Below are 113,019 nucleotides of genomic sequence, written 5' to 3' on the forward strand. Positions count from 1 at the left end.
GGGCCTGCCCTGACGGGCGGCCCCCCGTGGTCGGCCCCTGTCCGTCGCGGCGCCAGGGCCGGGCGGTGTCACGTGCCGGCGCTGAACATGCTGGCGAAGAACAGGAAGACCAGCAGCGGCAGCAGCACGGTGGCGATGATGCCGCAGACGAGACCGGCGGTCGCCGCGCCCCTGTTGGTGGCCTCGCCCCGATTGGCCTTACCCCGGCCGATGGCACCGAAGATGATGGCCAGGATGCCCAGGATCATCCCGAGGATCTCCATGGCGATGGTGAGGCTGCAGACCACGCCGATGATGCCCAGCACCAGTCCCGCGGTGCCCATGCCGTTGCTCGGCTGCATCGGCATCCCATAGCCGGGGGCCTGCGGATACGCCGCAGGCGGCGGGGCCGGGTAGGACGGCGGCCCCGACTGGGGGTAGCCGTAGCCGGGCCCCGGCGGCTGCTGCGGAGCCGGCTGTCCGAAACCACCGGCTTCTGGGTTGATGTTGGACATGAAGCGGTTTCCCCTCCGTTGACGATCAAGGCATCCTAATGGCGCACACGGGAGGAGGGGGCGGGTTCCGGCCGACGGGTGCCGCAAGGCCACGGCCCGGCGGACTCACCGGTCGGCGGCCACCGTCACCGAGACGCCGCGGGCGGAGTTGTCGTCGTAGGGGCCGGAGTGCGTGTCATGGATGGCGGCGGTGATGCCGATCGCGAGCAGGACGATCACGACGATGCCGAGCACGATGCCGATGATGCCCATGATCAGACCTGCCTGGGCCTGACCGTGATTGGTGGCCTCGCCGCGATCGGCCCGCCGGCGGCCCTTGATACCGAAGACCACCGCGAGGATGCCAAGTACCACCGAGACGACGCCGTACATGCAGAACAGGCACAGGGAGAGGATGCCGAGCACCATCGCCGCGGTGCCCATGCCGTTCTGCGGGGCCATCGGCATGCCGGGCCAGCCGTAGCCCGCGGGGTAGCCGGGGTAGCCGTAGCCACCGGAAGCGGGCGGTACGGGTATGCCGGGTCCCGAGGGCGCGATCGGCGGGGGCGGTACCGCCTCGCCGCCCAGCGGAGCCGTACCAGACACACCGAATCCGGAGGCGGCCGGCGGTGGGAAACCGGGAGGAGCCGCGGGCGCGGTGAAGCCGGGGGCAGCCGCGGGCGGGGCGAAGGCGTCGCTCTGCAGGGAGGTCATGGTCGCCTGGTCGTGCATGGACGGCGGCTGCACGGGAGGCTGATCCTGCGGCTCCGGCTGCTGCTTCTCCAGCGAAGTGCGGTGCTCGGGCGGCGCCCACGGGTTGTGGTCGCCCCCCGGGACGCCACTCGGCTGCGCTCCGTCGCTCACTGGCATGTCCCCCTCGATCGTTCGTGCCGCCATGCTAAGGCCTCGCCGCCCCGCCCTCGCGGCCCGGCCCCACCAAGGTCACCAGAGCCCCGACGCCGGACCCCGGCAGGCACATCCACAGACATCCACAGACAGCACCTCCGCCACGTGACCGACCCGCCGACCGGGCGCCCCCGCGCCGATCGCCCCACGCCCCCACCCCTCGGACCACACCCGGCGCCGGCACCGGCCGCACCGCCCCGCCCTCGCGGCCCGGCCCCACCAAGGTCACCAGAGCCCCGACGCCGGACCCCGGCAGGCACATCCACAGACATCCACAGACAGCGCCTCCGCCACGTGACCGACCCGCCGACCGGGCGCCCCCGCGCCGATCGCCCCACGCCCCCACCCCTCGGACCACACCCGGCGCCGGCACCGGCCCGCCGCTGAGCGGTCCGCACTCGCCGCACGCCTACGATGTCGTCCGTACCACGATCAGCCGATCACCCGCGCCGCGCCCGCACCGGGCCGCCGACGCCCTGCTCGGGGAGGACCCCATGACCGACAGTTCCGTACCCGCCGTCGGCACGGCCGACCGCGATCTGCGGACCTTCATCGCCGGACTGCCCAAGGCCGAACTGCACGTGCACCACGTCGGCTCCGCCTCCCCGCGCATCGTCTCGGAACTGGCCGCCCGGCACCCCGACTCCAAGGTGCCGACGGACCCCGAGGCCCTCGCCGACTACTTCACCTTCACCGACTTCGCGCACTTCATCGACGTATATCTGTCGGTCGTCGATCTCATCCGCACCCCCGAGGACATCCGGCTGCTGACCTACGAGGTCGCCCGCGACCTGGCGAGGCAGCAGGTGCGCTACGCCGAGCTGACCGTCACCCCCTTCTCCTCCACCCGGCGCGGCATCGACGAGCTGGGCTTCATGGCGGCGATCGAGGACGCCCGCAAGTCGGCCGAGGCCGAGTTCGGGACCGTACTGCGCTGGTGCTTCGACATTCCCGGCGAGGCGGGGCTGGAGTCCGCCGAGGAGACGGCACGGCTGGCCACCGACGACCGGATCCGGCCGGAGGGACTGGTGTCGTTCGGGCTCGGCGGGCCCGAGATCGGCGTGCCCCGGCCGCAGTTCAAGCCGTACTTCGACCGGGCCATAGCCGCCGGTCTGCACTCGGTCCCGCACGCCGGCGAGACGACGGGCCCGGACACCGTGTGGGACGCGCTCAACGAACTGCGCGCCGAACGCATCGGGCACGGCACCAGCTCCGCGCAGGACCCGAAGCTGCTCGCCCATCTCGCCGAGCGGCGCATCCCGCTGGAGGTCTGCCCGACCTCGAACATCGCCACCCGCGCGGTTCGCACCCTGGACGAGCACCCGATCAAGGAATTCACCCGGGCCGGGGTGCTGGTGACGATCAACTCCGACGACCCGCCGATGTTCGGCACCGACCTCAACAAAGAGTACGCGGTGGCCGCCCGACTGCTCGACCTGGACGAGCGGGGCCTCGCCGACCTCGCGAAGAACGCCGTGGAGGCGTCGTTCCTGGACGCCGCCGGCAAGGCCCGGATCGCGGCGGAGATCGACACGTACACCAGTACCTGGCTCGCCTCCTGACACGGCCCACAAGGGGGCGCCCCCACAATGGGGGTCATGCAGACCGTGACCGCCGTGGCCCATCGCGGCGACCCCTACCGTGTCCGTGAGAACACCATCGACTCGCTGCGTTCCGCGCTCGACCGGGGCGCGGACGCGGTCGAGATCGACGTACGGCTCACCCGCGACGGCGTCCCCGTGCTGCTGCACGACGAGACGCTGGAGCGGCTGTGGGAACTCGGCCGGCCGCTCGGCGCGCTGTCCGCGGAGCAGGTGCGCGGGCTCACGGCGGGCGGTGTGCCGACGCTGGCGGAGACGCTGGCCGCGACCGGCGACTGCCGGGTGATGGTGGACCTGTGCGGGCGGGTCGAGCGGCGGATGGTGGACCGGGTCATGGACGTGGTCCGGCAGAGCGGGGCCCAGGACCGCGTCTACTACTGCGCGGGCGCGGAGGCGATGCTCGCCGTCCGCGCCGCCGACCCGGCCGCCGAGATCGCGCTGACCTGGACGAGCCTCGCCCCGCCCCGGCCCGCGCTGCTGGACGTGGTCCGCCCGCGCTGGCTCAACTACCGCTTCGCCCTGGTGAGCCGGGAGCTGGCGGCGCGGGTCCACCACGACGGCTATCTGCTGTCCGTCTGGACCCCGGACACCCGCCGTTCGATGAGCCGCCTGCTGGACCTGGGCGTCGACTCGATCACAACGAACCGGGTCGACGTCCTGCACGCCCTGCGCAACGGCGGCGGCATCGGCGGCACGGGCAGCCGTTAGGAACCGGCGATCCCCATGGCTTGGAGGATGCCGTGCTGGCTGGCTCTCGCTCAGCGCACGTCGACCGGCCCCTCCCTCAGCGCGCCCGCACCCCGACTCGCCGCCCAGCGTCGGGATGGCCGCGCAGGAGCGCTACACCCGTGAGCGCTGAGGCACCGTCGACGCGTCGGCCGGGGTGGCTCGGGTGAGGTACTGCGGGACGGGCGCGGAGTCCTCGCCGGTGTCGCGGACCAGGCCGTAGCGGATGGCGCCCTGGGCGGGACCGGTCGTGAGGTCCTTCTCGACCGCGGCCCAGGTCGTCGGGAACACGCTCAGGGGCGGCGAGATCTGCCAGTCCGGCCAGGCGTTGAGGACGGCGACCGCGGTGTCGCCGTTGGCCCTGGTGCCGCCGATCCGCCAACGCCGGGCGTTCTGGTGGGCGGCGTGGCCGTCGTTGTAGAGGATGCGGTAGTCCTGCCCGGAACCCGTTCCGCGGTAGCCGGTGGCCTGCGGGCGGGCCTGCCAGGTGCTCTGCGCGTGCGGATTGGCGGTGAGCCGCTGCCGGCCGGCCAGCCAGGGGTCCCGGCCCGCGGCGACGCGGACCTTGGCACGGTGCAGGTCGCCGGCGTTGTGCAGCATGCCGGGGTGGGCGAACGCCCCCTGCTTCGCCGGCGCGGTCTGGGCCGCGTCGGCCTCGGCGCCGGAGAACGCGGCGATCCCACCGCCGAGGGCTCCGGCCGCCGCGAGCCCGCCGCCGAGAGTGAACAGGCCCCGGCGGCTGAGGCGGTGCTTGTTGGCGCGCTTGTGGGTGGGGGTGGGCATGTGGGGTGGCTCCGTGCGTGAGGAAACGGTGGCGTACGCGGAGACGGGACGGAGAGGGCGGCGATAACAGTTTTTTGCCCGACGGCGATCCGCCCGCCTCTCCCGTAGGGGCGATCCCGTACAACCCACCACCGCCGAGGGGATTTGCCAGGGGTGACACAAGGGTCGGGCACCCTCCTCGGCGACGATCCGGGCGAGGGCGCGGCGCCAGAGGATGATCACGTCTCTTCACCACCGCAACTCGAAGTCCTCAAGGAGCCCCGCATGCGCCACGCCAGCCGCTCGACCCTCCTGGCCGCCGGTCTCGTCGTCGCCCTGGGCGCCGGCCCGCTGGCCGCACCCGCGTTCGCCGTACCCGCCTCCGCCGCGCCCGCCCCGGTGGCCGGGAGGGCCGCGTCGGCGGGCCTGGACGCCGACGCGCTGCGCGCCGCGCTCGCCGGGCTGCCCGATGCGGACGCCACCGCGGCGCTGGTCCGGGTCGGCGGCAGCGACGGCGGCTGGCGGGGCAGTGCGGGCGTGCACGACCTGGCGAGCGGCCGGGCGGCGGACCCGGACGCCGTCTTCCGGGCCGGTTCGACCACCAAGGTGGTGACGACGGCAACCGTGCTGCGCCTGGCGGCCGAAGGCCGGGGCGACCTGGACACCCCGGTCCAGCACTACCTCCCCGGACTGCTCACCCCGGCCTTCAAGCCCGTCTCCGTACGGCAGTTGCTCAACCACACCAGCGGCATCCAGGCGGGCGACGGCTGGGGCGACGACTTCCAGGACCAGTACGCGCACCGCTTCGACACCCTCACCCCCGCCCAGGTGGTGGCCTCGGCGGTGGCGAAGGGCCCGGAGTTCGACCCGGGCGACCGCCAGGACTACCTGAACATCAACTACACGGTCCTCGGCATGCTGATCGAGAAGGTGACGGGGGACTCGTACGCCGAAGAGGCCACCCGGCTGGTCCTGCGCCCTGCCGGCATGCATCGCACGTACTTCCCGGGGACCGACCCGTGCATCCACGGCCCGCACAACCACGGCTACCAGAAGGTGACCCGCGCCGACGGGACCGTGGAGTTCGTGGACGTCACGGAGTGGAACCAGGCCGACCGCTGGGCCGCCGGCGACATGATCTCCACGACCGCGGACCTGGAGCGGCTGGTCACGGCACTGTTCCGAGGCCGGATCGTGCCCGAGCCGCAGCTGCGGGAGATGTTCACGGTACCGAAGGTCAAGGAGGGCGAGGCGAGCTACGCCGCCGGGCTGCAGCGGTTCGTGTACGAGGGCAGGGTGTACTGGGTCAAGTCCGGTGCCCGCTACGGCTACAGCACCGCGATCGCCGCGACCCGGGACCTGAGCCGCACCCTCGTGTACTCGGTGAACTCGACCGACGCCAAGGGAGAGGAGACGAACCCGGTGGCCCAGCGGATCGTGCTGGCGGCCCTCAAGCAGCCGTGAGCGCCTCCAGCCGCTTGATCTTCCGCCGTACGACGTACAGCGGGACGGCCCCGAACACCCCGAAGGACATGTCGATCAGCGACCACCAGAAGGGGATGCCGCGGATCGGTCCGCACACCAGGGCGAGCGGGACGATCCCGGCGCAGGCGATCATCGCGAACTCGACGACCCAGATGTTGCGGACGGGGTCGCGGTACGGCCCGTAGAAGGCGACGGCGATGACCAGGTGGGCGAAGGCCAGCCAGTCGGTGCCGTAGAGCAGGAACGGGTAGTCGGCGTCGGCGGTGTCGAGCCCGTCCCGCACCCGGGAGATCCAGGCCATCAGCCCGGGCAGTCGGTCCGGCACGGACAGGGCACGCAACGCGCTCTCGGTCCAGCGCAGTTCGTGCACCAGGGGGAAGGCGGTGGCCCCGCTGAGGACGAGGCACACCACGAAGGAGACCAGCCAGACGCGAATGCCCTTGAGCAAGGCGGCTCTGTCGCTCATGGGAGGAGCGTACGCCCAGAGTTGAACGCGTTCAAAAAGACCCCTCCTCCCCCTCCCCTACTCCAGCGGGTCGTCCAGCGGCACCTGCCACATGCCCGGCAGATGACCGTCCAGCTCGCCCGGTTCGAAGCGGCACATGCCGACCGCGTGCCAGAACTCGCCGGTGACGTCTCCCTCGTACTTGTAGCCGCCGGACGCGGACAGCGCCGCCCAGCCGCCGGGCATGCCGACCAGGGTGACCCGCAGGGTGGCCGGGCCGTCGGCGGGCACGTTCCACAGCCGTACGGTGCCGTCCTCGCCGCCACTGGCCAGCAGCGAGCCGTCGGGGCTGAAGGCCACGGCGAGGATCCGGCCGGTGTGGCCCCTCAGCCGAGCCGTCTCCCGGCCGGTGTCCGGGTTCCACAGGCGGACGGTCCGGTCGTCGCCCGCCGTCGCCAGCAGCAGCCTCGACGGATGCACCACCGCCGTCCAGAGCTTGCCGGTGTGGCCGGTGAGACGGTGGCCGATCTCGCCGTTCCGCCAGATCACCGCCGTACCGTCCCAGGAGGCGCTGGCCAGCCAGGAGCCGTCGGGCGCGAAGGCCACGGCGTACACCCGGTCGTCGTGGCCGGCGAGTTCGGCGGTGATGCGGCGGCCGTCCATGTCCCAGATCCGCACCTTGCGGTCGTCGCAGCCGGTGGCCAGGGCCGTGCCGTCGGACCGGAAGGCGATCGCGCGGACCCGGCCGTAGTGCTCGGTGATGGTGGCGACATGCGCCCCGGTGGCGCGGTACCACAGTCGGACCGTGTCGTCGTCGTTGGCCGTGGCCAGGAGTTCGCCGTCGGCGCTGAACGCCTCCGCCCACACATGGTCGGTCTCGACGTCCAGTTCGCGCTGGTACTCGCCGGTGGCCGCGTTCCACAGATAGAGGTCGCCGTCACTGCTCGCGGTGGCCAGCAGGGGCCCGGCCGGGCCGAACGCCGCCGACACCAGGCGGTCGCTCTGGCCGGTGAGTTCCCGCAGCCGGCGGCCGGAGGTGGCGTCCCACACGCGGACCACGCCGTCGTTGCCGCCCGCCGCCAGCATCGAGCCGTCGGCGCTGAAGGACAGCGTGCCGACGCGCCGCCCGTGGCCGCGCAGGATGCGCCGGCCCTGGCCGGTGGCCGGCTCCCACAGCCGTACGACACCGTCGTTGCCGCCGGTCACCAGCAGCGCGCCGGGGCCCTGGACGGGTGTGTCGCCGTGCGGACGGAACTTGCACACCCACACCGAGCCGCGGTGCTCGGCGGGCTGCCGGTGCAGCGGCGCCGCGACCGGGTCGGCCTCCGGGTCGACCCCCCACACCCGGACCACCCCGGCGCTGTCCCCGGCGGCGAGCAGCCCCCCGTCGGGGTCGAACAGCACCTGGTACACGGCCCCGCGGCAGCCACCGAGCAGCCCGGCACAGCGCCCGCCGGCCAGGTCCCACAGCCGTACCTCCCCTTCGGTGTCCCCGGTGACCAGCAGGGCGCCGCCGGGGTGGAAGTCCAGGGTGTAGACCCGGCCGGAGTGCCCGGTGAACTCGTGCCGCGGGGTGCCGGTGGCGAGGTCCCACACCCGGACCGTGCCGCCGTCCCGGTCGTCGCCCTGGTCGGTGGTGGCCAGCAGGGTGCCGTCCGGGCTGAACCGCGCCCGGTACACCGCGCCGCGGTGGCCGGGCAGTTCGCCGGTCCGCCGCCCGCTCCGCAGGTCCCACAGGCGTACGGCGCCGGAGGCGTCCCCGGTGACCAGGATGCTGTCACCCGGCCCGAACGCCACGGTGTAGACGGGCGCGCAGTGGCCGGGCAGCCGGTGCAGCGGGGTGCCCGAGGCGGTGTCCCAGACGGTGACCACGCCGTCGGCGTCGCCGGTGGCCAGCAGGGCGCCCTCGGCGTCGAGGACGACCGGCCAGACGCCGTCGGCGTGGATCTCCAGCCGGTGCGGGCAGCGGCCGGAGACCGGGTCCCACAGGCGTACGGTGCCGTCGGAGCTGCCGGTGGCCAGGACGCGGCCGCGGAACTTGACGGCGTAGACCCGGCCGGTGTGGCCCTGCAGGGTGCGCAGCGGGATGCCGGTGGCGGCCTCGCAGACCAGGACGCCGCCGTCCTCGCTGCCGACGGCGAGCAGTTCGCCGTCGGGGCTGTAAGAGATGGGTTCGGGCAGCCGGCTGGTGCGCATGTCGAAGCCGTACGGCACACCGACCGCGGAGGGCCGGAAGCCGGAGTCGACGGCCATGCCGGGCGCGATCGCCGCGGTGGCCAGCTCGGGGCTGCGGTCCAGGGGGCCGGTGGTCGCCGCGATCAGCGCCGCCCGCCGCCACCGGCCGCCCTCGACCCGGGCACCGGTCAGGTCGGTGCCGATCAGCCGGGCCCTCCTGAGGTCGGCGCCGCGCAGGTCGGCGCCGGTCAGATCGGCGCCGTCGAGCCGGGCGCCGACCAGGCGGGCGCCGCGCAGCACGGCGCCGGAGAGGTTGGCGCCGACCAGCCGCGCGTCGGTGAGGTCGGCGCGGGTGAGGTCCACGCCGGAGAAGTCGCGGTGGGACAGGTCCTCCCCGGCCAGGGCGGCGCCGCGCAGATCGGTGTGGGCGGGCACGCGGAGCCGGCTGAGGATCTTCACGGCGTTGGCGCGGGCGGCGTCCGCCGCGGTGTCCGAGGAAGTCCCGGACAGCTCCCGCTCGGCCCACGCCTGGCAGATCCGGTGGTCGGCGAGGTCGCACAGGAACTCCACGGCGAGCTGGCTGAGTTGGCGCCGGCCGAGCAGACCGCTGTCGCCGTCGGTGATCCTGCGGGCGCACTCCCGGGCGACCAGCCATTCCACCACCGAGCCGTGGATGAACCGGAACACACCGTCGTCGCTGCGCACCAGCAGGCTGCCGGAGCCGATGGCGTGGGCGGTCTGCGGCACCGACAGCCGGGCGTCCGCGAGCCCGGTCAGGGTCTCGGCGACATCGGTCAGCTCGTCGAGCCGCAGCGAGTCCTGGCCGCTCTCCCACAGCCGCAGGGCGAGCGCGGTGACCGCGTCCCACAGCTGGTCCAGGCTGAGCCCGGGCGCCCGGCCGGGGCTGCCGCTGCCGCGCTGCGCCTCGAAGCCCAGCCAGGCGGTGAGGACCTCCTCGTACAGCCCGGCGGGGCTGAGGGCGCGCCCGGCGCCGGCGACCGCGCGCAGCCGGTCGTCGTCCAGGTCGGCGACGAAACCGAGCAACCGTGGGTTGCGGCACAGGGCGAGCAGGTCGGGGATGGCGTCCAGCAGCCGGATCCGGTGGTCGGCGGCGCGGTCGTCACCGTCGTAGCGGTTGACCAGGTAGGCGCGGATCTGCCGCGGGCTGAACTCCTGGACGGCCAGCACCCGGCGGTGCGGGAGCAGCCCGACGCGTTCGCCGAGCGCGGTGAGCACCTGGCCCTGGGAGCGGAAGTGCTGGGTACGGCTGGACACCACGATCTTGGCGCTGTCCACGGCGGAGTCCAGCAGCACCTGCAGCCGCTCGGCGGCGCGGTCGTACGTCACCTGGTTCACGAGTTCGTCGAAGCCGTCGAAGAGCAGCACGATCCGCCCCTGCTGGAGCATGTAGCGGAAGGCCCGCAGATCGATGTTGTCGACACCGTGGGCGGCGAGGTGCGCGGCGACGAGACCCTCGAACGAATAGGCCCGGTCCAGGGCGTTCAGCTCGATCAACAGCGGCACGAGGTGCGGCAGTTCGCCGGGGATCCGGCGGGCCAGCTCGCGCAGCGCGAAGGTCTTGCCGTGCCCGAAGTCGCCGAGGAGCAGCAGGAAGCGCCCCTGGTCCGAGTCGAGCAGCCGCAGCATCTCGTCGACCAGCCCGTCGCGGTCCTCGGCGTCGAGGCGCTCCACCTCCCGGTACCGCTGCGGCAGATACATGCCCGGGGGATAGCGGGGATCGGTGCGCAGCCGCTCGCTCTGCCCGGCGACATAGCCGCGCAGGTCCAGCAGCCCCTGGAACTCGGTGAAGCTGCGCACCCGCACGCCCCGCCGGCGGGCCGCGTCGCGCAGCTCCCGGGCGGGCGGCGGCCCGTCGTGCACGAGTTCGGCCTCCGCCTCGGCGTCGGCGGCGTGCACGAGCGCCACGAACCGGTCGACGTCCTGCGCGGTCGGGGTGCCGGTGTGGACCGCCACCCGCTGCTGCCGCACGAAGCCCGACTGGCTCCAGGTGACGAGCAGTTGCGGCACCGGCCCGTCCACCGGGCGGATCTGGGCGCCCTCGTGCCGGGTGCGGCAGACCTCGGCGACCCGGGCGAGCAGTATCTCGGCGGGGGTCTGCACGGCGCGCGGCTCGGGCTCGGCGGCGGGCACGGGAGTGCCGTCGCGGTCGTCGGCGGGCGCTGCCTGAACGCCGAAGGCCCGGTCGGCCCGCCGCCACTGGACCGCCCGCCGCCGCGGCTCCCCCGGCCCCTGCCAGACGGCCAGCCCCTCCCGGCCGACCCGCACCAGCTGGTGCGCACCGGGCCGCCCTGCGCCGATCACCGGCACCTCGCCGGAGGCGGTGGCCAGGTCGGGCAGCGACGCGCCGGGCTCGGCGGGACCGTGCAGGAGCAGATGCAGCCGCGGCCCGGTCAGCCGGGTCAGCACATCGGTGTCCCGCAGCGGACCGGCACCGTCCAGGGCGGCCGTACCGGCACGCCGCACGCCGGGGGCGGTCACGCGGGCGGCACCCGGCGAGTGCCGCACCACCCCGATCCTCAGCCACCCCTCGGTCTCATGGGGCCGCAGCGCCTGCGCGAACCAGGCGGCCTGCTCTCGCCCGACCATGCCGTACTGGTCGTCGCGCCGATGGCTGTACGCCATGGAGGAGTTGAGCCCCGCGACCACGGTGTGCAGCTCCGGCACGGGAAAGAGGGTCCACGGCTGGTCGCTGTCGAAGACGACGTCGAGCCCCTGATACAGCTCCTGGAACAGCCGGGCGAAATGCCGCCACTTGGGCCAGTACGGCGGCCGGGGCGGCATCTCGTCGGCCTCGCACGTGCTGAAGTAGGCCTGGCAGGCGGCCTGGTTGACGTCCTGGCCGCCGGGGACGAGGGCGACCCGGTGCGGTTCCAGCCCGAGCAGCGCCCGCAGCCCGGTGAGAAAGGCGAGGGCCTGCTCGAACTCGCGCCGGCTGCCGGAGGCGGTGAGATCCCCGGTCACGACCAGCAGATCGGGCGAGGGCGCGCCGGAGTCCGCCAGCTCGACCAGATCGCCCCAGATGGCCGCCTGCAGCTCGGCGGGATCCTGCCCCCGGCCGAAGGCGGGCCCGGCCAGCTGGAGCACGGTGACCGCGTCCTGCTCGCGGACCGCTCCCGACACCCGCGGGTACGACGGCGGCGCTGCGGGTCTACGGCGCCCCGCCCACCCGGGGCCGCCCAGCGGCCGCCCGGGACTCGGCGCCGCCGGGGCGGCGGCCACGGGACGGCCGTTCGCACCCCCCGGGTAACCGGGCGCCAGGCTGGGCCGGGCCCGCCCGTCAAGGGCCTGCCGGACCCGCGCGAGCAGGAGCTCCCGGGCCGCCGCCGGATCGGTGACCGGCACCAGGTCCACATACGTGATGGTGGCGAGCAGCCCCTCCACCGGGATGTCCTCGACCCGCACGGTGATCAGCCGCCGCTCCGGCGCGTCCGGGTCGGCGCGCAGGGCGGCCTGCCACTCCATCCGCCCGTACCGCGACCGCTCGTAGTTCCTGGACAGTACGGCGATGACGGCGGCGGACTCGCTCACGCCCCGGTCCATGAAGTCGACGAAGTTCGTGCCCGGCACGAAGTCCCAGGCCTGCAGGACCGTCCGGTACCCGGCCTCCTCCAGCATCCAGGCGATCCAGGACGCCCAGCGTTCGTCGGCGGGTGAGTAGCTGATGAAGAAGTCCAATGGCCCGGTGTCCCCCGGGGTGTTCTGTCGAGCCACCATGTATTGAATGATGCCGTGAAAAGAGAGGCGAACACCGGTCGTTTCCAGGCGTTCGACAGCGCCCTGGTCACAGCGCCGCACAAACGTGCGACCCTTCCAACCGTGCGTGCCTTATTGCTGCGTCTGCATGTCCTCGACCGGGTGGCGATCGGTCTGCTGGCGACCGGACTGCTGTGCGTGGCCACGGGACTGCTTCCGACGGGTTCCGCGTCCGACGCGATGACCCGCATCGCCCCGCTGCTGGCCTTCCTCGGCACGGTCATCGTGCTGGCCGAACTGACCAGCAGGGCCGAGGTGTTCGACGTGATCGCGGCACGGGTGGCGCGGGCGGGGAGGGGCAGCCATCCGCTGTTGTTCCTGCTGTGCGTGCTGTTCGCGTCGGTCACGACGATCGCCCTCAACCTCGATACGACGGCCGTCCTGCTGACTCCGGTGATGCTGGCGCTCGCCTCCCGGGTGGGCATCGCGCCGGTGCCGCTGGCGATGACGACGGTATGGCTCGCCAACACGGCGAGCCTGCTCCTACCGGTGTCCAACCTGACGAACCTGCTGGCCGCCAACCGGGTCGCGCTGTCCCCGCTGGGCCTGGCGGGCCGGATGTGGGCACCGCAACTCGCTGCGCTGGCCGTGACGATGGCTTGTTTGTGGCTGTTCTTCTGGCGGCGGGGGCGGCGTGGGGGGCCGGTGGTGGACGGGTCCGGATTGATGCCGGACATGGCGGTGTCGGGCCCGGGTGCGGCACGAGCGGCGGACGTACGGGCGGACACCGCCGACCGCTATGTTCCGCCCGCTGTGCACCGCCCCGCCGACCCGGTGCTGTTCCGGGCCTGCGCACTCGCCTGCGCCGGCTTTCTGCTGGCCATCCTGGTGGCCGACGTGCCGCTGTGGATGGCGTCCGGCACGGCGGCGCTGGTCGCCGTGGTCGCGTTCGGGGTACGGCAGCGGTCCGCACTCAGGCTGACGCTCGTACCATGGCGGCTGCTGGTGATGGTGCCGGGCATGTTCCTGGTGGTCGAGACGTTCGACGCGCACGGGCTGCACCATCTGCTGGCCTCGGCGGTCGGCACCGACGGCGGCACGCTCGGCCTGTTCCGCGCGGCGGCGGTCGGCGGCGGCCTGTCCAACGCCCTCAACAACCTGCCGGTCTATCTGGCCGGGGAGGCGGCGGTTCCTGTCGGAAACCACGACCAACTGCTGGCTCTGCTCGTCGGCACGAACGCCGGACCGGTGATCACACCATGGGCGTCCCTGGCCACGCTGCTCTGGTACGAGCGGTGCCATGCGTACGGCGTCCGGGTGCCGGTCCGCCGGTTGATGGGGACCGGCGCGGTACTGGCGGCGTGCACGGTGGGGGCGGCGGTGGCTGCGCTGGCCGTGACGCGCTAGCCGTTCGTCTTCAGGGCACCGAGGAACGCCGACCAGGCGGGTGCCGAGAAGACGACGGCGGGGCCGGTGGGGTTCTTGCTGTCACGGACGGGGACATGGGTGGGGGCGCTGGTGTCGTCTACTTCGAGGCAGTCACCGCCGCTTTCACCGCTGTACGTTGACTTACGCCAGGCAGTTATCGGGTTCGTGCTCTCGCTGCGTCTCATGCTCGTAATCCTCCGCGACTGACCCGATCAACGCTAGGGACTTACGGTGCGACAATGCGTCGCCCAGCGCGTGATCGTAGACGTCCTCCAGCTCACGTACCGTTTCCTGGACTTCCCAGATACGCCCCGACTTCAGGCCTTCCACGTATGCCACGGGGGGCAGCTCCTCCAACCACATGAGCTTGACCGGGCCCTCAAGGAGGGCATGGGCGCCCGCCGTGAAGGGGAGCACGTGTACGCGGATGCGGCGGCTCTCGCCCAACTCCAGAATGCGCCGCAACTGCTCGCACATCACCTGAGCCCCGCCGATCATCTGGCGCAGGACCGCCTCGCCGAGCAGGACCGTCAGCCTGGGCGAGTCGAAGTTGTCCAGGATGCGGGCACGTTCAAGGCGGGTGACGAGCAGACTGTCACGCTTCACATCGCTCTTCGCCGGGTGACCGGAACTGAGCACCTCGCGGGCGTAATCCGGCGTCTGGAGGGAACCAGGCACCAGCACACCCGCGTACTGCTTGATGGCCACGGCCTGACTCTCCAGCTCTGCGGCCTCTGCGAAGTGCTCCGCCACCTTCCTGCCGTCCAGCGCCGGCAGGAACCGCTCGAAGAACCCGTCCGTGCCCAGCTCCCGGTCCAGCCGCCGCGCGTCCTCCACATCCGGCCTCCGCCGCCCCGCCTCGATATGGGCGATGTGTGTGCGGGACATCGCGACACGTTGGCCCAGCTCCTCCTGCGTGAGACCCGCCGCCTCCCTCCGTCGCCTGAGTTCCTCCCCGTACCGCACCCGCGAGATCGGATTGTCCTCGATGGCCACCCTTCACCTGTGCATGGATCGCCACGGATTGTGAAAGGCGCTGCAATGCACGACGAAGAAGACGGCTACGTCGGGGTGTTCCTCACGCTGAGGGTCTCCCGGGACGGTGGCCGGACGTAGGGGCCCAGGGTGACGTACCGGCCGCCGAAGAACGCCGCGCCGTTGGGCCTGTCGGGGCGGTTTCCGCCGTGTGAGTGTCCTCGGTGCCGGGAGAGAAAGGGCTGACGAGGTCGAGGAGGTGCGGCAGGAGTTCCGGGCGCCCGGCGACGAAGGAGCGCCCGGTGTCAGGGCCGCCGTAACCGCCGCCGAACTCCGCGCCGTCGAGGTGCCGTAGGGAGATGCCGGCCTCGCGGGCGAGCAGCGCACCGGCGGGGAGGTCAATGGCTTCGGCGCGGTAGCCGACGAAGCCGTCGATGTCCCCCCGGGCCAGCATCGCCCAGGCCACCAGGGGCGCCCAGAGTTGGAGCAGGCGCCGGGAGCGGAGTTCGAGGGTGTGCCTGAGGGAGCAGGCCAGGGGGTCGTCGCGGGAGACGGCGTGGCCCTGGGTCCAGGCCAGCAACGGACCGGCGGCGGGGAGCGGACGGCCCTGCGCGGGGGCGGCGAGGCGTCCGCCCGGGCCGTGGGCCCCACCGCCCCGCAGCGCGGACCACGTACGGCCGGTCATCGGGTCGTGGACGACCCCGACCACCGGTGTGTCATCGACGCACAACGCGATGCCGACGACGTACACGGCCAGCCCGATCACCACGTTGTTGCTGCCGTCGAGCGGATCGATCAGCCAGGTGCGGCCCCCGCCGTCCCCGACCAGTTCACCGGACTCCTCGGCGAGGATCCGGTCGCGCGGGAAGCGGTCCCGGATCCGCCCGACCACCAGTCGCTCGGCCGCGACGTCCAAGTCCGTGACCACGTCGCCGAGTTCGCCCTTGGGCCGGGCGGCGAAGCCGTCGGGGAAGCGGGACCGCAGCAGCGCCCCGGCCTCCTCGGCGGCGCCGACGGCCGTACGGTGCTCGGCGTCGTAACCGGCCGGCGAGGACCGGGGGTCAGGGTTCGGGCTCATGGATCCTCCTGAGGGCGGCCCGAGCGATCCGGGCGGTCTGGGTCGCGTCGCAGGTCCGGCGGACCATGCGGTGCCCCGGGGCGGACGGCGGGCCCAGGGAGAGGTCCACCCGGCCGGGCAGGGTCCGGCCCAGGACCAGGGTGGCGGTGGGGCGGCCGTCCGGCACCACACTGGTGTGGAATTCACCCGCCGGGAGGGCGTAGCTCTGACCCCGCGCACTGGTCTGGCGCACGCCGGGCCGGCAGCGCACCAGCCGCTCGGTGGGCCGTAGTTCGTCCACGCCGGACGGGTCGCTGAGCACTTCGAAGACCCGGTGGGTGGGGTCGCCGGGGTCGTCGTCGATGTGCACCCGCCGGTTGTCGAGTTGCCCGTACAGCACGGTGCTCGTCAAGTCCCAGCTGTGGCAGTGCACTTGGGGTACGGAGTCGTCGGGCTGCGCCTCCGGTGTGCCGAAGACGTGGACGCAGACACCGTCGCCGCCGTCGCGCAGGATGGGCAGGCAGACGAACCCCAGTGGATGGCGTACCGCGCGCAGGGTGCGGCGGCCGGAGACGATCAGGTCGAGTTCCGATGCGGCGTGTCGTGTCAGCTCGGCGGTGGCGTACCGCCGGGCGGCCCGTTCCAGGGCCGGGTAGTCCATGGTCCTTCCCCCTCGGTCCCCCTGGGTCCCCTTGGTTCCCCGTGGCCGGAACACGGCGCTCGCTCACCTGCGGTACGGGTTCTCCGCGCGCAGCGCCTTGTCGATGATGTCGCCGACGTCACGGTCGGTGAAGCTCGGCGGAAGCGGCAGGCCGAGCCGGTCGAGCAGGCGTCTGACCTCGTCGACGGTCGGTTCGTCGGCGAGCGGGACGGCCTCGCGCAGGTCGAGCTTGACGGCCTGTTCCCGGCTCTGGTGCAGCTCGGTGACGTAGTAGTCGTAGAGCGGGCGGTCGTGCTCCACGCAGAGGCCGACCCGGCTGGGGTCGTCCTGGGTGATGATCAGGCAGCTGTCCGACAGGTCGAACCGCAACGCCGGTGCGACGGAGGACAGATGGACGTCGACCTCCAGGGTGTCCAGCCGCTGCCGGTGCCAGCTCGCGGCGACGACGGTGGCGTACGCCTCCTTGCGGGTGCGCTCGACGGTCCACTCGGCGTCACCGGGGCCGGAACCGAAGGTGCTGCGGAACCGCGCGTAGGCGGCGCACACCTGCTCGTCGGCGGGATTGACGATGTCGATCTTCATGCTGAGGGAGCGCCGCTGCCGCTGTGCCTCCAGCACGCACTCGGGCAGCGTGACCGCGCGCAGGTAGGTACCGGTGCCGCCCTTGAACACCCAGCGGGTGGTGGTGCGCCGGGCCCGCTCGTGCGCGAGGGCGACCTCGGCGCCGGAGAGGGTGCGCACCATCGCCAGGTCCTCGATGGCCCGGCTCGTCCCGGCGGTCGCGGCGCGGATGTCGGCCATCCGACGGCGGCGTTCGGTGAGGGAGCCGTACACCAGCGCCGCGAGCACCAGCAGGGTGGCGCCCGAGACGATGTTGGTGTCCATGTTCTGGTTGAGGACGTCCATCAGCCCGACGACGAGGGCGACGGCGATCGCGACGATCCCGTCCGCGTTCCGGACCGCCCAGGCGATCGCATCCTCCAGCCGGCGCCCGGCTCCCTGCGGTGTACTGCTCGTCACGTCCACCCTCCCCCGACGGTGGCTTCCATCGTAGGAGCACGGAGGGATGGTCAGCCATGCGTCAATCGGCCGTGAAATGCCATGGCACAGTCGGTGGCGTACCACCCGAACGGAGACATGTCGGTCCGTCAGATCCGGTACGGTGACGCCCATCATGCAGACAGGCGGAAGGCGAGTTGCACTTCTGCCATGTCGCATCTCGCGATGCTCCGTTCTGCGCGGCCCGCCCAGCGTGCAGGTCGCTGACGTGCAGTCAAGTGCCCTTGTGCGCGCAACTAGTGAGGTATTCCCAGGCGATATGACTATCTGCTACATTGCACATTGGACCTTCAAGGTAGGGAGGTGGCGATCGTGAGCACTCCGAGCGCTGCCGTGCAGCGCCTACGTCTGAGGACGGAGTTGCGGAAGGCCCGGAACCAGGTGGGACTGACGCAGCGTGAAGTCGCCACCAAGATGTACTGGAGCCCGTCCAAGCTGATCAGGATCGAGGCGGGAGAGGTCGCGATCTCGGTCAACGACCTCAAGGCGTTGCTGAGCGAGTACGGGATGACCGATCGCCGCAAGGTCGACGAACTGCTGCAGTTGGCGCGCAGCAGCCGCAAGATGCCGTTCACCGAGTACCGGGACGTGCTGAGCAAGGAATTCCTGTCCTTCCTGGCTCTGGAGTCGTCCGCCGCGATCATCCGCGGGTTTCACTTCTTCGTTGTACCCGGGCTCTTCCAGACGGAGGAGTACATGCGGGCCATGGCCGCGGGAACCGGGCAGGCGACCTCGCCGGAACGCCTGGACCGGCTTGTCGAGGCCCGGCTGGCCCGGCAGGAGATCCTTGAGGGCGACGAGGGGCCCGAGCTGTTCCTGATCATGGACGAGTCGGTCATCCGCCGGCAGATCGGTGGCCCGAAGGTCATGCGGTCCCAGCTGGAGCGACTGGCGGACCTGAGCGCGCATCCGCGGATCACCATCCAGGTGCTCCCCTTCAGCGTGGGTGCGCACCGGGGCTTGATGGGGCCCTTCACGCACTTCGAGTTCCGTGAAGAGGGAATGCCGGACTCCGTCTATCTCGAGAACCCGAAGGGAGAGTCGTACTCGAGCAACGACCCGGAGGTCACCGGCCAGTATCTGGAGGTTTTCTGGGGTCTGGAGGACCAGGCGCTCGGGGACGACATCGGCACCTTTCTGCGCACCATGGCGGCCGATGTCGACGACGACGGCCCTGACCTGACACTGGCTGCGCCGGCCGAGGCCCCCTGACGGCGGCACAGCGAAACCGGAGGATCAGGAACGGCACGCAGGACGGCCACACCCCCGGACCCGGTGACGGGTCATCGGCCCCGACGCGTCGGACCGCGAGGCAAGGCGCTGCCCGCAGCCGCACCGCCGGCTGCGGTTTCTGACCAGGGATCACCGAGGTGGCCGATGGCAAGGTCGCAGGTTGGCGCGGGGTTCACCCGGCGCGGTCGGCGATGGGTGCGGGGGTGCGGGCATGGCAGGACGTAGGCGGGTGGACACCTGGATCCACATCTGCAACGAGATCATCCACGACGTACTGCCGTCCCGCACGCGCACGGTGCATCTGCTGTGGCTCGTCACCATCCCGCCGGTTGTGCTCGGTGGCTTCTTCACCGTGGTGTTCACGGTCCTGATCCCCGATCCGGGCCGCTGGCTCGGCGCGTTGGGCTGCGGCTTCGGCGTGCTGGTCACCGCGCGGTTGCGGCGGTGGCTCGGGCGTCGTACGCCGGCCCGCGAACTCATTCGAGCGGAAGCAGCAGTTCGCTCCGACGCCGCGCCCGATGCGTCAACGCCCGGTGAACCGCCCGGTGGAGGGAGTGCCCCCACCAACCCCCGGCCACCATGACGAGCGACGCTGCCAGGATTCCCAGCGGTGTCGAGTCGAACAGCCCGGCGGCACCGTATCCGGCGCCGTACGCCAGGGTGCCGGACACGATCACGTAGAGCGCCTGCATCCAGAGCAAGGACCGAGGAGAGGGAAAGGGAGCCGCACGCGTCATCGATCATCCCCTCGTGAGATGCCTCCCGTCAGCCTAGCGCGCCGCGCGCCGGAAGGAGTGGGTCCGGAACAGCCGGGTGCGTCACCGGCCACCGAACCGGCCATGTCGGGCCACCGCCCTCGGCGCGGCGCGATGTGTCATGTTCTTTCCCGCGAGGCATTGTTACGGTGAAGGACGAGTGCTGGTTTTCCGTTGTGCGATCACTCGGGCTGAGGGGGACGAGGGCCCGTAACCGGTCGACGGCAGGTGGCACCTCACCTCGCCGAGCCGGCCGGGTCGGCAGTCCCTCCACATGCGAGGCGGGGGAGGCGTGAGTGGCAGAGCCGTGGGCGTGGCGCAAGAGCAGTTTCAGTGACCTCGGAACGGACGACTGCGTCGAGGTCGCTTGCACCGGTGACCGGATCATGGTCCGTGACACCAAGGACAGGGACCACGCCACCCTTCGCTTCGCATCGGCCAGTTGGCGCGCCTTTCTGGCCCGAGCCGGGGCGTGGACCGAGGGCCAGGACCACCCTGTGCGCAGCGGTCACTAGAGCCCCACGATCCTGTTCCACCGCTTGGCGAACTCCACCCGCTCCGTGGAGGTGATGTCCCGGGCGATCACCAGGCGCTCGCGCATGGCGGAGTCCGGGAAGATCAGGGGGTTGTCGGCGAGGGACGCGGTGTCCTTGTCCTTCGAGGAGGCCAGGACGTCCTGGGCGGCGGGCACGGGGCAGACGTAGTTGACCCAGGCGGCGAGCTCCGCGGCGACCGCGGGGTCGTAGTAGTAGTCGATCAGGCGCTCGGCGTTGGCCTTGTGGCGGGCCCGGTTGGGGATCATCAGGGAGTCCGACCACAGCTCGGCGCCCTCCTCGGGGACGACGAAGCGGATGTCGGGGTTGTCGGCCTGGAGCTGGATGACGTCGCCGGAGTAGGCCTGGCAGGCCAGGACGTCCCCGCTGACCAGGTCCTTGGTGTAGTCGTTGCCGGTGAAGCGGCGGATCTGGCCCCGGCGCACCTCGCGCTCCACCTCGTCGCAGACGGTGTGGAAGTCGTCCGCCGTCCACCGGGTGATGTCCACGCCGTTGCCCTGCATGAGGAGCGCGAAGGACTCGTCCAGGCCGGACAGGAGGGTCACGCGGCCCCTGAGGTCGCTCGCCCAGAGGTCCTTGACGTGCCGGATCTCGCGGCCCAGCTTCTTGCGGTTGTACGCGATGCCGGTGATGCCCGACTGCCACGGCACCGAGAACCTGCGGCCCTTGTCGAAGGCGGGCGAACGGAGCAGCGGGTCCAGGCACTTGGCCACGTTCGGCTGGTGCGCCCGGTCCATCTCCTGGACCCAGCCGAGCCGGACGAACCGGGCGCACATCCAGTCGCTGGTGACGATCAGGTCGCGGCCGGTGGACTGATGGTTCATCAGCGCCGGGCTGATCTTGCCGAAGAACTCGTCGTTGTCGTTGATCTCCTCGACGTAGTCCACGGAGATCCCGGTGTGCTTCTCGAACGCCTCCAACGTGGGCCGCTTGTTCGGGTTCTTGTCATCGGTGTCGATGTACAACGGCCAGTTCGCCCAGGTCAGTCTCTTGTCCCCCGCGGACTCGTCGGCGACGGCCCGGTCACCGGGCGCGACATAGGCGGCGGGCACCCCGCAGCCGGCCAGGGCACCGAGCGCGGCGGTGCCGCCGAGTGCGCGCAGGAGGGAGCGGCGGGACATCGGCGACGTACGAGAGGAAGTCTGGGGCATCCCGGAAGGATGCCGTTCCGCCGCACGGACCGACAATCGACGCTGCGTCGAGCATGACTCCGGCTGTGAGACACCTTGTCGGTCACGGTCATCCGCCGTTGCCGGGGTACGGCAGCGAACGGCCGGGAAATCCTCCGGTTTCCGCAGGTGCCCCGGTCGTCTCCCAGCCGGACAATGACCGGATGTTGCCACGGGGTGAGCGGCGCCGCAGGGCGAGGGAGGAGCTGCCCGTTTCCAGGACCAGTTGACGGCGTTCGGCGAGATGCTGGCCGGGCATCCCTTCGCCGCCGACCGTCCGGGCACCACGCACGTGATGACCGTCGAGTACGCCCGTGCGCTGGACGCCTACGACAAGGCCACCGGGGAGGCCGCACGAAACCCGGCCCTGGCCAGGCGTGAGCTGGACGAGGGGCTCGCCGTGCTGAACCGGGTCAACGCCCGTCTCGTCGGGGCCCCACCGACCGAGAGCACGGCGGGGGCCGAACCGCGGGAGCGGGCAGCGCAGGCGAGGACGGCGCCGGCGATCACCCGGCCGAAGAAGGGAGCGCCGGAAAGAGCGGGGGACGACGGCGAGGCCCCTCGTACCCCGGCCGTCGGCGCGGCGAAGCCGCGGCTGAGGGATCGTTACGCCCCGGAGCAGCTGCTGCTGCGGGCAGCCCTCACCGTACTGGCCGTCTACTGCCTGCTCGTCGGCTTCCTGGCCGGCTGGGTGCAGGCGTTCGGCTGCCTGGTCGCCACCAATCTCGGAGGGCATGAGCCTGATGATGACGGGGCTGCTGGCGGGCATCGCGTGCGGCTCGGCGGCGGGAGGCTGGGCGGCGGAGCGCCTCTCCCGCACGGCCGCGTACGCCGTACCGGCGGTCGGCGCGGCTGTTGCCCTCGGGTTGGCTTCGCTCACCCGCGCGGGCGGGGTGCACTCGGGCTTGCCGGTGGCGGGTTCGTGTTGTGCACGGCCGCCTGGGAAAGCCGGCGTGCCCTGCGAGGGGGACGGGTCCTGGCCCGCTACTCCCGCACCGAGAGAGCCTTCTCCACCAGCACCCCGTGGGAACAGCACTACGTCCATGTGGACGCGGACGGCCGAGAGCTGACCTACCGGCGCGGAGTGCCCAGTGGTTCGTTCGCCCCGCTGCCGAGCCGCCGGCTGTGGCTCGTGGCGGGCAGGAACCCGGGGCTGATCACCTCCACGCAGCTCTTCCTCGCCCCGTTGCTGGTGCTCGCCGGCGCCCCCCGCCCCCTGTTCCTCGGCGGCCTCCGCTCACCCTGGCGGTCTTCCCCGGCGCGCTGATCGGAGCGCTGACAGGCCACCAGTGGTGAGCCGGCCCCCGGACGGGAAGGTGTACCCGTCCGGGGGCCGCTCAGCTGCTGTCGCCGGTGCCTACTCGCCCAGGGACGTCATCACGTGCTTGATCCGCGTGTAGTCCTCGAAGCCGTACGCCGACAGGTCCTTGCCGTACCCGGACTTCTTGAAGCCGCCGTGTGGCATCTCCGCGACCAGCGGGATGTGGGTGTTGATCCACACGCAGCCGAAGTCGAGCTTCTTGGACATGCGCATGGCGCGGGCGTGGTCCTTGGTCCACACCGAGGAGGCGAGGGCGTACTCCACGCCGTTGGCCCACTCCACGGCCTGGTTCTCGTCGGAGAAGGACTGGACGGTGATGACCGGGCCGAAGACCTCCTTCTGGATGATCTCGTCGTCCTGCTTGACGCCGGAGACGACGGTCGGCGCGAAGAAGTAGCCCTTGTCGCCGACCCGCTTGCCGCCGGCCTCCACGCGCGCGTGCGCGGGCAGCCGCTCGATGAAGCCCTCGACCTGCTTGAGCTGGTTGGGGTTGTTGAGCGGGCCGAAGAGGACGTCCTCGTCGTCCGGCTGACCGGTCTTGGTGTCCTCGGCGGCCTTGGCCAGCGCGGCCACGAACTCGTCGTGGATCGACTCGTGGACGAGGACGCGGCAGGCGGCCGTACAGTCCTGGCCGGCGTTGAAGAAGCCCGCCACGGAGATGTCCTCGACGGCCTTGGCGATGTCGGTGTCCTCGAAGACGACGACCGGGGCCTTGCCGCCGAGCTCCAGGTGGACCCGCTTGAGGTCCTTCGACGCCGACTCGGCCACCGACATGCCGGCGCGGACCGAGCCGGTGATCGAGGCCATCGCCGGGGTGTCGTGCTCGACCATCAGCCGACCGGTCTCACGGTCGCCGCAGACGACGTTGAAGACGCCCTTGGGCAGGACCGAGCCAATGATGTCGGCGATCAGGACGGTGGAGGCCGGGGTGGTGTCCGAGGGCTTGAGAACCACGGTGTTGCCGGCCGCGATCGCGGGGGCGAACTTCCACACGGCCATCATCATCGGGTAGTTCCAGGGCGCGACCTGCGCGCAGACGCCGACCGGCTCACGGCGGATGATCGAGGTCATCCCCTCCATGTACTCGCCGGCCGAGCGGCCCTCCAGCATCCGCGCCGCGCCCGCGAAGAAGCGGATCTGGTCGACCATCGGCGGGATCTCCTCGGAGCGGGTGAGCCCGATCGGCTTGCCCGTGTTCTCCACCTCGGCCGCGATCAGTTCCTCGGCACGCTCCTCGAACGCGTCCGCGATCTTGAGGAGGGCCTTCTGCCGCTCGGCGGGGGTGGTGTCGCGCCAGGCCGGGAAGGCGCGGGCGGCGGCCTCCATCGCGGCGTCCACGTCCGCCGTGCCGGACAGCGGCGCGGTCGCGTACGCCTCGCCCGTCGCGGGGTTGACCACCTCGGTGGTCCGTCCGTCGGCGGCGTCCCGGAACTCACCGTCGATGTAGTTGCGCAGACGACGCAGCTCGGTGCTCACTGCCGGCCTCCTGATCTGGTTCTTTCCGTCCACTCACTGAGACACCCACCCTAGCCGCCGCGCCCACGTTTTCAACACCCCCGCCGCCACGACTTCTGCGAAATCCGCACGACCAGGAGTCTCAAACAACGAATTTCATCGATCGGGGCTTGCGAAACTGTCGAGACCTCGTGCACAGTGAGGCCGTGGCCAGTCGAAGCGCAGACCAGAGGGACTCCACCCGCGAGTCCAGGAACGGCGGCACCCCCCAGTTGGATGCCGTCTCCCTCGCCATCATCCAGCAGCTCCAGGAGGACGGCCGCAGGCCGTACGCCGCGATCGGCAAGGCGGTCGGGCTCTCCGAGGCGGCCGTGCGCCAGCGCGTCCAGAAGCTGCTGGACCAGGGCGTGATGCAGATCGTCGCCGTCACGGACCCGCTCACCGTGGGCTTCCGCCGACAGGCGATGGTCGGGATCAACGTCGAGGGCGATGTCGAGTCGATCGCGGACGCGCTGACCGACATGTCGGAAGTCGAGTACGTGGTGATGACCGCGGGCTCGTTCGACATCCTCGCCGAGATCGTCTGTGAGGACGACGACCACCTGCTGGACGTCATCAACAAACGCATCCGGTCCCTGCCCGGAGTGCGCTCCACCGAAAGCTTCGTCTACCTGAAGCTGAAGAAGCAGACCTACATGTGGGGAACCCGATAACCGTGAGGACCCGATAACCGTGAGCACCAAGGACCTCAGCCGCACCGCGTACGACCACCTGTGGATGCACTTCACCCGCATGTCCTCGTACGAGAACTCCCCGGTCCCGACCATCGTCCGGGGTGAGGGCACCTACATCTACGACGACAAGGGCAAGCGCTACCTCGACGGTCTCGCGGGTCTGTTCGTGGTCCAGGCCGGTCACGGCCGTACGGAACTCGCCGAGACCGCGTTCAAGCAGGCCCAGGAGCTGGCCTTCTTCCCGGTGTGGTCCTACGCCCACCCGAAGGCCGTCGAGCTGGCCGAGCGCCTCGCCGACTACGCCCCGGGCGACCTGAACAAGGTCTTCTTCACCACCGGCGGCGGCGAGGCCGTCGAGACGGCCTGGAAGCTCGCCAAGCAGTACTTCAAGCTCAAGGGCAAGCCGACCAAGTACAAGGTCATCTCCCGCGCGGTCGCCTACCACGGCACCCCGCAGGGCGCCCTGTCCATCACGGGTCTGCCCGGCCTGAAGGCGCCGTTCGAGCCGCTCGTCCCGGGCGCGCACAAGGTGCCGAACACCAACATCTACCGCGCGCCGATCTTCGGTGACGACCCGGAGGCCTTCGGCCGCTGGGCCGCCGACCAGATAGAGCAGCAGATCCTCTTCGAGGGACCGGACACCGTCGCCGCGGTCTTCCTGGAGCCGGTGCAGAACGCCGGCGGCTGCTTCCCGCCGCCGCCCGGGTACTTCCAGCGCGTGCGCGAGATCTGCGACAAGTACGACGTGCTGCTCGTGTCGGACGAGGTCATCTGCGCCTTCGGCCGCCTCGGCACCATGTTCGCCTGCGACAAGTTCGGCTACGTCCCGGACATGATCACCTGCGCCAAGGGCATGACCTCGGGCTACTCCCCGATCGGCGCCTGCATCATCTCCGACAAGCTCGCCGAGCCGTTCTACAAGGGCGACAACACCTTCCTGCACGGCTACACCTTCGGTGGCCACCCGGTCTCCGCCGCGGTGGGTCTGGCCAACCTCGACCTGTTCGAGCGCGAGGGCCTGAACCAGCACGTGCTGGACAACGAGGGCGCCTTCCTGCAGACCCTGCAGAAGCTGCACGACCTGCCGATCGTCGGCGACGTCCGCGGCAACGGCTTCTTCTACGGCATCGAGCTGGTGAAGGACAAGAACACCAAGGAGTCCTTCAACGAGGAGGAGACCGAGCGCGTCCTGTACGGCTTCCTCTCCAAGGCGCTGTTCGACAACGGCCTGTACTGCCGTGCCGACGACCGCGGCGACCCGGTCGTCCAGCTCGCCCCGCCGCTGATCTCCAACCAGGAGACCTTCGACGAGATCGAGCAGATCCTGCGCGCGACGCTGACGGAGGCGTGGACCAAGCTCTGAGCCTGATTCCTCCGATCAGCTGATCTACCCCGGCCCCGGTGCCGTCCGTTCGAGTGAGAACGGCGGCCCGGGGCCGTGTGCTGTCCGGCCTCCCGGCGACGGCTGCCTAGCGTGCCAGTGACCGATCGGCCCAGCCTTCGTTCCCCCACACGAGGGATGAGGCACGGGAAAACGGATCAGAACGAGGTGTACGCCCATGGAGGCCGAGGCCCCGCCGGACAACGACGTGCTCTGGGCACGCTCCCTGCACTTCAGGCACCCCGACGGCTCCCCGGGACTCGCCGGGATCTCGCTCGGCGTGCGCGTGGGCGAGATCCTCGCCGTCACCGGCCCGCGCGGCAGCGGCAAGACGACCCTGCTGCGCTGTCTGTCCGGCCTGGTGCCGGTGGGCGGCGGCGAGGTGTGGTTCAACAGCACACCCCTGCACACCCTGGGCCCGATGCGCCGGGAACGGCTGCGCCGGAACCACTTCGGCTGGATCGACCCGGCGCCGGTGCTGGTCCCCGAGCTGAACGCCTGGGAGAACGCCGCGCTCCCCCTGATGCTGCGCGGCGCCGGCCGCCGTAGGGCCAAGGTCGCCGCGCTGGAATGGCTGGAACGGCTCGACGTCGGCGACCGGGCCCGCAACCGCCCGCGCGAACTCCGGCAGGCCGAGCGCCAGCGCGTGGCCATCGCCCGGGCGCTGGCCACGGCCCCCACGGTCCTCTTCGCCGACGAGCCCACGGCTCCGCTGCACCGCGCCGACCGCACCCATGTGCTGCGCACGCTCACCTCGGCCGCCCGCTCGCACGGCATCACCGTGGTCCTCGCCACACACGACTCCGACACCGCCGCCCTCGCCGACCGCACCGTGGCCCTGCTGGACGGCCGGCGTGTCAGCACCGTGCACCTGCCCGAAGCCCCCGAGACGGAAGGCCGCGCCGCGTGGTCGCTCTCCGTCTGACGGGGGCGGCCGGGCCCGCCGTCCAGCTGCGCCGCCTGCTGGTGGCCGCGGCGGCCGGCGGCACCGGCTTCCTCCTGCTCGCCTGCCTCGGCTACGCCGTGAACCACCCGGAGCACGCGGACGCCGCCGCGCTGCGGCTCGCCTGGTGCGCGGTGCCGCTCGCCGCGACCGTGTACTTCGCGCTGGCCGTCGCCCGCACCGACCCCGGCACCCGGCCGCGCACGGGGCTGTCCGCCGTGGGCCTCGGTCCGGCGCGTCTGATGGCGGTCTCCGCGCTGACCACGGCGATGTCCTGCACCCTGGGCTCGCTGCTGGCCGCGGTGGCCTTCCTCCATCTGCGCGGCGACCTCACCGCCGCGCCCTTCGGCGGCGCGGCGGGGGACTTCCTGGCCGCGGGCAAACACCTCCCGGTCCCGGCGGCCCTGACCCTGCTGGGCCTGGTCCCGGCCCTCGCCTCGACCACGGTGGCCCTGACCCTCCGCCCGAAAGACCCCCGCCCCGCCACCCCGCTCCTGTCCGGATACGGCCGCTTCGGGGCGTACGGCTACTCGATGGCCCGGGAGACCTTCGGGGCGTACGGGAGATTCGGGGCGCGCGGGCGACCGGGGACCGATGGTCCTCGGGACAAGCACGGGGCGACGGCCGACGACGAGCAGGCCGGAGGCACCCACGACGGCGAGCGGCCCGGTCGTCAGGCGGCGGGCGCACGCGACGACGACGCGCAATCCCCTCCGCACCCCGCGGGCCGTCGTGCCTCCGGGGCGGCACGGGCGGACGCGGGCGACAGCCACTCAGCGCCGGGCGGCGAACCCGACCCCGAGCCTCCCACCCAGGACGGGGGCTGGGCCGACAGCGCCCCCCAACCCCCCAAAGAGGCCCCCGCCGGCCTCCCCTGGGGCGTCGCCCTCCTCGCCACCGGGCTCGCGGTCCAGGCCTACGCCGAGCACGCGCACGCCGCCCTGCTCCTCGGCCGGCTCCTCACCGCGGCCGGCCTGGTGCTGGCCGGCCCCGGCCTGACCCACCTGTGCGGCCGGCTCCTGCAGAGCACCCGCCCCGGCGCCCTCCGCCTCCTGGCCGGACGGGTCCTCATGACGGAGGCCACCCGCATCGGCCGCCCCCTCGGCGTCGTCTGCGCGGTCGCGTCCGCCGGCTACGCCATGGCCACGCTGCACTCCGGCCCGGCGCCGACGTTCGGCCCGCTGACCACCCTCGGCGCGCTCCTCGTCACCGGCTGCACGGTCGCCACCCTCCTCACCGCGGCCGTGGAGACGCGCCAGTGCCGGGCCGACACGACCGCCGCGCTGCTCCGGCTCGGCGCCCCGGCCGCGACCCTGCGCGCGGCCGCGACCCTGCGCGCGGCGGCCCTGCTGGCGCTGTTCGGCCCGCTGACCCTGGCCGTCGCCGCCCTGGCCGCTCTCCCCGTGGACCGGTGAAAAAGGATCCGCGGCGACCGATGAGTTCTCCCGGGGCCCCCGGTCTACCCACCGAACACACTGACCCTGAACGAGCGAACCGCCCCGGGAGAGACACCTCATGTACCAGCAGATGATCTTCGTGAACCTGCCCGTGAACGACCTCGACGCCTCGAAGAAGTTCTTCACGGACCTCGGCTACACGATCAACCCGCAGTTCAGCGACGAGAAGGCCGCCTCCGTGGTGATCAGCGACACCATCGTCGCGATGCTGCTCACCAAGCCCTTCTACGCGACCTTCACCGAGAAGGAGATCGCCGACGCCTCGAAGACCAGTGAGGTGCTGGTCGCGCTGAGCGCCGAGAGCCGCGAGAAGGTGGACGAACTGGTGGACAAGGCCCTCGCGTCGGGCGCCACCCCGAGCGGCCAGACCCAGGACCTCGGCTTCATGTACGGCCGCGCCTTCGACGACCTCGACGGCCACACCTGGGAGGTCATCTGGATGGACCCGGCGGCGGTCCAGGGCTGACACCTAGCATGGGCGGGTGCATCCGACACCCGCCCAGCCGAACCGTGCCGCCCGCGACCGTGAGATCGAGTCCCTCGCCGAGTTCGACGAGGTCGTCGCCGAGCACGGCACACTCGCCCGATACCGAGTCCAGGCCGTCGATCTGACGAACCGTACGGACGTCCTGCTCAGCACCGACACGACCGGCGCCGTCTTCCTCGGCTGTCCCATGGACGCCGAGGCGGCGACCGGGGTCCGCGCCTCCGGGGCCCTGGTGTTCCCGCCGGTCCCGGGGCTGCCGTTCGACCCGTACCGCGGTTTCGTCTACGCGCCCGGCGAACTCTTCGACTCGCTCGACGAGGGCTACGAGGCGACTCCGGACGCCCAGGCCTACGCCTGGTTCCAGCGGACCAGGGCCGACGGCGACATCTTCGCCTCGATGCTCCGCTCGGTCCACGACGACGCCGTCTCGGACGCCCTCGACGAACTCCTCGTCGGCGCCCGGGTGGTGGGCGTCATGGGCGGCCACGCCATGGAGCGCGGTACGGCCGCGTACGCCGGCGCCGCCCGGCTCGGCCGGGAGCTGACCCGTGCCGGGTTCACGGTTGCCACCGGCGGCGGTCCCGGCGCGATGGAGGCGGCGAACCTCGGCGCGTACGCAGCGCCCTTCGCGGACGAGATGCTGGACGACGCGCTCCGGCTCCTCGCCAAGGCGCCCTCGTTCCGGCCCTCCGTCACCGACTGGGCGCGCGCCGCCTTCGAGGTCCGCGAGCGCTGGCCCGGCGGCGGCGCGTCGGTGGGCATCCCCACCTGGTTCTACGGCCACGAGCCGCCCAACGCCTTCGCCGCGCACATAGCCAAGTACTTCGCCAACGCCACCCGCGAGGACGGCCTGCTGGCCCGCTCGAACGCCGGGGTGGTCTTCCTGCCGGGCGCCGCCGGGACCGTACAGGAGATCTTCGACAACGCGACGCCGAACTACTACGAGTCGCGGGGCGAGCCGACGCCGATGGTGCTCGTCGACGAGGCGCACTGGACACGGGAGTTGCCGGCCTGGCAGCTGTTGCGGGCACTCGCCCGGGACCGGTCGATGGAGTCCCGTATCACCCTCGTTGACCGGATCGAGCAGGCTCCGGACGCGATCAAACGTCTCGGTGTGTAATAAGCGGGTAAAGCCAACGGCCGTTGACGGCATATGCGTTGACACTGCTTATGGAGCGCTTATAGACCTGTGAGCCTCTTGGGGGTGGTGGGGCACTCACCTCATCCGGTGCCTCAACGCCTCCTGAACCCCCCGCAGTTGCACTCTGTAAAGGACAAACGTTGTCCATAACTCACCGTGGCGTACGTCGTTCCGTGCGCGCTCTGGGTGTTGTCTCCGCTTCCGCCGCGGTCGTGCTGGGTCTGTCCGGCTCGGCGTTCGCGTGCAACATCCAGGACTTCAAGGCCGAAGCCAAGTGCGACGGCCAAAAGGGCGTCATCGTCGTCACCGACACCGACGGCTACGGCACCCCGGCCCAGGTCACCGTGTTCCTCGAGAGCAACGGTGGCATCGAGACCCAGGTGGGCAAGCAGGAGGTCAAGGGCTCGGCCGAGGGCACTCCGGTCACCTTCTCCGAGGACTGGAAGCCGAACGCGACCTACCGCATCCACATCAAGGCGGCCAACATCCTCGACGCGGACATCAAGGAGAACTTGGTGACCCCGTCCACCGCCTGCAAGACCGAGAGTTCCACCCCGGCCCCGCCGGCCTCCTCGACGCCGAAGCCGTCGCCGTCGACGTCCGCCCCGGCCGAGTCGGCGACCCCGACCCCGTCGGCCTCCGGATCCAGCTCCGCTCCGGCGGGCACGTCCGGCAACGCACCGTCCCCGGCGGCCGGTGACTCGAACCTCGCCGAGACCGGTGCCAACTCCAACACCGGCCTGATCGCCGGCATCGCGGGCGCGCTGGTCGTCGTCGGCGGTGGCGCGGTCTGGTTCGGCATGCGCCGTCGTGGCGCCCGCGGCAACGGCTGACGCCCTTCCGCATCAGGTATTGGCGCCGCGGCCCGTCCCCCTATCCCCAGGGGACGGGCCGCGGTCGTGTGTCAGCCGAAGGTGGCCTGCTTCCGCCAGAACTCCATGAGCTCACGCTCGCCGAGGACCTCAAGGCCGGGGGCGTCCAGCGGCAGCCGGTTGTAGAAGGCGAGCAGCACGGAGGTGAGCGGGCCGCGCAGGGCGACCGTGGCCTTCTCGTGGCCGCGCCGCCAGCCGATGCCGTCCTCGCCCAGCTCGATGAGCCACTCGGCGTTCAGCTCCGGGCCGGTGTCGGTGGCGTGCAGGTGGATGCTGCGACCCGGGCCGCGCAGCTCCGTGGCCCACTCCCGCACCCCGGCGCGCTGCACCCACTCCACGAGCTGCAGCCACTCGTCCAGCGCGTCGGCGGCGACCTCGGGCGCCACCTCGTAGGGCGCCCCGACGGTGAGCGCGGCGTCCGCGCGGTGAACGGTGATCTCATGGGTCATCCGGCGGGCCCAGAACGCGCTCGTGGACATGCCCGTCCAGGACCACACCTTGGCGTCGGGACCGGCCTCGCGCAGCGCCCCGACGACCAGCTCGCCGGCCTCCGCGAGCCATGCGTCGAGGGCTGCCGCGTCCCCCTCGGCCTCCGGTCCCCCGCCGAGCGGCACCTGCTCGTGCGGGACCATCTCCTGGGCCCGGGTCCGGACGAGTGTGGCCACCCAGCGCAGTGCGCCGCCCATGTGCCGTACGAGCCGTTCCAGCGTCCACTCGGGGCAGGTCGGCACGGTGGCCGCCAGATCCGCACCCGAGGTCACCAGCGCCCTGAACTGGCCGACCTGGAGTGCGATTTCATCGCAGTAGCGATCGTGTGCGAGCAATGTCATGCCCCTCACCCTAGGGGCCCGACGATCAGCCGAGGACGACCGTTTCGGTCGCGTCGAACTCCACACCGACCGACGCGCCGACCTCCGGGGCCTCCCGCAGCGCGCAGGCCGCCTCCAGGCGCGGCCCGTCCGCGGGCTGGAGGTGGACGGCCACATGGGTGCCCTTGAAGGTGCGCGCGGTCACCGTGCACGACAGTCCGGCGTCGGCCGCCACGAGCCGTACCCCGGCGGGCCGGACGAGCAGGGTGCGCGCGCCCTGCGGGGAGCCGTCGGGGACCGGCAGCTTGCCCCAGGGGCTGTCGGCGGCCGTCCCCGCGACGGTCGCCTCGGCCACGTTGTCGAAGCCGAGGAAGCGGGCCACGAACGCGTCGGCGGGCCGCTGCCACACCTCCAGCGGCGTGCCGGACTGCGCGATCCGCCCGTCCCGCATCACCACCACCCGGTCGGCCAGCGCGAACGCCTCGCCCTGGTCGTGGGTCACGGCGAGCACGGTCGTACCCAACCGGCCGAACAGCTCCCGCAGTTCGACCACCAGGCGTTCCCGGAGCGAGCGGTCGAGCTGGCCGAGCGGTTCGTCCAGCATGAGCAGCCGGGGCCGGGGCGCGAGCGCGCGGGCGAGGGCCACGCGCTGCTGCTCGCCGCCGGACAGGGAGGTCACGGCCCGCCGGGCGGCCCCGGGCAGCCCGACCAGGTCCAGCAACTGCCGCACCTCGGCGGCCCGTTCGCCCTTGGCTACGCCGTGCATACGCAGCCCGAACGCCACGTTCGCGCCGACGTCCCGCTGCGGGAAGAGCTGGTGGTCCTGGAACATCAGGCCCACGCCCCGCCGGTGCGCGGGCACACCCGACTGGTCGCGGCCGTCGAGCAGCACCCGCCCGCCGGAGAGCGACTGGAGCCCGGCGACCGCCCGCAGCAGGGTCGACTTCCCACAGCCGCTCGGCCCGAGCACACACACCACCTCGTGCTCGGCGACGTCGAGATCGACCGCGTCGAGCACGGCCCGCCCGCCGAAGCGCACGGTCGCGGCATCGAGGCTCAGCAGCATCCAGAACTCCTCAGTCCGGCCGGCACCATCTAGAACTCCCCCGTCCGGTCGGTGCGCAGCCGCTCCAGGAGCAGCAGCGCGGCGGCGCACACCACCATCAGAATGGTCGAAAGGGCCATGGCCTGGCCGTAGTTGAGGTCTCCGGGGCGGCTGAGCAGCCGGGCCACGGCGACCGGAAGCGTGGGGTTGTCGGGCCGGGCGATGAACACGGTCGCCCCGAACTCGCCGAGCGAGACGGCGAACGCGAACCCGGCCGCGACCAGCAGCGCCCGCCGCACCAGCGGCAGGTCCACCTCCCGCCACACCCGCCAGGGGGAGGCCCCGAGCACGGCGGCGGCCTCCCGGAGCCGTACGTCCACCGCGCGCAGCACGGGCAGCATGGTCCGTACGACGAAGGGGGCGCCGACCAGCGCCTGCGCGAGCGGGACGAGGATCCAGGACTGCCTGAGGTCCAGCGGCGGCTTGTCCAGGGCGATCAGGAAGCCGAAGCCGACGGTCACGGCGGAGACGCCGAGCGGCAGCATCAGCAGCGCGTCGAAGCCCCGGACCAGTCGTCCGGCGTCCCGGCGGGCCAGCGCGGCGGCGGCGAGACCTCCGATGACCACGGCGATGGCGGTGGCGGCGACGGCGTACTGCAGCGAGGTCCACACCGCGTGCACGGGCGCCACCAGGAACGTACCGCCGTCGGAGTTCGTCAGCGCCCGGTAGTAGCCGAGGTCCGGCGCGTCCAGGGAGCGGCGGACCAGGACGGCGAGGGGCAGGACGAGCAGCAGCGCGATGGTGACGAGGACGCCGGCGAGCAGGGCCCACTGCCCTGCGCCGCGCGGGCGGCGGGCGGTCGCCCTCGGGTCGACCAGCCGCAGGGCGGTCTCCCGGCGCCGTACCGTCCAGGCGTGCACGGCGAGGATCGCGCCGACCGCGACGAACTGGACGAGGGTGAGGACAGCGGCCGTGGAAAGATCGAAGACATCGGAGGTCTGCCGGTAGATCTCCACTTCGAGGGTGGAGAAGGTGGGGCCGCCGAGGATCTGGACGACGCCGAAGGAGGTGAAGGTGAACAGGAACACCATCAGCGCGGCGGCGGCCACGGCGGGCGCGAGCGCCGGGAGGGTGACCTTCCGCCAGGCGCCGAGCGGAGACGCGCCGAGCATGCGGGCGGCCTCCTCCTGCCGGGGGTCGAGCTGGGACCACAGCCCGCCGACGGTCCGTACGACGACCGCGTAGTTGAAGAAGACGTGGGCCAGCAGGATCGCCCACACCGTGGTGTCCAGCCGTACGCCCCACAGGTCGTCCAGCAGGCCGCCGTGCCCGACGAGAGCGAGGAACGCGCTGCCGACGACGACGGTCGGCAGCACGAACGGGACCGTGACGACGGCCCGCAGCACCTGCTTGCCCGGGAAGTCGAGCCGGGCGAAGACATGGGCGGCGGGCAGCGCGAGCAGCAGGGTGAGCGCGGTGGACGCGAGCGCCTGCCAGGTGGTGAACCACAGCACGTGCCGGATGTCCGGCTGCGTGACCACGTCCGCGAGCCGCCCGAACTGCCAGACGCCGTCGACCTTCAGCCCGCGCGCGACGATCGCGGCCACGGGCCAGGCGAAGAACAGCGCGAAGAACGCGACGGGCAGGGCCATCAGCCCGAGCCGCGCCGCGCTCCCGCGCCAGTCCCTCCTGCGAGGGGCTACTTCAGTACGAGCGAGGTCCACGACCTGACCCACTGGTCACGGTTGGCGGCGATCTTGCCGGGGGCCATGGTCTCGGGGTGCTCGGCGGCCTTGCCGTACTCGGTGAACTCGGCGGGCACCTTCGCACCGTCGACCACCGGGTAGACGAACATGTTCAGCGGCATGTCCTCCTGGAACTCCTTGGAGACCAGGAAGTCGATGAACGCCTTGGCACCCTTGGGGTTCTGGGCGTTGCTGAGCAGCCCGGCGAACTCGATCTGCCGGAAGCAGGTCCCGTACGACACCCCGGTCGGGGCGGTGCTGGGCCGCTTCTTGGCGTAGATGACCTCGGCGGGCGGCGAGGACGCGTACGACACGACGAGCGGCCGGTCACCGCCGGCCTTCCTGCCCTCCGACGAACCGGAGAACTCCTGGTAGTAGGCCTGCTCCCAGCCGTCGACGACCTTGACGCCGTTGTCCTTGAGCTTCTTCCAGTAGTCCTGCCAGCTGTTGTCGCCGAACTGGGCGGCGCTGCCGAGCAGGAAGCCGAGGCCGGGCGAGGAGGTGGCGGCGTTCTCGGTGACCAGCAGGTTCTTGTACTCGGGCTTGGCGAGGTCGGCGAAGGACTGCGGCGGGGTCAGCCTGTGCTTGCTGAAGTAGGACTTGTCGTAGTTGACGCAGATGTCGCCGTAGTCGATCGGCGTGACCCGGTGCTTGTCCTTGTCGAGCTGGTAGGCGGCGCCGGTCTTGTCGAGGCCCTTGGCGGTGTACGGCTGGAAGAGGCCGTTGTCGAGGGCGCGGGACAGCAGGGTGTTGTCGACGCCGAAGAAGACGTCGCCCTGCGGGTTGTCCTTGGTCAGGATCGCCTTGTTGACGGCCTGCCCGGCGTCGCCGTCCTTGAGGACCTGGACCTTGTACCCGGTCTTCTTCTCGAAGTCCTGGAGCACGTTCTTGGAGACGGCCCACGAGTCATGGCTGACGAGGGTCACGGTCTTGGCGCCTGTGGACGACTTGGCGTGTGCCGACGCGTGCGTCGATCCGCACGCGGACAGCGTGATCAGGCCGAGCCCGACCGCCACGGCCACGAAGGTCTTGTTGTGCACTGGATGTCCTCCTGGGGTTGGCCAGGAAGAGACGCGGCCCTGCCCGGGCCTTTGTGGAAAGGACCCGGGCAGGGCGCAACAGCTCGAGTGATGACCGAACTTCCTACCCAGAATGACCTGGGCGAGGTTCAGAGGGTCTGCGGCCCTGTCCGCCGCACTCTCAGCGCTGTGGCGCTCCCCTGTCGGAATATGAAAATGTGATGGACGGTGGCCAGATTACCGCTCGGTGGCCGCCAGCTGACCACAGGCCCCGTCGATCTCCTGGCCCCGGGTGTCCCGGATGGTGACGGGCACACCATGGGCGGCGATGGCCTCCACGAACGCCTTCTCGTCCTCGGGCCGCGAGGCGGTCCACTTCGAGCCCGGAGTCGGGTTCAGCGGAATGAGGTTGACGTGCACGGGCTTGCCCTTGAGCAGCCGACCCAGCCGGTCCCCTCGCCAGGCCTGGTCATTGATGTCGCGGATGAGCGCGTACTCGATCGACAGCCGGCGCCCGCTCTTCTCGACGTACTCGAACCCGGCGTCCAGCACCTCGCGCACCTTCCAGCGCGTGTTCACCGGGACGAGGGTGTCGCGCAGCTCGTCGTCGGGGGCGTGCAGGGAGATCGCGAGCCGGCACTTGAAGCCCTCGTCGGCGAACCGGTGGATGGCCGGCACGAGCCCGACGGTGGACACGGTGATCCCGCGCTGGGAGAGCCCCAGCCCGTCGGGGGCGGGATCGGTGAGCGCCCTGATGGCACCGACCACGCGCTTGTAGTTGGCGAGCGGCTCCCCCATGCCCATGAAGACGATGTTGGAGAGCCGAGCAGGTCCACCCGGCACCTCGCCGTCCCTCAGCGCCCGCATCCCGTCCACGATCTGGTGGACGATCTCCGCGGTGGACAGATTCCGGTCGAGCCCCGCCTGCCCCGTCGCACAGAACGGGCAGTTCATCCCACACCCCGCCTGCGAGCTGATGCACATGGTGACCCGGTCCGGGTACCGCATCAGCACGGACTCGACGAGGGTCCCGTCGAACAGCCGCCAGAGCGTCTTGCGGGTGGTCCCCTCGTCGGTCGACAGATGCCGGACGACGGTCATCAGCTCGGGGAACAGCGCTTCCTGGAGCTTGGCACGCGATCCGGCGGGGATGTCGGTCCACTGCTCCGGGTCGTGCGCGTACCGCGCGAAGTAGTGCTGCGAGAGCTGCTTGGCGCGGAACGGCTTCTCCCCGATCTCGGCCACCGCGTCCTTGCGCTCGGCGGGCGTGAGATCGGCAAGATGCCGCGGCGGCTTCTGGGCTCCGCGCGGGGCGACGAAAGTGAGTTCTCCGGGCTTAGGCATGGCTGTACCAGTGTCGCAGATCCAATCGGGTGACCTGCGGGTGTCGCCTGCTACGACTACAGGAGGAGGGCTCAGCCGCGCGTGACTGAGCCCTCCTGGTCCGATGCGCCACTCAGAGGCAGGGGACGTTGGCGAAGCCCGGGTAATAGAAGCGCCCGGCCGGACCAGCGCTGTGGATGCAGCGGTCGAGGCTGGGGCTCTGGGGTTTCGGGCTCGCGGTGGCGGCGGTCGCGGTCGGGGCGACGAGTAGGGTCGCCCCCAGGATCATTGCCGCCACCGCCGATTTCTTGCCCGGCAGATGCCTCCGGAACGTCTTCATTGCCGCCCTCCTTCGGGCCGAGACGGGAGCGCCGCGCGGTTCACAGGGCGACGGTTCGGCGCTCGTGATTCCGCCTATCGTCATATGCCGCAGACATGACGTCAATACCCAAATCGGGACACTCGGACTAAAAGGGGATTGCGGTCGGCACGGGACGGTCGCCGTTACTACGACCTGTGAAGTTCTGCCGGGGAACGGTCGGGTTTCCTGATCGGGCCTTGTCCGGCCCACTGCGCTGCCGTAACCACGAGCCATGAACCTTTTCGGCCGCAACTCCTTCCACCGGCGCGCGCAGCAGTCCGCCACGCCCGTGGCGACCGCCGGCCCGGCGGCCGGTGCCACCGGTACCGCCGTTCTTCCCGATCCCGGGCTGGCGGCCCTCACCGGCGAGTGGCTGATCGATCCCGCCCACAGCAGGATCGGGTTCTCCGTGCGGCACGCGATGGTGACGACGGTGCGGGGCGCGTTCACCGAGTACGAGAGCCGTCTGTACTTCGACGGCCGCGAGCCGACCCGCTCCCGGGCCGACATCGTGCTGTACACGGCCAGCGTCGACACGGGTGTCGAGCAGCGCGACGCGCATGTGGTGGGCCGGCAGTTCCTGGACGCCGGGGCGCACCCGCGGATGACCTTCACGAGCACGTCCGTACAGCTCACGGGCGAGGACGTCTACCGCATGACCGGCGATCTCACGATCAAGGACACCACCCGCCCCGTCGACCTGGAACTCACCTACATCGGTCATGTCATCGACGCGTTCGGTGACGAGCGGGTCGGCTTCGACGGCACCACCACCATCAACCGCTCCGACTGGGGACTGACCTACGAGGCCCGGCTGGCCCAGGGCGGGACCATGGTGAGCGAGAAGGTCCGCCTCCAGTTCGACATCGCCGCGATCCGGGCCAGGTGAGCACTCCCCCCGGCTGGCCGGCTAGATCGCGGCGTGCTCCAGCCGCTCCTTGAGCAGCCGCTCGTTCTCCGGGAGTTCCCGGCGGACCTGGGGGCGTACGACGAGAGGGATCAGCACCCTGCCGAGGCCGTGGCCCTCGAAGTCCAGGTCCATGGTCACGCGCGTACGCCCGTCGGGGAGCGGGACGACCTCGCCGTGCACCCGGCCCCGGACCGGGCCCTCGGTGCCCTGCATGCTCCAGGAGCGCGGCGGTTCGAACTCGGTGACCCGCATGGTCGTCGGGACGTCGCGGCGGCCGACATGGCGGGTGATCCGGATCCGGGACCCGAGTCCGAAGGGGCTGTCGTCGAGCTGCTCGACCGACACCGCGCTCTTCTGCCACTCCGGCAGGTGGGACGGGTCGCTGAGGTACGCCCAGACATCGCCCGGACTCCGGTCGACGTCGATCTCTTCATGGAAGGCGGACATGAGGCCCTCCTTTCCCGGACAGAGGGCTCTACCCTCCAGATCGTCCCACTTCAGGAGCCGTACGACCAATGCCGACGGGCCCCGCCCTGCGCACAGGACGGGGCCCGGAAGCCGTACGACACATCCTCACGCGGAGCCGACGAAGAGCACCAGCAGGAGCCAGACCACCGGTGCCGTCGGGAGCAGGGAGTCGAGGCGGTCCATGATGCCGCCGTGGCCGGGGAGCAAGGTGCCCATGTCCTTGATGCCCAGGTCGCGCTTGATCATGGATTCGCCGAGGTCGCCCAGCGTGGCGCTGGCCGCGACCGCGAGGCCCAGCAGCAGGCCCTGCCACCAGGTGCCGTCGTCGATCAGGAACTGCATGCACAGCGCGCCCGCGACCATCGCGAACAGCACCGCGCCCGCCAGGCCCTCGCGGGTCTTGCCGGGGCTGATGCGGGGGGCCAGCTTGTGCTTGCCGAACCGCCAGCCGACCGCGTAGGCGCCGGTGTCGCTGACGACCGTCAGGAGCAGGAAGGTGAGGACCCGCCAGGGGCCGTCGGACGCGGTCAGCATCATCGCCACGAACGTGGCCAGGAACGGCACGTAGAACGCCGCGAAGACGCCCGCCGTGACGTCCTTGAGATAGCCCTCCGGCGACTCCGTCATGCGCCAGACCAGGACGGCCAGGGCGGTCAGCGCCATGGCGACCCAGGCGCCCTCGGCGCCGCGGACGTACCCCGCCACCACCATCGCCGCTCCGCCCACCGCGAGCGGCACCAGCGGCGCCTTGATGTCCTTGCGCTCCCGCAGCCTGCTGGTCAGCTCCCACAGGCCGACGACGACCGCGACCGCGACGACCCCGACGAACACGGCCTTCTTGATGAACAGGGAGGCGACGATCACCACACCGAGCCCGATCCCGACGCCTATGGCCGCGCTCAGGTCACGGCCCGCGCTCTTCTTCTGCGGCGCTGGGGCCGGCTGGTGGGCGTCGGGCATGGGCTCCGGATTCTGGTTCTCGGCCGGGAGGGTGCGGGCCTGCGGGGGCTCGGGGCGGAACTCGTCGTGGAATTCCTGGAACAGGGGGCCGCTCCGGCGAGCGGCCCCCCGGTCGCCGCCCTGGTCTCCGCCGTACGCGTGTGCGCCGTACGCGGGGTCCTCGGGCACGATGGGCATGGGGCGAGTCTGCTGCGGCTCAGGCGCATCGTACGCGGGACCCGCCGGGACGGCCCCCGGGACAGGCTGGGCGGGCCCGCCCTCGGTGGGCCCCCAGTACCCGGCCTGGCCGGCCGATGGCGGCGCCCCCCAGGAAGAGTCGCTCATCAGACTTCGAGCAGCTCCGCTTCCTTGTGCTTCAGGAGCTCGTCGACCTGGGCGACGTACTTCGCCGTGGTGTCGTCCAGCTCCTTCTCCGCGCGGCGGCCCTCGTCCTCGCCGACCTCGCCGTCCTTGATCAGCTTGTCGATGGCGTCCTTGGCCTTGCGGCGCACGGACCGGATGGAGACCTTCGCGTCCTCACCCTTGCCCTTGGCGACCTTGATGTACTCGCGGCGGCGCTCCTCGGTCAGCTCGGGGAACACCACCCGGATGATGTTGCCGTCATTGCTGGGGTTGACGCCCAGGTCGGAGTCGCGGATCGCCTGCTCGATGTTGCGCAGCGCGCTCTTGTCGAACGGGGTCACGACCGCCATGCGCGGCTCCGGCACGGAGAACGAGGCCAGCTGGTTGATCGGCGTCGGGGCACCGTAGTAGTCGGCAACGATCTTGTTGAACATCGCCGGGTGCGCACGGCCGGTGCGGATCGCGGCGAAGTCCTCCTTGGCGACCACGACGGCCTTCTCCATCTTCTCCTCGGCCTCGAGGAGGGTCTCTTCGATCACCACTTGCTCCTGCGTGTCTTGAGTAAGGCCCGGCTGCGGTTCCTTTGGCGGGCGGCGGCCGGCTGCGTCGCGTCTTCTTCCTGCACGGTTCCCGACCGGCAGGACATTGTCCATCCCCCGGCCAGGGTCCGGCCCCCTTACGGGGCCGCGCGCCACCGGCCGGGTTGCTGCCGGGTCAGTCCCGGCTGCCCTGGTCACCCACCAGCGTGCCGATCTTCTCACCCTTGACGGCACGGGCGATATTGCCCTCCGCGAGGAGTTCGAAGACGAGGATCGGGAGCTTGTTGTCGCGGCAGAGCGTGATGGCGGTGGCGTCGGCGACCTTGAGGTCGCGGGTGATGACCTCGCCGTAGCCGAGGGCGTCGAACTTGACGGCGTCGGGGTTGGTCTTGGGGTCGGAGTCGTAGACCCCGTCCACGCCGTTCTTGCCCATGAGCAACGCCTCGGCGTCGATCTCCAGGGCGCGCTGGGCGGCGGTGGTGTCGGTGGAGAAGTACGGCATGCCCATACCGGCGCCGAAGATGACCACGCGGCCCTTCTCCAGGTGCCGCACGGCGCGCAGCGGGATGTACGGCTCGGCGACCTGTCCCATGGTGATGGCGGTCTGCACCCGGCTGTCGATGCCCTCCTTCTCCAGGAAGTCCTGGAGGGCGAGGCAGTTCATCACGGTGCCGAGCATGCCCATGTAGTCGGAGCGGGCGCGGTCCATGCCGCGCTGCTGGAGTTCGGCGCCGCGGAAGAAGTTGCCGCCGCCGATGACGACCGCGACCTGGGCCCCGTCGCGCACGACGGCCGCGATCTCGCGGGCGATCTTGTGCACCACGTCCGGGTCCACGCCCAGGCCCCCGCCGCCGGAGAAGGCCTCTCCGGACAGCTTCAGCAGAAACCGGCCGCGTACTTTGCCGTCGTCGCTCTTCTGGGCCTTGGTGGTCATGGAGATCCCGCCTCTTTCACGTGTTGCACATACGAAGAAGACCATTGCCGGTGGGGTCGCTTTTCGCTCCCATACGCGGCAATGGCCTCCTCGTCAGATCTGCTGCCGTCCGCCCCACCCCGGGGTGTGGCGGTGTGCGCGGACGACTGCTGTCGACCCTACCGAGAATTTCCCGCGGGTCGCGCGTCGATCGCGGAACGGGCTCAGATGCCGACCTTGATGCGCGAGAAGCGCTTCAGGGTGACACCGGCCTCGTCCAGCACCTTCTGGACCGACTTCTTGTTGTCGAGCGCGTACGGCTGGCCGAGCAGCGTGGCGTCCTTGAAGAAGCCGTTGAGACGACCCTCGACGATCTTGGCGATCGCGGCCTCGGGCTTGCCCTCGGCGCGGGTGGTCTCCTCGGCGATGCGCCGCTCGGACTCGACGACGTCGGCCGGCACGTCCTCCTTGGCCAGGTACTTCGGCGCGAAGGCGGCGATGTGCTGGGCGACGCCCTTGGCGACCTCGACGTTCGGCTTGTCGAGCTCGACCAGGACACCGATCTGCGGGGGCAGGTCGGGCATGGTGCGGTGCATGTAGGCGAGCACGAAGCCGTCGGCGAACTGCGCGAAGCGGTCCAGGACGATCTTCTCGCCGAGGTTGGCGTTGGCCTCGTCCACGAACGCCTGGACGGTCTTGCCGGGCTCGATCTCGGAGGCGAGCAGGGCCTCGAGGTCGGCCGGGGAGGTCGCGGCGACGTGCTCGGCGATCTTCTTGGCGACGGCCTGGAACTTCTCGCCCTTGGCGACGAAGTCGGTCTCGCACTTCAGCTCGACCAGGACGCCGGAGGAGTTGTCGTCGGCGATGATGGAGACCACGGCGCCGTTCTCGGCGGAGCGGCCCTCGCGCTTGGCGACGCCCTTCTGGCCCTTGATGCGCAGCGCCTCGACGGCCTTGTCGACGTTGCCCTCGGCCTCGTCCAGCGCCTTCTTGCAGTCCATCATGCCGGCGCCGGTGAGCTCACGGAGCTTCTTGACGTCGGCGGCGGTGTAGTTCGCCATGAGTCTGTGAGTCTTTCTCGAAGTCTGGGAGATCTGGAGATCCGCACGGTGTGCGTCCCACATGTAGACGCGGGTTGCGTACGTCGTGCGGACCTACGGGTGAACAGCGGGGGTGGACTTCACCGCGCCGAAGGCGCTGTCGGTGGCAGTACCGCCCCCCGCTGTCAACGCGTGCGTCAGGCCTGCTCGCCCTCGGCGGCCGGAGCCTCGGCGGCCGGAGCCTCGGCAGCCGGAGCCTCGGCAGCCGGAGCCTCGGCAGCCGGAGCCTCGGCAGCGGGGGCCTCGGCAGCGGGGGCCTCGGCAGCAGCCTCGGCCGGCTTCTCGGCCTCGTCGGCCTTCTTCTCACCCTCGAGCAGGTCGCGCTCCCACTCGGCGAGCGGCTCGCCCGCGGCCTTCTCGCCCTTCTCGCCGGTGGCGACGCCGGAGCGGGCGATGAGGCCCTCGGCGACGGCGTCGGCGATCACACGGGTGAGCAGGGTGACGGAGCGGATCGCGTCGTCGTTGCCCGGGATCTTGTAGTCGACCTCGTCGGGGTCACAGTTGGTGTCGAGGATCGCGACAACCGGAATGTTCAGCTTCCGGGCCTCACCGACGGCGATGTGCTCCTTCTTGGTGTCCACGATCCAGACGGCGCTCGGCACCTTCTGCATCTCGCGGATACCACCGAGGGTCTTCTCCAGCTTGGCCTTCTCGCGCGAGAGCACGAGAAGCTCCTTCTTGGTCAGACCGGACGCGGCGACGTCCTCGAAGTCGATCTGCTCGAGCTCCTTGAGGCGCTGCAGACGCTTGTAGACGGTCGAGAAGTTGGTGAGCATGCCGCCCAGCCAGCGCTGGTTGACGTAGGGCATGCCGACGCGGGTGGCCTGCTCGGCGATGGCCTCCTGCGCCTGCTTCTTGGTGCCGACGAACATGACCGTGCCGCCGTGGGCGACGGTCTCCTTGACGAACTCGTAGGCGCGGTCGATGTACGACAGCGACTGGAGCAGGTCGATGATGTAGATGCCGTTGCGCTCGGTGAAGATGAAGCGCTTCATCTTCGGGTTCCAGCGACGGGTCTGGTGACCGAAGTGGACGCCGCTCTCCAGCAGCTCCCGCATCGTGACGACGGCCATGGCCGTATCTCCTTGAGTTTCTCGGTTGTGCCGCGGATGCCGGACGGCTCCCGCGCCTGACGCCCGCGACGCGCCTTGCCGCGAAGGACCGAGAGGCGCTGACACCGACCGCTTGACGGCCTGGTGTCGGGGCGTGCGAAGTCGACCCGGTGACCCGGATCGCCAGAAGAAGTGTACGGGACCGCCGGGGCACCGGGTGACGCCGCTGTCCACAACCGGTGGGTTGTCCACAGACTCCGGCCGTGATCGGCAGGGTGCGGGACGGTTGTCGCATGCGAGAAGCGATGCGATATGTCCTGCCGCCGGCGGTTCTGCTCCTCTGCCTGGCGCTGGCCGCCCTGGCGCCCTGCCGGTCCTGGGCGGACACCCCGCCTCCGGCCCCCGCACCGCCCCCTCAGGCCCCGGTCCCGGCCATCGCGCGGACCTGGCCGGTGGGCGTCCGGCCCTTGGTGTTACGGGGCTGGGAGCCACCGGCGACGGTGTACGGCCCCGGTCACCGGGGCGTGGACCTGGCGGCGCCGGCCGGTTCTCCCGTACGAGCGGTCGCACCGGGCCGGGTGTCCTTCGCGGGGCGCGTGGCGGGGAAGGGGGTGGTCTCCGTGGAGCTGAAGGGCACGGATCTTCGTACGACGTACGAGCCGGTGAGCGCGTTGGTGCGGAAGGGGGACGAGGTGAGGGCGGGTGAGACGGTGGGCACGGTGGAGGCGACGGCTTCCCACTGCGCCGCTTGGTGCGTCCACTGGGGCCTGCGCCGAGGGAGGACCTACCTGGACCCTCTGTCCCTGCTACCGCCGTGGCTCCTGCACAGGGGGCCACCGAGGCTGCTGCCGGTGCTGGGGGTGCCGCTGCCGTCGTAGGGGCACCCCGCGAGCGCGAGCGAGCGACTCCGCCCCCGCCCGGCGGCAGCCGGCGTCAGCCCTTCACACCCCGCAACACCATGGCCACCGCGGCGTCCGTCACCACCGCGGGATCCTCCGCCGCCCCCAGCTCGATCCGCCGCACGGCCGCGTCCACAACTCCCTGCAGCAACATCGCCGCCAGCCGAGGCTGCTCATGCCCCATCTCCCCGAGCGCCTCGGCGATCATCGCGACGAGCCCGCCGTGCGCCGCCCGGATCCTCTCCCGCGCCCCGGCGTCCAGCTCACTCGCGGAGATGGCGACGACCGCCCGGTGCCGCCGGTCCCCCACCAGCGCCAGCTGCTGCCGTACATACGCCTCGACCTTGCCCTCGGCGGACTCGGCCCGCTCCATCGCGGCCGCCACCTCCGCCGCCCACAGCGGAAAGTCGACCTCGCACAGCTCCTCGACCACGGCGGCCCGCGACCGGAAGTACTCGTACACGGACGACCGCGCCAGCCCGGTCCGCTCGGCCAGCGCGGGAAACGTCAGCGCTTCCGTCCCGCCCTCGGACAGCAACGACCGAGCCGCGTCCAGCAGGGCGGCTCGCTGCATCGACCGGTGCTCGGCCACGGAGGCCGCTCGAATCCTTGGCACGTCAACCACTTTACGGACGCCCCCAGCCGAACGGGAGCCACTCGCCGCGACGGCACCGACGTGCCGCCGGCCTCAGCGCCCGAAGCTCGCCAGCTTGGCCCGCAGCTGCAGCACGGACTTGGTGTGGATCTGGCTGACCCGGCTCTCGGTGACCCCGAGCACGTTGCCGATCTCGGCGAGCGTGAGCCCCTCGTAGTAGTACAGCGTGACCACGGTCTTCTCCCGCTCGGGCAGCGTGTTGATCGCCCGCGCCAGGAAACGGCGCAACTCCCGGTCCTCGGCCACCTCCACGGGATTGTCCGCGGCGGTGTCCTCCAGCGTGTCCATGAGGCTGAGCCGGTCCCCGCCCTCGCTGCCGACGTGCAGCAGCTCCTCCAGCGCGACCACGTTGGCCAGGGACAACTGGCTGAACACGGCGTGCAGTTCGTCGACCTCCATGCCCAGCTCGCCGGCCACCTCGCCCTCGGTCGGGGTGCGCCGCAGCCGCGCCTCCAGGGTGGCGTAGGCCCGCTCCACGTTCCGCGCCTTCTGCCGCACCGACCGCGGGATCCAGTCCAGCGCCCGCAGCTCGTCGATCATGGCGCCCCGGATCCGGGTGATCGCGTACGTCTCGAACTTGATCTCTCGGTCGATGTCGAACTTCTCGATCGCGTCGATCAGCCCGAAGACGCCCGAGGAGACGAAGTCGGCCTGCTCGACGTTGGGCGGCAGACCGACACTCACCCGGCCCGCGACGTATTTCACGAGCGGCGAGTAGTGCAGGATCAGCTGCTCCCGCAGCCGGTCGTCCCCCGTCGCCTTGTACGACCGCCACAGCTCGTCGAGCGTCGAGGGAGCGGGCGGCCGCACGCTGCCACCGTCGCGGGCGGCTGGGGGGATCGCCGCCCGGTCGGACCCGGAGGTGTGCTGGGGCATTCGTCGCCTTGTGCCGTTCTGCCGTGAAGTGCCGTGAAGTGCTGCGAAGTGAGAGGAGCTGGGGTTCGGGGGGCGATGTGGGCTGCCTGGGTGAGCTGTCGGTCTGGTGTCGAGTTGGCGCGATCTGTGTCGGCGCCTTCGTGAGCGTAGCGTGACTGAGGTGTCGCGGTGTGCGAACAGTGCGGCTCCACCCGTGCGCGGGGCGCTCTCGGCGGTGTCGCGCGCTGGTTCCGCGGCTCGCTCTGCGTGACCGGCCGGGGCGTCAACTCCGGGAAACCTCAAGGGCGTCGGAGGTTCCCCCGGACGGCCGAACACGCTCGGTCAGCACGGACCGCGACCGGTGCGGACCGACATCACCGCCTGGCGTGTCAACTTCCAGCCATCGCCGTGTCGTTCGACGTAACCAAGTGCGCGGAGTTCGTACAGTCTCGCGATCGCCTCGTCCCGGGTGGTCGGCGTGCCGAGCGCGATCTCCTCCGCGGTGGCCGCGCGATGGCCCGGCAGGGCGGCGAGGACGGAGCGGGCGGCGGGTTCCAGCAGGTCGCGCGGCAGCACGGGCCCGCGCCGGGCCGGCGCCAGTTCACCCATGTCACCCACCAGTTCGACGACCTCCGCGGCGTCGGTGACCAGGGCGGCCTCTCCGCGCAGCAGTTCGTGCACGCCGGCGGAGAGGGCGCTGGTGACGGGGCCGGGCACGCCCATGGTGAAGCGGCCGAGGCGCGCCGCGGCCCGTGCGGTGGCCAGCGAGCCGCTGCGGCAGGCGGCCTCCACGACGACGGTGCCTCTGGTGAGGGCGGCGATGACACGGTTGCGGAGGATGAACCGGCTGGGCGTCGGATGGTCGCCCGGGGGCAGCTCGCCCACGACCAGTCCCTGCTCCGCGATCCGGCTGATCAGGGCGGCGTGGCCGCGCGGATACGGCCGGTCGACGCCGCAGGCCAGGACGGCGACGGTGGCTCCGCGGGCGGCGAGGGCGCCTCGGTGGGCGGCGCCGTCGATGCCGTACGCGCCGCCCGAGACCACGACCCAGCCCCGCTCGGCGAGGCCGCCGGCGAGGGTGGCGGCGACATGGGTGCCGTACTCGGTGCAGGCCCGCGCACCCACCACGGCGACGGACCGGAGCGCCCACATCCGCAGACTGGCCCGACCGCGCACCCACAGCCCGATCGGCCGGGCATCCCCCAGATCATCGAGCTGTCCGGGCCACTCGGCGTCCCCGGGCCCCACGAACCGCGCCCCGGCCTCCCCGGCCACCGCGAGATCCCGCTCCGGCTCGGCCCGCCGGGCCCGCGCGACCAGCCCGGCCCACCGCACCTCGCTCACCCCCGGCAGGGCCGGCACCCCGTCCCGCAGCCGCCGCACCACCTCCCGCACCCCGAACTCCCGAACCCACCGCCCACCGGCCTCGTCCCCCGGCTCGATCACCCGGCAGAGAAAGACCCGCCCGAGCAACTCGTCTCCGAGGGCCTCGCCCGTGGTCATGTCAGGGCCCCGATGGCCATCGGCACCCCTCGTGGCACCCCGGTGCGCAGTTGCAGGGCCAGGGCGACGTCGGTGGCGTCCGGGCGGTCGTGTCCGACGATGTCGGCAACCGTCCAGGCGACGCGCAGCACCCGATCGATGCCGCGGGCGGTGAGCACGCCCCGCTCGAGGTTGCGCTCGGCCTCGTCCATCGCACCGGCGACGGGGTGGTAGCGGCTGCGCAGCTCGCGGCCGGGGACCTCGCTGTTGGTGCGCCAGGGGGTTCCGGCGAGGCGGGCCGCCGTGCGCTCACGGGCCCGCCGTACCCGCTCGGCCACGGTCGCCGTGGACTCGCCCCGGGCGCCAGGTTCGACGAGCTGGGCCCGGGTGACCGGATCGACCTCGACACGCAGGTCCACCCGGTCCAGCAGCGGACCGGAGAGCCGGGACTGGTAGCGGCGGATCGCCGAGGGCGGGCACTCGCACAGGGAGTCGCGTTGCGAGAAGCGTCCACAGGGGCAGGGGTTGGCCGCCAGCACCATGAGGAAGCGGGCCGGGAACCGGACGACGCCCGCGCTGCGTGCGATCACGACATGGCCCGACTCCAGCGGCTGTCGCAGGGCGTCGAGGGTCTGGCTGTGGAACTCGGGCGCCTCGTCCAGGAACAGCACGCCGCGATGGGCTAGGGAGACCGCCCCGGGCCGTGCGATGCCGGGGCCTCCGCCGACGAGGGACTGCATCGTGGCCGAGTGGTGCGGGGCGCAGTAGGGAGCCACGTCGATGAGCGGCTTGCCCGGCGGCAGCAGCCCGGCCACCGAATGCACCGCCGTGACCTCCAGCGATTCCTCCCTGGTGAGCCGGGGAAGGACGGCGGGCAGCCGCTCGGCGAGCATGGTCTTGCCCGCGCCGGGCGGACCCTCCAGGAACAGGTGGTGCCCGCCGGCGGCGGCCACCTCCACGGCCGTACGGGCCGAGGTCTGGCCAACGACGTCCGCCAGGTCGTGATCGTGTTCGTGCTGTGCGGTGCCGACACTGTGCATGCCGGTGGCCGCGCCCGTGCCCGGCACGCGCAGACCGGCCAGGAGAGGGTCGGGACGGCCCTGCTCGTCCGGTTCCTCCTCGGGGACGGGCTCGTCGGTGAGCACCGCGATGAGCTGGCGCAGACTGCGGACGCCGAGCACGGAGACGCCGGGGACCAGCGCGGCCTCGGCGGCTGCGCACTCGGGTACGACCACTTGCTCGTAGCCGGCGTCGGCCGCCGCGAGCACGGCCGGCAGTGTGCCGCGGACCGGTCGGACCCGGCCGTCCAGGCCCAGCTCCCCGATCATGACGATGTCCGCGAGGACACGCGGATCGATCCGCTCGGCGGCGCCGAGCACCGCACAGGCGACGGCCAGGTCGAAGCCGGAGCCGGCTTTGGGTACCGAGGCCGGGCTGAGTCCGACGGTGAGCTTCTTCTGCGGCCACTCGCCGCCCGAGTTCACCACCGCCGCCCGGACCCGGTCCCTGCTCTCCGTCAGGCTCTTGTCCGGGAGGCCGACCAGGGTGAAGGCGGCGACGCCCGGTTCCAGGTCGGCCTGGACCTCGACGACCACTCCCTCGACGCCGACCAGGGCCACCGAGCAGGTGCGGGCGAACCCCATTCAGGCCACCCCCCGTGCGTGCTCGACGGACGGGGCGCCGCGGTGGGGCAGCAGGACGCCGATCAGGTCGATGCGGACGCCGCCCGGCGGTGCCCCTCCGTGGGCGTGGATCCAGTGCTCGGCCAGCTCGCGCAGCCGGGCCGCCTTCTCGGGGGTCACCGCGGCCATGGGGTGTTCGTAGTCGCCGCCCCTGCGGGTCTTCACCTCGCAGACGACGAGTGCGTCACCGTCTCGCGCGATGATGTCGATCTCGCCGGAACGGCCGCAGCGCCAGTTGCGCTCCAGGATCGTCATTCCGGTCGCGGCGAGCCGCCGGGCGGCCAGGTCCTCGCCGTACTTGCCGAGTGCTTCTCGTGCGTTCATGTCGGCACCACCTCCGGCGCCAACCGTCACGCATCCCGCCCCAAGATGTTGATCTTGGTGGAAAACTCAGCGGTTGTGGAAAACCCTGTCCCCCACAGGGAACCGGCAGCCGTCACCCGCCCGGCAGCTCCAGGTCGCTCTTGTTCAGCTCCTCGATGTTCACATCCTTGAACGTGAGGACCCGTACTTGCTTCACGAAGCGCGCCGGCCGGTACATGTCCCACACCCAGGCATCAGCCATCGACACCTCGAAAAACACCTCGCCCTGCACCGAGTGCACCTGCATCTCGTAGTCGTTGGTGAGGTAGAAACGACGCTCGGTCTCGATCACGTATTTGAACAGACCGACGACATCTCGATACTCCCGGTAGAGCTTCAGCTCCATCTCGGTCTCGTACTTCTCGAGGTCCTCGGCGCTCATGGCATGTTCCCCTTCAGCCGTGCGATCCCCCCATTGTGCGCCAGTCCGACGGGCCCTCAGACGATTTCCGCATCGAGGGTCACAGGACTGGCCGGGGGACCTTCGTCGAGCAGCCTGCGCAGCAGCTCGGCGAGTCTGGTCGGATACACCGTCTCATGTGCCCGGGTCAGTTCCTGACACGTCCACCAACGCGCCCCGGCGACACTGCGCCGCTCCAGCTCCGTCAGCCCCTGCGCCGCGGTGGCCGTCTGCGTCGTACGGGCCAGGTAGTACCACTCGTCCTGGTCCCAGCGGCGGCCCGCGAACGGGAAGGAGCACCTGCGGCGCCACAGCACCGGGCCGAGTTGGACGTCGGTGATGCCGGTCTCCTCGGCGAGTTCCCTGAGCGCGGCCTCCTCGCGCGTCTCGGCGCCCTCCAGACCGCCGCCGGGGGTGAACCACCAGTCGTCGGCCGGATCGTCCGGCTCATGGCCGTGCAGGAGCAGGATGCGGTCCTCCGGGTCGAGGAGGACCACCCGGGCCACCTTGCGCAGCCCGCCCTCGTACGACTCCCCGTACGAGTCCTCGCCGGTCCGCGTGGTCTCAGCGGACACCGGCCGCCTCCGGGCGGGCGCTACGCGCGCGGGAGCGGCCCACGCGACTCGCGATCGGGCCGTAGGCGCCGCCGGCCAGCACCAGGACGGCGCCGGCGGCGATCAGCAGCTCGATCGTGGACAGAGGACCCGGCTGCGAGAGGGTACCGAGGGCCTCGAAGCCGGTGGGGCGCTTCAGCGAGCCCTTCCAGGGCCAGACGACCGCGTCCACGCGGGCGTTCACGGCGTCGCGGGAGACCGTGCCCTTGGCCGCGTCGGTGAGGTGGGCCGTGGAGTCCAGGGAGCCCTGGCGCTCGTCACCGAGGAGGAACAGCCGGCCCTCGGGGACCGTCACCGTCGGGAAGTTCTGGATCTCGGCCAGGCTGCCCTTGGGCAGATAGGGCTCGTCGATCTGCTTGCCGTTGACGGTCAGCTTGCCGTTCGTGCAGCAGGAGACGGTGTCGCCGCCGACCGCGACCACCCGCTTGACCACCTTGGCGCCTGTGACCCAGCTCTTGTCCGTGAAGACGACGACGTCACCGCGCTTCACCTGACCGCCGTCGACCTTCTGCGCCAGCACCCGGTCGCCGGCGTCGATCGTGGGCGTCATCGAGCTGGTCGGCACGGTGTACGGCCGGTACGTCACCGCCGCCCAGGCGAATCCGCCGAGGAACAGCACCAGGCCCAGTGCCACGGCCACCGAAGACAGCCGCTGTCCGAGCCGGCTGCCGCCGGGCTGTGCCGTGCCTGTCCCGCCGCTGCGCGGGGCCGTACGCGTCGTGCTCTCGCCACCCATGGACCCGCACCCTACCCGGCAGTACCGGGCAGGGGCAGCCCCCGTTCCAGGACCGCCGCGGGACCGGCGGCAACGGCCCGGCAGGCGCCGGACTCACAGGTTCCGGATGCCTGGGGCAGATCGGCCCGTACGAAGGGCTCAGCGGCTCGGGAACGCCGCCGCTGCCGTCCTCGGTGTACACGAGCCGACCGCCGGGACCTCTGCGGTCACCTGCTGCCCGCGGCCGTCTTCTGCTCGGCCTTGGACTCCAGCCGGTCCGCGCGCCGGCGCCGCCACACCGCCAGCGGCAGCACCGCGGCGATGGCCACGCCCTGCGGGGCCACCGTCAGGGCCGCGGACGCCGAGGACTGGTCGCTGATGCCGGGCTGGTCGAAGGTGTCCGGGATCGGCAGGGTGCCCCAGTGGTTGATCGGCCAGGCCTTGACGATCGCGCGGCCCACGACGTCGCTGACCGGGACCATGCCGTGGTGCTTGTCGGACTGGTTGTAGCGAGAGTCGCGGGAGTTCTGGCGGTGGTCGCCCATCACCCAGATGTAGCCCTGAGGCACCGTCACCTTGAACTGGCCGCCCGTCTCGTCATCGGTGCACGGCGTGTTGCCGGGGTAGACGTACGGCTCGTTCAGCGCATGGCCGTTGACCAGCAGCGGGCCGGTGCCCTTGCACTGGATCGTGTCGCCGCCGACGCCGATCACCCGCTTGATGAGGTCCTTCTCGTTGGCGGACGGCATCAGGCCGATCCAGCTGAGGACCTGCTGCACGGCGTTCGGGCTCGCTGCCGGTTCGCCCGCCAGCCAGTCGTCCGGGTCGTGGAAGACCACGACCTCGCCGCGCTCGGGCTTGGAGCCGAACCACGGGGTGAGCTTGTCGACCAGGACGCGGTCGCCCACCTGGAGGGTGTCCTGCATCGAGGCTGACGGGATCGAGAAAGCCTGCACCAGGAACGTCTTGATCAACAGCGCCAGAACGAGCGCGATCACGACGAGGATCGGCAGCTCCTTCCAGAAGGAGCGGGGCTTCCTCGGCCGGTCCGCCGCCTCGCCCGCACCCGCGCCCTCGGCCCTCGGCCGCTGCTCGTCGTCCGGCGCGCTCTCGTCGCCCGCCGCGTCATTCCCGGAAGTCATGGCGCCGTTCGGCACGGGGGTGTTCGCTTCCACGGGGTGCCCGCGGTGCTCCTCGCCGTCGTGCCCCGACCGTGCGCCAACCGCCACATCCCCCACGCCAACTCCTTACTCTGTGCCGCCGCCTGCACCACATACGACGCAGGCCCACCACTCCCATAACGAGCGGGAGTTCCGCAGGGGTCGGGAGCTGGGTCGTTCCGTTCGGATTCTCGGAGGCAACCCTATGCGACAGCGGGGTACCGGCGGTCGCACCAGACGGGGAGTCGGCCACGCTTGCGAAGGTTTTAGGTTCCTGAAGGCGTGTCCAGTGGCCGATCGGCCAGCCGATGGCGACGGCCCGGCCGACGACGGATTTCTCGGACACCGTTCCGCCGTACGGGGTGTCCTGGTGGAAACGGGAGTCCGCGGAGTTGCCCCGGTGGTCGCCCATGACCCACAGCCGGCCCTTGGGGACGGTGATGTCGAAGGGCTGGGCGGACGGAGCGTCACCCGGATAGATGTAGTCCCCCTCGGTGAGCGGTACCCCGTTGACGGTGACCCGGCCCTGCTTGTCACAGCACTTGACGTGGTCGCCACCGACCCCGATGACCCGCTTGATCAGGTCCTTCTCGTTGTCGGAGGGCAGCAGCCCGATGAAGGTGAGGCCCTCCTTGAGTTGCTTGACGACGACCGGGTCGTGCTTCTTGGCCGTCTGCTCGTCGGCCAGCCAGCCGCCCGGGTCGTGGAAGACGACGACGTCCCCGCGCTGCGGCTTGGAGCCGAACCACGGGGTGAGCTTGTCGACCAGGACGCGGTCGCCGATCCGGATCGTCTGCTCCATCGAGCCGGACGGGATCACGAACGCCTGGACGAGGAAGGTCTTCAGCACGAGGGCTATGAGGACGGCGACACCGGCCAGGAGAGGGATCTCCCGAACGGCTGAACGCCGGCGCTTGCGTTTGACCTTGCGCTGGAGTTTCCGCCGCTCCGCGCGCGTGCGGCCGCCGCCGGGCGCGGAGGTGCGGCGCGATCCGGTGGGCAGCAGATTGTCGGCGGGGCTGCCGGGCACCCCGCGCGGTTTGCCGCGGTTACCCATGCGCGCCCTCCGGGCCGGGCACGCGCGCGTAGGCGGAGGGCCGCGTCAGGTGCTTCCTGTGGTCGTACGGCCACAGGATCCAGTCGGCGCGGCCGATGACGTCGCCGACCGGGATCATGCCGCCGCCGGGCGAGCCGAGATGGTCGCGGGAGTCGCTGGAGTCGCTGCGGTGGTCGCCGAGGACGAACAGACGGCCAACGGGAACGACGACGTCGAAGGGCACGCTGGAGGCGCTGTCCCCGGGATGGAGGAACGCCGACTCGTCGACGGCGCGGCCGTTCACCTCGATCCTCCCCTGCTTGTCACAGCAGGCCACATGGTCTCCCCCCACACCGACCACGCGCTTGATGTAGTCGGCGTCCCCGAAATATCCCGTACCGTCGAACACGATCACGTCGCCGCGCTGCGGCTGGGCACCGAAACGGTACGCCAACTTATTTACGAGAACGCGGTCCCCGATCCTCAAGCCCTGTTCCATGGATCCGCTCGGAATCTGGAACGGTTGCACCACGAAAGTGTTGAGCACGAGCAAAAACGCCAGGCAGAGGAAGAGCGTGAGGGTGATCCGGCCGCCCGGCAGCCAGTCGGCGATCCGCGCCACCAACGCGAAACGCGACCGTCCCTCCGGGCCCGGGGAATCCGGGTGGGAGGAGCGGTCGCGTTCCGTCGGCTGTGCTTCGGTGTCCATCGGGGCGAGATGCTATCCCGCCCGGCCATGGGCACCGGAGAGTGCTCAGCTCTCGCGCTTCTCCTTGATCTTCGCGGCCTTGCCGCGCAGGTCACGGAGGTAGTACAGCTTGGCGCGACGCACGTCACCGCGGGTGACGAGCTCGATCTTCTCGACGATCGGGGTGTGCACCGGGAAGGTGCGCTCGACGCCGACGGAGAACGAGACCTTGCGGACCGTGAAGGTCTCGCGGACACCGGAGCCCTGGCGACGGATCACAACGCCCTTGAACTGCTGCACACGGGAGCGGTTGCCCTCGATGACGCGGACGTGGACGTTGACGGTGTCACCCGGGCGGAAGGCGGGGATGTCGCTGCGCAGCGACGCGGCGTCGACGGAGTCGAGCAGGTGAGACATTTCGTCTGCTTTCTTCGCTGATGCCACAGGTCATCAACGGAAACTAGGAGTTTGCACGAAGCCGTGTGCGGGTCGGGGCGGGCGTCGTGTCCCCCTGTGGCAGAGGCGCACGCCGGACGGGCGCACAACAGCGGTCTATTCTTCCATGCCCTCGGCCCGCCGCCAAAATCGGCCGTACGGGTGGCCTTCCGGGTCCGGTTCCCAGCCCAGGATGGAGAGCATCTCGCGGTCCTTCTTGTCGAAGGCCTTGGGGTCACAGCGCTCGATCAGGTCGGGCCGGTTGGCGGTCGTACGCCTGAGGGCCTCGTCGCGGCGCCAACGGGCGATCTTCCCGTGGTGGCCGCTGAGCAGCACGTCCGGGATGTCCCGGCCGCGCCAGACGGGCGGCTTGGTGTAGACGGGACCTTCCAGGAGGCTCGCCATCGCGCCCGGCGCGAAGGAGTCGTCGCGGTGCGACTCGGCGTTGCCGAGGACGCCGGGCAGCAGCCGGGCGACGGCCTCCGTGATGACCAGGACGGCCGCCTCGCCGCCGGCCAGCACATAGTCGCCGATGGAGACCTCGTAGACGGGCACGCGCGTGGCGTACTCGTCCATGACGCGCCGGTCGATGCCCTCGTAGCGGGCCGGTGTGAAGATCAGCCAGGGGCGCTCGGAGAGCTCCACGGCCAGCTCCTGGGTGAAGGGGCGGCCGCTGGGGGTGGGGACGATCAGCGCGGGGGCCTGGGCGCCGGTCTCGTAGCCGTCGGCGAGGATCGTGTCCAGGGCGTCTCCCCAGGGCTCGGTCTTCATGACCATGCCGGGGCCGCCGCCGTAGGGCGTGTCGTCGACGGTGTTGTGGCGGTCGTACGTCCAGGCGCGCAGATCGTGGACCTGGACATCGAGCTGCCCACGCGCGCGTGCCTTGCCGACGAGGGAGACGTTCAGCGGGTCCAGGTACTCGGGGAAGATCGTGACGACGTCGAGGCGCATTACGACCCTTCCCCGGTGTCGCGGGGGGACGCGATCTCCGCGCGGTCGTCGATCAGACCGGGCGGCGGGGCGATGACCGCCTTCTGCTCCTCCAGGTCGATCTCGGTGACGATCTCCTCCACGAAGGGGATCATGACCTCGGTCCCGTCGGGGCGCTCGACGATGAACAGGTCCTGGGAGGGCAGGTGCGAGATCTCGGTGATCCGGCCGACCTCCGTCCCGTCCTCGGTGACCACGTCCAGGTCGATGAGCTGGTGGTCGTAGTACTCATCCTCGCCCTCGGGCAGCTCCTCCGGGTCGACCTCGGCGATCAGGAGGGTGTTGCGCAGGGCCTCGGCGGCGTTGCGGTCGGTGACGCCCTCGAAGCGCAGGAGGAGGCGGCCGCTGTGGACGCGCCCCGTCTCGATGGTCAGCGGTCCCGCGGAGGCGGGGTCCGTGGCGAGTACGGCGCCGGGCGCGAGCCTGAGTTCCGGCTCGTCGGTGCGTACCTCGACGGTGACCTCGCCCTTGATGCCATGGGCACGGCCGATCCGTGCGACTACCAGCTGCACGTGTCCAATTCTCCTGTCATCTCCTGCCGGCGTCCTGCTCATACGACTGCGGGCCGGGGACGGCCATTGGCCCTCCCCGGCCCGAGCCGGTTGCGATGAAGCGTCAGCGGACGTGGTCCACGTCGACGAGGTCGACGCGGACACCGCGACCGCCGATGGCGCCCACGACGGTGCGCAGGGCACGCGCGGTGCGGCCGTTGCGGCCGATCACCTTGCCGAGGTCGTCCGGGTGGACCCGGACCTCGAGCACGCGCCCGCGGCGCAGGTTGCGCGAGGCGACCTGCACATCGTCAGGGTTGTCGACGATGCCCTTCACGAGGTGCTCAAGCGCCTCTTCGAGCATGCTGCTCAGGCCTCGGTCGACTCGGACTCGGCGGCCGCCTCGTCCTTCTTCTCAGCCTTCTTCTTCTGGGTGATCGCCTCACCCTTGCCCTCGTCGTCACCGCCGAGAGCCTCGAACGACGGACGCGCGGCCTTCGGCTCGGCGACGAGCAGCGGCGCCGGGGCGGGCTCGCCCTTGAACTTCTGCCAGTCGCCGGTCTTCTTCAGGATGGCGAGCACGGGCTCGGTCGGCTGCGCGCCGACACCCAGCCAGTACGCCACGCGGTCGGCGTCCACCTCGATGACCGACGGGTTGTAGGTCGGGTGGTACTTGCCGATCTCCTCGATGGCCCGGCCGTCACGGCGGGTACGGGAGTCGGCGACGACGATGCGGTAGTGAGGCGAACGGATCTTGCCCAGACGCTTCAGCTTGATCTTGACTGCCACGGGAGTGGGTTCTCCTGGATTTGACGTGGTTGGGCACGGCGAGCTGCCGCGTGGGGTTGCGGTACCCGAGTGCCCGATGGACGCGTCAGCCGGAGGAGAGAGGGGTCCTGTGCGGCTGTCGAGTACAGCTAGCCATTGTGCCACACCCTGTGGGTCGCTCCCGGCCGAGGGTGGGTCGATGAGCTTCGGGCATGCCTGGCAGGCACCCGGCGTGGAGGTGAGGTCACGTCGGGTGCGCTGCCCGGTACCGCACGGTCGCCGTCCGCAGCCCGGCACCCACGAGATGCCGGTACTTCCGCGGCTCGCGATCATGCGGCTCCCGCGACCTCCGGGATTCTGAACGGCTTGCCGCAGCCGCCGCAGACGATGGGCGCCTGGGCCAGGACCGAGGGGACCACGCGGACGTTGCGACCGCAGTCGCAGACAGCCTTGACCCGGACACCGCCGCCGGAGGAGCCGTGCCGGGCGGCCGGGCCGCGGAAGCTGCGGGTGGTGTCCGAGGAGGTCGCCGCCGTGTGGGCCTTCAGGGCGCGCTGCAGCCGCTCCATGGTCGGGCGGTAGCGCCGCTTGGCCTCGGGGTTGAGCGTGACCAGCGAGAAACCGCTGCTCGGGTGCGGCTCCTCGGGGTGGTCGAGGCCCAGCTCCTCGGCGATCGCGAGGAAACGGCGGTTGTGGTAGCGGCCGGCGCGGGAGGTGTCGCGGATCCCACGGGCGGCGGCGATGCCGTGGACTGCCTCATGGAGCAGTCGCTCGAAGGAGAGCTCGTGTCCGCAGGCGGACGACGACTCTCCGATCAGGGATTCTGGCGCGGCAAGGTCCGGCAGCTCGGGGTGGTACCGCTGAATGTCGGCCCACGCCTGCGCCAGCTCTGCGGCGAGAACAGGGGGTGTCTGTGTCGTGCTCACGTAATGACAACGAGCGGGGGCTCGAATGTGTTCCTATTCCGGGGCATCCCAAATAATTTGCACGTACCCGTCAGTTGCCGCTGATGCGTCCGGACGAGGGCGGGTGCGCTGATCTGCGGAGAAGCCGCACAGCTCATACCAAGCTGGTGCGTAGTCCGCGCTACGCCCACCCGTCGCCCACCACCGCCCTCGAACGAGGCCCTGCGGGCCGCCCCCTGGCTTGGTGTCCAGACCCCGGCGCAGGGGTGGTCGGCTGTTGCGCAAGGGACGTTTCGGCCGCTCTCGTCGTGAAGTCTCACTCCGGTCAGCGTCAGCGACGCGCGTGACGTTACCGTCCGCCGTCCGACCCCCGGCACCGGCTCGTTCCCCCGGAGCGGACACCGTACGGCCATCCAGATTGCCGGGACGTGAAATCTCGCCACACCCGCGCCCGGAGCCCAAGCAGGGCCCCACGACCCCTGGACGGGGCAGCGAGCCGGGAGTTACCTGGCATACGTGGGAAGTGCGCGCGCACGGCACGGGGGCCACGCAACCGGGCACAGCGGTGAACTCTCGGCGGATTGGGGCGCTTACCTATGACACCTACGCTCGTGCGGCAGCACATGCCTCACGCGGATTCCGCACCCCGCGTGGACCTGTGCGCACGCGCGCGTGACTGGTCCGAGATCCAGGAGCGGATGCTGGTGCCGCTCTACGAAGCCGTCTACGAACGGCTCGAAGTGGGCCCCGCCACCCGGCTGCTGGGCCTGCGCTGCGGCGCCGGGCTCGCGCTGCTGCTGGCGGCCGGCAGAGGTGCCGGCGTCACCGGTGTCGACGCCGCCTCGCCCGAGCGGCTCGCCCTCGCCCGCGAACGCCTGCTGCCGGGCGCCTCGCGCGGCACCGACGGGAGCGCCTTCGGCCGGCCCGGGGAGCACGGCGGCAGTCGTGGCGGGCCGGGTTTCCCCGGCGGACCCGGTACGCCAGGGGGCAGCGGTGACGGCCCCGGTCGGGCCGGGACGCGGAACGGAGGCGGCGGTGAGCGCGGGGTCCCCGGTGCACACCGCGCCGGTGAGCCCGCCGAGTCCGGTGCACGCGGCGACGCCGGGCGCGCTCCGCACGGCGACGGCAGGGCGCGCGGCGCGAGCGGCGGCCCACGCGCGCGTGTCGTGCAGCTCGTCGCGGGTTCACCACGGGACGCGGCCGGGGCGGAGACCGCCGCCTACACCCTGGTGACCGTCTTCGAGCCGATCGGGTGTCTCGCGGGCGACTCCGAGGGGCTCGGTGAGCTGCTGGCGGAGGCGCTGCCGCTGGCGGCGCGCGGGGCCGCGGTGGTGCTGGCCGGCTGGGGTCCGCCGGAGCGCTGCGCCACCTCCTCGGTGCTGCGGGTGGCGACCAGACTGGCCGATCCGCTGCGCAGCGCGCGCAGCTGGCGGCCCGCCCTGCGCGACGACCTGGAGGAGGTCGCCCAGCGGGCGGGGCTGAAGCCGGACGGCTCGGGGCGGGTGGCCTGTCCGTTCGGGTACGCCGATGTCGACAGCGCCGTACGGGGGCTGCTGTCGACCGGTCTGTTCGACGCGGCGATCGCGGCGACGGACGCCAAGCAGGTCGACAAGGAGCTGACGGAGGCCCTGCACCCGTACCGGCGCCCGGACGGGACCGTGTGGATGCCGAACGTCTTCCGTTACCTCGTCGCGCGCGTGCCCTAGCGAGCCTTTCAGACCTCGCTGTCCTTGGTGAGGCGCGTGATCCCGGCGATCCGGTACGCGTCCGTCTCCTCCAGCGTCTCGTTCTCCAGCAGCGCCTGCGCGAGGGCGTCCAACTGGCCGCGGTGGTCGCGGAGTTTGCGGCACGCCTCCTCGTAGCACTCGTCCACGATCCGGCGCATCTCGGCGTCGATCACATCGAGGGTCTGCGGGGCGGCGGAGAGGCCGTAGGCCTGCTGGGCATCGCTCGGGAGGGCGGACAGGCGGCCCACCCGCTCACTCATGCCCCAGCGGGCCACCATCCCGCGCGCGATGTTGGTGACCTGTTCGAGGTCGTTCTCCGCACCCGTGGTGACCACTCCGTAGACGACCTCCTCGGCCGCCATCCCGCCCAGGGCGCCGATGATGCGACCGCGCAGGTACTCCTCCGAGTGGGCGTACCGCTCCACCTCGGGCGTGGACATGGTCACGCCGAGAGCCCGGCCGCGCGGCACGATGGTGATCTTGCGGACCGGGTCGGCGCCGGGCTGCAGCATGCCCAGGAGGGCGTGGCCGCTCTCGTGGTAGGCGGTACGCCGGCGGTCCTCCTCGGGCATCACGAGGGTGCGCTCGGCCCCCAGCTGGACCTTCTCCAGCGCCTCGGACATGTCCGAGGCGGTCACCTGCTCCTGCTTGCGCTTCACCGCGAGCAGCGCGGCCTCGTTGGCGAGATTCGCCAGATCCGCGCCCGTCATGCCCGGGGTGACACGGGCCAGCTGGGTCAGGTCGACGTCGGGCGCGAGCGGGATGTCCCGGGTGTGGATGCGCAGGATCGACTCGCGCCCGGCCCGGTCCGGCGGGGCCACGTTGACCACCCGGTCGAAGCGGCCGGGACGGGTCAGGGCCGGGTCCAGGATGTCCGCGCGGTTGGTCGCGGCGACGACGATCACGCCCTCCGCACCCGAGAAGCCGTCCATCTCCGTCAGGATCTGGTTCAGCGTCTGCTCGCGCTCGTCGTGCCCGCTCATGGAAGCTCCGCCGGCGCGCGCCCGGCCGATGGTGTCGATCTCGTCGATGAAGATGATCGACGGCGCCACCTTCCGGGCCTCGGCGAAGAGTTCGCGGACGCGGGACGCGCCGACGCCGACGATCATCTCGATGAACTCGGACGCCGAGGCGGAGAAGAAGGGCACGCCGGCCTCGCCCGCGACCGCGCGTGCGAGCAGGGTCTTGCCGGTGCCGGGCGGGCCTGCGAGCAGCACACCGCGGGGCAGCTTCGCGCCCATCCGGCGGTAGACGTCGGGGTGCTCCAGGAAGTCGACGACGTCGTCCAGTTCGCCCTTGACCTCGTCGATGCCGGCCACGTCCGCGAAGGTCGTGCGCTCGGTGCCCGGCCGCAGCCCGACCGGTTTGGGCGGCGCCCGGCGGCCGAAGAGGCCGCCCATGCCGGGCAGGGCCCCGCCGAGCCGCCGCGCGAAGAAGATCCACACCACGACCAGGACCGCGATCGGGATCAGGGACATCAGCACGTTGGCCAGGAGGCTGCGCTCCTGCACGACCGGCCGCGCGGTCACCGTCACCCCGTGGCTGGTCAGGTTCTGCCAGAGCCTGTCGTTCGCGAAGGCCGGGCGCTGTGTCTTGAACCTGGTGTACTTCCCGCCGCCCTCGGGGTTGGCCTGCGCGGTCCTGAGCTGGCCCTGGATCGCGTCGCCCTTGGAGTAGATCTTCGCGACGTTGCCGGCGCCGACCTGCCGGCTGAACTCGGTGTACGAGATGGTCGGCTGGTTGCCCTGGCCGAGATAGTTCAGTCCGACATAGGCCAGCAGGAAGACGATCACCGCGGTGACGAGCAGCCCCCACCACTTTCCGCCGCGGATCCGTCCGCCGCCGGGCCGCCGAGGCGATTCGTCGGGGGTGCCCTCGGTGCGCCACGGTTGATCAGGAGTCTTGCGTGGTGGCGCCGCATCGCTCATATCTGGACGTTAAGGCATACGGCGGACCTCGGCACGCGCTGAGGGCGCCCCTCGGCGGGAGGGCGCCCTCAAGGACGTACGAACCTGCGCTCAGCCGATGAACGCGATGACCGTGTGGCTCGGGACTCAGCCCATGAACTTCTTGAACTCGTCCGGCAGCTCGAAGTCCTGACCGCCCTGCTGCGGCAGCCCGAAGGCGCCGCCCTGTGCGGCGGCCTCGCGGCGCTGAGCCTCCTCCAGCTCCTGCTGCTTGCGCTTCATCGGGTTGCCGGAGCGCTGCTTGCCCTTGGCCTTCTTCTGCTGCTTCTTCTGCCGGCCGGGACCGCCGCCCATGCCCGGGATCCCCGGCATGCCCGGCATGCCGCCGCCCTGGGCCATGCGGGACATCATCTTGCGGGCCTCGAAGAACCGCTCGACCAGGTTCTTCACCGCGCCGACCTCGACACCCGAACCCTTGGCGATACGGGCGCGGCGGGAGCCGTTGATGATCGTCGGGTCCTGGCGCTCGCCCGGGGTCATCGACTTGATGATCGCGGCGGTGCGGTCGACGTCCCGCTCGTCGATGTTCTGGATCTGGTCCTTGATCTGGCCCATGCCCGGGAGCATGCCGAGCAGCTTGGAGATGGAGCCCATCTTCCGGACCTGCTCCATCTGGGCCAGGAAGTCGTCCAGGGTGAAGTCCTGGCCCTTCTTGGACGCCAGCTTCGAGGCCATCTTGGCGGCCTCTTCCTGGCTGAAGGTCTTCTCCGCCTGCTCGATCAGGGTGAGCAGGTCACCCAGGTCGAGGATGCGGGAGGCCATCCGGTCCGGGTGGAAGGCGTCGAAGTCGTCGAGCTTCTCGCCGTTCGACGCGAACATGATCGGCTTGCCGGTGATCTGCCGGATCGACAGGGCGGCACCACCGCGGGCGTCACCGTCGAGCTTGGAGAGCACCACGCCGTCGAAGCCGACGCCGTCGCGGAAGGCCTCGGCGGTGTTGACGGCGTCCTGACCGATCATCGCGTCGACGACGAACAGGATCTCGTCCGGGGAGACGGCGTCGCGGATGTCCGCGGCCTGCTGCATCATCTCGGCGTCGATGCCCAGGCGGCCGGCGGTGTCCACGATCACGATGTCGTGGACCTTGGACTTCGCGAAGTCGATGGAGTCCTTGGCGACCTTGACCGGGTCACCGATGCCGTTGCCCGGCTCCGGCGCGTAGACGGCGACGCCGGCGCGCTCGGCGACGACGCTCAGCTGGTTGACGGCGTTCGGGCGCTGGAGGTCGGCGGCGACCAGCAGCGGCGAGTGGCCCTGCTCCTTGAGCCACTTGGCGAGCTTGCCCGCGAGGGTGGTCTTACCGGCACCCTGCAGACCCGCCAGCATGATCACGGTGGGCGGCTGCTTGGCGAAGCGCAGCCGCCGGGTCTCGCCGCCGAGGATGGTGACGAGTTCGTCGTTGACGATCTTCAGAACCTGCTGGGCCGGGTTCAGCGCCCTGGAGACCTCGGCGCCGAGCGCCCGCTCCTTGACGTTCTTGATGAAGGTCCGGACGACCGGGAGGGCGACGTCCGCTTCGAGGAGCGCGATACGGATCTCGCGCGCCGTGGCGTCGATGTCCGCCTCGCTGAGGCGCCCCTTGCCGCGGAGATTCTTGAAAGTCGCGCTGAGGCGGTCGGAGAGGGTATCGAACACGGTGGCGTCGGTCCTCGAGGTCGGAGTCAGTTCGGGCTGCCCTCCAGGGTATCCGGCCCCGCAAGCAAATCGTCCCCGCCTGCTCTGTTCGCGACCGGGGACACACGGTCACGCCCGCAGCGTCTCCTCCAGGACCCGTGCCAGCGACCCGGCGTCCGCTCCCGGCAGCGGCTCGCCCGCGCCGGTCGTGACGTAGAAGGCGTCCACCGCGTTGGAACCCAGCGTCGACACATGCATGCTCCGCACCCGCACCCCCGCCTTCTCCAGGGCCATCCCGATCCGGTACAGCAGGCCCGGGGCGTCCTGGGCACGGACCTCGATCACCGTGGCGTGGTGGGAGGCCGCCGGAGCGACGGTCACCCTCGGCGGCGGGGCCACCCAGCCGCGGCGCCTCGGATAGGCCGCGTCCCGTTCGGCGAGCCGGCCGGCGATGTCCAGGGTCGCATCCAGGGCGCGGACGAGGTCGGCGCGCAGCCGGGTGGCCTGCGGCAGGGAGCCGTACTCGGCGGCGACCCGCCAGTTGAGCAGCAGCACCGAGCCGTCGTCGACGTCGTCGGGCAGGCGCAGGGCGCGCAGCTCGGCCGTGCGGACGGTGAGCCGGTGCACGGCGAGGACACCGGCGACGGCGGGCAGGACGGCGGGCTGGTCGGGTACGGCGATGACCAGCTCGACGCCGAGGGGTTCCTGGGCGGACTCCTCCTCGGTGACCGGTTCCCGCTGGGCGCGCAGTGCGAGCACCGGACCGCCCGTGCGGTACGCCTCGATCGCCAGCCGTTCGTGCTCGGCCGTGGGCGCGGCGGGCTCCGGCTCGTCGGGGGCGTCGCCGGCGAGCACCGCGGAGACCCGCCGGACCAGGTCGGCGACGAGCGAGCCGCGCCAGGAGGACCAGGCCGCGGGGCCGGTGGCGAGGGCGTCGGCCTCGGTCAGGGCGTGCAGCAGCTCCAGGGTGCTCTGGGTGCCGACCGCCTCGGCGACCGAGCGGACGGTGGCCGGGTCGTCCAGGTCGCGGCGGGTGGCCGTCTCGATCAGCAGCAGGTGATGGCGGACCAGGGCGGACAGCACGCCCACGTCCGCGCGGTCGAAGCCGATCCGGGCCGCCACGTCCTTGGCGATGATCTCGCCGGCCACCGAGTGGTCGCCGGGCCAGCCCTTGCCGATGTCGTGCAGCAGTGCGGCGACCAGGAGGAGGTCCGGGCGGCTGACCCGACGGGTCAGTTCGGAGGCGCGCACGGCCGTCTCGATCAGGTGCCGATCGACCGTCCACATATGGACGGCGTTGCGCTGCGGGCGGCAGCGGACCCGTTCCCAGTCCGGCAGCAGGCGGCTGATCAGGCCCTCCGCCTCCAGTGCCTCCCAGACGTCGACCGTCGGCCGGCCGGAGCCGAGCAGCGTCACCAGCTGCTCACGGGCCTCGGCGGGCCAGGGCGTGGGCAGGGGGCGCGCGGTGGCGGCCATGCGCCGTACAGCGTGCAGGGAGAGCGGGAGGCCGGCCTGCGCGGCGGCGGCCGCAGCGCGCAGGGGGAGCACGGGGTCGCGTTCGGGGCGTGCGGCGCGGGCGAGCACCACCTCGCCGTCCTGCTCCACCACGCCCTCGGCGAGCGGGGAGCGCTCGGCGACGGGCTTTCCCCCGCCCAGCATGGCGCGCAGGCGGGGACGGACGGCGCGCGAGCGCAGCACGCGCCCCACCTCGCGCCAGGTGACGTCGCTGGCGTACGAGATGACCCGCGCCGCCTCGTAGACCTGCCGCAGCAGGGTGTCCGCGTCCAGCAGGCCCAGCTCGGCCGCGACCTGGTCCTGCTCCTGGAGCGCGAGCCGGTCGGTGGCCCGGCCGGTGGCCAGGTGCAGCGCGTCCCGTACGTCGAGCAGCCGCCGGCGGGCGTCCGCGAGGCCCTCGCGCGGGGCGTCGGCGAGCCAGGAGGCGGCTACGGCGCGCAGGGCGGTGGCGTCCCGCAGGCCGCCGCGGGCCTCCTTGAGGTCGGGTTCCAGCAGGTACTGCAGCTCGCCCTGGCGCTCGGCGCGCTCGGCGCAGAGTTCCTGGAGTTCGGGGAGGCGTTTGGGGGCCTGGTTGCGCCAGTCGGCGAGGACGGCCGTACGCAGGCCGGCGGTGAGGCCCAGGTCGCCGGCCAGGTGGCGGGCGTCCAGGAGGCCGAGTTGGACTTTCAAATCCTCCCCGGCGGTCCTGCGGGCCTCCGCCGGGGTGCGCACGGAGTGGTCGAGGGCGAGGCCCAGGTCCCAGATCGGATACCACAGGCGGTCGGCCAGCGCGGCGACCGCCTTGGGGTCACTGCCGTCGTGCAGCAGGAGCAGGTCGAGGTCGCTGCGCGGGGAGAGCTCGCCGCGGCCGTAGCCGCCGACGGCGACCAGACAGGCGCCCGGGAATCCCTCGGCGGCCGCCTTGAACAGCCCGGCGAGCCAGTCGTCGGTCAGTTCCGCGAGGGCGGCACGGCGCGGCGGCCCGGACCGCGCCCCCTCGGTGAGGAGGCGCAGCCGGGCCGCCGCGTAGCCGCTGGGTCCCGAGTCCTCTGCCATCCGCTCGTCCGTTCCCGTCACCCAGCGACTCCCGTTCTCGAAAGTTGAGGTCAGAGCGCGTCCGGACCGCGCTCGCCGGTGCGGACCCGTACGGCCGTCTCGACCGGCAGGGACCAGACCTTGCCGTCACCGATCTTGCCGGTGCGGGCCGCCTTGACGATGACCTCGATCAGCTGCTCGGCGTCGTCGTCCTCGGCCAGGACCTCTATGCGGATCTTCGGGACCAGGTCGACGGTGTACTCGGCACCGCGGTAGACCTCGGTGTGGCCCCGCTGACGACCGTAACCGCTGGCCTCGGTGACCGTCAGGCCGTGCACGCCGAAGGCCTGCAGGGCCTCCTTGATCTCATCCAGCCGGTGGGGCTTGACGACGGCGGTGATGAGCTTCATGCGTCCACCTTCTTGGTCTGCGTGGCGGCCAGGGCCGGGGCGTGGGCGACGGAGCCGATGACACCGCCGCCGGCGCCGCTGAAGTCGTAGGCGGTCTCGGCGTGCTCGGCCTGGTCGATGCCCGAGATCTCCTCGTCCTCGGTGACCCGCATGCCGATCGTCTTGTCGAGCAGGAAGGCGAGGACCGCGGAGACGATCAGCGAGTACGCGAGGACCGCGCCGACACCGGCGCACTGCTTCCACAGCTGGGTGAAGGAGTGGTCGCCGTAGAAGACACCGGTCGCGGTGGACTGGCCCTTGCCGGTGGCGAAGAAGCCGATCAGCAGGGAGCCGATGATGCCGCCGACCATGTGGACGCCGACGACGTCGAGGGAGTCGTCGTAGCCGAACCTGAACTTCAGGCCCACGGCCGCGGCGCAGGCGACACCGGCGATGGCGCCGACGGCGATCGCGCCGAGCGGGGAGACCGCGCCGCCGGACGGGGTGATCGCGACCAGGCCGGCGACCGCGCCGGAGGCGGCACCCAGCGTGGTGAACGCGCCGTGCCGGATCTTCTCGTAGGCGAGCCAGGCCAGCATGGCGGCGGCGGTGGCGACCTGCGTGTTGACGAACATCAGCGCGCCGACGCCGTCGTCGTTGCCGAGCCAGGAGCCCGCGTTGAAGCCGAACCAGCCGAACCACAGGAGCCCGGCACCGAGCATGACCAGCGGGAGGCTGTGCGGGCGCATCGGGTCCTTCTTGAAGCCGACGCGCTTGCCGATGACGAGGATGACACCGAGCGCCGCCGCACCCGCGTTGATGTGGACCGCCGTACCACCCGCGAAGTCGATCACGCCGAGCTTGTAGGCCCAGCCGTCGGCGCCCCAGACCCAGTGGGCGACCGGAACGTAGACGAGCGTGAGCCACAGGGCGATGAAGAGCGACCAGGCCGAGAACTTGACGCGGTCCGCGAGGGCGCCGCTTATCAGGGCCGGGGTGATGATCGCGAACATCATCTGGAAGACCATGAACACGAAGATCGGGATGGTGTAGCCGGGCCAGAGTTCCGTCAGACCGATCTTGCGCAGGCCGAACCAGTCGGAGTCCCAGCCGATGAGGCCGTTGTTCGTGCCGAAGGCGAGGGAGAAGCCGTAGAGCACCCACAGAATGGTGACGATGCCCATGCTGATGAAGCTCATCATCAGCATGTTCAGGGTGCTCTTGACGCGGACCATGCCCCCGTAGAAGAAGGCAAGACCCGGCGTCATGATCAGCACCAGGGCGGAAGCGATCAGCATGAAGCCTGTGTTGGCGGACGACAGCTTGGGTGCGTCCGCCGCAAGCATGATGGCTGGAGCCATCGGCGTCTCCTCGTCGGTTGGTACGGCCCCGTGCGGGCGGTGCCTGAGCGGTCCGGCGGGTCGTGGGGTGTGGGCCGGTTATGCGCCATGAGATTGGCGCAGCGCGGTTTCGGTGGAAGCCCCTCGTTGTTTCGCCGGGGTGACGAAGGCGCCCTGCTTGTTACGCCTGGATGAACCGCCGGATTCGCGGCTTGCCGATCGTTATCGTGACGCAACCAACGCCGGCGGGCCTGCCGTGACACAGGCCGGCCGCGGCGGGGCCTCTCCGATGACCTGGCGTGGGGGAGCCGAGTCGGGCAGTTCGGGAGGACCGGCCGCGGCCGGGGCGGGGGAGCCGGGTGTGTCAGACCGCTTCGGCGGTTTCCGGCAGGTCGGCGGCGAGCTGATCGGTGAGGTCGACGACGACGGCGAGATCGCCGTAGTCCCGTACGGCCGTGTCGACCGTCTTTCGAATACGAGTGTTCACACGCTCGGAGCGGACCTTCTTGGCGATCTCCATGGCCTGGGCGGCATAGTCAGTGCTCCGCTCGGGCTCACGCTGGAGCAGGTGCACGGTGGCCATGCCGATCAGGTTCAGCGCGTACGACCGCTGGTGCTCGCCGTCCTCCGCGAACTTCTCCACCGCCTTCCGCATCAGCGGCTCGGCGAGGGAGGCGTAGGTGGGGCTGCGTCCGGCGACGTAGGCGAGGTCGCGGAAGGAGTGGGAGTTCTCTCCGTACAGCTCGGCCTCGGAGAAGAAGCGGATCCAGTCGGGGTCCGGCTCGTCCCACTCGTCGGCCTCGGCGAAGGTGTCCTCGGCCATGCGGACCGCGCGCTTGGTCTTGCCGGGCTGGCCCATGTTGGCGTACGCGCGGGCCTCCATCGCATACAGCATGGACTGGGTGCGCGGGCTCGCGCAGTCCCGGCTGCCGTACTGGGCGAGGTGGATCAGCTCCAGGGCGTCGTCGGGCCGGCCGAGATGGATCATCTGGCGGCTCATGCTGGAGAGGATGTACGAGCCGAGGGGCTTGTCGCCGGCCTCCTTGGCCGCGTGCAGGGCGAGGACGAAGTACTTCTGCGCGGTCGGCTGGAGTCCCACGTCGTACGACATCCAGCCGGCCAGTTCGGCGAGCTCGGCGGCGACCTTGAAGAGCTTGCGGGTGGTGGCCTCGGGCTGGGGTTCCTGGAGCAGGTCGGTGACCTCGTGCAACTGGCCGACGACCGCCTTGCGGCGCAGGCCGCCGCCGCACTGGGCGTCCCACTGCCGGAACATGCGCGTGGTGGACTCCAGCAGATCCAGTTCGGGCTTGGACAGCCGGCCGGGCCTGCGGGTGTCGAGGACGGGCTCCGGCTCGACGGCGACCGGGGACCCGGGGCTCGGGACGAGCCAGCGCTGCATGGGCTCGATGAGGGAGGGGCCGGCGGACAGCGCCAGCGAGGTGCCGAGGAAGCCGCGCCGGGCCAGCATCAGGTCGCTGCGCGAGAACTCGCTGAGCAGGGCGACCGTCTGCGCGGCCGTCCAGGGCAGGTCGACTCCGGACGCGGAGGGCGACTGGCGGGCGGCGCGCAGGCCGAGGTCCTCGATGGAGACCACACAGCCGAAGCGTTCGGAGAACAGCTCCGAGAGGATGCGCGGGATCGGCTCGCGCGGGTTCTCCCCGTCCAGCCAGCGGCGCACCCGCGAGGTGTCGGTGGAGATGTGGTTGGCGCCCAGCTGGCGCGCCCGGCGGTTCACCTGGCGGGCCAGCTCGCCCTTGGACCAGCCGCTGCGCACGAACCACGAGCCGAGCAGCTCATTGGGGCGCCTGTCAGCGTTCGCTCCACTACCGCCGTTGCCGCTCACTGGAACGCCCCCATCCCTGAGACCACTTGTCGTCGAGTGCGCCAAGCCTTATCAGAATGCCGGTAAATACGGCCTCTTGTCCGCCGGTTCTCACCCTTCGAACGAGCTGGCGACTCGCCTCCGGCATACCCATCCATGCATATGCCGACCGGACTCGCGCACTCACAGTAATCCTACGATCACCCGCCCAACCACCGGGATCCCGGAAACGCCACCATTCGCCACCCCTTCGAATGAACTCACGGTCGGCCGTACGCGATTCACTTGACATAGGACGGCCGGAAGTGGGCGGAGTGAAGCACGCGGGGGCGCGAATACCCCGATGCGCCACCCGTTGCACCTCAAGGCGCCGCCTTGTCCGCGCGTCGACCGGGGAAGGCGGAGCCGTAGCGTTACGTTCCGCTTCCGTCTCGTTCCGTGTCGTAACCACCGGCGCGCTGGACCCGTTGGAGGGGGCATGGGCTTCACGATCGGCGGCATTCGCGAGATCCGCTCCGGCACGCGCCGGCGCGGCCGTGCGTCGGAGTGCACCGCTGTCGCCGAGTTCACCGGGTTGTGGGGCTGGGACGTGGTGCCGGGAGCGCGGGCCGCGGCGGGCGTCTGCTCGTGCGGACACGCCGACTGCCCGGCGCCGGGGGCGCATCCGCTGGACTTCGCGCCCCAGGTGCCGGCCGGGGCCACGCTGGACGAGGTGAGCAAGGCGTGGTCGGAGTTCCCGGGTGCCGCGGCGATGCTTCCGGTGGGCCGGGCGTTCGACGTCGTCGAGGTCTCCGAGGCCGCCGGGCGCCGCGCCCTGGCCCGCCTGGAGCGGATGGGACTCCCCCTCGGTCCGGTGACCGCGACCCCGGACGGCCGCGCCCACTTCTTCGTCGCGCCCGGCGCCGCCGCGGAGCTCCCCCGGCTGCTGTACCGCATGGGTTGGGACGACCCCTCGGCCCTGGACCTGCGCGGCCTCGGCCCCGGCACGCACATCACCGCGCCGCCCTCCGACCGGGGCGGCCTGGGCCCGGTCCGCTGGCTGCGCCCACCCGCACTGGACTCGGCGACCCGCCCTCCGGCGGCCCGCCTGCTGCTGGGCACGCTGGCGTACGTGGCACACCGGTCGCGGGCGTAGACCAGTCGCATCGTCCACGAACGCCTCCAGCTCGGCCTCGGTCCGGTGCGGTCGCGGGCGCGAGCGCAGTTCTCCCTGCCCCGACCACAGCAACCATCAATTGAGACACCACGACGGCGAGCAACCACGTCCGCGAAAGCGGCGCCGGCTTAGGCGCAAAAGCAGCAGCGCCCGACCCAACTGCACCTTGGGGCGGGCGCTTCCTGTCAGCTACCGGGTTCGGTGACCAGTCAGTCCCCGATCAGCGCGTCCACGAACGCCTCCGGCTCGAACGGCGCGAGATCGTCCGCGCCCTCGCCGAGGCCGACCAGCTTGACCGGCACGCCCAGCTCGCGCTGGACCGCGACGACGATGCCGCCCTTGGCCGTGCCGTCCAGCTTGGTCAGCACGATGCCGGTGATGTCCACGACCTCCGCGAAGACGCGGGCCTGCACCAGGCCGTTCTGGCCGGTGGTGGCGTCCAGGACGAGCAGCACCTCGTCCAGCGGCGCGTGCTTCTCCACGACCCGCTTGACCTTCCCGAGCTCGTCCATGAGGCCGGTCTTGGTGTGCAGGCGGCCGGCGGTGTCGATGAGGACGACGTCGACCCCCATCTCCTTGCCTTCCTTGACCGCGTCGAAGGCGACGGAGGCGGGGTCGCCGGCCTCCGGGCCGCGCACGGTGTAGGCCCCGACGCGCTCGCCCCAGGTCTGGAGCTGGTCGGCGGCGGCGGCACGGAAGGTGTCGGCGGCGCCGAGCACGACCGTACGGCCGTCCGCGACGAGCACGCGCGCGAGCTTGCCGGTGGTGGTGGTCTTGCCGGTGCCGTTGACGCCGACGACCATCACGATGCCGGGCTTGCGGTCCGCGGGCTCGGTCTTGACCGTGCGGTCGAACTCCGTGCCGACGACCTTGAGCAGCTCCTCGCGCAGCAGGCCGCGCAGCTCCTCGGGGGTGCGGGTGCCGAGGACCTTCACGCGCTCGCGCAGGCTCTCGACCAGCTCCTGGGTGGGCTGCACGCCGACGTCGGCGGTGAGCAGCGTGTCCTCGATCTCCTCCCAGGTCTCGTCGTCCAGGTGCTCGCGCGAGAGCAGCGTGAGCAGGCCCTTGCCGAGGGCGGTCTGGGAACGGGACAGGCGGGCGCGCAGCCGTACCAGCCGGCCCGCGGTGGGCTCCGGGATCTCGATCTCGGGAGCCGCGACAGCGGGAGGCTCCTCCACGACGACCGGTGCGGGGCCGCCGGGGAGATCCACCTCCTCGATGGTCCGGCGCGGTTCTTCGCGCGGCGTCTCGGCCTCTTCGCCGATGTGCGGCTCGGCCGGGGGCGCGGTGATGTCGGGCGTCTTCGGAGGCGGCGGAGGCAGCGGCTTCTTGCGCCGGGTGCCCACCACCAGCCCGCCGAGTGCCGCGAGCACGACCACGGCGATGACTACAGCAAGGATGACGGTTTCCATAACAAGGCCAGTATGCGTGACCCCCGATCGGCCTGTTCGTTGTACGCGCAGGGGCCACTGGCCCGCCGGGCCGGGCTGGCCCGCGGTCCGACCTCGCGTCGGCCGGAAGCCCACATGGGCGGAGTCACAACGGGTCCAGTATCAGGACCGTCGGGTACCCGAAGCAGCGTCACCCAGGGCGTGTCACGGTTCATACGGTGGGCCGTGACGTGCCCTCGCCGCAGGAGCCGGTTTGTGGCTTCCTCCGAGAGACAAACGCCACTTATTACCAGGACTCGGAGCAAAGTACGATGGTGGCGACTCTGTCGACGCGCGTAGAGTCCCGACCGTCCCTGTCCCCCCACGTCTGGTGCCCCTTTTTCATGAGCAAAACCGTCGAGACCGAAGGCGCTCTCGAGACCCGAGGTATCGAGCAGGTCCCCGATCACGAGCGCACCGCGAAGACCCGTGAACTGTTCCCCACCTGGGTCGGCGCCAACATCAGCGTGCTCCTGCTGACGATGGGCGCGAGCCTGGTCGTGGCGTACCACCTGAACATCTGGCAGGCGCTCGTCGTCGCCGTGGCGGCGCCGGTCGTGTCGTACGGCCTGGTCGGTCTGATCGGTATCGCCGGCAAGCGCGGCGGCGCGCCCGGCATGGCGCTCTCGCGCGCGGTCTTCGGCCAGCGCGGCAATCTGCTGCCCGGTTCGCTGATCTGGGTCGCGCGCTGGGGCTGGGAGACGATCAACGCGGTCACCGGCGCCTACGCGATGCTCACCATCCTGGACATCCTGTTCGGCATCAAGGCGAACAGCGTGCTGGACATGGTGATGCTGCTGGTGTTCGTCGTGGCGACCTTCGCGATCTCGGGCCTCGGTATCAACGCCGTGCAGAAGTGCAACAAGTACGCCACCTATCTCTTCGGCGTCTTCTCGGTGCTGGTCCTGGTCTATCTCGTGGCGAACACCGACTGGTCGAAGGTGCTGCACCACGGCGGCGGCTCCACGGCCGCGGTGATCACCGGTGTCGGCATGATCGCGGCGGGCGGTGTCAGCTGGATCCCGACGGCTCCGGACTTCACCCGCTACCTGCCGCGTACGGCGTCGTCGAAGGCGATCGTCGGTACGGCGGTGGGCGGCGCCGGCATCGTCGTGCTGCCCATGGTCCTGATGGGCGCGGTGATGGCGGTGTCCACGCCGGACCTGGCCTCGGCCACCGACCCGGTTTCCTTCCTCGGTGAGATCCTGCCGACATGGATCGCGGTGCCGTACCTGTTCATCGCGCTGATCGGCATGCTGCTGATCAACTCGATGTCGATGTACTCGGCGGGCTTCACCGCGCAGACCCTCGGCATCAAGGTGCCGCGGCACTGGGCGGTCTCGGTGAACGCCGTGATCTCGCTGGTCTTCGGTGGTGTGCTGATGCTGGTGGCGACGAGCTTCATGGGCTCGTTCATCGCCTTCCTGTCGCTGCTGGCGGTCGCCTTCTCCGCCTGGGTCGGTGTCTTCGGCGCGGACATGCTGCGCCGTACCGAGTACGACGGCCGCGCCATGACGGACACCACCCGCACCAGCGCCTATTGGTACAAGGGCGGCTTCTCCCCCGCGGCGGTGGCCGCCTGGGCGATCGGCCTGGTGTCGGGACTGATGTTCACGACCTCGGACTGGTTCACCGGCCCGCTCGCGAAGAACAACGTCATCGGCGAGTACGGCCTCGGCTGGGTCGCCACGATCGTGATCTCGGGCCTGCTGTACCTGGCGCTGCCGAAGCCGGCGGGGGCCGCCGAGCCGGCCGAGGTCGCCGAGCCGGCCGAGGAGCGCGCGACCGCCTCCGTGTGACGGGCCTCAGCCGGGCAGGCCGCTCTTGTGCAGGGCGGCACTCGCCCGGAAGCGGAGCCGGGAGCAGCGGTCCCGGGTCTCCTGGTCGGCGTCGGCGGGGCAGCGGCGGTGGCCGGCCGGCCACCGCAGGTCGTCCGGGTCCAGCCACAGCGCGACCCGGCCACGCCCCGCCTCGGCCCGCGGATCCGTGGGTACGGCTTCGCTCATCCCGCGACCCTAACTCCTCTCCCCCATGGCGATCTGACGCCCCGTCAGCTAACGTCCCCCTCCACCGCATCGCACCGGAGGGGGACTTCCCATGCCCGTCACGGTCGTCCGTTTCAACCTCGTCGCTCCCGGCGCCGGCCCCGCCGCCCTCTCCGCCCGCTACCGGGCCGCCCTGGAGATGGCCGCGTACGCGGACGAGCACGGGATCGGCACCGTGCAGACCGAGGAGCACCACGGTGCCGACAACAACTGGCTGCCGTCGCCGTTCGCCTTCGCGGGCGCGGTGTTCGGGGCGACCCGCCGGATCGCGGTGACCGTGTCGGCGGTGATCGGCCCGCTGCACGAGCCGCTGCGGCTCGCCGAGGAGATCGCCGTACTGGACCTGCTGAGCGGCGGACGGCTGGTGACGGTGGCCGGGATCGGCTACCGGCCCGAGGAGTACGCCCTGTTCGACGTCGACTGGAAACTCCGGGGGCGGCTCCAGGACGAGTTGCTGCAGACCCTGCTGAGGGCGTGGTCCGGCGAGGACTTCGCGTACCGGGGCCGTACGGTACGGCTCACCCCGCGCCCGTACACCGACCCGCACCCGCTCCTGCTGGTCGGCGGCTCCTCCAAGGCCGCCGCCCGCCGGGCCGCCCGGCTCGGCCTGCCGTTCTTCCCGAGCGCACACCTGCCGGAGCTGGAGTCCTACTACAAGGAGAGGCTCACCGAGTACGGCACCGAGGGCTGGGTCATGATGCCCGCGGCCGAGACTCCCCTGCTGCACATCGCCGAGGACCCGGACCGGGCGTGGGCGGAGTACGGCGAGCACTTCCTGCACGAGGCGCGGACCTACGCCTCCTGGCAGTCGGGCGGGATCCGCTCGGCGGTGCGATCGGCGGCCACGACGGTGGAGGAACTGCGCGCGGAGCGCGTGTACCGGATCCTCACGCCGGAGGAGTGCGTGGCACTGGGCGCCGACAGCCTCGTACTGCATCCCCTGGTGGGCGGGATGCCGCTGGAGGAGGGGTGGCGGAGCCTGCGGCTGTTCGCGGAGCGGGTGATTCCGGCACTGGGCAACTGACCTGCGGCGATATCCGGTGGTCCGGGTGGGTCCGGCGGTGCTCCACTGGGACCGTGAGTCTGAGTGTGGATGTGGTCGTCCGCGGGCCGAACGGCGAGTTCGACGTGCTCGACGTGCCCGAGGGGTGCAATGACTCGGCCGGGTTCGAGTCCTGGCGGTGGAAGGTGTGGGGCTCGGAGGTGGTGCGCTCGCTGGGCGCCCGTTACCTTCCCCGGCTCGACGGCGACTGGATGGAGGTCCCGACCGAGGAGCTTCCCCGGTTCCTGGAGGAGATCGCCCTGTTGCGCACCCACCTGGACATGATCTGCGCGGCGCTCGGGGAGCATCCGTACGGCATCGAGAGCCGCCTGGACAACATCGAGGCGACGACGCGACGGGCCCGGCGACTGGGCGCCCGCGTTCTCATCTGGTGACCGGCGCGTACGACACCGCCGCCCCCGGACCGGGCAGTGGCCGGGCCGGGGGCGGCGGAAGGTACGAGGAGAGGGGCAGCGGGGACTTGGCCCTTCTCCCCGAGTTCACGGGGCTGGTCAGCCCATCTCCTCCAGTGCCTTGCCCTTCGTCTCCTTGACGAACTTCAGGACGAACGGGATCGAGAGCGCGGCGAAGACCGTGTAGATGACGTAGGTGCCGGAGAGGTTCCAGTCGGCCAGCGACGGGAAGCTCGCGGTAATGGCCCAGTTGGCGATCCACTGCGCCGCGGCGGCCACGCCCAGGGCGGCGGCGCGGATCTTGTTCGGGAACATCTCGCCGAGCATGACCCAGACCACCACACCCCACGACAGGGCGAAGAAGAGGACGAACACGTGGGCGGCGATCAGGGCGACCCACCCCTGGGTGCTGGGGAGCTTGCCGTCGACGAGGTGGTACGAGAACGCCCAGGCCTCCAGCGCCAGACCGACGGCCATGCCGATCGAGCCGATGAGGGCGAGCGGCTTGCGGCCGACGCGGTCCACGAAGATCATCGCGATCACGGTGCCGATGATGTTGATGATCGAGGTCGTGAAGGAGTAGAAGAACGAGTCCGTCGGGTCGACACCGACCGACTGCCACAGCGTCGAGGAGTAGTAGAACGCGACGTTGATGCCGACGAACTGCTGGAAGACCGACAGGCCGATACCGACCCAGACGATCGGCTTGAAGAAGAAGCCGCCGCCGAGCAGGTCCTTGAAGGTGGACTTGTGCTCGCTCGTCATGGCGTGCTCGATCTCGGCGACGCGGGCGTCCAGGTCGACGTCCTTGCCCTCGACCTCGGCGAGGATCTCCTTGGCGCGCTCACGCTTGCCGACGGAGAGCAGGAAGCGCGGGGACTCGGGGATCGCGAAGGAGAGCATGCCGTAGAGGACGGCCGGGACGACCATGACGCCGAGCATGACCTGCCAGGCCTCCAGGCCCATCAGGTGACCGCGCTGGTTGCCGCCGGCGGCGTTGAGCAGCCCCCAGTTGACCAGCTGGGAGATGGCGATGCCGACGACGATCGCGGCCTGCTGGAAGGAACCGAGGCGGCCGCGGTAGGCGGGCGGGGCGACCTCGGCGATGTAGGCGGGGCCGATGACGGAGGCCATGCCGATGGCGAAGCCGCCGACGACGCGCCAGACGGCGAAGTCCCAGAGGGAGAAGGGCAGCGCGGAGCCGACGGCGCTGACGACGAAGAGAAGCGCGGCGATCTGCATGACGCGGATACGGCCGATCCGGTCGGCTATGCGGCCGGCGGTCGCGGCACCGACCGCACAGCCGATCAGGGCGATCGCGATGACCTGGGCGAGGGCCGCGGAACCGATGTCGTACTTGGTCCGGATGGCCTCGACCGCGCCGTTGATCACGGAGCTGTCGTAGCCGAAGAGGAAACCGCCCATGGCGGCAGCCGCCGCGATGAAGATGACGTGCCCGAGATGTTCGGGTTGGGCCGTCCTGGCTCCTGACTGAGGTGCCTGCGTTGTGCTGGTCACGTAAATCTCCTCGGGCCACGGCAACGCTGCCGGTGGGGGTAGAGCCCTTACAGGTGAGACCTGAAGGTAAAAGCAACGTTGCAGAGACTATTCCTTCAAGTTTCGAAGTCAATAGTTCAGCTGCTGTGAGTTTTTCGATGTGTCCGAGGCCTCAGTGTTCACTTCTTGAACCCTGAGTGAGTTGATCTTGAATGGCGGCGCTGACCGCGGCGCTACCGCAGGCGCTGGGAGATGACCTTGGAGACGCCGTCGCCCTGCATCGACACGCCGTAGAGCGCGTCGGCGACCTCCATCGTGCGCTTCTGGTGCGTGATCACGATCAGCTGCGAGGTCTCCTGCAGCTCCTGCATGATCCGGATCAGCCGCTGGAGGTTGGTGTCGTCCAGCGCCGCCTCGACCTCGTCCATGACATAGAACGGGCTCGGCCGGGCCTTGAAGATCGACACCAGCAGCGCCACCGCGGTCAGCGAGCGCTCGCCGCCGGAGAGCAGGGAGAGCCGCTTGACCTTCTTGCCCGGCGGGCGCGCCTCGACGTCCACGCCGGTGGTGAGCATGTTGTCGGGGTCGGTCAGCACCAGGCGGCCGTCACCACCGGGGAACAGCCTGCTGAACACGCCCTCGAACTCGCGGGCGGTGTCCCGGTAGGCCTCGGTGAAGACCTGCTCGACGCGCTCGTCGACCTCCTTCACCACCTGCAGCAGGTCGGCACGGGTCTTCTTCAGGTCCTCCAGCTGCTCGCTGAGGAACTTGTGCCGCTCCTCCAGCGCCGCGAACTCCTCCAGCGCCAGCGGGTTGACCTTGCCGAGCTGCTGGTAGGCCCGCTCGGCGGCCTTGAGCCGGCGCTCCTGTTCGGCCCGGTGGAAGGGCTTGGGCTGGTTGCGCGGGTGCTCGGGGTCCTCGGGCAGCACCTCGCCCTCGGCAGGGGGCGAGGGCGGCACGAGCTGGTGCGGGCCGTACTCGGTCACCAGCCCCTCCGGCTCGACACCAAGCTCCTCCAGCGCCTTGGTCTCCAGTTGCTCTATGCGCAGCCGCTTCTCGGCGCCGAGCACCTCGCCGCGGTGCACCGAGTCCGTCAACTTGTCGAGTTCCGCCTTCAGTTCCCGACCTGCGGTGCGCGCGGCGGTCAGCTCCTGCTCGCGCCGCGCCTTGGCGGCCTCGGCGGCGGTGCGCTCCTGCTCGGCCCGGGCGAGGGACACCTCGATGTGCGCGAGCAGCTGCCGGGCGCCGGAGGCCACGGCCTCCGCCACGGCCGCCTCGTGCCGCAGCCGGGCGCGGCGTTGCTCGGCACGCGCGCGTGCCTCGCGTTCCGCGCGTGCGGCACGGTCGAGCGAGTCGGCCCGCCCGGCGAGCCCCTTCACCCGCTCCTCGTGGGTACGGACCTGGAGCCGGGCCTCCATCTCGGTCTGCCGGGCGTTGGCGCCGTCGGCGGCGAGCCGGTCGCGTACGGAGGTGTCCGGCTCCTCCTCGACCGGCATCTCCTCGGCGACCGCCAGCCGCTCGGCCAGCTCCTCGGCCTCCTGTACGGCCTTCTCCAGCGCCTCCTGCGCGCGTGCGGCGGCCGCGGCCGACCGCTCGGCCTCGCCTGCGGCACCCCGCGCCTGTCCGGCGAGCCGGCCGAGCTGCTGGGCGACGGCCGACTTCTCCCGGTCCGCCGCCCGGCGCCGGTCAGCGAGCTCTTCCACGAGGGTGGCGGCCTCGGCACGCCGTTCAGCCGCCGTTCGCTGCTCCTGGGCCAGCGCCTCGCAGCGCACCGCCAGCTCGACCAGCTCGGCCGCGGCCTGGTCCACGGAGGCCTGCACCTCCAGCAGGCTGGGTGCGCCGGCGGAGCCGCCGTGGGCGAAGTGGGCGCCGAGGAGGTCGCCTTCGGCGGTGACAGCGGTCAGGTCCGGGTGGGTGCCGATGAGGTCCTCGGCGTCCTCCAGGGTGCCGACGACGACGATTCCTCGCAGGAGGCGGTGGACGGCGGGCATGAGGTCGGCGGGGCCGCGGACAAGGTCTGCGGCGAGGCGCCCACCGGGGGGTGCCATGGTCGGCGGTTCGGCGGCGGGTTCGTCGTGGCTGGTCGCGCCCTGCGGCGGAGCCGCATGTCGATGCTGCCCCGCGCCCCCTTGGGGCGCGCCTCCTGAGGCCGGCTCCATTGTCAGCAGCAGTGCCGCCCGGCCGCCGTCCTGCTTGCGGAGCATTCGGATCGCCTCGGCCGCGGCCGCAGGGGTCGATACGGCGATCGCGTCCGCTGCCGCGCCGAAGGCCGCTGCCAGGGGGATCTCGTAGCCGGGGGTGACCGTGAGGAGTTCCGCCGCGGGGCCCAGGACTCCGGTGAGGCGGTCTCGGGCGCCGAGGAGTATGCCGGTGCCGTCCTTGCGGCGCAGGCCCAGGGCCAGCGCTTCGTGGCGGGCCTGGGTCGCGGCGCGGGTGCGTTCGGTGGTGGTGAGGGCCTCGCGGGCCGCGCTCAGGGCGGCTTCGGCCTCGGTGAGCTGCCGTTTGGCCGCCTCGTGCTGTTCGGCCAGGTCCGCGTCGTCGGCGTCGAGGCCGTCGACCTCGGCCTGCAGGGCCTCGTACTCCTCCTGGGCGCGCGCCGCGCGTTCCTGTGCCTCGTCGCGGGCCGTGGCCAGGCGGTCGATCTCGGCCTGGGCGGAGGCAGCGCGGGAGCGGGCCGCGTTGACCTGGCCGGACAGGCGGGCCAGCCCCTCGCGGCGGTCGGCGATGGCGCGGGCGACGTCCTTCAGCCGGCGTTCCTCGACGGCCAGCTCCCGTTCCAGTTCGGCGCGGTGGGCGACCGTGTCGTCGAGGGCGTGCTGGGCCGCGTCCAGGGCCGCCTCCAGCTCGGCCTCCTGCTCACGGATCCGGGCGGCCTCGCGCTCCAGGTCCTCGGGGTCGCGGCCGCGCCGCTCGTCCGGGGGCGCGGACGTCGCGCTCTTCACGCGTGCGTCGGCCAGCGAGATCGTGCCGCGGACGCGCTCGGCCAGCTGGGACAGCTCGTACCAGGTCTGCTGGGCGCGCTGCAGGCGGGGCGTGAGCTGCCGTACCTCGTCCTCCAGGAGGCCCTCGCGGTGCAGGGCCTTCTTCAGGTCCTGCTCGGCGGCCTCCTTGCGTTCCTTCAGGGCCGCCTCGTCCGCGATCTCGGCCTTCAGCGCCTGGCGGAGGCGTACGAGGTCGTCGGCCAGCAGGCGCAGGCGGGCGTCGCGCAGGTCCGCCTGGATGACGGCGGCCCGGCGGGCGACCGCCGCCTGGCGGCCCAGGGGCTTGAGCTGGCGGCGGAGTTCGTCGGTCAGGTCCTGCACGCGCGCGAGGTTGGCCTGCATCGCGTCCAGCTTGCGCAGCGCCTTCTCCTTGCGCTTGCGGTGCTTGAGGACGCCGGCCGCCTCCTCGATGAAGGCGCGGCGGCCCATCGGGTCGGCGTGCAGGACGGAGTCGAGCTGGCCCTGGCCGACGATGACGTGCATCTCGCGGCCGATGCCCGAGTCGGACAGGAGTTCCTGGATGTCCAGAAGGCGGCAGGTGTCGCCGTTGATCTGGTACTCGCTGCCGCCGTTGCGGAACATGATCCGCGTGATGGTGACCTCGGCGTACTCGATGGGCAGCGCGCCGTCGGAGTTGTCGATGGTCAGGGACACCTCGGCGCGGCCCAGCGGCGGGCGGCCGGTGGTGCCGGCGAAGATGACGTCCTCCATCTTGCCGCCGCGCAGCGACTTGGCGCCCTGTTCGCCCATGACCCAGCTGAGCGCGTCCACGACATTGGACTTGCCCGAGCCGTTCGGGCCGACGACACACGTGATCCCCGGCTCGAACCGGAGCGTGGTCGCCGAGGCGAACGACTTGAACCCGCGGAGGGTCAGGGCCTTGAGGTGCACGCCGCTGGACTCTACCGGGCGCCGCTATCTCACTCCACGAACACTCGCAACCCCACGGTTTCGCCATTGAACATGCAGGGCACACCGTACGTTAAAGACAGTGAAAGGATGCGCGGGGCAAGAAGGAAGGGACGCCGAAGCGTCCCTTGCAACTCTGACGGCCGGGTTGCGGTCGTCCGATCAACTGAGCGGTTGATACGGCAGCCCGATCGCTGCGACTGCTGTCGTGGAGCGATGCAGTGATCAGGTGAGCGCAGGCTCCGCCTGGTGTGCGTCGATGCTCTCCATGATCCTGTCCTGAGAGGCGGCAGCCGCCAGCGCGTCGTTCTCCGCCTGGATCCTTACGAGCTCGGACTCCAGGTCCTGAACGCGCTGCTGCAGCCGTCGCATCTCGGCGAGGAGTCGAGGGTCGGAGCCGCCGACGTAACCGAGAAGCGCCTTTGCCATGATGGATGGTCCTCCACAATGAGTGACCGACCGATGCGGTGTGGGTCGTGAGGGATTGCACCCGCGGTGCTTGGCACATCCGGGTGTTGCTCTGCTGTTGCTCCATGCCAAACAGCTAAGGTGCGCGGGGCTTTCAGCGTCTCACCAAAAAGTTTGACGGTCAACACGATCACGCCCTGTATTGGCGGGCAAACCGGGGCGCGCGGCCGGAAAAACGGCGGCGCTGCAAGTCATCCGGAGCCCTCAGGGCGTGACGATCAGTTGTTGCTGGGGAGCCTGCCATGCCGGGCCGTTCTTGGCAACCACCAGGCCGTTTCTGCTGTGCGCATGTGCCCCCGGCAGCTCCCTGTGCGCCTGCCTGCGCCCCTATACAGAACCGGTTCAGCGGATGGCGAAGCCGTCGTAGCCGCCGCGGGGTGTGTCCCAGATCTCGGTGACTCCGTCCACGTGTCCGGGCGTGTCGTCGCCCTGGAGCCAGTTCAGCAGCCCCTCGCAGCCCTCGCGCGACCCCTCCGCGACGACCTGGACCCGACCGTCGGCCAAATTGAGAGCAAAACCACTCAGGCCCCCGATCTCCAGCGCCTTGGCGCGCGTGAACCAGCGAAAACCCACGCCTTGCACGCGTCCACGCACCCAGGCGATCAGTCGCACATCCTCGCTCATGAGTGCAACCTAACCGGCCGATGTCACTCGGTTCACATCCGCCACCGATGGCAATGCGGTACCGTCCCGCCCAATGCATCTCATATGAAACTCACTCGATCGAGTGAGCTTGGTTGGCCATGAGGAGTCACTCGCCGCGCAGGCGCCGGTCGACCGCGAGGACGAGGAAGAGGGCAGGGACATGGGACGCCACCGTCGCTCCGCCGCCGGCCGCGCTGCCACGGACGTCACCCACACCCGCCACTCCCGCACCGGGACCGGCGCCCCGCAGGACTCGAGCACCGGTGAGCCGTGGCAGGACTCGTACGCGGGTGACTCCTGGCTGGACTCGTACGCGGGTGACTCCTGGCTGGACTCGTACGCGGGTGACTCCTGGCTGGACTCGTACGCGGGTGACTCCTGGCTGGACTCGTACGCAGGTGGCGCCCGGCAGGACTCGTACGCAGGTGGCATCCAGCGGGACTCGTACGCAGGTGAGGCCTGGCTGGACCCGTGCGCAGGTGAGAGCGTCCGCCACGGCCCGTACCCGGGTGAGGTCGTCCGGCAGGACTCGTACCCGGGTGACATCGTCCGGCAGGACTCGTACCCGGGTGAGGTCCTCCGCCTCGAGTACCCAGGGTGGATCCTGCGTCGCGAGCAGACGGACATCGTCCGGCGTGCACAGGCTCCCCGGGGCATCGCGCCGTATCTCAACCCCGAGGCCTACACCCCGGCGACCGGTCTGCGGCCGCTGGACTATGCCGACGCGACCGCCAAGGCGCACGCCTATCTGTTCGCGGCGCGGGGCGGCGGGCCGGGCGGCTTCGGGGACGGCGGCTTCACGCCGGCCGGCGGCCCCTCCTCCCGCCACCGGCGCCGGAAGAAGGCCGCGCGGCCGGTGCGCTCGGGTCTGCTCGGGGTGTCCGCGGCCGTGGCTCTCGGTACGGCCGCGGTGGCCACGGGCGTGGTGCCGGGGCTGCAGAACTACCGGCTCGGCGGAGCCACGCACACCACCGGCGGCGAGCGGATACAGGCGGCGGACACACCGAGCAACACGGCCGCCGAACAGGGCGGCACCTCGGGCAGCGCCGCCAACTCCGAGGGCGGCGCCGGCCCGAACTCCGGGGGCTCGGCGTCCACGAGCCCGTCCGCCTCCGCCGCCACGTCGAACCCGGCGACGGCGTCCGCCTCGCCCGGGCCCACCCCGTCGAAGACGGCGACCGGGAAGCCGACGCCGCGGGCGACGCCGGCCGGCAAGCCGACGAGCACCCCGTCGCGTACCGCGTCCAAGGCTCCGAAGACGCCCAAGGCACCGAAGACGAGTGCCCCACCGGTGGCGGTGTCCACGGCGGACGCCGTCGAGGCGGAGGTGCTGAAGCTCGTCAACCAGGAGCGGGCGAAGGTCGGGTGCAGCCCGCTGACGGCGTGGTCCTCACTGACGAAGCTGGCCGAGTCGTTCAGCGACGACATGGCGGCGCGGGACTTCTTCGACCACACCGACCCGGACGGCAAGACGCCGTGGGACCGGGCCGCGGCGGTGGGGATCACCGACCTCGGCGGCGAGAACATAGCCCGCGGTCAGGCCGACGCGGCGGCCGTCATGGAGGCCTGGATGAACAGCCCCGGCCACCGCGCCAACATCCTGAACTGCGACTTCAAGACCCTGGGTGTCGGCGTCCACTTCGGCCCGGGCGGGCCTTGGTGGACGCAGGACTTCGGGTACTGAGAAGCGGAACGCCGTGAACCGTCGCTGAGCCCTCAGGCCGCGCGTCCCCGCGTGAACACCCGCGCCGTCTCGGTGACGCGGCGCCCGAGGTGCTCGGCCGTGGCGATGTCGGACTTGTGCACGGCGTCCGGGCCCTCGTCCACGTTGGTCTGGGCCGCCGCGCCCGTGAAGACACCGAGGCGGTTGAGGTCGTGCTCGGAGCCCGCGCTGTTGTTCCAGCCGGGGTGCAGGCCGAGGTTGATCCAGTTCATCCCGTGCTGCGCGGCGAGGATCTGGAAGAACTGCAGGGTGTGCAGCTTGTCGCCGCTCTTGGAACCGGAGTTGGTGAAGCCGGCGGCCAGCTTGTCCTTCCAGTCCTGGCCGAACCAGCGCTTGGAGGTGGCCTCGGCGAAGACGTGGAAGGCGCCGGAGGCGGTGCCCATGTAGGTGGGCGAGCCGAAGACGATCGCGTCGGAGCGGTCCAGCGTCTCCCACTGCTCGTCGGTGATCTCGTCCACCTTGATCAGGTGCACCTCGGCGCCCGCCTCGGCGGCGCCGACGCGGACGGCCTCCGCGAGGACGGCGGTGTGGCCGTAGCCGGAGTGGTAGGCGACGGAAACGACAGGGGTGGTCACGATGCGTTCTCCTGAGATGGGCAGGTCACTGAGACTGATGAAAGGAAAGCACTAACTTCCGGTTAGTGCAACCTCCCAGTTAGCGCTGTGTTCGAGTACGCTTGGGGGATGGACACCACGCAGGAGCGCACCGAGACGCAGGACCTGCCGTACAACGTGTTCGCCAAGGCCTGCCCCTCCCGCGGCACGCTGGAGCACGTCACGGGACGCTGGGGCGCGCTCACGCTCGGCGCGCTGTACGAAGGCTCGCTGCGCTTCAACGAACTACGCCGCCGCGTGGACGGGGTGAGCGAGAAGATGCTGTCCCAGACGCTGCACGCGCTGGAGCGCGACGGCCTGGTGCACCGCGAGGCGCAGCCGACCAACCCGCCGCGCGTCGACTACGAACTGACCCCCCTGGGCCGTCAGGTGGCCGGGCGGCTGCTGGCGCTCATCCACTGCGTGGAGGACGCCATGGACGACGTCCTCGCGGCACGCGCGCGTTACGACGACACGCGCGGCGCCCTCTGACACTTCGGGCAGAAGTAACTGGAGCGGTTCATCCAGGGACGGCGGCGGATCGGGGTGCCGCACCGCTTGCAGGGTTCGCCCTCACGGCCGTACGCGTCCAGGGACCGGTCGAAGTAGCCGGACTCGCCGTTGACGTTGACGTACAGGCTGTCGAAGCTGGTGCCGCCCACGGCGAGGGCGGCGTTCATCACGTCGCGGATGTGGCCGAGGAGTTCGGCGGTGACCGGACGGGTGAAGTTCGCCGTCGGGCGCTCGTAGTGGATGCGGGCGCGCCACAGCGCCTCGTCCGCGTAGATGTTCCCGACGCCGCTGATCAGCGACTGGTCCAGCAGGGCCCGCTTGATGGTGGTCCGCTTGCGGCGCAGCGCCAGGTGGAAGGCCTCGTCCTCGAACAGCTCGTCGAGGGGGTCGCGGGCGATGTGCGCGATGACGTCGGGCAGGCCGTCCGGGGTGTTGTCGTGCAACGACAGCCCGCCGAAGGTGCGTTGGTCGACGAACCGGAGTTCCGTGCCGAGTGAGTCGGCGAACCGGATCCGGATGCGCAGATGTTTCTCGTCCGGCGCCTCGTGCGGCTGCACCAGCAGCTGACCGCTCATGCCGAGGTGGGCGAGGACGGACTGGTTGGTCTCCTCCAGCGGCAGCCACAGGTACTTGCCGCGGCGGCTGGGCGTGCCGATGTGATGGCCCTTGAGCCGGTGCGTGAAGTCGTCGGGCCCCGCCAGGTGCCTGCGTACGGCGCGCGGGTGCAGCACCTCGGTCTCGGCGACGGTGCGGTGGGCGACCCAGCGCGCGAGACCGCGCCGGACGACCTCGACCTCGGGCAACTCGGGCATCGGGACCCCCGTACAGAGCGGTGGACGAGCGGAGCGCCCGCCCCGTCGGCAACGGCGGGGCGGGCGCTCGGTACTGCTGTGGGTCAGGCGGGAGCGGACGACGGGTCGCCGTCCTTGGCGACGGCTTCCCCGGCAGCCGGTTCGCCGTGTTTGGCGACGGCCTCCTTGGCCGCCTTGACCGCCTCGGCGTCCGCGGCGGCCGCTTCCCTGGCCGCCTTGGCGCGCTCGTCCGCGGCGGCCTTGATGGCCCGCCAGGCGGACTCGGCGGCCTGCTGCTCCGCCTCCTTCTTGCTGCGGCCGGTGCCGGTGCCGTACGAGACGCCTCCGACGCGGGCGGCAGCAGTGAAGGTCTTCTCGTGGTCGGGGCCGGTCTCCGTGACCAGGTACTCGGGCACGCCGAGTCCTTCGGTCGCGGTCAGCTCCTGGAGGGAGGTCTTCCAGTCCAGGCCGGCACCGAGGTTCGAGGACTTCTCGATCAGCGGGTCGAAGAGCCGGTGCACCAGCTCGGACGCCGAGTCGAGGCCCTGATCGAGATAGACCGCACCGATCACCGCTTCCAGGGTGTCGGCGAGGATGGACGCCTTGTCCCGGCCGCCCGTGCCCTCTTCACCGCGGCCGAGCCGGATGAAGGAGCCCAGGTCGAGGCCACGGCCGACCTCCGCCAGCGCACGCGAGTTGACCACCGCGGCCCGCAACTTGGCCAGCTGGCCTTCGGGCAGGTCGGGGTGGGTGCGGTACAGCGTGTCCGTGACGACGAGGCCGAGGACGGAGTCACCGAGGAACTCCAGCCGCTCGTTCGTCGGCAGACCGCCGTTCTCGTACGCGTAGGAACGGTGGGTCAGCGCGCGCACCAGAAGGGCGGACTCGACCTGGTAGCCGAGCCGCCCTTCCAGAAGCGTGTGGGACGAGGCCTGGTTGTCCGCCTTCTTCTTGGCGGGTGCGTCCGCCTTGGCGTCTTCCGCCTTCTTGGGACTGGACACAGTGCCTCTCACCAGCCCGCTCAGACTTCGAGGACCTGGCGCTTGTTGTAGGTGCCGCAAGACGGGCACGCGATGTGCTGCTGCTTGGGCTCGTGGCAGCGCTCGCACGCAACCAGGGTGGGGACCGCAGCCTTCCACTGCGACCGGCGGTGGCGCGTGTTGCTGCGCGACATCTTCCGCTTCGGAACAGCCACGGCTACTTCTCCTGCTTCTCGTCGACGCCCGCTTCGGCGCCGCTCATCTCGTCCTTCTCGCCATCTTCGAGTGAACCGGCGAGTCCCTGCAATGCCGCCCAACGGATGTCGACGGCGTCGTGGTGGTGGTCCGGGTCGTCCGCGAGCCGCGCTCCGCACTCGGAGCACAGGCCCGGGCAGTCTTCCTGGCACACCGGCTGCATCGGCAGTGCGAGCACCACCGCATCACGCAGCAGAGGTTCGAGGTCGAACAGTCCGTCCTCGAGGAAGTACCTGTCCTCGTCGTCCTCGGCGTCGTCGCCCGGTTCCGCGATCACACGGCCCCGGTCGTCGGCGTCAGGGTACGAGAACAGTTCCTGGAAGTCCGCTTCGAGCTCCAGCCCGACCGGCTCCAGACACCTTACGCACTCCCCCTCGGCCTGTGCACGGGCGGTGCCTGTGACGAGCACCCCTTCCATGACCGACTCAAGGCGGAGTTCGAGCTCCACCGGGGCGCCTTCCGGCACTCCGATGACCCCCTGGATGCCGAGATCGGCGGGAGCGTCGATGGTGCGGGTCAGGCGCTGCAGCGCGCCAGGACGCCGACCCAGCTCGTGCGTGTCGAACACGAGGGGGTTGCGGTGGTCGAGGCGGGCGTTGGAGGCCATTCCTGCTTTCGATCTTCGAGCTCGGAGGGCCGCCGCCCGTCGATGTCGAGGGCAGCGGTGATCGCGGACGTACACGCGACCGAAGAGCCAGGATACTGGACCTTTCGCTCTCGGCCCAATCCGGTGGTCGCGGGCGGTCGCGCGGCGCGTTCCGCGCCTACAGTCCCCGGCCCTGCTCGTACGCCCTCAACTGCTCCGCGCTGATCATGCCCGTGTCGAAGAGGCTGGTCTCGTCGAGAGCGTAGCCCTGCTGGGGCTGCTGTTGCTGGTGGGCCTGCTGGGGGTCGTAGGCGGCCTGCTGCTGGTCGTAGCCCTGATAGGCATACGGGTCGGCCTGCTGGTAGCTGTAAGGGTCCTGCTGGCTGTACGCGGGCTGCTGCGGGAAGCCGCCGTAGGGGTCGGGCTGCTGCTGCTCGTACGACGCGTACGCGGGCTGCGGGTCGTACGACGGCTGCTGCTGCGGCTGCGGCTGGCGGTCCGGGCGCTCGGCCGGGGTGTCCTGCTCGGCGAGGGCGGCGAGGTCGGCGAGGTAGTCGGCGTCGCTGGAGTGCTGGAAGGTCGTGGTGTCGTCGGCGAGGGCGCCGAGGTCGTCCGTGGCGATCCGGCCGTGCAGCTTCTGCCGGCCGCGGCCGACGGCCTCCAGGGTCTTGGCGAGCACCGCCTCGAAGGCACCCAGCTTGGCGTCGACGTACTGGTCGGCGTTGTGGCGCAGGGTCTCCGGGTCGTGGCTGCGCTCGGGGGCGTCCTCGTCCTCGTAGCCGTTCTCGTCCAGGCCGGGCCCGGTGCCGAGGAGCTTCTCGCGGCCCCGGCCCACCGAGCCGAGGGTCTTGGTGAGGACGACCTCGAAGTTGGCGAGCTTGGAGTCGACGTAGTCGTCGGCCTCGGCGCGGATCTCCTCGGCCTCCTTGCGGGCCTCGGCGAGGATCCGATCGGCCTCGGCCTGGGAGCGGCGGGCGATCTCGGTGTCGGAGATCAGCGAGCCGCGCTCGGCGTGCGCGTTGGAGATGATCAGCTCGGCTTCCTGACGGGCCTGCTCGACCATCTGGTCACGGTCGCCGATCAGCTCCTGCGCCTGTGCGAGGGAGCCGGGCAGGGCCTGGCGCACCTCTTCCAGCATCGCGAGCAGGTCGGCGCGGTTGACCACGCAGGACGCCGACATGGGCATGGACCGGGCGCCGGAGACCGTGGAGACGATCTCGTCGAGCTTCTTCTGCACGTCCACCTGTGCTCGCCACTCTCTACAGCCGGGATGGAGACGGACGGGACGACTGTAGTCCCCTCGGTCCCATCAAACCTTGCGCAGGCGCTTGTTCAGGGCTTCCAGCACCGGGGCGGGCACCAGGTGGGAGACGTCGCCGCCCCAGGCCGCGACCTCCTTGACCAGGGAGGAGGAGAGGAAGCTGTAGGTGGGGTTGGTGGGCACGAACAGCGTTTCCACGCCGGTGAGGCCGATGTTCATCTGGGCCATCTGCAGTTCGTAGTCGAAGTCGCTGACGGCACGCAGGCCCTTGACGATGGCGGGGATGTCGCGCTGCTTGCAGAAGTCGACGAGCAGGCCGTGGAAGGCCTCGACCCGGACGTTGGCGTAGTCGGCGGTGACCTCGCGGATCAGCTCGATCCGCTCCTCGATCTCGAACAGGCCCTTCTTGGACTTGTTGATCATCACTGCGACGTAGACCTCGTCGTAGAGACGGGAGGCTCGGGCAATGATGTCGAGGTGTCCGTTGGTGATCGGGTCGAACGACCCGGGACAGACGGCGCGGCGCACTTGTGATCCCTCGCTCTCCGGTCCGGTCATCGTGCGTCTTCGCACGTAGAGGCGGCGCGACCGTACCAAAACGTTCCCTCGCCGTAGCGACGGGACCTGATCGCCTCGAAGCCGTCCGGCCACTGGAATGCGCCACCTCTGGTGCTGCGCTCCACGGTGACGAGCGCTTGCTCAGCGAGCCAGCCTTCCGAGTGGAGTGTGAGCAGGATCTCGCGAAGATCGTGATCTGTGACAACGTACGGGGGGTCGAGGAAGGCGAGGTCGTACGGCTCGGCGGGGGGTGCGGTCCTGATGACTTGTTCCGCTTTGCCCGCTCGCACTTCGGCGCCGGGGAGGCCGAGGTTCTTCACGTTCTCCCGGACGATCCTGGCTGCGCGGGCGTCCGCTTCCACGAGGAGCGTGTGGCTCGCGCCGCGGGAGAGGGCCTCCAGGCCCACGGCGCCTGAGCCGGCGTAGAGGTCGAGGACTCGTTCGCCGTCCAGGGGGCCGCCGAGGAGGGACTGCCAGGTGGAGAAGAGGCCCTCGCGTGCGCGGTCGGAGGTGGGCCGGGTTCCGGTGCCGGGGGGTACCGAGAGGCGCCGTCCGCCGGCCCGGCCGGCGATCACGCGGGTCATGTGGGGTCCTTCTTCGTGGGCGGCTTTACCGTTCATTGTGGCTGCTTGCGCCCGCGCGGCGGTAGCCGCATACGGAGCACGGCCCCGCGCCCCTTGGGGCAGGTCCACCTCAACCCTTCTCCAAGTACTGCTCCCTCTCCTCGTCCAGCAGGGCGTCCAGAGCCGTCCGCAGGCCCGGCAGGCGCTCCAGCTCCGGATCCGCCGTCACCAGGGCCGTCGCCTCCTGCCTCGCCTCCGCGATGACCTCCTCGTCCTCGATGACCGCGAGGACCCGCAAGGAGGAGCGGGCGCCGGACTGGGCCTGGCCGAGGACGTCGCCCTCGCGGCGCTGTTCGAGGTCGATGCGGGAGAGCTCGAAGCCGTCGAGGGTGGCGGCGACGGCGTTCAGCCGCTGGCGGGCCGCGCTGGCCTCGGGCATCTCGGTGACCAGGAGGCACAGGCCGGGGGCGGAGCCACGGCCGACGCGGCCTCGGAGCTGGTGGAGCTGGGAGACGCCGAAGCGGTCGGCGTCCATGATGACCATCACCGTGGCGTTGGGGACGTTCACCCCGACCTCGATGACCGTGGTGGCGACCAGGACGTCCGTCTCGCCGGCCGCGAAGCGGCGCATCACTGCGTCCTTGTCGTCCGGGTGCATACGGCCGTGCAGGACCTCCACCCTCAGGCCCTGGAGGGGGCCGCGGCCCAGCTGGTCGGCGACGTCCAGGACCGCGAGCGGCGGGCGCTTCTCCGCCTCGTCCTCGGGGGACTTCTTCTTGCCGGCCTTCTTGGGGTCGTCCTCCTCGTCGCCGATGCGGGGGCAGACGACGTACGCCTGGTGGCCGTTCGCCACCTCCTCGCGGACCCGCTCCCAGGCGCGGGTGAGGAAGTGGGGCTTGTCGGCGGCCGGGACCACATGGCTGGCGATCGGGGAGCGGCCGGCGGGGAGCTGGTCCAGGACGGAGGTCTCCAGGTCGCCGAAGACCGTCATGGCGACCGTGCGCGGGATGGGGGTGGCCGTCATGACCAGCAGGTGCGGGGGCTGCTTGCCCTTGCCGCGCAGGGCGTCGCGCTGCTCGACGCCGAAGCGGTGCTGCTCGTCCACCACGACCAGGCCGAGGTCGTGGAACTGGACCTTGTCCTCGATCAGGGCGTGCGTGCCGATGACGATGCCGGCCTCGCCGGTGACCAGGTCGAGCAGGGCCTGGCGGCGGGCGGCGGCGCCCATGGAGCCCGTGAGCAGGACGACCTTGGTGGCGTGCTCGGTGCCGCCCAGCATCCCTCCCTCGGCCAGCTCGCCCATCATCTCGGTGACCGAGCGGTGGTGCTGCTGGGCGAGCACCTCGGTGGGCGCGAGCATGGCCGCCTGCCCGCCCGCGTCGACCACGGCGAGCATGGCGCGCAGGGCCACCAGCGTCTTTCCCGAGCCGACCTCTCCTTGCAGCAGGCGGTGCATCGGGTGTTCCGTGGCGAGGTCGTCGAAGATCTCCTCGGAGACCTTCTGCTGGCCCTCGGTGAGGGTGAAGGGCAGGCGGTCGTCGAAGGCCGTGAGGAGGCCGTCGGGCCTGGGTGTGCGCGGGACGGCGGGGAGCTGGGTGTCCGCGTAGCGGCGGCGGGCCAGGGCGACCTGGAGGACGAACGCCTCGTCCCACTTCAGGCGGGCGCGGGCGTCGGCGATGTCGGCCTTGGTGTGCGGACGGTGGATCTTGAGCAGGGCCTCGGGGAGCGGGACCAGGCCACGGCCCTCGCGGAGGGAGGGGGGAAGCGGGTCCAGCGCTTCCTGTGCGGTGGGCAGCACCGTCTGAACCGCCTTGCCGATCTTCCAGGACTCCAGCTTGGCGGTGGCCGGGTAGATGGGGATCAGGGCGCCGGCCCAGCTCTCCACGGTCTCCTCGCTGTCGCCGCGCAGCAACTCGTATGCCGGATGGGCGAGTTGGAGGCGGCGGTTGAAGACCGAGACCTTGCCGGCGAACATCGCGCGCGTGCCCGGCAGCAGCTCCTTGTGGGGCTTGTGGACACCGTTGCCGAAGAAGACCAGCTGGAGCCGGCCGCTGCCGTCGGTGATCGTGACCTCCAGGCGCTGGCCCTTGCCGCGGGGGGCCTTGGCGGAGGCGAAGGTGTGCAGGCGGGCGTCGGCGACCTGGGCGACGACCGTGACGTGCTCGTCCATGGGCAGCTCGGCGAGTTGGGTGAGCTGGCCGCGCTCCTCGTATCTGCGCGGGTAGTGGTGGAGGAGGTCGCCGACGGTGTGCAGGCCGAGGTGCTCGGCCATCACCTTCGCGGTGGCGGGGCCGAGCACCGACTTCAGTGGCTGCTTCAGTGGTTCTTGCAGTGCGGGCACGAGATCCATTGCACACCACCGCACTGACAATGCCGCGAAACCCCTGGTCAGCTGGACTGTTCCGGCCCTAGGATGGCGCGCTCCGGCCATCCTTCGCGGTCACCGCCCCGCCGGGACCGCCCGACCCCGCGCCGCACGCACTCCCCTCCGGCGCAGTGACGATGGACTCCCAGACCTCACAGTCAGCCCAGGCATCCCAGTCACCTCACCCTCCTCACATGTTCCAGGTCGACCTGCGCGGTCTGGTGGACCTGCTCTCCCATCACCTCTATTCCAGCCCCAAGGTCTATCTGCGCGAGCTGCTGCAGAACGCCGTCGACGCCATCACGGCACGGCGGGGCGCGGAGCCCGAGGCCCCGGCCCGGGTGCGGCTGCACGCCGACGACGGCGGCCTGCGCGTGGAGGACACCGGGATCGGGCTCACCGAGGCGGACGTGCACGATCTGCTCGCCACCATCGGGCGCAGCTCCAAGCGGGCCGAGGGCCTGCAGGAGGCCCGTTCGGACTTCCTCGGCCAGTTCGGCATCGGCCTGCTCGCGTGCTTCGTGGTCGCCGAGCGGATCCGGGTGGTCAGTCGCAGCGCCCGTACGCCGGGCGCACCACCGGTGGAGTGGACGGCGCGCGACGACGGCTCGTACACCGTGCGGACCCTGCCCGACTCCGCACGGCCCGAGCCCGGTACGACCGTCCACCTGACCGCGCGGCCGGGGGCGGCCGAGTGGCTGGCGCCGGAGCGGGTGCTGGCCCTGGCCCGCGACTTCGGCGCGCTGCTGCCGTACGACGTCCGGGTGGGCGAGGAGCCGGTGACGGATCTGCCCGCGCCCTGGGACCGGCCGTACCCGAGCCCTTCGAGCAGAAGGGTGGCGCTGGCCCGGCACTGTCACGAGCTGTTCGGGTTCACCCCGCTGGACTCGATCGACCTGGACGTGCCGCTGGCCGGGATCCGCGGGGTGGCGTATGTGCTGCCGGCGGCCGTGAGCCCCGCCCAGCGGGCGACCCACCGGGTGCATCTGAAGGGCATGCTGCTGACCGAGCGGGCCGAACAGCTGCTGCCCGACTGGGCGTTCTTCGTGCGCTGTGTGCTGGACACCGACAGTCTGCGGCCGACGGCCTCACGGGAGTCGCTGTACGAGGACGAGACGCTGGCCGCGGTGCGGGAGGCGCTCGGGGAGAGGATTCGCTCGTGGCTCACGGGGCTTGCCGCCGGTGATCCGGAGCGGCTGACGGCCTTCCTCGCCGTGCATCACCTGGGGGTGAAGTCGCTCGCCCGGCACGACCGGGACATGCTGCGCACGATGCTGCCCTGGCTGCCGTTCGAGACGACCGACGGGCAGCTGTCGCTGGAGGAGTTCGCACAACGCCACCCGGTGGTGCACTTCACGCGGACCGTCGAGGAGTACCGGCAGGTCGCGCCGATCGCCTCCGCGCAGGGCGTCGGCGTGGTCAACGGCGGCTACACGTACGACGGCGACCTGGTGGAGGCGCTGCCGTCGGTGCGGCCGGGGACGGTGGTCGCCGAGCTGGACGCGGACACCGTGACGGCGCACCTGGACGCGGTCGACCCGGGCGAGGAGCTGGCCCTGTCCGGCTTCCTGGCGGCGGCGCGGGCGAAGCTGGACCCGCTGGGCTGTGACGTCGTCCTGCGGGCCTTCCATCCGCTGTCCGTGCCCGCGCTGCATCTGGACGACCGTTCCGCGCGGCACGAGCAGGCCCGCGCGGCGGCCGAGGAGCAGGCCGACGACCTGTGGGCGGGCATCCTCGGCTCGCTGCGCGGCAGCGCACCACGCGCGCGTCTGGTACTCAACCATCTCAACCCGCTGGTGCGGCGCATCGGTTCGCTGAAGGACCCGGAACTGATCGGAACCGCCACGGAGTCGCTGTACGGGCAGGCCCTGCTGATGGCGCAGCGCCCGCTCCGGCCGGCCGACTCGGCGCTGCTGAACCGGGCGTTCATCGGCCTGCTGGAGTGGGCGACCCATGGGGAGGGTGACGGGCGATGAGCGAGATCGCGGACTTCGACGCGCTGCGCCGGGCGATGGCGGAGAACTCCGAGCAGCCGGAGGGCCCGGCCCGCAACGCGCGCGCGGAGCGGCTGCTGGCCGAGGCTGAGGGCCTCGGCGTCCCGCTGGCCGTCATCGAGGCGCTCGGGCACCAGCTGAAGGTCTACAACTACAGCTCCGAGAAGGACAAGATGTTCGTCCCGTTCGCGCGGCTGCTGCGCATGTGGGACGAACGGCCCGAGGACTTCGACGCGTACGAGGCGCACTCGCTGCACTGGGTCTTCAAGTGGATGTCGGCGGGCATGCTGGACCAGCCGCACATCCCGCTCGCCTCGATCGAGAAGTGGCTCGCCGAGATGGAGCACCGCTACCGGCTCGCCGGGCACTCCGAACGTGCCGTGCGCGGCGCGGAGTTCACTGTGGCCGCGCACGTCGGGGACCTGGCGCGCGCGGAGCGGGCGTACGCCGCGTGGCTCGCCGCGGACCGGGACACGATGGCCGACTGCCACGCGTGCGAGCTGCACGGGCAGGGCGAGTGGCAGGTCCAGCGCGGCAGGGACGCTCAGGCCCTGGAGCTTTGGCGGCCGGTGCTGGAGGGCGAGTTCGCCTGCGCGCACGAACCGCACACCGTGCTGGCCTCCTCGCTGGCCCCGCTGCTGCGCCTGGGGCGCGCCGACGAGGCCCGCGCGAACCATCTGCGGGGCTTTCGTCTGGTCCGCCCGATGGAGTCGATGCGCGGCGCGTACGCCGACCATGTGGAGTTCTGCGCACTGACCGGCAATGAGGCACGCGCTCTGGAGCTGCTCGCCGAGCGGCCGGCGTATTTCACCGACACGGGGCATCCGCGCAGCCGGCTGGACTTCCTGGCCGTGGTGACGCTGCTGATGGACCGGCTGACCGAGCTGGGCCTCGGCGGACAGCGGGTGCCGGGTCCGGCCGGGCGGACCTGGACGGCACAGGAACTCGCCGGCCACGCGCGCGTGGAGACGCTGGAGCTGGCCGAGCGGTTCGACCGGCGCAACGGCACGTCGAACATCGGCGCCCGGGCACGCGCGCGTATGGCTCAGCGGCCGCTGGTGGAGCGCCTGCCGCTGGGCGTGCGCACGGTGCGCACGGGGCCGGCGCCGGTGGCCGCGCCCCCGCCCACGGAGGGGCACGGCGAGCCCGGCCTGGCGGCCCTGCTCGCCGAGGCACGCCGGCTGTCGGAGACCCTGCGGCCACACGCCCTGGAGGCCTGGGCCGCGGTCCGGCGGGCCGCGCGCGGTACGGATCTGGAGCCGCGCGACCGCGCGGAACTGGCCGAGCACGAGGCGATGGCCCGCGGCCCCGAGGGCATCGAGCTGTTCGAGCAGGCGGCGGCCCTGTACGCCGAGGCGGGCGACCCCGGCGAGGCCCTGGCGGCACGCGCGCGTGGAGCGTACGTCCGCGCCCTGACCGGCGACGTACAGGCGGCACTGGACGTGGTCACCGGCCTGTACGACGAGGCCCTCGCCCTGTACGCCGAGGAGGCCACCGGCGTACGGCAGACGGCGTCGGTCCTGATGAGCCGGGCGCGGATCCTCATGCGACGGGTACACGAGGGTGCGCCGGTCCTGGAGGCCCCGGTACCGGGCGGCTCCGCGCCCGAGGACGCGTCGACCGACAGACGCGTCCCCGACACGTCGGTGTTCGCGCAGGTCGAGCAGGCCGTGCGTGAGGTGCTGGCGCTCGTCGAGGGGCGGACCGCGGATGATGTGCGGCTGGCCGCCCGGGCCGCTGAGGCGCGGGGCATGCTCGCCGAGCTGGCCGGGGTGCGCGGGGACGGCGGGCGGGCCGCGGAGTTGTTCCGGCGGGCGGCCGACGCGTATGTGAGCGCCGGGCTGCCGTGGTTCGCCGTGGAGTACGAGATGCAGGTCGCCGCGCTGGCCCATCAGGCCGGTGAGCCGGGCGAGGCGGAACGGGCGCTGCGGGCCGCCCTGGAGCACGGCGGGCCGTACCTGGAGCCGGTCGGCCGGGCCCAGCTGCATCTGCAGCTGGCCGAGGTCGTCGGCGCCCGGGGTGAGGTCGTCGAGGCCACCGAACATGCGCTGCAGGCCGCGCACTGGGCCGACGAGGCGGGCGAGAGCGGCACGCTGGGCGCCTGGGCGCGGCAGCAGCTGGGCGGTTTCCTGCTGCGGCAGGGGCGGTGCGCCGAGGCCGCCGAGGTGCTGGAGTCGGCGCTGGCCGACCTGTCCGCCGAGACGCACGGGGACGGAGCCGTCGTACAGGCGCAGTGGTGGCTCGGCGACTGCCTGGGCGAGCTGGGTGATCACCGGGCGGCGGCGGAACACCGGCTGCGGGCCGCCGAGACCGCCCGGCACTGGCCCGAGCAGCAGGACCACGCCACGCTCGCCCACCTCGCCGCCGAGTCGCTGAGCAAGGCCGGCCTGCTGGACGAGGCCGACCAGGCCTACGCGCGAGCGGGCGAGCTGTGGCGGGCGCTGGGCAACCCGGCCTTCCTCGTCCGCTCACTGCGCGCCCGCGGCTGGCTGGCGTTGCGCGGGGAGCGCGGCGCGGAGGGCGCGCGAGAGCTGATGGCGGAGGCGGTGCGCACGTGCGAGCGGGCGCGTCGGGCCGCGGCCGACCCGGTGTCCATGGCACAGCTCACCGGCGAACTCGCCCACACGCACGGGCAGTTCGGCGAGCTGCTGACCCGCTCGGCGACCGAGGGGGCGGAGCGGTCCGAGGAAACCGAAGAGGGCGCGATCCAGGCCGTGTTCGAGGCGGCGCTGATCCAGCTGGACCGCGCGGCCGACCTGTTCACCACGCTCGGCCCGGACGCGCTGCACGACCGTACCGGTGCCCAACTCGCCGCCGGGCGGCTGGCTGCGGACCTCGGCCGGCCCGCCGAGGCGGCGGCACGCGCGCGTGCCGTGCTCGTGGCCTACCGGGGCGCCGACGACGGGGACGAGACCGTCCGGGCGCGCCGGGTGGAGGCCGCCCGGATGCTGGAGCAGGAGTCGTGAACCCGGCTCACTCCACGCCGATGAGCAGCAGGGCCCCCTGTCGGCCGCCCCGGTACACGACCGTGTCCACGGCGAGGTAGGACTCCCGTACGCGGGCCTCCAACTGCTCGGCGACGGTCTCGGGGGCCCCGTCGCCGACGACGAGGGTGACCAACTCGCCGCCGGCCTGGAGCATGCGGTCGAGGACGGTCCGGGCGGTGGCGGTGACGTCGGGGCCTATCACCGCCACGTCGCCGTCGATCAGCCCGAGCACGTCCCCGGCCTGGCAGATGCCGGCCGTCGTCCAGGACTGGCGTTCGGCGACGACGACCTCGGCGTACCGGGTGGCGCCCGCCGCCGCGGTCATCTGGACCACGTCCTCGTCGAACCGGCGCGCCGGCTCGTGCACGGCGAGCGCGGCGATGCCCTGGACCGCCGAGCGGGTCGGGATCAGGGCCACCCGGATGCCCTCGGTGCGGGCCTGCTCGGCGGCCGCGGCGGCCGTGTGGCGCAGCTCGGCGTCGTTGGGCAGCAGGACGACCTCGCGCGCGTGGGCCCGCCGCAGCGCCTGCACCAGCTCCCCGCTGGCGGGCGGCTCCCCGGGACGCGCGAGGACGGTCGTGGCGCCCGCCTCGGTGTACAGCCCGGCCAGGCCCTCGCCCGGCACGACGGCGACGACGGCACGCTGGGCACGCTCGCGTGGCGGACGCTCGCCGCCGGTGTGCACGTCCCCCAGCCCGAAGTGGGTGATCCTGATCCGGTACGGCCGCCCGGCCTCGACGCCCGCCTCCACGGCGGCGCCCGCGTCGTCGACGTGCACATGGACGTTCCACAGCCCGTCGCCGCCGACCACGACCAGGGAGTCGCCGAGCGCGTCGAGGCGTTCCCGCAGCCGGGCCACGGCCGTGTCGCCGGCCTCCAGGAGATAGATCACCTCGTAGGCGGGCCCGCCGGTCTCGCCCTCGGCGCACAGGCCTGCGTCGGGCACGGCCACGCGGGCGTGCGCGCCCGCAGCGGAACCGGCGCCCACGCGCGCATGCAGATCGGCATCCGCACCGGCGCCCGCAGCACCGCAGGCCCCGGCCACGCGCGCGTGCCCGCCGGAAACGACGTCCGGTGCGTCCGCGGTGTCCCGCACCGCCGCGAGGCTCTCCCGCGCGGCCGGCACCTCCCGTACCGCCTCCCCCGTGAACGCCTCCACCAGCGCACCCAGCACCGCCACGAGCCCGCGTCCGCCGGCGTCGACCACCCCGGCCCGGCCGAGCACGGGCAGCTGGCGCGGAGTGGCCGCAAGGGCCGTCCGCGCACCCTCGTAGGCCGCCCGCGCGACCGTGCCGCAGTCGCCGTCGGCCTCCTCGGCGGCCTCGGCCGCGGCCGAGGCGACGGTCAGCACCGTGCCCTCGACGGGGTGGGCCACGGCCTGCCGGGCGGAGTCGGCGGCCCGCCGCAGCGCCAGCCGCAGCCCCGCGCCGTCGATGTGCGCCGCCTCACCGCCCTGGGCCAGCACCTGCGCCATGCCGCGCAGCAGCTGCGCCAGGATCGTCCCGGAGTTGCCCCGGGCCCCGATGAGCGCCCCGTGGGCCATCGCGTGCACGGCGTCCGCCAGAGAGGGCTCATCAGTACCCGTCTCGTACCCGGCGAACACCGCCTCCACGGCGGTGGCCGCCGATTCCAGGGTGAGGTAGAGATTCGTTCCGGTGTCGCCGTCGGCCACCGGATAGACGTTGATCGCGTCGATCTCCTCGCGCGCGCGACCGAGCGCTCCGAGCGCCAGACCGCACCAGGTGCGCACCGCGAGAGCATCGAGGAATGTCTGCGGCACCTGCGCCACCTGCGCCTCCCTGAACTGGCTGGACGTGGGACGCAGCGTAGACCCCGAAGCGGCGTCCACCGGAACAGGGCCGGGAGCGGGGTCCTGATCTGCCATGGTAGTTTCGTTCTACGGGCGCAGCCGTTGTATGCTGCTCCGGTTGCCCGATCCGATCGGGCCGTTCCCCTGGCACCGCCACTCAAGATCTCAGGTCTTAGGATCTCGATCCCGGCATGCCGGGATTAACCGTAAGTGCATCTGAAGTCTTTGGAGTGACCCGTGGCTGCCAACTGCGACGTCTGCGGCAAGGGGCCGGGCTTCGGCAACAACATCTCGCACTCGCACCGCCGTACGTCCCGCCGCTGGAACCCGAACATCCAGCGTGTGCGTACCGTGGTCGGCGGGACGCCGAAGCGCGTGAACGCTTGCACCTCGTGCATCAAGGCCGGCAAGGTCTCGCGCTGACGCTACAGCTGAGCGCGCGGCCACTGCCTGGTTCGCTGCAAAAAGCCGGTCCACCCGAGGGTGGACCGGCTTTTTGCCGTACCCGAGACCCGGAAGCACATCAGGCACGGAAGCGCCAGCCGTGATCCACCGGCCCGATCCCCGCCCCCAGCGCGAACCCGGCGGCGATCGCGCCCGTGACGTACTCCTTGGCCGCCGTGACCGCCTCCGGCACGGAGAGCCCCTTCGCCAGCCCCGACGCGACGGCGGACGCCAGTGTGCAGCCCGTGCCGTGCGTGTGCCGGTTGTCGTGGCGGGGCGCACGCAGCCGGTACTCGTCGGCGCCGTCCGTGAGCAGATCCACGGCCTCGCCCGCCAGATGCCCGCCCTTGATCAGCACCCACCGCGGCCCGTACGCCAGCACGGCGTCCGCGGCCCGGCGCAGATCGTCCTCGGACTGGACCCGTACCCCCGTGAGTTGGGCCACCTCGTCCAGATTCGGGGTGGCCACGGTCGCCACCGGGAGCAGCTTCGTCCGTACCGAATCCAGCGCGGACGCGGCGAGCAGCGGATCGCCGTGCTTGGAGACGCCCACCGGGTCGACCACGGCCGGCGCGTCCGTGCCGGAGATCAACTCGGCGACCGCCTCGACCAGTTCCGCCGAGGCCAGCATGCCGGTCTTCACGGCCTGGACGCCGATGTCGTCCACGACGCTGCGGTACTGGGCCCGCACGGCCGCCACGGGCAGCTCCCAGGCGCCCTGGACACCCAGCGAGTTCTGCGCGGTCACGGCCGTGATCACGCTCATCCCGTGCACGCCGAGCGCCAGCATCGTCTTCAGGTCGGCCTGGATGCCGGCCCCGCCCCCGGAGTCGGAGCCGGCCACCGTGAGCACCCTCGGAAGACTCATGACTCGATGTCCCCGAAGTGGTCCCAGCCGCCCTTGCTGGTCCAGGGCGCCCCGTCGACGGTCACCTGCGGCAGCGCGGAGGGGTTGAGGACCTCGCCGATGACCTTCCAGCGGGCCGGGAGCTTGGTGTCCGGCGGGAAGGTCGCGACGATCGCGTGATCCTCTCCCCCGGTCAGCACCCACTGCAGCGGATCGACGCCGACGGCCTGCCCGATGTCGTTCATCTGGCTCGGGATGTCGATCGCGCCCGAGCGGATGTCGATGCGGACCTTGCTCGCCTCGGCGATGTGCCCGAGGTCGGCGATCAGCCCGTCGCTCACGTCGCACATCGCGGTCGCGCCGAGCCCGGCGGCGGCCGGACCCGCGTGGTACGGCGGCTCGGGACGTCGGTGGGCCTCCACGAAGGCGCGCGGGGAGCGGAAACCGCGGGAAAGGACCGCGTAACCGGCCGCGGACCAGCCCAGCCAGCCCGTGACGGCCACCAGGTCGCCGGGCTGGGCGCCGGCCCGTGTGACGGGCTCCTGGTTGCGCAGATCGCCGAGCGCGGTGATCGACACCATGATCGTGTCGCCGCGTACCACGTCACCGCCGACCACGGAGGCACCCGCGACCTGGCACTCGTCGCGCAGGCCGTCCATCAGCTCGCTCGGCCAGGTCACCGGGAGTTCGGCCGGGACGACCAGGCCGAGCAGCAGGGCGGTCGGTACGGCGCCCATCGCGGCGATGTCGGCGAGGTTCTGCGCCGCCGCCTTGCGGCCGACGTCGTAGGCCGTGGACCAGTCGCGGCGGAAGTGCCGCCCCTCCAGCAGGATGTCGGTGCTCGCCACCACCCGGCGGTCGGGCGCGGCGACCACCGCGGCGTCGTCGCCGGGGCCGATCCGGACCGCCGGGGTGGTGGTGAGACGGGAGGTGAGCTCCCTGATGAGCCCGAACTCACCGAGCTCACCAACAGTGCCCTTCATTGCCTTGCTCCCCTTCTCTGCCATGCCATGCCCAGTCGCGCGCCATCAGTGTCCCCGATACGGTCGAGGTGACTGTCGATACGGTCAGGATGACCGTCGCAGCGGTCTTGCGACCGTCAACTTCCGTCGTGCCTGCACCCTGGCGCGCAAGCCCGGTTCCCGCAGGTCTCCCCGCGGCGAGCGGCGACGCGATACCGTGGCGTTCCTTTTCCCCACATGATCCTCGTGGCCGCCCTGGAGGTTCCGTGGTACAGGCGTACATCCTGATCCAGACGGAGGTCGGCAAGGCGTCGACCGTCGCCGAGACGATCAGCCAGATCCCTGGAGTGATCCAGGCCGAGGACGTGACGGGACCCTACGACGTCATCGTGCGCGCCCAGGCCGACACGGTCGACGATCTCGGTCGCATGGTGGTCGCCAAGGTCCAGCAAGTGGACGGCATCACCCGCACCCTGACCTGTCCGGTCGTGCATCTGTAGCCCCCGTCTACGCTTGGCCGGTGAAGTTCTTCGCTCACCGGCCCCTCGGCGTGCTCGCGCCCGCGCTGCTGCTCGCGGTCGCGGGCTGCTCCTCGGCAGACGGCAGCGCGACCGTGGCGGTTCCCAGCCCCGACGCGAAAACGGCGCCGGTGTGCCGGAATCTGCACCGGGTGCTGCCGCAGAAGCTCGACGGGCGAAGCCGCAACGACCCCGAACCCCGGTCCGCCTACACGGCGGGCTGGGGAAACCCGGCGATCATACTGCGCTGCGGTGTCGTACGGCCGCCGAAGATGATCGACCCCAAGGTGGCCGAGGGCGGTGACCCCGACGCCATCGCGGGCGACGTGAACGGCGTCGACTGGCTGATGGAGAAGCAGGGCGACGGCACCTGGCGGTTCACCACGGCGGGCCGCGTGGCCTATGTGCAGATCGCCCTGCCCAAGGGGATGTCCGCGCAGGAGGAGGGCACGGCCGTGCTCACCGACATCGCGGCGGCCGTGAAGAAGGCGATCCCCACGGGGATCGCCTCCATGCGCGGGTGACTCGCGGGCCGCTCAGCGCAGTCCGGTCGAGCGGCGCAGCGCCGCCTGCACCAGGCGGTCGATCAGCTCGGGGTAGCTGACGCCGCTGGCCTGCCACATCTGCGGGTACATCGAGATCGGCGTGAAGCCGGGCAGGGTGTTGACCTCGTTGATCACGAACTCGCCGTCCTCGGTGAGGAAGAAGTCCGCGCGGACCAGGCCCTCGCAGGAGACCGCCTCGAACGCCTCGACCGCGAGCCGCCGCACCTCGGCGGTCTGCTCCTCGGTGAGCGGCGCGGGGACGATACCGGGCGTGGAGTCGATGTACTTGGCCTCGAAGTCGTAGTACGCGTGCGTGTCCGGCGGCGGGATCTCGGCCGGGACGGAGGCACGCGGGCCGTCCTCGAACTCCAGGACGCCGCACTCGATCTCCCGGCCGCGTACGGCGGCCTCGACGAGGATCTTCGGGTCGTGGGCCTGCGCGGTGGCGATCGCCTCGTCCAGCCCGGACAGGTCGTCGACCTTGGTGATGCCGATGGACGAGCCCGCGCGCGCGGGCTTCACGAACAGCGGCCAGCCGTGCTCGCCGGCGAAGTCGACGATCTTCTTGCGGGCGGCGGACTCGTCCCGCTCCCACTCGCGCGGCCGGATCACCACGTACGGGCCGACCTTGAGCCCGTAGGAGGTGAAGATCCGCTTCATGTACTCCTTGTCCTGGCCGACGGCCGAGGCGAGCACGCCGGCGCCCACGTAGGGCACCCCGGACAGCTCCAGGAGGCCCTGCAGGGTGCCGTCCTCGCCGTACGGGCCGTGCAGCACCGGGAAGACGACGTCGACCTCGCCGAGGGCCTTGGGCACCGAGCCGGGCTCGCTGTAGACGACCTCGCGGCTCGCGGGGTCGACGGGGAGCACCACGCCGCCCTCGTGCGACTCCGCCAGTTCCTCGACGTTGGGGGTACGGCGGTCGGTGATCGCCATGCGCTCCGGCTCGTCGGCGGTCAGCGCCCACCGGCCGTCCTTGGTGATGCCGATCGGCAGGACGTCGTACTTCGTCCGGTCGATGGCCTTGAGGACGGCGCCCGCGGTGACCACGGAGATCCCGTGTTCGGAGCTGCGGCCGCCGAACACGACGGCCACGCGCGGCTTGCGGGGCTGCTGCTCAGGGCTCTGGGGGAGGTTCTCGGTGCTCATATCGCGTTGAGAGTACCCGTTGGTAGAGCCCGGATACAGCGTCGACTCAGGGGTTCGCTCAGCGTCGTTCCGGCTTCGCGCTGCGCGACATCAGCTCCTTGACGGCGACCACCGGTGACTTGCCCTCGTGCACGATGGCGACGACCGTCTCGGTGATGGGCATGTCGACGCCGTGCCGGCGGGCCAGATCCAGCACGGACTCGCAGGACTTGACGCCCTCGGCGGTCTGCTTGGTGACCGCGATGGTCTCCTGCAGGGTCATGCCCTTGCCGAGGTTGGTGCCGAAGGTGTGGTTGCGGGACAGCGGCGAGGAGCAGGTCGCCACCAGGTCGCCGAGGCCGGCGAGTCCGGAGAAGGTCAGCGGGTCGGCGCCGAGCACCACACCGAGCCGCGCGGTCTCGGCGAGGCCCCGGGTGATGAGGGAGCCCTTGGCGTTGTCGCCGAGCCCCATGCCGTCCGCGATGCCGACGGCGAGCCCGATGACGTTCTTCACGGCACCGCCCAGTTCACAGCCCACCACGTCGGTTTCCGTGTACGGCCGGAAGTACGGCGTGTGGCAGGCGGCCTGCAGGCGCTGGGCGACGGCCACGTCGGTGCAGGCGACGACGGCCGCGGCGGGCATGCGGGCGGCGATCTCACGGGCCAGGTTGGGCCCGGTGACGACCGCGATGCGGTCGGAGCCGACCTTGGCGACGTCGTCGATGACCTCGCTCATCCGCATGGTGGAGCCGAGTTCGACGCCCTTCATCAGGGAGACGAGCACGGTGTCCGGGGCGAGCAGCGGGGTCCACTCGGCGAGGTTGGCGCGCAGGGTCTGGGAGGGCACGGCGAGGACCGTGAAGTCCGCGTCGCGCAGGGCCTCGGCCGGGTCCGAGGTGGCACGCAGGTTCTCCGGGAGTTCGACGCCCGGCAGGTAGTCGGGGTTGGTCCGCGTGGAGTTGACGGCCTCGGCCAGTTCGGGACGGCGGGCCCACAGGGTGACTTCGCAGCCCGCGTCGGCGAGGACCATGCCGAAGGCGGTGCCCCACGAGCCGGTGCCCATGACCGCCGTCTTGACCGCCTTGCTCACTTGCCCTGCCCCTCCGGTTCCTTGCCCTTGGTCTCCGCCGTCTGTGCCTCGGTGCGGCGCCGCTGTTCGATCCGCTCGCGGCGCGGGTCGTAGGGCGTCTCGGGCGCCTTCTCGCCGCGGATCTCCTCCAGGAGGCGGGTGATGGCCGCCATGATGACCTCGGTGGCCTCCTTGAGCAGGTCCGGGGTCATCTCCTTGTCGTAGAAGCGCGAGAGGTCCACCGGCGGGCCCGCGAGCACGTGATGGGTCTTGCGCGGGAAGAGGTTCGGCTTCCTGGCGTACGGCGGCAGCAGTTCGTTGGCGCCCCACTGGGCGACGGGGACGACCGGGCACTTCGTCTGCAGGGCGACGCGGGCGGCACCGGTCTTGCCGGTCATGGGCCAGCCGTTCGGGTCGCGGGTGAGGGTGCCCTCGGGGTAGAAGGCGACGCACTCGCCGCGCTCCACGGCGTCGATCGCGGCCCGGAAGGCGCTGAGCGCGTCCGTGGACTCGCGGTAGACGGGGATCTGCCCGGTGCCGCGCATGGCGGCGCCGACGAATCCCTTCTTGAATAGTCCGCTCTTCGCCAGGAATCGCGGAACCCTTCCGGTGTTGTACTGATAGTGCGCGTACGCGAAGGGGTCCACGTGGGAATTGTGGTTCACCACGGTGATAAATCCGCCCTCGGCCGGAATGTGCTCCATTCCACGCCAGTCCCGCTTGATCAGAACCACCAGCGGCGGTTTGCAGATCACCGCGGCGAAGCGGTACCAGAAGCCGATTCTGCGGCGGGGCACAAGGACACCTTCCTCTAGGGGGCTGCCACCTCGGCGGGGGCCGCACGATTGTCGCCCCGTGCCGCCGGTCTGTCGAGAACACCGTACGCCCCGCCACCGACGGCGCCAGATGGCGCGGGGGACAATGATCGCGACAAGAGAGGGACGGTATGCCGGTGCAGTGGACCTTGGTCATCCCCCTGAAGCCCCTGTCGCGGGCCAAGAGCAGGCTCTCGGACACCGCGGGCGACGGGGTGCGCCCGGGGTTGGCGCTCGCGTTCGCGCAGGACACGGTGGCCGCGGCGCTGTCCTGTCCGGCCGTGGCGGATGTGGCGGTCGTCACGGACGACGAGCGGGCGGCACGCGAGCTGGCCGTGCTGGGCGCGCGGATCGTCCCGGACACGCCGGCCGGCGGCCTGAACGCCGCGCTGGCGCACGGCGCGGCCGTCGTACGGGAGATACGCCCGCGCACACCGGTCGCGGCCCTCAACGCCGACCTGCCCGCGCTGCGCCCGGCGGAACTGGCCGTTGTCCTGGGCGCGGCGGCGGAGTTTTCCCGGGCGTTTCTCGCGGATGCGGCCGCACTGGGCACGACTTTGCTGACCGCGGGGCCGGAGCAGGAATTGCAGCCGGAGTTCGGCGTGGATTCCCGTGCCCGTCATCGCGCGTCCGGAGCGGCGGAAATCCAGCTGGCGGGGGTGGATTCGGTACGACAGGACGTGGACACCGGGAACGATCTACGAGCGGCGCTCGCGTTGGGCGTGGGACCGTATACGGCCGCGGTGTCGGCGGGGTTGCTGATCCCGGAGCCCTGAGGGCACCCGGCGCCGGGGCTGGGCGGAAGTTCGGGGCGCGGCCCCGCGGCGCATCCCGCGGCGGCGAACATTAGGCTGGCCGTCATGCAGGCCACCGCATACACCTACGACCCCGAAACCCGCAGCGGACAGGTGCTCCTCGACGACGGCACCCCGGTGCCGTTCGACACCGCCGCGTTCGACGCGGGCGGCCTGTTGCTCCTGCGCCCCGGGCAGCGGGTGCGGATCGAGGCCGAGGGGCAGGGCGACGCGCTGCGCATCACCCTCGTAACCCTTCAGACCCTGTAACTGCCCTTACACACGCCGCGGGCCGGGCTCCCCAGGGAGTCCGGCCCGGCGCGTGAGTGCCTGGCATCCTTACGACGTCGACTTGCGGGCGGTGGCCTTCTTGGCGGTGGTCTTGCGGGCCGTCGACTTCTTGGCCGGGGCCTTCTTCGCGGTGACCTTCTTCGCCGGGGCCTTCTTGGCCGTCGCCTTCTTGGCGGTGGCCTTCTTCGCCGCGGTGGTCTTGGCGGCCGCCGTGGTCTTCTTGGCGGGCGCCTTCTTCGCCGTGGTCTTCTTCGCGGCGGCCGCCTTCTTCGCGGGCGCCGCCTTCTTGGCCGCGACCTTCTTCGCGGCCGCCTTGGTGGTCTTCTTCGCGGCGGCCTTCTTGACCGTCGCAGCGGCGCCGCCGGTCAGGCTGCCCTTGGGCGCCTTCTTGACCGAGACCTCGCCACCGCGCGGCAGCTTCTTCGAGCCGCTCACCAGGTCCTTGAAGCCCTGACCGGCGCGGAACCGCGGCACAGAGGTCTTCTTGACCCGAACCCGCTCGCCCGTCTGAGGGTTGCGGGCGTAACGGGCGGGGCGGTCCACCTTCTCGAAGGACCCGAAGCCGGTGACCGAGACCCGCTCGCCCGCGACGACCGCGCGGACGATGGCGTCCAGGACATGATCGACAGCCTCGGCGGCCTGCTGGCGGCCACCCAACTTGTCGGCAATCGCTTCTACGAGCTGCGCCTTGTTCACGTCTTCCCCTTCGGAGACATCGCCAGAACGAAAGTGTTCAAGCTTTTTCGCACGTTAGGCAGATATATACCGCAAATCAAACACGAAACGGGCTAATCACCCTTGTGCCGCAACGGACTCGGTGATCTCGGGCTGTTCAGTGGTCCTCGTCGGGGATCCGACCCTCGTCGAGGTCCGCGTTGAACCGCTCGAGCCGCCTTGCCGCAGCGGCGAGATCGTGCTTGGCCGCGGCCGTAATGACCAGCAGCTTCCGGGTCAGCGCCATCCGTACGCCCTCCGGGACTTGCAGTGCGCGCACCCTTGCGTGCGCTTCCTTCAGTTGGTTCGCGACCGCCGTATAGAGCTGGAGTTGGCCGTCGTGTTCCATGCACAGATTGTGCCATCTGGGGCGAGTTGTCGCCTGCGCAGGGGGCAACTACCGCCTCGATTGGCCATTCAGGCACTTGCGGAGGGCGCGGTCCCAGCACTCACGTACCCAGGCAACGACCTTCGTAACGTGGCAAGTTGAGCACGAAGCGAGAAGCTCAGGGGGCTGTTCGGGTGCAGACATGGCTGTACCCCCAATCGTGGCGATCGGGGGTACAGACGGGGTGTTGGGGTGGCCGAAACGCGACCCGGCCGGGGTCCGGCTCAGGCCTGGAGCGTCCGCGGCTTGTACGACGGCCGCTTGGCCTCGTAGGCGGCGATGTCGGCCTCGTTCCGCAGCGTGATGGAGATGTCGTCGAGGCCGTTCAGCAGGCGCCAGCGGGAGTTCTCGTCCAGTTCGAAGGAGGCGGTGATGCCCTCGGCACGCACCTCACGAGCCTCAAGGTCCACAGTGACCTCAGCAGTGGGGTCCTGTTCCGTGAGTTCCCACAGCGCGTCCACGGTCTTCTGCTCCAGGACGACCGTGAGCAGGCCGTTCTTCAGCGAGTTACCGCGGAAGATGTCCGCGAAGCGGGAGGAGATCACGGCCTTGAAGCCGTAGTTCTGCAGCGCCCAGACGGCGTGCTCGCGGGAGGAGCCGGTGCCGAAGTCGGGGCCGGCGACCAGCACGGTCGCGCCCTGCCGCTCGGGGCGGTTGAGGATGAACTCGGGGTCCTTGCGCCAGGCCTCGAACAGCCCGTCCTCGAACCCGTCCCGCGTGACCTTCTTGAGCCAGTGAGCAGGGATGATCTGGTCGGTGTCGACGTTGCTGCGGCGCAGCGGGACGGCCCGGCCGGTGTGGGTGGTGAAGGCTTCCATGACTGATCAGACTCCAGCGGGCACAGAGGTGTCGGACAGGTCGGCGGGCGAGGCCAGGTGGCCCAGGACGGCGGTCGCGGCCGCGACCTGCGGCGACACCAGGTGCGTCCGGCCGCCCTTGCCCTGCCGGCCCTCGAAGTTGCGGTTGGAGGTGGAGGCGGAGCGCTCGCCCGGGGCCAGCTGGTCCGGGTTCATGCCCAGGCACATCGAGCAGCCCGCGTGCCGCCATTCGGCGCCGGCCTCCTTGAAGACCACGTCCAGGCCCTCGGAGACGGCCTGCAGACCCACGCGCGCGGAGCCCGGGACGACCAGCATCCGTACGCCGTCGGCGACTTTGCGGCCGCGCAGCAGGTCCGCGGCGGCGCGCAGGTCCTCGATGCGGCCGTTGGTGCAGGAGCCTACGAAGACGGTGTCCACCTTGATGGAGCGCAGCGGCTGACCGGCCTCCAACGCCATGTATTCCAGGGCCTTTTCGGCGGCGAGGCGCTCCGAAGCGTCTTCGTACGAAGCCGGGTCGGGGACGGACGCCGAAAGCGGCGCACCCTGGCCCGGGTTGGTGCCCCAGGTGACGAACGGCGACAGTTCGTCGGCGTTGATGACGACCTCGGCGTCGAAGACCGCGTCCTCGTCCGTCCTCAGCGTCTTCCAGTACTCGACGGCGGCGTCCCAGTCGGCGCCCTCGGGGGCGTGCGGGCGGCCCTTGAGGTAGGCGAAGGTGGTCTCGTCGGGGGCGATCATGCCCGCGCGGGCGCCGGCCTCGATCGACATGTTGCAGATGGTCATCCGGGCCTCCATCGAGAGCTTCTCGATGGCGGAGCCGCGGTACTCCAGGATGTAGCCCTGGCCGCCGCCCGTGCCGATCTTCGCGATGATCGCCAGGATCAGGTCCTTGGCGGTGACGCCCTCGGGCAGCTCGCCCTCGACGGTGATGGCCATGGTCCTGGGGCGGGCCAGCGGCAGCGTCTGGGTGGCCAGCACATGCTCGACCTGCGAGGTGCCGATGCCGAACGCCAGCGCGCCGAACGCGCCGTGCGTGGAGGTGTGGGAGTCACCGCAGACCACGGTGGTGCCCGGCTGGGTCAGCCCCAGCTGCGGACCCACGACGTGTACGACGCCCTGCTCGACGTCGCCCAGCGGGTGCAGCCGCACCCCGAACTCGGCGCAGTTCTTGCGCAACGTCTCCAGCTGGGCCCGGGAGACCGGGTCCGCGATGGGCTTGTCGATGTCGAGGGTCGGGGTGTTGTGGTCCTCGGTGGCGATGGTGAGGTCGAGGCGGCGCACCTGACGGCCGTTCTTGCGCAGCCCGTCGAAGGCCTGCGGGCTGGTCACCTCGTGCAGCAGGTGCAGATCGATGAAGAGAAGGTCGGGCTCGCCCTCGGCGCGCCGGACGACATGGTCGTCCCAGACCTTCTCCGCGAGTGTCCTACCCATCGCTTTCCCTCCGGCCGGCAAGCATGCACCGGCCCAACTAGAGATCTTGGGGATGCGGTGACTGCCCGTGTGCGGGCCCCATGAAGTCGTGATTCCGGGCGTCCACCGCCGGGCCCGTTGGTCTGCGGGCCGCTGTGTGATTCCAGAGTGGCGCGTTCCACGGAAAATTGAACTTGCGTTTCACAGAGTGAGACGCGAGTATCGTTGCATGGACAACAGTAGCGGCGTCGGCGTTCTGGACAAGGCGGCCCTCGTCCTGAGCGCTCTGGAGTCCGGTCCGGCCACCCTCGCGGGTCTGGTCGGCGCGACCGGACTGGCACGACCCACGGCTCACCGCCTGGCCGTGGCTTTGGAACACCACCGCATGGTGGCACGCGACATGCAGGGCCGTTTCATTCTCGGCCCGCGTCTCGCGGAGCTGGCGGCGGCGGCCGGCGAGGACCGCCTGCTCGCGACGGCGGGCCCCGTGCTCACCCACCTCCGTGATGTCACCGGCGAGAGTGCACAGCTCTACCGGCGCCAGGGTGACATGCGGATCTGTGTGGCCGCGGCGGAACGCCTGTCCGGCCTTCGGGACACCGTCCCGGTCGGTTCCACGCTCACGATGAAGGCTGGCTCCTCGGCCCAGATCCTGATGGCGTGGGAGGAGCCCGAGCGGCTGCACCGCGGTCTGCAGGGCGCCCGCTTCACGGCGACGGCCCTGTCGGGCGTACGGCGGCGCGGCTGGGCCCAGTCCATCGGCGAGCGCGAGCCGGGCGTCGCGTCCGTCTCCGCGCCGGTACGCGGCCCGTCCAACCGCGTGGTGGCCGCGGTGTCCGTCTCCGGCCCGATCGAGCGCCTGACGCGCCATCCCGGCCGTATGCACGCCCAGGCGGTCATCGACGCCGCCGCGCGCCTTTCCGAGGCCCTGCGCCGCTCGGGCTGAGCCCGGACTCGGGAACACCGAGGAGGGCCGCCTCAACGCCGCGGCAGACCCTCCTCGCTCCCCCGATCCCCCGGTTCAGCCGGTCTTGTCCGCCACCGGCTCCTGCTGCGACCGGTGGGCGAACCGGTCCTTGGCGTACCGGCCCCGCTTCTCCAGCGGGATCTGCCCGTGCGCGGCCGCGAGGCCGAACGCCGGCATGTCCCCGTAGATCGCCTCGTACGAGCCCTCCGGCACGACGTACGCCTCGTGCCAGATCCCGACCTGCCCGCGCAGCCTGCCGCTGCGCTCCTTGCGGTTGAGGGCGGCCCACGCCCGGTGGTGGAACGCGTCCGGCGCGGTCGCGTAGGCGTACAGCTTGTCCTTGGACTCCCAGTACTGCACGACGTAGTACGTCCGCAAAGACGCCGTCAGCAGCACCTTGGCGCGCAGTCCCCGCGCGGGGTCCTTCTCCAGCTCCCGCAGCATGCGGAACATCCCCAGCATCACCGGCAGCCATAGGTGCACCGCCCAGAAGCGGTTGATGCGCATGCCGATCAGCAGGACGACGACCTCGCCCTTCGCGTCGGCGGTCGTACGGGACACCATGACTTCCCCTCGTTGGTGAGCGACGCTATCCAAGTGGCGATGCTTGGATAGTGACGTTATCCAAGAAGGAGCGCAAGACATGCGGCTCGCCGAACTGAGCAGACGCAGTGGTGTGTCCACCGCGACGATCAAGTACTACCTGCGCGAAGGCCTGTTGCCGCCGGGCCGCCAGCTCAACACGACCACGGCCGAGTACGGTGAGGAGCACCTGCGCCGACTGCGGCTGGTGCGCGCGATGATCCAGGTCGGCGGTCTCCCGGTGGCCACGGTCCGGGAGGTGCTGCGGAACGTCGACGACGAGTCCCTGAGCCGCTCGATCCGGCTGGGCGCGGCCCTGTGGGCGCTGCCGCAGGTACCGGAGCCGGACGAGGAGGACGACTTCGTGCGGGCCGCGCACCGGGAGGCGGACGAGCTGCTGGACCAGTTGAGCTGGTCGAACGCGAAGCTGCTGACGACGATCTCCCCCGCGTACCGCTCCCTGGTGGTGGCGGTGGCCGCGTTCCGCCGGCTCGGCTACGACTGGGGGCACGAACTCCTCGCGTCCTACGCCAAGTTGATGCACGAGGTGGCCAAACTCGACCTGGACTTCGTGGAGACGCACCCGTCGGAGGCGGAGAAGGTGGAGACGGCGGTGCTCGGCGCGGTGCTGACCGAGCCGATGCTGCAGGCCCTGCGCCGACTGGCCCAGGAGGAGGAGTCGGGCCGGCGGTACGGCTTCGAGTAGGGCCGGGTACGGCGAAGGCCCCCCACCGAAGTGGAGGGCCTTCCCTGTGCGTACCCCCGACCGGATTCGAACCGGCGCTACCGCCTTGAGAGGGCGGCGTGCTAGGCCGCTACACAACGGGGGCGTGGACTCTGCGTTTCCGCAGGTCCGAGCTGGTCTACCTGGACTCGAACCAAGACCAACTGAACCAGAATCAGTCGTGCTGCCAATTACACCATAGACCAATGATGGTTTAGACCAGTCAGTACCCCCGACCGGATTCGAACCGGCGCTACCGCCTTGAGAGGGCGGCGTGCTAGGCCGCTACACAACGGGGGCCCTAGCGATCCCGACAGGATCAGGATCAGTACCCCCGACCGGATTCGAACCGGCGCTACTGCCTTGAGAGGGCAGCGTGCTAGGCCGCTACACAACGGGGGCTTTGCAGATAAGCTCTGCGAGCTGGCCTACCTGGACTCGAACCAAGACTAACTGAACCAGAATCAGTCGTGCTGCCAATTACACCATAGGCCACTGGAACTCAAGCCCCTGCGGGGTCCTCGTTCTAGCTTGCTCCTCGGGGCTCCGGCCTTTCGGCCCGCTCCCCTCGGCGCAGGAAGAACATTACCTGAAGGTGGACGGGGCTCCAAAACGGGTATCCGTGCGGACGAGCGCGGGGAGTTCGGCGAGGGTCGAGATCCGACGGCAGACGGCCTCTCCGGCGGCTGGTGCGGAACCCGTCCCGCGATCGATCCACACGGACAGCAGCCCGGCCTCGGCGGCGCCCCGCCCGTCGATCTCCGGGTGGTCGCCGACGTACGCCACCTCGTGCGGGGGCAGCCCCAGCGCCTCGCAGGCCGCAAGGAAGGCGGCGGCCTCCGGCTTGGAGACGCCCAGCTCGGCGGCGCACAGCACGGCCTCGAAGCGGTCGAGGAGGCCGAGGGTGCGCAGCTTGTGCTCCTGGACCGTGATGCTGGAGTTGGACAGCACCGCGTGCCGGTGGCTGGCGGAGAGGGCCTCCAGGGCGGGCAGGACGTCCGGGAAGACGCTCCAGGCGGCCTCGTAGTGCCCGATGTACCGCTGGAACCAGGCGTCGGCCTCGTCGTCGGTCAGGTCCACGTCCAGGAAGATCCGTACGCGGTCGCGCCGCTGCCCCTCGAAGGTGGCCTCCCCCGCCGAGAACCGCGCCCACTGCCGGTCGGTGATCTCCCGCCACCGGGCGAGGGCCCGCTCGGGGCCGTCGTACCCGCCGAGCAGCCCTTCCGCCGCCAGATGCGCCCGCATGCCCTCGCGATCGGCGCTCGTGTAGTCGAACAGGGTGTCGTCCACGTCCCAGACCACGGCTCTGATCGTCATGCCACCGACGGTACCGCCGAACGGCTGGCACACTGGTCCG

At 71.1% G+C, this 113,019-nt stretch carries 106 protein-coding genes, 5 tRNA genes, 1 pseudogene and 1 riboswitch; of the genes and pseudogenes, 33 read left to right on the top strand and 79 right to left on the bottom strand.

What is annotated here, in order from left to right; translation table 11 throughout:
• Positions 1-68: 68 nt before the first annotated feature.
• Positions 69-494 carry a DUF4190 domain-containing protein gene (locus ACFYOH_RS22050; protein WP_388627908.1) on the bottom strand — a complete coding sequence of 142 codons (426 nt, stop codon included), beginning with the start codon at positions 492-494 and terminating at the stop codon, positions 69-71.
• Between the two features lie 105 nt (positions 495-599).
• The gene (locus ACFYOH_RS22055; RefSeq protein WP_388627911.1) at positions 600-1,337 is read right to left on the bottom strand and encodes a DUF4190 domain-containing protein; all 738 of its coding nucleotides are present in this window, start codon (positions 1,335-1,337) and stop codon (positions 600-602) included.
• 536 nt (positions 1,338-1,873) lie between these two features.
• Here ACFYOH_RS22055 and ACFYOH_RS22060 point away from each other — a divergent pair.
• Positions 1,874-2,941, top strand: coding sequence for an adenosine deaminase (locus ACFYOH_RS22060; RefSeq protein WP_388627914.1), 1,068 nt, complete (start codon positions 1,874-1,876; stop codon positions 2,939-2,941).
• Between the two features lie 36 nt (positions 2,942-2,977).
• On the top strand, positions 2,978-3,688 hold the full coding sequence (locus ACFYOH_RS22065; RefSeq protein WP_388627917.1) for a glycerophosphodiester phosphodiesterase: 711 nt from the start codon (positions 2,978-2,980) through the stop codon (positions 3,686-3,688).
• Positions 3,689-4,027: 339 nt separating this feature from the next.
• Here the strand turns inward: ACFYOH_RS22065 and ACFYOH_RS22070 are convergent.
• A pseudogene (locus ACFYOH_RS22070) lies at positions 4,028-4,489 on the bottom strand (cell wall anchor protein); the annotation flags it as partial.
• A gap of 264 nt (positions 4,490-4,753) precedes the next feature.
• Between ACFYOH_RS22070 and ACFYOH_RS22075 the strand changes: the two are divergent.
• Positions 4,754-5,932, top strand: a complete 1,179-nt coding sequence (locus ACFYOH_RS22075; RefSeq protein WP_388627919.1) for a serine hydrolase domain-containing protein — start codon at positions 4,754-4,756, stop codon at positions 5,930-5,932.
• Here ACFYOH_RS22075 and ACFYOH_RS22080 read toward each other — a convergent pair.
• Complete coding sequence (locus ACFYOH_RS22080; protein WP_388627922.1) at positions 5,919-6,419, bottom strand: hypothetical protein; 501 nt, start codon at positions 6,417-6,419, stop codon at positions 5,919-5,921. The genes ACFYOH_RS22075 and ACFYOH_RS22080 overlap by 14 nt on opposite strands.
• 57 nt (positions 6,420-6,476) lie before the next feature.
• A complete protein-coding gene (locus ACFYOH_RS22085) occupies positions 6,477-12,308 on the bottom strand; it encodes a TIR domain-containing protein (RefSeq protein WP_388627924.1) in 5,832 nt (1,943 codons plus the stop codon).
• 102 nt (positions 12,309-12,410) lie between these two features.
• Between ACFYOH_RS22085 and ACFYOH_RS22090 the strand changes: the two genes are divergently transcribed.
• Positions 12,411-13,694, top strand: a complete 1,284-nt coding sequence (locus ACFYOH_RS22090) for an SLC13 family permease (RefSeq protein ID WP_388627927.1) — start codon at positions 12,411-12,413, stop codon at positions 13,692-13,694.
• Here the strand turns inward: ACFYOH_RS22090 and ACFYOH_RS22095 are convergent.
• From ACFYOH_RS22095 to ACFYOH_RS22115, 5 genes are all read right to left on the bottom strand, one after another.
• Complete coding sequence (locus tag ACFYOH_RS22095) at positions 13,691-13,900, bottom strand: DUF397 domain-containing protein (protein ID WP_388627930.1); 210 nt, start codon at positions 13,898-13,900, stop codon at positions 13,691-13,693. The genes ACFYOH_RS22090 and ACFYOH_RS22095 overlap by 4 nt on opposite strands.
• Positions 13,857-14,711, bottom strand: coding sequence for a Scr1 family TA system antitoxin-like transcriptional regulator (locus tag ACFYOH_RS22100; protein WP_388627933.1), 855 nt, complete (start codon positions 14,709-14,711; stop codon positions 13,857-13,859). Before ACFYOH_RS22100 ends, ACFYOH_RS22095 begins: the two co-directional genes overlap by 44 nt.
• An 82-nt stretch (positions 14,712-14,793) precedes the next feature.
• Positions 14,794-15,768, bottom strand: a complete 975-nt coding sequence (locus tag ACFYOH_RS22105; RefSeq protein ID WP_388627936.1) for an inositol monophosphatase family protein — start codon at positions 15,766-15,768, stop codon at positions 14,794-14,796.
• On the bottom strand, positions 15,752-16,408 hold the full coding sequence (locus tag ACFYOH_RS22110) for a hypothetical protein (RefSeq protein ID WP_388627939.1): 657 nt from the start codon (positions 16,406-16,408) through the stop codon (positions 15,752-15,754). The genes ACFYOH_RS22105 and ACFYOH_RS22110 overlap by 17 nt, the downstream gene beginning before the upstream one ends.
• Before the next feature lie 63 nt (positions 16,409-16,471).
• Entirely contained in the window at positions 16,472-17,428 is a 957-nt protein-coding gene (locus ACFYOH_RS22115) for a hypothetical protein (RefSeq protein ID WP_388627942.1), read from the bottom strand.
• 351 nt (positions 17,429-17,779) lie between these two features.
• On the opposite strand from ACFYOH_RS22115, the gene ACFYOH_RS22120 reads away from it, so the two are divergent.
• The 3 genes from ACFYOH_RS22120 (at position 17,780) to ACFYOH_RS22130 (ending at position 19,970) form a co-directional block, all read left to right on the top strand.
• Complete coding sequence (locus ACFYOH_RS22120; protein ID WP_388627945.1) at positions 17,780-18,679, top strand: helix-turn-helix domain-containing protein; 900 nt, start codon at positions 17,780-17,782, stop codon at positions 18,677-18,679.
• 232 nt (positions 18,680-18,911) lie between these two features.
• Positions 18,912-19,283, top strand: a complete 372-nt coding sequence (locus ACFYOH_RS22125; protein ID WP_388627948.1) for a hypothetical protein — start codon at positions 18,912-18,914, stop codon at positions 19,281-19,283.
• Positions 19,284-19,751: 468 nt separating this feature from the next.
• Entirely contained in the window at positions 19,752-19,970 is a 219-nt protein-coding gene (locus ACFYOH_RS22130) for a DUF397 domain-containing protein (protein ID WP_388627950.1), read from the top strand.
• On the opposite strand, the gene ACFYOH_RS22135 is transcribed toward ACFYOH_RS22130, so the two are convergent.
• Positions 19,967-21,160 (bottom strand): PotD/PotF family extracellular solute-binding protein, encoded by a 1,194-nt coding sequence (locus tag ACFYOH_RS22135; protein ID WP_388627953.1) that lies wholly within the window; start codon positions 21,158-21,160, stop codon positions 19,967-19,969. The genes ACFYOH_RS22130 and ACFYOH_RS22135 overlap by 4 nt on opposite strands.
• A gap of 244 nt (positions 21,161-21,404) precedes the next feature.
• On the opposite strand from ACFYOH_RS22135, the gene ACFYOH_RS22140 reads away from it, so the two are divergent.
• Complete coding sequence (locus ACFYOH_RS22140; protein WP_388627956.1) at positions 21,405-22,445, top strand: hypothetical protein; 1,041 nt, start codon at positions 21,405-21,407, stop codon at positions 22,443-22,445.
• A gap of 90 nt (positions 22,446-22,535) precedes the next feature.
• Here the strand turns inward: ACFYOH_RS22140 and ACFYOH_RS22145 are convergent, their stop codons facing one another.
• Positions 22,536-23,975 carry a gamma-aminobutyraldehyde dehydrogenase gene (locus ACFYOH_RS22145; RefSeq protein ID WP_388627958.1) on the bottom strand — a complete coding sequence of 480 codons (1,440 nt, stop codon included), beginning with the start codon at positions 23,973-23,975 and terminating at the stop codon, positions 22,536-22,538.
• 170 nt (positions 23,976-24,145) lie between these two features.
• On the opposite strand from ACFYOH_RS22145, the gene ACFYOH_RS22150 reads away from it, so the two are divergent.
• The 7 genes from ACFYOH_RS22150 (at position 24,146) to ACFYOH_RS22180 (ending at position 30,930) form a co-directional block, all read left to right on the top strand.
• Positions 24,146-24,667, top strand: a complete 522-nt coding sequence (locus tag ACFYOH_RS22150) for an Lrp/AsnC family transcriptional regulator (protein WP_388627961.1) — start codon at positions 24,146-24,148, stop codon at positions 24,665-24,667.
• Between the two features lie 19 nt (positions 24,668-24,686).
• On the top strand, positions 24,687-26,051 hold the full coding sequence (locus tag ACFYOH_RS22155) for an aspartate aminotransferase family protein (RefSeq protein ID WP_388627965.1): 1,365 nt from the start codon (positions 24,687-24,689) through the stop codon (positions 26,049-26,051).
• Between the two features lie 196 nt (positions 26,052-26,247).
• Positions 26,248-26,994: an ABC transporter ATP-binding protein gene (locus ACFYOH_RS22160; protein ID WP_388627968.1), complete on the top strand. Its 747-nt coding sequence runs from the start codon at positions 26,248-26,250 to the stop codon at positions 26,992-26,994.
• Positions 26,976-28,427: a hypothetical protein gene (locus tag ACFYOH_RS22165; protein ID WP_388627971.1), complete on the top strand. Its 1,452-nt coding sequence runs from the start codon at positions 26,976-26,978 to the stop codon at positions 28,425-28,427. Before ACFYOH_RS22160 ends, ACFYOH_RS22165 begins: the two co-directional genes overlap by 19 nt.
• A 100-nt stretch (positions 28,428-28,527) precedes the next feature.
• Complete coding sequence (locus tag ACFYOH_RS22170; RefSeq protein ID WP_388627974.1) at positions 28,528-28,935, top strand: VOC family protein; 408 nt, start codon at positions 28,528-28,530, stop codon at positions 28,933-28,935.
• 16 nt (positions 28,936-28,951) lie between these two features.
• A complete protein-coding gene (locus ACFYOH_RS22175) occupies positions 28,952-30,076 on the top strand; it encodes an LOG family protein (RefSeq protein ID WP_388627977.1) in 1,125 nt (374 codons plus the stop codon).
• A 194-nt stretch (positions 30,077-30,270) separates the two neighbouring features.
• Complete coding sequence (locus ACFYOH_RS22180; RefSeq protein ID WP_388627980.1) at positions 30,271-30,930, top strand: LAETG motif-containing sortase-dependent surface protein; 660 nt, start codon at positions 30,271-30,273, stop codon at positions 30,928-30,930.
• Positions 30,931-31,001: 71 nt separating this feature from the next.
• On the opposite strand, the gene ACFYOH_RS22185 is transcribed toward ACFYOH_RS22180, so the two are convergent.
• From ACFYOH_RS22185 to ACFYOH_RS22210, 6 genes are all read right to left on the bottom strand, one after another.
• Positions 31,002-31,799: a maleylpyruvate isomerase family mycothiol-dependent enzyme gene (locus tag ACFYOH_RS22185; RefSeq protein ID WP_388627982.1), complete on the bottom strand. Its 798-nt coding sequence runs from the start codon at positions 31,797-31,799 to the stop codon at positions 31,002-31,004.
• A gap of 25 nt (positions 31,800-31,824) precedes the next feature.
• The gene (locus ACFYOH_RS22190; RefSeq protein WP_388627984.1) at positions 31,825-32,844 is read right to left on the bottom strand and encodes an ABC transporter ATP-binding protein; all 1,020 of its coding nucleotides are present in this window, start codon (positions 32,842-32,844) and stop codon (positions 31,825-31,827) included.
• A gap of 29 nt (positions 32,845-32,873) precedes the next feature.
• On the bottom strand, positions 32,874-34,475 hold the full coding sequence (locus ACFYOH_RS22195) for an ABC transporter permease (RefSeq protein ID WP_388627987.1): 1,602 nt from the start codon (positions 34,473-34,475) through the stop codon (positions 32,874-32,876).
• A 47-nt stretch (positions 34,476-34,522) separates the two neighbouring features.
• Positions 34,523-35,608 (bottom strand): thiamine ABC transporter substrate binding subunit, encoded by a 1,086-nt coding sequence (locus ACFYOH_RS22200; protein WP_388627990.1) that lies wholly within the window; start codon positions 35,606-35,608, stop codon positions 34,523-34,525.
• A gap of 82 nt (positions 35,609-35,690) precedes the next feature.
• Positions 35,691-35,799, bottom strand: a riboswitch (TPP riboswitch).
• Positions 35,800-35,824: 25 nt separating this feature from the next.
• On the bottom strand, positions 35,825-36,931 hold the full coding sequence (rlmN, locus tag ACFYOH_RS22205; protein WP_388627993.1) for a 23S rRNA (adenine(2503)-C(2))-methyltransferase RlmN: 1,107 nt from the start codon (positions 36,929-36,931) through the stop codon (positions 35,825-35,827).
• Positions 36,932-37,043: 112 nt separating this feature from the next.
• Positions 37,044-37,250, bottom strand: coding sequence for a hypothetical protein (locus ACFYOH_RS22210; RefSeq protein WP_388627995.1), 207 nt, complete (start codon positions 37,248-37,250; stop codon positions 37,044-37,046).
• A gap of 253 nt (positions 37,251-37,503) precedes the next feature.
• Here ACFYOH_RS22210 and ACFYOH_RS22215 point away from each other — a divergent pair, with 253 nt between their 5' ends.
• On the top strand, positions 37,504-38,160 hold the full coding sequence (locus ACFYOH_RS22215; protein ID WP_388627997.1) for a YceI family protein: 657 nt from the start codon (positions 37,504-37,506) through the stop codon (positions 38,158-38,160).
• Positions 38,161-38,181: 21 nt separating this feature from the next.
• Here ACFYOH_RS22215 and ACFYOH_RS22220 read toward each other — a convergent pair whose 3' ends face one another.
• From ACFYOH_RS22220 to rpsB, 6 genes are all read right to left on the bottom strand, one after another.
• Entirely contained in the window at positions 38,182-38,628 is a 447-nt protein-coding gene (locus ACFYOH_RS22220) for an SRPBCC family protein (protein ID WP_388627999.1), read from the bottom strand.
• Positions 38,629-38,754: 126 nt separating this feature from the next.
• On the bottom strand, positions 38,755-39,933 hold the full coding sequence (locus ACFYOH_RS22225) for a phosphatidate cytidylyltransferase (protein ID WP_388628002.1): 1,179 nt from the start codon (positions 39,931-39,933) through the stop codon (positions 38,755-38,757).
• On the bottom strand, positions 39,933-40,490 hold the full coding sequence (frr, locus tag ACFYOH_RS22230) for a ribosome recycling factor (protein WP_014675285.1): 558 nt from the start codon (positions 40,488-40,490) through the stop codon (positions 39,933-39,935). Before frr ends, ACFYOH_RS22225 begins: the two co-directional genes overlap by 1 nt.
• A gap of 175 nt (positions 40,491-40,665) precedes the next feature.
• Positions 40,666-41,424 carry a UMP kinase gene (gene pyrH / locus ACFYOH_RS22235; protein ID WP_228623032.1) on the bottom strand — a complete coding sequence of 253 codons (759 nt, stop codon included), beginning with the start codon at positions 41,422-41,424 and terminating at the stop codon, positions 40,666-40,668.
• A gap of 203 nt (positions 41,425-41,627) precedes the next feature.
• Positions 41,628-42,464, bottom strand: coding sequence for a translation elongation factor Ts (gene tsf, locus ACFYOH_RS22240; RefSeq protein WP_388628005.1), 837 nt, complete (start codon positions 42,462-42,464; stop codon positions 41,628-41,630).
• A 176-nt stretch (positions 42,465-42,640) separates the two neighbouring features.
• Positions 42,641-43,576 carry a 30S ribosomal protein S2 gene (gene rpsB, locus ACFYOH_RS22245; RefSeq protein WP_388628008.1) on the bottom strand — a complete coding sequence of 312 codons (936 nt, stop codon included), beginning with the start codon at positions 43,574-43,576 and terminating at the stop codon, positions 42,641-42,643.
• A 272-nt stretch (positions 43,577-43,848) separates the two neighbouring features.
• On the opposite strand from rpsB, the gene ACFYOH_RS22250 reads away from it, so the two are divergent.
• Positions 43,849-44,433: a murein hydrolase activator EnvC family protein gene (locus ACFYOH_RS22250; RefSeq protein WP_388628011.1), complete on the top strand. Its 585-nt coding sequence runs from the start codon at positions 43,849-43,851 to the stop codon at positions 44,431-44,433.
• 55 nt (positions 44,434-44,488) lie between these two features.
• Here ACFYOH_RS22250 and ACFYOH_RS22255 read toward each other — a convergent pair whose 3' ends face one another.
• The 17 genes from ACFYOH_RS22255 to ACFYOH_RS22335 all read right to left on the bottom strand — a co-directional run bounded on the left by ACFYOH_RS22255 (position 44,489) and on the right by ACFYOH_RS22335 (position 57,714).
• Positions 44,489-45,046 (bottom strand): TetR/AcrR family transcriptional regulator, encoded by a 558-nt coding sequence (locus ACFYOH_RS22255; RefSeq protein WP_388628443.1) that lies wholly within the window; start codon positions 45,044-45,046, stop codon positions 44,489-44,491.
• 96 nt (positions 45,047-45,142) lie between these two features.
• Positions 45,143-45,985, bottom strand: a complete 843-nt coding sequence (gene whiG / locus ACFYOH_RS22260; protein ID WP_388628014.1) for an RNA polymerase sigma factor WhiG — start codon at positions 45,983-45,985, stop codon at positions 45,143-45,145.
• Between the two features lie 321 nt (positions 45,986-46,306).
• A complete protein-coding gene (gene dprA, locus ACFYOH_RS22265) occupies positions 46,307-47,467 on the bottom strand; it encodes a DNA-processing protein DprA (RefSeq protein ID WP_388628017.1) in 1,161 nt (386 codons plus the stop codon).
• On the bottom strand, positions 47,464-49,089 hold the full coding sequence (locus ACFYOH_RS22270; RefSeq protein ID WP_388628020.1) for a YifB family Mg chelatase-like AAA ATPase: 1,626 nt from the start codon (positions 49,087-49,089) through the stop codon (positions 47,464-47,466). The genes dprA and ACFYOH_RS22270 overlap by 4 nt, the downstream gene beginning before the upstream one ends.
• A complete protein-coding gene (locus ACFYOH_RS22275) occupies positions 49,090-49,452 on the bottom strand; it encodes a YraN family protein (RefSeq protein ID WP_388628022.1) in 363 nt (120 codons plus the stop codon).
• Positions 49,453-49,564: 112 nt separating this feature from the next.
• Positions 49,565-49,873 (bottom strand): DUF2469 domain-containing protein, encoded by a 309-nt coding sequence (locus tag ACFYOH_RS22280; protein WP_003965949.1) that lies wholly within the window; start codon positions 49,871-49,873, stop codon positions 49,565-49,567.
• Between the two features lie 56 nt (positions 49,874-49,929).
• Positions 49,930-50,466 carry an NUDIX hydrolase gene (locus tag ACFYOH_RS22285; RefSeq protein ID WP_388628025.1) on the bottom strand — a complete coding sequence of 179 codons (537 nt, stop codon included), beginning with the start codon at positions 50,464-50,466 and terminating at the stop codon, positions 49,930-49,932.
• Complete coding sequence (gene lepB, locus ACFYOH_RS22290) at positions 50,456-51,241, bottom strand: signal peptidase I (RefSeq protein WP_388628028.1); 786 nt, start codon at positions 51,239-51,241, stop codon at positions 50,456-50,458. The genes ACFYOH_RS22285 and lepB (ACFYOH_RS22290) overlap by 11 nt, the downstream gene beginning before the upstream one ends.
• Before the next feature lie 206 nt (positions 51,242-51,447).
• Positions 51,448-52,458, bottom strand: coding sequence for a signal peptidase I (gene lepB, locus ACFYOH_RS22295; protein ID WP_388628030.1), 1,011 nt, complete (start codon positions 52,456-52,458; stop codon positions 51,448-51,450).
• Complete coding sequence (lepB, locus tag ACFYOH_RS22300; RefSeq protein WP_388628032.1) at positions 52,346-53,437, bottom strand: signal peptidase I; 1,092 nt, start codon at positions 53,435-53,437, stop codon at positions 52,346-52,348. Before lepB (ACFYOH_RS22300) ends, lepB (ACFYOH_RS22295) begins: the two co-directional genes overlap by 113 nt.
• Positions 53,430-54,125, bottom strand: coding sequence for a signal peptidase I (gene lepB, locus ACFYOH_RS22305; protein WP_388628035.1), 696 nt, complete (start codon positions 54,123-54,125; stop codon positions 53,430-53,432). The genes lepB (ACFYOH_RS22300) and lepB (ACFYOH_RS22305) overlap by 8 nt, the downstream gene beginning before the upstream one ends.
• Positions 54,126-54,170: 45 nt before the next feature.
• Positions 54,171-54,521, bottom strand: a complete 351-nt coding sequence (gene rplS, locus ACFYOH_RS22310; protein ID WP_055704359.1) for a 50S ribosomal protein L19 — start codon at positions 54,519-54,521, stop codon at positions 54,171-54,173.
• 135 nt (positions 54,522-54,656) lie between these two features.
• Positions 54,657-55,490: a tRNA (guanosine(37)-N1)-methyltransferase TrmD gene (gene trmD, locus ACFYOH_RS22315; RefSeq protein WP_388628038.1), complete on the bottom strand. Its 834-nt coding sequence runs from the start codon at positions 55,488-55,490 to the stop codon at positions 54,657-54,659.
• The gene (gene rimM, locus ACFYOH_RS22320) at positions 55,490-56,041 is read right to left on the bottom strand and encodes a ribosome maturation factor RimM (protein WP_388628040.1); all 552 of its coding nucleotides are present in this window, start codon (positions 56,039-56,041) and stop codon (positions 55,490-55,492) included. Before rimM ends, trmD begins: the two co-directional genes overlap by 1 nt.
• 103 nt (positions 56,042-56,144) lie before the next feature.
• Positions 56,145-56,384, bottom strand: coding sequence for an RNA-binding protein (locus ACFYOH_RS22325; RefSeq protein ID WP_003973401.1), 240 nt, complete (start codon positions 56,382-56,384; stop codon positions 56,145-56,147).
• Positions 56,385-56,389: 5 nt separating this feature from the next.
• A complete protein-coding gene (gene rpsP, locus ACFYOH_RS22330) occupies positions 56,390-56,809 on the bottom strand; it encodes a 30S ribosomal protein S16 (protein ID WP_184970374.1) in 420 nt (139 codons plus the stop codon).
• Between the two features lie 308 nt (positions 56,810-57,117).
• Entirely contained in the window at positions 57,118-57,714 is a 597-nt protein-coding gene (locus ACFYOH_RS22335; protein ID WP_388628043.1) for a hypothetical protein, read from the bottom strand.
• A 677-nt stretch (positions 57,715-58,391) separates the two neighbouring features.
• On the opposite strand from ACFYOH_RS22335, the gene ACFYOH_RS22340 reads away from it, so the two are divergent.
• Complete coding sequence (locus ACFYOH_RS22340; RefSeq protein WP_388628446.1) at positions 58,392-59,399, top strand: SAM-dependent methyltransferase; 1,008 nt, start codon at positions 58,392-58,394, stop codon at positions 59,397-59,399.
• Between the two features lie 8 nt (positions 59,400-59,407).
• On the opposite strand, the gene ftsH is transcribed toward ACFYOH_RS22340, so the two are convergent.
• The 6 genes from ftsH to ACFYOH_RS22370 all read right to left on the bottom strand — a co-directional run bounded on the left by ftsH (position 59,408) and on the right by ACFYOH_RS22370 (position 69,102).
• Positions 59,408-61,348 carry an ATP-dependent zinc metalloprotease FtsH gene (ftsH, locus tag ACFYOH_RS22345; protein ID WP_388628045.1) on the bottom strand — a complete coding sequence of 647 codons (1,941 nt, stop codon included), beginning with the start codon at positions 61,346-61,348 and terminating at the stop codon, positions 59,408-59,410.
• Positions 61,349-61,474: 126 nt separating this feature from the next.
• The gene (gene ffh, locus ACFYOH_RS22350) at positions 61,475-63,022 is read right to left on the bottom strand and encodes a signal recognition particle protein (protein ID WP_388628047.1); all 1,548 of its coding nucleotides are present in this window, start codon (positions 63,020-63,022) and stop codon (positions 61,475-61,477) included.
• Positions 63,023-63,130: 108 nt separating this feature from the next.
• Positions 63,131-65,572, bottom strand: a complete 2,442-nt coding sequence (locus ACFYOH_RS22355; RefSeq protein ID WP_388628049.1) for a [protein-PII] uridylyltransferase — start codon at positions 65,570-65,572, stop codon at positions 63,131-63,133.
• A gap of 29 nt (positions 65,573-65,601) precedes the next feature.
• Complete coding sequence (locus ACFYOH_RS22360; protein ID WP_030990174.1) at positions 65,602-65,940, bottom strand: P-II family nitrogen regulator; 339 nt, start codon at positions 65,938-65,940, stop codon at positions 65,602-65,604.
• Positions 65,937-67,280, bottom strand: a complete 1,344-nt coding sequence (locus ACFYOH_RS22365) for an ammonium transporter (RefSeq protein ID WP_388628052.1) — start codon at positions 67,278-67,280, stop codon at positions 65,937-65,939. The genes ACFYOH_RS22360 and ACFYOH_RS22365 overlap by 4 nt, the downstream gene beginning before the upstream one ends.
• A 343-nt stretch (positions 67,281-67,623) precedes the next feature.
• Positions 67,624-69,102 carry a hypothetical protein gene (locus ACFYOH_RS22370; RefSeq protein WP_388628055.1) on the bottom strand — a complete coding sequence of 493 codons (1,479 nt, stop codon included), beginning with the start codon at positions 69,100-69,102 and terminating at the stop codon, positions 67,624-67,626.
• Positions 69,103-69,559: 457 nt separating this feature from the next.
• Here ACFYOH_RS22370 and ACFYOH_RS22375 point away from each other — a divergent pair, with 457 nt between their 5' ends.
• Entirely contained in the window at positions 69,560-70,216 is a 657-nt protein-coding gene (locus ACFYOH_RS22375; protein ID WP_388628057.1) for a bifunctional DNA primase/polymerase, read from the top strand.
• A gap of 230 nt (positions 70,217-70,446) precedes the next feature.
• Here the strand turns inward: ACFYOH_RS22375 and ftsY are convergent, their stop codons facing one another.
• Entirely contained in the window at positions 70,447-71,649 is a 1,203-nt protein-coding gene (gene ftsY, locus ACFYOH_RS22380) for a signal recognition particle-docking protein FtsY (protein ID WP_388628060.1), read from the bottom strand.
• A gap of 362 nt (positions 71,650-72,011) precedes the next feature.
• Here ftsY and ACFYOH_RS22385 point away from each other — a divergent pair, with 362 nt between their 5' ends.
• The gene (locus ACFYOH_RS22385) at positions 72,012-73,466 is read left to right on the top strand and encodes a cytosine permease (protein ID WP_388628062.1); all 1,455 of its coding nucleotides are present in this window, start codon (positions 72,012-72,014) and stop codon (positions 73,464-73,466) included.
• A gap of 6 nt (positions 73,467-73,472) precedes the next feature.
• Here ACFYOH_RS22385 and ACFYOH_RS22390 read toward each other — a convergent pair whose 3' ends face one another.
• Positions 73,473-73,673: a hypothetical protein gene (locus ACFYOH_RS22390; protein WP_388628065.1), complete on the bottom strand. Its 201-nt coding sequence runs from the start codon at positions 73,671-73,673 to the stop codon at positions 73,473-73,475.
• 91 nt (positions 73,674-73,764) lie between these two features.
• On the opposite strand from ACFYOH_RS22390, the gene ACFYOH_RS22395 reads away from it, so the two are divergent.
• Both ACFYOH_RS22395 and ACFYOH_RS22400 read left to right on the top strand, forming a co-directional pair.
• Complete coding sequence (locus ACFYOH_RS22395) at positions 73,765-74,736, top strand: LLM class flavin-dependent oxidoreductase (protein ID WP_388628068.1); 972 nt, start codon at positions 73,765-73,767, stop codon at positions 74,734-74,736.
• A 53-nt stretch (positions 74,737-74,789) separates the two neighbouring features.
• On the top strand, positions 74,790-75,149 hold the full coding sequence (locus ACFYOH_RS22400; RefSeq protein WP_388628071.1) for a hypothetical protein: 360 nt from the start codon (positions 74,790-74,792) through the stop codon (positions 75,147-75,149).
• 117 nt (positions 75,150-75,266) lie between these two features.
• Here the strand turns inward: ACFYOH_RS22400 and ACFYOH_RS22405 are convergent, their stop codons facing one another.
• The 4 genes from ACFYOH_RS22405 to ACFYOH_RS22420 form a co-directional block, all read right to left on the bottom strand.
• Positions 75,267-76,685 (bottom strand): sugar porter family MFS transporter, encoded by a 1,419-nt coding sequence (locus tag ACFYOH_RS22405; protein ID WP_388628073.1) that lies wholly within the window; start codon positions 76,683-76,685, stop codon positions 75,267-75,269.
• Between the two features lie 212 nt (positions 76,686-76,897).
• Positions 76,898-80,536, bottom strand: a complete 3,639-nt coding sequence (gene smc, locus ACFYOH_RS22410; protein WP_388628075.1) for a chromosome segregation protein SMC — start codon at positions 80,534-80,536, stop codon at positions 76,898-76,900.
• 243 nt (positions 80,537-80,779) lie between these two features.
• Positions 80,780-80,983 carry a hypothetical protein gene (locus tag ACFYOH_RS22415; RefSeq protein WP_018544743.1) on the bottom strand — a complete coding sequence of 68 codons (204 nt, stop codon included), beginning with the start codon at positions 80,981-80,983 and terminating at the stop codon, positions 80,780-80,782.
• Positions 80,984-81,364: 381 nt separating this feature from the next.
• On the bottom strand, positions 81,365-81,646 hold the full coding sequence (locus ACFYOH_RS22420) for an acylphosphatase (RefSeq protein WP_388628077.1): 282 nt from the start codon (positions 81,644-81,646) through the stop codon (positions 81,365-81,367).
• Positions 81,647-82,268: 622 nt separating this feature from the next.
• Between ACFYOH_RS22420 and ACFYOH_RS22425 the strand changes: the two genes are divergently transcribed.
• The gene (locus ACFYOH_RS22425; protein ID WP_388628449.1) at positions 82,269-83,351 is read left to right on the top strand and encodes a CAP domain-containing protein; all 1,083 of its coding nucleotides are present in this window, start codon (positions 82,269-82,271) and stop codon (positions 83,349-83,351) included.
• 32 nt (positions 83,352-83,383) lie between these two features.
• On the opposite strand, the gene ACFYOH_RS22430 is transcribed toward ACFYOH_RS22425, so the two are convergent.
• Positions 83,384-83,965: a flavodoxin family protein gene (locus tag ACFYOH_RS22430; RefSeq protein WP_388628079.1), complete on the bottom strand. Its 582-nt coding sequence runs from the start codon at positions 83,963-83,965 to the stop codon at positions 83,384-83,386.
• 108 nt (positions 83,966-84,073) lie between these two features.
• Between ACFYOH_RS22430 and ACFYOH_RS22435 the strand changes: the two genes are divergently transcribed.
• Positions 84,074-84,475 carry a winged helix-turn-helix transcriptional regulator gene (locus ACFYOH_RS22435; protein ID WP_388628081.1) on the top strand — a complete coding sequence of 134 codons (402 nt, stop codon included), beginning with the start codon at positions 84,074-84,076 and terminating at the stop codon, positions 84,473-84,475.
• Here the strand turns inward: ACFYOH_RS22435 and mutM are convergent.
• From mutM to recG, 8 genes are all read right to left on the bottom strand, one after another.
• Positions 84,448-85,308 (bottom strand): bifunctional DNA-formamidopyrimidine glycosylase/DNA-(apurinic or apyrimidinic site) lyase, encoded by an 861-nt coding sequence (mutM, locus tag ACFYOH_RS22440; protein WP_388628083.1) that lies wholly within the window; start codon positions 85,306-85,308, stop codon positions 84,448-84,450. The two genes, ACFYOH_RS22435 and mutM, sit on opposite strands and share 28 nt — an antisense overlap.
• A gap of 83 nt (positions 85,309-85,391) precedes the next feature.
• Entirely contained in the window at positions 85,392-86,300 is a 909-nt protein-coding gene (rnc, locus tag ACFYOH_RS22445) for a ribonuclease III (protein WP_388628085.1), read from the bottom strand.
• Positions 86,301-86,308: 8 nt separating this feature from the next.
• The gene (gene rpmF / locus ACFYOH_RS22450) at positions 86,309-86,482 is read right to left on the bottom strand and encodes a 50S ribosomal protein L32 (protein ID WP_003951102.1); all 174 of its coding nucleotides are present in this window, start codon (positions 86,480-86,482) and stop codon (positions 86,309-86,311) included.
• A 2-nt stretch (positions 86,483-86,484) separates the two neighbouring features.
• Positions 86,485-87,129 carry a YceD family protein gene (locus ACFYOH_RS22455; protein WP_388628088.1) on the bottom strand — a complete coding sequence of 215 codons (645 nt, stop codon included), beginning with the start codon at positions 87,127-87,129 and terminating at the stop codon, positions 86,485-86,487.
• Positions 87,130-87,286: 157 nt separating this feature from the next.
• Positions 87,287-88,351, bottom strand: coding sequence for an ATP synthase F0 subunit B (locus ACFYOH_RS22460; protein ID WP_388628091.1), 1,065 nt, complete (start codon positions 88,349-88,351; stop codon positions 87,287-87,289).
• A gap of 66 nt (positions 88,352-88,417) precedes the next feature.
• On the bottom strand, positions 88,418-88,897 hold the full coding sequence (coaD, locus tag ACFYOH_RS22465) for a pantetheine-phosphate adenylyltransferase (protein ID WP_055704332.1): 480 nt from the start codon (positions 88,895-88,897) through the stop codon (positions 88,418-88,420).
• Between the two features lie 26 nt (positions 88,898-88,923).
• Positions 88,924-89,511, bottom strand: a complete 588-nt coding sequence (rsmD, locus tag ACFYOH_RS22470) for a 16S rRNA (guanine(966)-N(2))-methyltransferase RsmD (RefSeq protein WP_388628094.1) — start codon at positions 89,509-89,511, stop codon at positions 88,924-88,926.
• A gap of 109 nt (positions 89,512-89,620) precedes the next feature.
• Positions 89,621-91,840 carry an ATP-dependent DNA helicase RecG gene (gene recG, locus ACFYOH_RS22475; RefSeq protein WP_388628096.1) on the bottom strand — a complete coding sequence of 740 codons (2,220 nt, stop codon included), beginning with the start codon at positions 91,838-91,840 and terminating at the stop codon, positions 89,621-89,623.
• A gap of 152 nt (positions 91,841-91,992) precedes the next feature.
• On the opposite strand from recG, the gene ACFYOH_RS22480 reads away from it, so the two are divergent.
• Together ACFYOH_RS22480 and ACFYOH_RS22485 are read left to right on the top strand one after the other, a co-directional pair.
• Positions 91,993-93,831, top strand: coding sequence for an HSP90 family protein (locus ACFYOH_RS22480; protein ID WP_388628453.1), 1,839 nt, complete (start codon positions 91,993-91,995; stop codon positions 93,829-93,831).
• Positions 93,828-96,815, top strand: coding sequence for a tetratricopeptide repeat protein (locus ACFYOH_RS22485; protein ID WP_388628099.1), 2,988 nt, complete (start codon positions 93,828-93,830; stop codon positions 96,813-96,815). The genes ACFYOH_RS22480 and ACFYOH_RS22485 overlap by 4 nt, the downstream gene beginning before the upstream one ends.
• A gap of 7 nt (positions 96,816-96,822) precedes the next feature.
• On the opposite strand, the gene ACFYOH_RS22490 is transcribed toward ACFYOH_RS22485, so the two are convergent.
• On the bottom strand, positions 96,823-98,625 hold the full coding sequence (locus ACFYOH_RS22490; protein WP_388628456.1) for a DAK2 domain-containing protein: 1,803 nt from the start codon (positions 98,623-98,625) through the stop codon (positions 96,823-96,825).
• A gap of 258 nt (positions 98,626-98,883) precedes the next feature.
• Between ACFYOH_RS22490 and rpmB the strand changes: the two genes are divergently transcribed.
• A complete protein-coding gene (gene rpmB, locus ACFYOH_RS22495) occupies positions 98,884-99,069 on the top strand; it encodes a 50S ribosomal protein L28 (protein WP_003993230.1) in 186 nt (61 codons plus the stop codon).
• 100 nt (positions 99,070-99,169) lie between these two features.
• Here rpmB and thiD read toward each other — a convergent pair whose 3' ends face one another.
• Positions 99,170-99,958, bottom strand: a complete 789-nt coding sequence (gene thiD / locus ACFYOH_RS22500; protein ID WP_388628102.1) for a bifunctional hydroxymethylpyrimidine kinase/phosphomethylpyrimidine kinase — start codon at positions 99,956-99,958, stop codon at positions 99,170-99,172.
• Entirely contained in the window at positions 99,955-100,920 is a 966-nt protein-coding gene (locus tag ACFYOH_RS22505) for a thiamine-phosphate kinase (protein ID WP_330337600.1), read from the bottom strand. The genes thiD and ACFYOH_RS22505 overlap by 4 nt, the downstream gene beginning before the upstream one ends.
• A 245-nt stretch (positions 100,921-101,165) precedes the next feature.
• On the opposite strand from ACFYOH_RS22505, the gene ACFYOH_RS22510 reads away from it, so the two are divergent.
• Positions 101,166-101,399, top strand: coding sequence for an Lrp/AsnC family transcriptional regulator (locus ACFYOH_RS22510; protein WP_388628105.1), 234 nt, complete (start codon positions 101,166-101,168; stop codon positions 101,397-101,399).
• 20 nt (positions 101,400-101,419) lie between these two features.
• On the top strand, positions 101,420-101,941 hold the full coding sequence (locus tag ACFYOH_RS22515) for a DUF3515 domain-containing protein (protein WP_388628108.1): 522 nt from the start codon (positions 101,420-101,422) through the stop codon (positions 101,939-101,941).
• Between the two features lie 12 nt (positions 101,942-101,953).
• Here the strand turns inward: ACFYOH_RS22515 and ACFYOH_RS22520 are convergent, their stop codons facing one another.
• From ACFYOH_RS22520 to ACFYOH_RS22530, 3 genes are read right to left on the bottom strand one after another with little or no spacing between them, the layout of a single operon-like run.
• Positions 101,954-103,111 (bottom strand): D-alanine--D-alanine ligase family protein, encoded by a 1,158-nt coding sequence (locus ACFYOH_RS22520; protein WP_388628111.1) that lies wholly within the window; start codon positions 103,109-103,111, stop codon positions 101,954-101,956.
• A 58-nt stretch (positions 103,112-103,169) separates the two neighbouring features.
• Entirely contained in the window at positions 103,170-104,180 is a 1,011-nt protein-coding gene (locus tag ACFYOH_RS22525; protein ID WP_388628114.1) for an NAD(P)H-dependent glycerol-3-phosphate dehydrogenase, read from the bottom strand.
• Positions 104,177-104,956: a lysophospholipid acyltransferase family protein gene (locus ACFYOH_RS22530; protein ID WP_388628117.1), complete on the bottom strand. Its 780-nt coding sequence runs from the start codon at positions 104,954-104,956 to the stop codon at positions 104,177-104,179. The genes ACFYOH_RS22525 and ACFYOH_RS22530 overlap by 4 nt, the downstream gene beginning before the upstream one ends.
• A 155-nt stretch (positions 104,957-105,111) precedes the next feature.
• On the opposite strand from ACFYOH_RS22530, the gene cofC reads away from it, so the two are divergent.
• The gene (gene cofC / locus ACFYOH_RS22535) at positions 105,112-105,750 is read left to right on the top strand and encodes a 2-phospho-L-lactate guanylyltransferase (protein ID WP_388628120.1); all 639 of its coding nucleotides are present in this window, start codon (positions 105,112-105,114) and stop codon (positions 105,748-105,750) included.
• Positions 105,751-105,834: 84 nt separating this feature from the next.
• Positions 105,835-106,038, top strand: a complete 204-nt coding sequence (locus tag ACFYOH_RS22540; RefSeq protein ID WP_388628123.1) for a hypothetical protein — start codon at positions 105,835-105,837, stop codon at positions 106,036-106,038.
• Positions 106,039-106,107: 69 nt separating this feature from the next.
• Here the strand turns inward: ACFYOH_RS22540 and ACFYOH_RS22545 are convergent, their stop codons facing one another.
• The 4 genes from ACFYOH_RS22545 to leuC form a co-directional block, all read right to left on the bottom strand.
• Entirely contained in the window at positions 106,108-106,755 is a 648-nt protein-coding gene (locus tag ACFYOH_RS22545; protein ID WP_388628125.1) for an HU family DNA-binding protein, read from the bottom strand.
• A gap of 136 nt (positions 106,756-106,891) precedes the next feature.
• Positions 106,892-107,122, bottom strand: coding sequence for a hypothetical protein (locus ACFYOH_RS22550; protein ID WP_067130673.1), 231 nt, complete (start codon positions 107,120-107,122; stop codon positions 106,892-106,894).
• A 263-nt stretch (positions 107,123-107,385) separates the two neighbouring features.
• Positions 107,386-107,979 carry a 3-isopropylmalate dehydratase small subunit gene (gene leuD / locus ACFYOH_RS22555; protein WP_388628128.1) on the bottom strand — a complete coding sequence of 198 codons (594 nt, stop codon included), beginning with the start codon at positions 107,977-107,979 and terminating at the stop codon, positions 107,386-107,388.
• Between the two features lie 6 nt (positions 107,980-107,985).
• Positions 107,986-109,410 (bottom strand): 3-isopropylmalate dehydratase large subunit, encoded by a 1,425-nt coding sequence (leuC, locus tag ACFYOH_RS22560; protein ID WP_388628131.1) that lies wholly within the window; start codon positions 109,408-109,410, stop codon positions 107,986-107,988.
• A 208-nt stretch (positions 109,411-109,618) separates the two neighbouring features.
• Here leuC and ndgR point away from each other — a divergent pair, with 208 nt between their 5' ends.
• On the top strand, positions 109,619-110,335 hold the full coding sequence (gene ndgR / locus ACFYOH_RS22565; RefSeq protein WP_009320373.1) for an IclR family transcriptional regulator NdgR: 717 nt from the start codon (positions 109,619-109,621) through the stop codon (positions 110,333-110,335).
• A 75-nt stretch (positions 110,336-110,410) separates the two neighbouring features.
• On the opposite strand, the gene ACFYOH_RS22570 is transcribed toward ndgR, so the two are convergent.
• The gene (locus ACFYOH_RS22570) at positions 110,411-110,920 is read right to left on the bottom strand and encodes a DUF4188 domain-containing protein (RefSeq protein WP_388628134.1); all 510 of its coding nucleotides are present in this window, start codon (positions 110,918-110,920) and stop codon (positions 110,411-110,413) included.
• Positions 110,921-110,999: 79 nt separating this feature from the next.
• Here ACFYOH_RS22570 and ACFYOH_RS22575 point away from each other — a divergent pair, with 79 nt between their 5' ends.
• Positions 111,000-111,644 carry a MerR family transcriptional regulator gene (locus ACFYOH_RS22575; RefSeq protein WP_388628137.1) on the top strand — a complete coding sequence of 215 codons (645 nt, stop codon included), beginning with the start codon at positions 111,000-111,002 and terminating at the stop codon, positions 111,642-111,644.
• Between the two features lie 51 nt (positions 111,645-111,695).
• Here ACFYOH_RS22575 and ACFYOH_RS22580 read toward each other — a convergent pair.
• The 6 genes from ACFYOH_RS22580 to ACFYOH_RS22605 all read right to left on the bottom strand — a co-directional run bounded on the left by ACFYOH_RS22580 (position 111,696) and on the right by ACFYOH_RS22605 (position 112,979).
• Positions 111,696-111,768, bottom strand: a tRNA-Glu gene (locus tag ACFYOH_RS22580).
• Between the two features lie 28 nt (positions 111,769-111,796).
• Positions 111,797-111,868 (bottom strand) — tRNA-Gln (locus ACFYOH_RS22585).
• 21 nt (positions 111,869-111,889) lie between these two features.
• A tRNA-Glu gene (locus ACFYOH_RS22590) sits at positions 111,890-111,962 on the bottom strand.
• A 29-nt stretch (positions 111,963-111,991) separates the two neighbouring features.
• Positions 111,992-112,064: transfer RNA gene (locus ACFYOH_RS22595), tRNA-Glu, on the bottom strand.
• A 21-nt stretch (positions 112,065-112,085) separates the two neighbouring features.
• A tRNA-Gln gene (locus tag ACFYOH_RS22600) sits at positions 112,086-112,157 on the bottom strand.
• 90 nt (positions 112,158-112,247) lie between these two features.
• Positions 112,248-112,979, bottom strand: a complete 732-nt coding sequence (locus ACFYOH_RS22605) for an HAD family hydrolase (RefSeq protein WP_388628139.1) — start codon at positions 112,977-112,979, stop codon at positions 112,248-112,250.
• Between the last annotated feature and the right edge of the window lie 40 nt (positions 112,980-113,019).

Source organism: Streptomyces sp. NPDC007856, assembly GCF_042868225.1.
Lineage (GTDB): Bacteria > Actinomycetota > Actinomycetes > Streptomycetales > Streptomycetaceae > Streptomyces.

Coding starts and splice junctions, on each gene's coding strand:
- ACFYOH_RS22325 (WP_003973401.1), bottom strand. CDS start 56,384: ATGCTCGAAGAGGCGCTTGAGCACCTCGTGAAGGGCATCGTCGACAAC.
- ACFYOH_RS22385 (WP_388628062.1), top strand. CDS start 72,012: ATGAGCAAAACCGTCGAGACCGAAGGCGCTCTCGAGACCCGAGGTATC.
- ftsH (WP_388628045.1), bottom strand. CDS start 61,348: ATGAGCGATGCGGCGCCACCACGCAAGACTCCTGATCAACCGTGGCGC.
- ACFYOH_RS22520 (WP_388628111.1), bottom strand. CDS start 103,111: ATGAGCACCGAGAACCTCCCCCAGAGCCCTGAGCAGCAGCCCCGCAAG.
- ACFYOH_RS22485 (WP_388628099.1), top strand. CDS start 93,828: ATGAGCGAGATCGCGGACTTCGACGCGCTGCGCCGGGCGATGGCGGAG.
- thiD (WP_388628102.1), bottom strand. CDS start 99,958: ATGAGTCTTCCGAGGGTGCTCACGGTGGCCGGCTCCGACTCCGGGGGC.
- mutM (WP_388628083.1), bottom strand. CDS start 85,308: ATGCCCGAGTTGCCCGAGGTCGAGGTCGTCCGGCGCGGTCTCGCGCGC.
- whiG (WP_388628014.1), bottom strand. CDS start 45,985: ATGCCCCAGCACACCTCCGGGTCCGACCGGGCGGCGATCCCCCCAGCC.
- ACFYOH_RS22185 (WP_388627982.1), bottom strand. CDS start 31,799: ATGACATTGCTCGCACACGATCGCTACTGCGATGAAATCGCACTCCAG.
- lepB (WP_388628032.1), bottom strand. CDS start 53,437: ATGGGTAACCGCGGCAAACCGCGCGGGGTGCCCGGCAGCCCCGCCGAC.
- ndgR (WP_009320373.1), top strand. CDS start 109,619: ATGGACAACAGTAGCGGCGTCGGCGTTCTGGACAAGGCGGCCCTCGTC.
- tsf (WP_388628005.1), bottom strand. CDS start 42,464: ATGGCGAACTACACCGCCGCCGACGTCAAGAAGCTCCGTGAGCTCACC.
- ACFYOH_RS22480 (WP_388628453.1), top strand. CDS start 91,993: ATGGACTCCCAGACCTCACAGTCAGCCCAGGCATCCCAGTCACCTCAC.
- ACFYOH_RS22210 (WP_388627995.1), bottom strand. CDS start 37,250: ATGAAGACGTTCCGGAGGCATCTGCCGGGCAAGAAATCGGCGGTGGCG.
- leuD (WP_388628128.1), bottom strand. CDS start 107,979: ATGGAAGCCTTCACCACCCACACCGGCCGGGCCGTCCCGCTGCGCCGC.
- ACFYOH_RS22375 (WP_388628057.1), top strand. CDS start 69,560: ATGGGCTTCACGATCGGCGGCATTCGCGAGATCCGCTCCGGCACGCGC.
- ACFYOH_RS22095 (WP_388627930.1), bottom strand. CDS start 13,900: ATGAGACGCAGCGAGAGCACGAACCCGATAACTGCCTGGCGTAAGTCA.
- ACFYOH_RS22550 (WP_067130673.1), bottom strand. CDS start 107,122: ATGGAACACGACGGCCAACTCCAGCTCTATACGGCGGTCGCGAACCAA.
- ACFYOH_RS22080 (WP_388627922.1), bottom strand. CDS start 6,419: ATGAGCGACAGAGCCGCCTTGCTCAAGGGCATTCGCGTCTGGCTGGTC.
- ACFYOH_RS22415 (WP_018544743.1), bottom strand. CDS start 80,983: ATGGCAAAGGCGCTTCTCGGTTACGTCGGCGGCTCCGACCCTCGACTC.
- ACFYOH_RS22135 (WP_388627953.1), bottom strand. CDS start 21,160: ATGCCCCAGACTTCCTCTCGTACGTCGCCGATGTCCCGCCGCTCCCTC.
- ACFYOH_RS22250 (WP_388628011.1), top strand. CDS start 43,849: ATGCGAGAAGCGATGCGATATGTCCTGCCGCCGGCGGTTCTGCTCCTC.
- leuC (WP_388628131.1), bottom strand. CDS start 109,410: ATGGGTAGGACACTCGCGGAGAAGGTCTGGGACGACCATGTCGTCCGG.
- ACFYOH_RS22365 (WP_388628052.1), bottom strand. CDS start 67,280: ATGGCTCCAGCCATCATGCTTGCGGCGGACGCACCCAAGCTGTCGTCC.
- ACFYOH_RS22105 (WP_388627936.1), bottom strand. CDS start 15,768: ATGAGCCCGAACCCTGACCCCCGGTCCTCGCCGGCCGGTTACGACGCC.
- rpsB (WP_388628008.1), bottom strand. CDS start 43,576: ATGGCCGTCGTCACGATGCGGGAGCTGCTGGAGAGCGGCGTCCACTTC.
- ACFYOH_RS22540 (WP_388628123.1), top strand. CDS start 105,835: ATGCAGGCCACCGCATACACCTACGACCCCGAAACCCGCAGCGGACAG.
- ACFYOH_RS22170 (WP_388627974.1), top strand. CDS start 28,528: ATGTACCAGCAGATGATCTTCGTGAACCTGCCCGTGAACGACCTCGAC.
- ACFYOH_RS22125 (WP_388627948.1), top strand. CDS start 18,912: ATGGCAGGACGTAGGCGGGTGGACACCTGGATCCACATCTGCAACGAG.
- ACFYOH_RS22060 (WP_388627914.1), top strand. CDS start 1,874: ATGACCGACAGTTCCGTACCCGCCGTCGGCACGGCCGACCGCGATCTG.
- ACFYOH_RS22575 (WP_388628137.1), top strand. CDS start 111,000: ATGCGGCTCGCCGAACTGAGCAGACGCAGTGGTGTGTCCACCGCGACG.
- pyrH (WP_228623032.1), bottom strand. CDS start 41,424: ATGACCACCAAGGCCCAGAAGAGCGACGACGGCAAAGTACGCGGCCGG.
- ACFYOH_RS22340 (WP_388628446.1), top strand. CDS start 58,392: ATGCTGGTGCCGCTCTACGAAGCCGTCTACGAACGGCTCGAAGTGGGC.
- rplS (WP_055704359.1), bottom strand. CDS start 54,521: ATGTCTCACCTGCTCGACTCCGTCGACGCCGCGTCGCTGCGCAGCGAC.
- ACFYOH_RS22225 (WP_388628002.1), bottom strand. CDS start 39,933: ATGAGCGACTCTTCCTGGGGGGCGCCGCCATCGGCCGGCCAGGCCGGG.
- ACFYOH_RS22505 (WP_330337600.1), bottom strand. CDS start 100,920: ATGAAGGGCACTGTTGGTGAGCTCGGTGAGTTCGGGCTCATCAGGGAG.
- ACFYOH_RS22435 (WP_388628081.1), top strand. CDS start 84,074: ATGGACACCACGCAGGAGCGCACCGAGACGCAGGACCTGCCGTACAAC.
- ACFYOH_RS22270 (WP_388628020.1), bottom strand. CDS start 49,089: ATGGGGTTCGCCCGCACCTGCTCGGTGGCCCTGGTCGGCGTCGAGGGA.
- ACFYOH_RS22110 (WP_388627939.1), bottom strand. CDS start 16,408: ATGGACTACCCGGCCCTGGAACGGGCCGCCCGGCGGTACGCCACCGCC.
- ACFYOH_RS22160 (WP_388627968.1), top strand. CDS start 26,248: ATGGAGGCCGAGGCCCCGCCGGACAACGACGTGCTCTGGGCACGCTCC.
- ACFYOH_RS22360 (WP_030990174.1), bottom strand. CDS start 65,940: ATGAAGCTCATCACCGCCGTCGTCAAGCCCCACCGGCTGGATGAGATC.
- ACFYOH_RS22190 (WP_388627984.1), bottom strand. CDS start 32,844: ATGCTGCTGAGCCTCGATGCCGCGACCGTGCGCTTCGGCGGGCGGGCC.
- ACFYOH_RS22420 (WP_388628077.1), bottom strand. CDS start 81,646: ATGAGCGAGGATGTGCGACTGATCGCCTGGGTGCGTGGACGCGTGCAA.
- ACFYOH_RS22220 (WP_388627999.1), bottom strand. CDS start 38,628: ATGTCCGCCTTCCATGAAGAGATCGACGTCGACCGGAGTCCGGGCGAT.
- ACFYOH_RS22050 (WP_388627908.1), bottom strand. CDS start 494: ATGTCCAACATCAACCCAGAAGCCGGTGGTTTCGGACAGCCGGCTCCG.
- ACFYOH_RS22215 (WP_388627997.1), top strand. CDS start 37,504: ATGAACCTTTTCGGCCGCAACTCCTTCCACCGGCGCGCGCAGCAGTCC.
- ACFYOH_RS22570 (WP_388628134.1), bottom strand. CDS start 110,920: ATGGTGTCCCGTACGACCGCCGACGCGAAGGGCGAGGTCGTCGTCCTG.
- ACFYOH_RS22065 (WP_388627917.1), top strand. CDS start 2,978: ATGCAGACCGTGACCGCCGTGGCCCATCGCGGCGACCCCTACCGTGTC.
- ACFYOH_RS22395 (WP_388628068.1), top strand. CDS start 73,765: ATGCCCGTCACGGTCGTCCGTTTCAACCTCGTCGCTCCCGGCGCCGGC.
- rlmN (WP_388627993.1), bottom strand. CDS start 36,931: ATGCCTAAGCCCGGAGAACTCACTTTCGTCGCCCCGCGCGGAGCCCAG.
- rsmD (WP_388628094.1), bottom strand. CDS start 89,511: ATGACCCGCGTGATCGCCGGCCGGGCCGGCGGACGGCGCCTCTCGGTA.
- lepB (WP_388628028.1), bottom strand. CDS start 51,241: ATGGGTGGCGAGAGCACGACGCGTACGGCCCCGCGCAGCGGCGGGACA.
- ACFYOH_RS22085 (WP_388627924.1), bottom strand. CDS start 12,308: ATGGTGGCTCGACAGAACACCCCGGGGGACACCGGGCCATTGGACTTC.
- ACFYOH_RS22390 (WP_388628065.1), bottom strand. CDS start 73,673: ATGAGCGAAGCCGTACCCACGGATCCGCGGGCCGAGGCGGGGCGTGGC.
- ACFYOH_RS22195 (WP_388627987.1), bottom strand. CDS start 34,475: ATGGCCCTGCCCGTCGCGTTCTTCGCGCTGTTCTTCGCCTGGCCCGTG.
- ACFYOH_RS22280 (WP_003965949.1), bottom strand. CDS start 49,873: ATGAGCGCCGAGGACCTCGAGAAGTACGAGACCGAGATGGAGCTGAAG.
- ACFYOH_RS22075 (WP_388627919.1), top strand. CDS start 4,754: ATGCGCCACGCCAGCCGCTCGACCCTCCTGGCCGCCGGTCTCGTCGTC.
- recG (WP_388628096.1), bottom strand. CDS start 91,840: ATGGATCTCGTGCCCGCACTGCAAGAACCACTGAAGCAGCCACTGAAG.
- dprA (WP_388628017.1), bottom strand. CDS start 47,467: ATGACCACGGGCGAGGCCCTCGGAGACGAGTTGCTCGGGCGGGTCTTT.
- ACFYOH_RS22275 (WP_388628022.1), bottom strand. CDS start 49,452: ATGAACGCACGAGAAGCACTCGGCAAGTACGGCGAGGACCTGGCCGCC.
- lepB (WP_388628035.1), bottom strand. CDS start 54,125: ATGGACACCGAAGCACAGCCGACGGAACGCGACCGCTCCTCCCACCCG.
- ftsY (WP_388628060.1), bottom strand. CDS start 71,649: ATGGAAACCGTCATCCTTGCTGTAGTCATCGCCGTGGTCGTGCTCGCG.
- trmD (WP_388628038.1), bottom strand. CDS start 55,490: ATGCGCCTCGACGTCGTCACGATCTTCCCCGAGTACCTGGACCCGCTG.
- ACFYOH_RS22605 (WP_388628139.1), bottom strand. CDS start 112,979: ATGACGATCAGAGCCGTGGTCTGGGACGTGGACGACACCCTGTTCGAC.
- ACFYOH_RS22455 (WP_388628088.1), bottom strand. CDS start 87,129: ATGGCCTCCAACGCCCGCCTCGACCACCGCAACCCCCTCGTGTTCGAC.